This window comes from Sphingomonas lacusdianchii (assembly GCF_022664395.1).
In the GTDB taxonomy this organism is placed as follows: Bacteria; Pseudomonadota; Alphaproteobacteria; order Sphingomonadales; family Sphingomonadaceae; genus Sphingomonas; species Sphingomonas lacusdianchii.
The window spans coordinates 113,940-227,420 of sequence record NZ_JAKRET010000006.1 but is presented as its reverse complement, the minus strand read 5'-3'; the positions used below and the strand labels follow the sequence as shown (position 1 = coordinate 227,420).

The window sequence follows — 113,481 nt, the reverse complement described above, 5'->3', positions numbered from 1 at the left end:
GATGACCAGCGCGGTGAGACCGACCAGCACCAGAAATTCGCCCATGCGCGTCAGGAAGCGTTCGGCCCCCGGCGAGGCGCGGTCGCGGGTGCGGCTGTCCCAGCCCTGCGCCGGATAGCGGTCGGTAAACGCCTTGATCGCCTGCGCCGGATCATAGCGGCTGGCGATGCGGTATTTGCTTTCATACAGGCTGCCGGGCGCGATCAGGCCGGTGCGCTGTAACCCCTCCAGCGAGACCAAAGCCACTGCACCTAAAGTAAAACCTTCGCTCAGCCGGTCGGGTTCGTCGGCGATGATCCCGGCGACGGTGAAGCGCGCGGTGCCGAAGCGGACCGGACCGCCGACACGCAGTTTCAGCCGTTCGACCAGCGCGGGGCCGACATAGGTTTCGGTGGGCAAGAGCGGGCGGGCGGTGCCGGTTTGCAGCGTCAGCGTGCCGTAGAGCGGATAGACGCGGTCGACCGCTTTCAGTTCGATCGGGGCCGTTTCCCCGTCGAAGTTGACACCCATCGACTGCATGCGCAGCGTTTCGGACGCGCGGCCCAGTTTTTCCATCGACCGCCGCTCGGCATCGCTGGCGGTCCGCTGCGACACCGAGAGTTCGAGATCGCCGCCCAACAGGCTGCGGCCACGGGCGGATAGCTCGGCGGTGATCGATTGGGTGAGGCTGCCGATCGCGGCCAGCGCGCCGACGCCGAGGATGAGGCAGACCAGCAACAGGCGGAGACCGCGGAAGCGGGCATCGAGTTCGCGGCGGGCGAACTTCCACGCGAGACGCCATTCGGTCATGCGATGGCTCCGCGATCGTCGTGCCGCCGGCCAAGCTCGTGCCGTACCCCGGCGGAGGCCGGGGTCCAGTTGCGAAGGCTTGCCGGTAGGTTGCTGCCGTCCCCCAACTGGGCCCCGGCCTTCGCCGGGGTACGGAAGGGCGGTCGTCTCATCGCCCCGTATCCCGTGCGATGCGACCGTCAGCGAGTTCGACCACCCGGTCGCAGCGTTCGGCCAGCGCCGGATCGTGGGTGATGACCAGCAATGTCGCCTGCGTGGCGGCGCGGCGTTCGAACAGCAGGTCCATGATCGCATGGCCGGTCGCGCGGTCGAGATTGCCGGTCGGTTCGTCGGCGAAGACCAAGGCCGGGCGTCCGGCCAGCGCGCGGGCGATGGCGACGCGCTGTTGCTCGCCGCCCGACAACTGCGTCGGATAATGGTGGAGGCGATGGCCGAGGCCGACCGAGGCCAGTTCGGCCTCGGCACGGGCAAAGGCGTCGGCGACCCCGGCCAGTTCCATCGGCACCGCGACATTTTCCAATGCGGTCATCGTCGGCAGCAGGTGGAAAGCCTGTAGCACGATGCCGATCCGGCCGCGCCGCGCGCGGGCCAGATCGTCCTCGCCCATCGCGCCGAAATCGGCGCCGGCGACATGGACCTGTCCGCCGCTGGCGCGCTCCAGCCCGGACAGCACCGCCATCAGCGACGACTTGCCCGATCCCGATGCGCCCAGCAGTGCGACGCTGGTTCCGGCGGGGACGGCAAGGTCGATGCCGTGCAGGATGCGGGTCGCGGCGTCGCCTTCGCCGAGCGTCAGGGTGACACCGCGCGCGTCGATGACCATATCGTTCGAAACGGATTGCATGGAGTGTTTTCGCCAGTGACGAAGCAGGGACCCACATATGCGGGCGCGTTCGCCATTCTCCAAGGCGCGTTGCTGCTGTCGGGATGCAACCAGCCCGATTTGTCGGAAGCCAATGACGCGACGCCGGTGAACGTCGCCGCTGATGCGACGCCGACCCCGGTCGCTTCGCAGGCGCCGGTGGCCGGGCCGGAGCGGCTGGTGCTGGCGTTCGGCGACAGCCTGTATGCCGGATATGGCCTTGCCCGCGGCGACAGCCTGCCCGACGATCTGCAGGATGCATTGCGTGCCGAGGGCATCAATGCGCGGGTGGTGAATGCCGGGATTTCGGGCGATACCAGCGCGGCGGGGCGGCAGCGGCTGGTCTACACGCTCGACCGGCTCGACCGGAAGCCGGACCTCGTGCTGGTGGGGCTGGGCGGCAACGACCTGCTGCGGCAGATCCCGCCGGCCGAGACGCGGGCGAATTTCGTGGCGATGCTCGACGAATTGCAAAAGCGCAGCATTCCGGTGGTGCTGACCGGCATGATGGTGCCGCCCAATCTGGGGCCGGACTATGCCGCGGCGTTCAACCGCATCTGGCCCGACATGGCCAAGCGCTATGACGCGACGCTCGATCCGTTCATCCTGGCCGGAGTGATCGGCAATCGGGCGTTGATGCTGCCCGATGGCATCCACCCGAATGCGCAGGGCGTCGACCGGATCGTGGCCCGGCTGGGGCCGGTGGTGGCCGGGCGGTTGCGGGCGATCGATCCGGCGGGGTGAGAAGGTTTTTCCCCTCGCCCCTCGTAGAGGGGAGAGGGTTGCGCAGACTTGGTCTTTGCGTGGCAAAGGCTTAGTCGGAGCTGGGTGAGGGGTGATGCGCTCGCCCGAGCGAGCGCGCGAGCCTTTGGCTCGCCCGACCCCTCTCCCAAGCTGCGCTAGCCAGCACGCTGGCAAGCTCCGCTAACCCCCTCCCCTATCGAGGGGAGGGGATGAATAGGGACCATGGGCGCATGGAACGGACGTCCGATCGTCCTCACAAACCACCGCTCCGATTTCAGTTGGCATCCTCCACCTAATATCGTATACGAAAAACACGATCATGGAGGATGATGTGGTTTCTGGTTCGAGCATGTGGACGGGCGTCTATCCCGCAGCGACGACGCAGTTCGCGGCGGATGGTTCGGTCGATATCGACGCGACGCAGCGTGGATTGGTAGCGTTGGTCGAGGACGGTGTCGACGGGTTGATCCTGCTCGGCACCTGTGGCGAGAATAATTCGCTCGACGTCGAGGAAAAGCATGCGGTGCTGCGCGCCGGTGTCGAGGCGGTCGGCGGACGCGTGCCTTTGGTATGCGGCGTGTCGGAATTCACGACGCGCCGGGCGGCGGCGTTCGCGAAGGAGGTCGAAGACATCGGCGTCGACGCGCTGATGCTGTTGCCGGCGATGGTCTATGTGCCCACGCCCAACGAACTGGCGACGCATTTCCGCACCGTGGCGGAAGCGACCGGGCTGCCGATCATGCTGTACAACAATCCGCCCGCCTATCGCGTGTCGGTCGATTTCGCGACGCTCGAACTGCTTGAGCCGGTCAAGAACATCGTCGCGGTCAAGGAAAGCGCGCCCGATCCGCGCCGCTTCACCGACGTCATTAACCGCTTCGGCGACCGTTACATCGTGATGGCTGGGCTGGACGATGTCGCACTGGAGGGGATGTTGCTGGGTGCCAGCGGCTGGGTGTCGGGCCTGACCAGCGCCTTCCCGCAGGAATCGGTCGCGCTGATCGCGGCGGTCGATCGCGGCGACTGGGAAGAGGCGCGGCGCATCTATCGCTGGTTCATGCCGCTGCTGCACCTTGATGCCGAGCATGACCTGGTCCAGTCGATCAAGCTGGCCGAGGAGATCATGGGTCGCGGGTCCGAACGCGTTCGCTTGCCGCGCCTGCCGCTGGAAGGCGCGCGCCGGGCCGAGGTGATCGCGATGGTCGAGAAGTGCGCGGCGACGCGGCCGGTGCTCAAGGCGGCGCCCGTCTCCACCATCGCCGCCTGATGCGGCACACCTTCTTCTGCATCGACGGCCACACGGCGGGCAATCCCGTCCGTCTGGTGGCTGGGGGCGCGCCGCTGTTGCGGGGTGCCAGCATGGCGGAGCGGCGCCAGGATTTCCTGGCGCGCTTCGACTGGATCCGCACCGGGTTGTGCTTCGAACCGCGCGGGCACGACATGATGTCCGGCGGGTTCCTGTACCCGCCGTGCGGCGATGCGGATGCGGCGATCCTGTTCATCGAGACGTCGGGCTGCCTGCCGATGTGCGGGCACGGCACGATCGGGATGATAACCTTCGGGCTGGAACACGGCCTGATTACCCCGCGCGAGCCGGGGCGGTTGCGCATCGAGGTGCCGGCCGGGGTGATCGATATCGATTATGTCGCGGAGGGTAATCGGGTCCGTTCGGTGAAGATCCGCAACGTGCCCGCCTATCTGGCGAAGCGGGGACTTGAGATCGACGTGCCGGGCTTCGGGCCGCTGTCGATCGATGTCGCCTATGGCGGCAATTATTACGCGATCATCGAGCCGCAGGAGGCCTATACCGGGCTCGACGATCTGGGCGCGGCGCGGATCGTGGAACTCAGCCGAACGATCCGCGAACTGGTGCGCGCGGTCTATGAACCGGTGCACCCGACGGAGCCGACGATCCGCGGGGTCAGCCATGTGCTGTGGGCGGACAAGCCGAAGGGCGAGGGGGCGGACGGGCGCAACGCGGTATTCTATGGCGAGCGCGCGATCGACCGCAGCCCGTGCGGGACCGGCACCTCGGCGCGCCTCGCGCATCTGGCGGCGACCGGACGGTTGCGGGTCGGCGACCGCTTCGTGCATGAAAGCTATATCGGCAGCCGCTTCGTCGGGCGGGTCGAGGCGGAGACGATGATCGGCGACCAGCCGGCGATCGTGCCGTCGATCGAGGGGTCGGCAATCGCGACGGGTTTCAACACGATCTGGATCGATCGCGAGGACCCGTTCTTCGCCGGCTTCACGGTGGTGTGACGCAGAACAGATCACAAAGGGGAGCGGGGCTTGGCACGAGGGATATGGGGGCCGCTGAAGCCCCTCGACGCAGGCGATGCGGAGCCGGATCGCAAATTGCGCAAGACGCTGAGCTGGCCGCATCTGATCGCGCTCGGCATCGGTGCGATCGTCGGGACCGGCATCTATACGCTGACCGGGGTTGGTGCGGATCGCGCCGGGCCGGCGGTGATCCTGTCCTTCGCGATCGCGGGGGCGGTGTGCGCCTGCGCGGCGCTGGCCTATGCCGAGATGGCGACGCTGATCCCGACCGCGGGCAGCGCATACACCTACAGCTATTCGGTGATCGGCGAAGGCGTGGCGTGGGTCGTCGGGTGGAGCCTGATCCTCGAATATTCGCTCGCCTGTTCGACGGTCGCGGTCGGCTGGTCGGCCTATCTGGTCGGGTGGCTGCAGAGCGCGGGCGTGCAGCTGCCGGCGATGCTGTTGTCGGGGCCGCATGGCGGGGGAATCGTGAACCTGCCGGCGGTGCTGGTGGCGCTGGGCATTGCCGGCATGCTGGTCGCGGGGACGCGCGAGAGCGCGACGTTCAACATCGTGCTGGTCGCGATCAAGATGGTCGCGCTGGCGGTATTCGTCGCCTTTGCGCTGCCGGCGTTCAACGGCGGCAATTTCGAACCGTTCATGCCGTACGGCTTTGGCAGCCAGGTGCAGGGCGGGGCGACGCGCGGGGTGATGGCGGCGGCGGCGATCGTGTTCTTCGCCTTTTACGGCTTCGATGCGGTCGCGACCTCGGCGGAGGAAGCGCGCAATCCGGGGCGTGACCTGACGATCGGGATCATCGGGTCGATGGCGGCGTGTACCGCCATCTATATGGGCGTCGCGGTCGCCGCGATCGGCGCGGTCAGCTATATCGATCTCGGCCGCTCGGCCGAGCCGCTGGCCTATGTGCTGCGCACGCTCCAGCATCCCTTTGCCGCATGGGCGATCGGGCTGGCGGCGCTGATCGCGCTGCCGTCGGTCATCCTGGTGATGATGTATGGGCAGAGCCGCATCTTCTTCGTGATGTCGCGCGACGGGTTGCTGCCGCGAAGCCTGAGCCGCGTGTCGGCGCGGACCGGGTCGCCCGCGCTGGTGACGATGGTGACCGGCGTGTTCGTGGCGGCGGTGGCCGGCTTCTTCCGGCTCGACGAGATTGCCGAACTGGCCAATGCCGGCACGCTGCTGGCGTTCATCGCGGTGGCGACGTGCATGATGGTGCTGCGCCGGCGGGCGCCCGAGCTGAAGCGCGTATTCCGTTGCCCGGCGCCGTTCGTGGTGGGGACGCTGGCGATCCTCGGCTGCGTGTATCTGCTGGTCAGCCTGCCGACGCAGACGCTGGTGCGCTTCGGGCTGTGGAACGTGGTCGGCGTGCTGTTCTACCTCGCTTATGGTCGCACGCGCAGTCTGGTGCGGACGCGCGGATGATCGAGCGGGCGATCGTTATCGGCGATGGCGTGGTCGGGCTGAACGTCGCGCTGGCGTTGCAGCGGCGCGGCACGCGGGTGACGATCGTCGCCCCCGATGCGCCGTGGCGCGGCGCGTCATGGGGCAATGCCGGGCATATCGCGGTCGAACAAGTCGAGCCGCTCGCCTCGCTGGCGACGATCCGCAGCGTGCCCCAGCGGTTGTTTTCGCGTGGAGGCGCGCTGGCGCTGCCGCCGGCCGCGATCGGGGCATGGCTGCCCTTTGCGCTGCGGATGCTGGCGGCGGCGCGGCCGGCGCGGTTCCGCAGGGGCAAGGCGGCGCTGTCGGCATTGCTCGCGACCGCGATCCCGGCATGGCGACGGGTGCTGGCGGAAGCGGGCGTGCCCGACCTGCTGCGCGTCGACGGGCATTTCGTGGTGTGGGAGACGCCCGCGACCGCCGCGCGCGGGCGGGCGGCGTGGCTGGCGGCCGATACCGGCACCGCCAGGGTGCGTGACGCGACGGCGGGGGAATTGGCGCAGCTGGCAACACTGACCCGCGTGCCGGTCGCCGGTGCGGTGCGGTTCGAGGGCAGCGGGCAGATGACCGACCCGACCGCGCTGGGCAAGGCGCTGACCGCCCGGATCGCGGATCAGGGCGGGACGTTCGTCCACGGCCGGGTGCGGGCGGTGGCGCGCGACGGGCGGGTAACGCTGGACGACGGTACGACCCATGAAGCCGATGTCGCGGTGATCGCCGCCGGCGCCGCCTCGGCCGCGCTGGTCGCGTCGCTGGGTCTGAAGGCGCCGCTGATCGCCGAGCGCGGCTATCATGTCGAGGGCGATCCCGGCGACTGGCCCGCCGACCTGCCGCCGGTGGTGTTCGAGGATCGCTCGATGATCGTCACCCGCTTCGCCGACCGGCTGCGCGCGGCGAGCATCGTCGAATTTGCCCGCATAAATACCCCGCCCGACGGGCGCAAATGGGCGCGGTTGCGCGCGCATGTCGCCAGCCTCGGCCTGCCGCTTCGCGAACCGGTCGAACCATGGATGGGCGCGCGCCCGACGCTGCCGGACTATCTGCCCGCGATCGGGCGGCAGGGGGCGGTCGCCTATGCCTTTGGTCACCAGCATCTCGGCCTCACACTGTCGGCGACGACGGGCGAGGCGCTGGCAGCGCTGTTGCACGGCGAGACACCGGCGGTCGACCTGACTCCGTTCGATCTCGGACGCTTCGCATGAGCCGCGATTGCGGGTTCCGCTACCGTCAAGCTAAGGGACCGCACCCGGCATCCTCCGACCGGGAAAGGCGCATCGCATGACCGGCATCATCATCCGCAACCTGTCCGACCAGCTCGTCGATCTGGTCCGCGAACGCATCCTTGCCGGCACGGTCGAGCAGGACCGCGCGATCCGCCAGGATGCGCTCGCCGCCGAGCTGGGCGTCAGCAAGATTCCGCTGCGCGAAGCGCTGACCCGGCTGGAACAGGAAGGGCTGCTGCGCTCGCGCGCCAATCACGGCTATTTCGTCCGCGAACTGACCATCGCCGAGGCGGAGGAAGTCTATGCGCTGCGCCTCCGCCTGGAACCCGAGGTAGCGGCGTTGGCGGCGACGCGCGCGACCGACGACGAGCGCGAGACGGCGATGCGGACGCTGGCCCGGCTCGATGCCGCGACCAACGCGCATGGCGACGGGGTCGGCGCGTTCAACCGCGCCTTTCACCTCGCGCTGCTGCGCCCGTCGCGCCAGCCGATTACGACGACGATGCTGGAGCGGCTGCACGTGCTGGGCGAGCGTTACGTGCGGAAACATCTCGAACCGCTCGGCCGCGACCAGCGCGCAAACGACGAACATGCCCATCTGCTCGACCGCTGGCTGGCACGCGATGCCGTCGCTGTGCGCGATGCGATGTATGCGCATATCGAGCAGACGGTGCTCGACCTGCGCAGCCAGTTCCAGCCGGACGTGCCGACGATCTGAACCGCCGTTGCCGGCTCGCATATTCACGCACCTTCGGCACGACCGAACCAAAGCCAAAATGGGCGAGGTCTGCATCGAAAGCATAGCCGTCGCCGCATCACCGCAATTATCATACGCGTACATCGTATAATATATTTGATGAATCGCTTCGGATGTGTATGTTCCCCACCGATAACAACGGGGGGTGACGATGCGACAGATGACGAAATTGTTGGCATCCGGTGCGATGACGGCGCTGGTGCTGGGCTGTGCCGTTCCGGCGGTGGCGCAGGTGACGACCGATGGACCGGTGGCCAGCGACGCGGGCGAGGGTGAAGGGGAAACCATCACCGTCACCGGCACGCGCCTTGCTCAGCCGGGCGTGGCCAGCAACAGCCCGATCACGACGGTCGGTGCCGAGGAGATCCGCCTGCAGGGCGCGACCAATATCGAAAGCGTCCTCAATCGCCTGCCGCAGATCACGCCCGACGCGAATGAGAATGTGTCGAACGGATCGGACGGCACGGCCCGCGTCAACCTGCGCAACCTGGGCAGCAACCGCAACCTCGTCCTGGTCAACGGGCAGCGTCTGCTGCCGATCCAGGCGACCGACCTGAACTTCATCCCGTCCTTCATGGTACAGCGGGTCGACGTCGTGACCGGCGGCGCGTCCGCCGTCTACGGGTCGGACGCGGTGTCGGGCGTCATCAACTTCGTGCTGCGCGACAATCTGAACGGCGTGAAGACCGACGTGCAATACGGGTTTTCGGCGCACCATAACGACAATGCCGTGAATCGCGCGCGCGTTGCCGGAGCCGGGTTCAGCCCGGCGCTGCGCACCCCGATCGACGGCCAGCGCTTCGATGCGAACATCGCGCTGGGTGCCAATTTCGCCGAGGATCGCGGCAACGTCACCGCCTATTTCGGCTATCGCGACGTGAAACCGATCCTGCAATATAATCGCGACGTGTCGGCCTGCGCACTCGACCCGGTGTTCTCGGGCACGCCGTCGGCCGCGACCTCGCTGACCTGCGGCGGATCGTCGAACAACCAATATGGCCGGTTCGTGCCGCTGCGCTCGGGCATTGCCGCCGGCGGATACAACAACACCAAGGATGGCGAGAAGACCTGGGTCCAGTACAATCCGAGCTTCCGCTACAATTACGCGCCGCTCAACTATTTCCAGCGCAACGATACCCGCTTCACCGCCGGTGCGTTCGCCAGATATGAAGTGAACCCGGCGGTCGAAATCTATGGCAGCTTCATGTTCATGGACGATCGCACCAATTCGCAGATCGCGCCATCGGCACTGTTCCAGGGCTATCCCTATTCGATCAACTGCAACAACCCGTTGATGAGCGCGCAGCAGGCGACCTTGCTGTGCGGTGCGGCGGCGGCAGGCACCAACGTCAATCAGGACGTCTATATCGGCTATCGCCCGGTCGCCGCCCCGGCCCAGCCGCGCCGTGACGACCTGCGCCATACCGACTACCGCGTCACCGGCGGCTTCCGCGGCGAACTGGCGCCCGGTATCCGCTACGATGCCAACGCGCTGTTCTCGACCGTCATCTTCAACGAAACCTATCAGAACGATATCGACCCGCAACGCGCCAACCGCGCGCTGAAGGTCGATCTGGTCAATGGCGTGCCGACCTGCCGGTCGGTGATCGACGGTTCGGACCCGACCTGCGTTCCGCTCAACGTCTTCCAGTTCGGCGGGCCGACCGCGGCGGCGCTGAACTATGTCTATGCCCCGACCAGCACCGAGGGGCTGGACAAGGAAACGGTCCTGTCGGGCACGCTGACCATCGACGGCGGCGAATATGGCGTGAAGCTGCCCTGGGCAGACAGCGGGATCGGCGCGGTCTTCGGCGTCGAGCATCGTCGCGAGAGCCTGGAATTCCGGGCCGATGCGCTGGCGATCGCCAAGGGGACGAAGGAGATCGAAGGCGGGTTCAACGTGACCGAAGGGTTCACCGAAATCCGCGTCCCGATCGTCGAGGAACGGCCTTTCTTCAAGGAATTGTCGCTGACCGGCGGCTATCGTTTCTCGAAGTACAGCACCAACAGCGACGGCATCTCGACCTACAAGGGCGAAATCGCCTGGGCCCCGACGCGCGATATGCGCCTGCGCGGCGGATACAACCGCGCCATCCGTGCGCCCAACATTTCCGAACTGTTCGGCGCGCAGAGCCCGGGCAACGTGACGACGCAGGATCCCTGCGCCGGCGCCAGCCCCGCGGCGACGTTGCAGCAGTGCCAGAATACCGGCGTCACCGCCGCGCAATATGGCAACATCATCGAATGTCCGAGCGAGCAGTGCACCGGCTTTTTCGGCGGCAATCCGGCGCTGCGCCCGGAAGAGGCGGACACCTATACCGCCGGGCTGGTGCTGACTCCGCGCTTCGCCAAGCGGCTGATGCTGTCGATCGATTACTTCAACATCAAGGTGAAGAACTATATCGGCGTGATCCCGGTCACGTTGACGATCAGCCAGTGCATTTCGACCGGCGATCCGTTCTTCTGTTCGCTGTTCAACCGCAATCCGCGCAACGGCGTGCTGTTCGGCGGCGATGCGACGACCGCCGGCTTCGTGACGTCGACGACGCAGAACACCGGATCGCTCGCCACCAGCGGCCTCGATCTGGGGGTGAGCTACGGCGTGGATACCGCCATCGGCGGGTTCAGCGTCGACATGGTCGGCACGTGGCTGCGCGACCTGACCACCGAACCGCTGCCGGGTCTGGGTTCCTATGACTGCAAGGGGTTGTTCGGCGGCACCTGCGGCCAGCCGAGCCCCGAATGGCGGCATCAGGCGCGCTTCACCTGGACGTCGAGCGACGACAAGGGCTCGATCTCGCTCAACTGGCGCTACATCGGCCCGGCCAGCCTGTCGTTCAACACGAGCGATCCGTTCCTGCAAGGGTCGACCTATGTCGTGAATTCGCGCCTGCCGGTCGCCAATTATTTCGACCTTGCGGCGAGCGCTTCGGTGATGAAGGACGTGTCGCTGCGCATCGGCGTCAACAACCTGCTCGACCGCGATCCGCCGGCGATCGCGCAGGGCGTGCTGGCGTCGTTCGGCAACGGCAACACCTATCCGGGCGTGTACGACGCCAATGGGCGGACCTTCTTCGTCGGCCTGTCGGCCGAATTCTGACGAAGGATATGGGCGGCCGGCATCCGGTGGGTGTCGGCCGTCCGCGAATGGAGAAGATGCAATGATCGGTCGCGTGGCGCTTGCCCTGCTGGTGTCCACGCTGGCGATCGCGACGGCGACGGCACAAACCCCTTCGGCCCCAACGGCGGCGCCTGCCGAATGGGAGCGGCCGGAGGTGATCCGCATCGGGGCCGAACCGATGCATGCGACCTTCGACGGTTATGAGACGCGGGCGCTGGCGCTGCGCGACGATCCGGCGCGGTCGCGCTATCATCTGTCGCTCGACGGGCAGTGGCGCTTCCGCCGGTCGCCGACGCCGGAGACGCGGCCGGTCGGGTTCGAGCGACCGGACTATGACGTCGGCGGCTGGGGCAGCGTCGCGGTGCCAGGGATCCTGCAGGCCGAGGGGCAGGGCACGCCGGTATTCGTCGGTTCGGGATATCCCTTCCCGATGAACCAGCCGTGGATCGACCACCGGCTGAACGAGGTCGGGTCGTATCGCCGCGAGGTGACGGTGCCGTCACATTTCGCCGGGCGGCGGATGCTGCTGACGATCGGTGCGGCGGGGGCGGCCTATTATCTGTGGGTCAACGGGCAACGGATCGGCTATTCGGAGGATTCGAAGCTGCCCGCCGAGTTCGACGTGACGGCGGCGATGCGCCCGGGACGCAACACGGTCGCGATCGAGCTGTATCGCTATGCCGATGGCAGTTACCTCGAAGATCAGGATTTCTGGCGGGTCAACGGGATCGAGCGCAGCGTCACCCTCTATGCCGCCCCGCCGACCCATCTGCGCGATATCGATGTGCGCGCCGGCCTGTCGAACGGCTATCGCGACGGCACGCTGGCGCTGAACGTCGCGGTGGCGGGGGCGGCCAGCGACGTACGCGTGCGCGCCAGCCTGCTCGATGGGGCGCGGGTGTTGTTGACGCGCGAAGGGGGGCCGGATGCCGCGCGCACCGTCCGCCTGACCGGCGACATCCCGGCGGTGCGCGCGTGGAGCGCGGAGACGACTGAACTCTATACGCTGCTGGTCGAACTGCTCGATGCGCGGGGCCGCGTCGTCGAGGCGACCAGCCGCCGCATCGGCTTCCGAACCGTCGCGATCGACGGCGGCGAGGTGCGCGTGAACGGGCGGCGGATCATGATCCGCGGCGTCAACCGGCACGAGCATGACCCGCGCACCTTCCGCATCGTGTCCGAAGCGACGCTGCGCCGCGATCTGGAACTGATGAAGGCGGCGAACGTCAACGCGGTGCGCACCTCGCACTATCCCAATGATCCGCGCCTCTATGAACTGGCCGATCAGGTCGGGCTGTACGTGATGGACGAGGCCAATATCGAGAGCCACGGCTATCTGTCACAGGCGCAGCAGAATGGCGATCCGGAGCATACGCTGCTCGGCTACAAACCCGAATGGAAGGCGGCGCATCTCGACCGGGTCGAGCGGATGGTCGAGCGCGACAAGAACCATCCCTCGATCCTCTTCTGGTCGCTGGGCAACGAGACCGGCGTCGGCAGCAGTTTCGAGGCGGCGGCGCAGTGGGTGAAGGCGCGCGACACGACGCGGCTGGTCAGTTTCCTCGGCCACAGCATGAGCGGGTGGCGGCACCCGACCAATAGCTATGTCGATATCTTCGCGCCGATGTACGACGATGTCGAGAAGATGGTCGACTATGCCGAGCGGCCCGAATTTACCCAGCCGCTGATCCTGTGCGAATATGCCCATGCGATGGGCAACAGCCTCGGCAATTTCCAGGATTATTGGGACGTCATTCGTCGATACCCGAAGTTGCAGGGCGGGTTCGTGTGGGACTGGGTCGATCAGACCGTCATTCGCAAGGATGCGGCCGGGCGCGACTATTGGGCGCAGGGGCGCGACTTCGTGGCCGATGGCGACGACAGCCCGGTCGGCGACGGCGTGATCCGGTCAGACCGGACGCCTGATCCCGAATATTGGGAGATGGCGAAGGTCTATGCCCCGATCGCGTTCGAACGCGATGGCGATGGCTATGCGGTGCTGAACCGTCACGACCATATCGACCTGTCGCGTTTCACGCTCGATTATGCGGTGCTGGAGGACGGGCGCGCGGTGGCGAGCGGACGCGTGGACATGCCGGCGGTGGCGGCGGGGCAGCGCGCCCCGATCGCGCTGACGGTCCCGGCGGCGCGCGATGCGGGGGCGGAGCGGATGCTGGTGCTGCGCGCGCGGGCGAAGGCGGGGGCGATCCCGCTCGTCGCGGCGGGGCATGTCGTCGGCTATGAACAGTTCGCGCTGTCGCCGCCGCGCCCGCTGGCCGCGCCGCAGGGACGTGCCACGCCGATCGATGGCGGCGACGTGCTGTGGCTGGCGGCGGGCGATGCGGTGCTGGAGATCGATCGGGCGAGCGGGCTGGTGCAGCGCTATGCGCGCGGCGGCACGACGATGCTGAGCGGCGGAACCCCCGATTTCTGGCGCGCGCCGACCGACAACGATATCGGCACCGGCATGACCAAGACCCATCGCATGTGGGAGCAGTTCAGCAACAACCGGCGGCTGGATGCGATTGCGGTCGATGGCGACGCGATCGTCGTGCCCCACGACATGGGCGTGGGATCGGTCAAGGTCACCACCCGCTGGACGATGGATGCGACCGGCACGGCACAGGCGAAGGTGCGGTTCGTGCCGCTGCGCGACGACCTGCCCGATCCGCCACGGATCGGCATGCAGTTCCGCACGCCGCCGACGCTCGACCGCATCCGCTGGTACGGGCGCGGGCCGTGGGAGAGCTATGCCGATCGCAAGACCGCGGCGCCGGTCGGCGACTATGCGGGGCTGCTGGCCGATCAATATCATGGCTATGCCCGGCCGCAGGAATCGGGGACCAAGCAGGACGTGCGCTGGATCGACGTGACCGGTGCCGGCGGGGCGGGGGTGCGCGTGACCGGCGACCGGCCGCTCGCGGTCAATGCGCTGCCCTTTCCCTATGCCGACCTGATGGAGAAGCCGCCGGGCAAGGCGCATAGCAGCGACATCCGCCCGCATGGCGACGGCACGCTGCTGATCGACGTCGCGCAGCGCGGGGTCGGCGGCGATACCGGGTGGAGCACCGACGGCCGCCCGCACATGCGCTACCGCGTGCCGCTGGCGCCGGTCGAGTGGACGTTCACGCTGGGCGCGCCGGCAACGCGCTGATCGCCGGGCGTTAGCGTCACCACCGTTTGCGTCGCCGCCAATGGGATCGTCGTGAAGCCGCGCTCGGCCGTGCCGCGATCGACACGATAGGCGGGCACGCCCGCCGGTGCCTCGACCGACAGATGCGCGTTGGGCGTCGTCGCGCTGGCCGGGTCGAGCGTCAGTTCGATGCGGCGCGTCGCCGGCAGCCAGCGGGCGCGTGCGATCGTGCCAGCGGCCAGCGTGATCCATTGCCCGGCGGGCGCGACGAACAGGCGGGTGCGCGCCCCGTCGCGCGGTTCGATGGTGATCGCGTCCGGCATCTCGCGCACGATGCCGCCGAACCCCAGCCAGCCGAAGGTCGCGTCCTGCACCAGATAGGTCGCGGCGGCATAGGCATGGCCGAAATAACCCATGCCGTAATCGCCGCTATAGGCATCCCAGCGCATCATGTCGGGTTCGGAGTGGAAGGCGGCGGAGGCGAAGCCGTCGCGATCGACATTGGTGATCCCGCCCATGAACCCGCCATAGGCGACGCGCAGCAGATGCAGGTCGGCCGGATTGCGGCGATAGGCATCGAACAAAGGCACCGCGTTCAGCGCCGATCCGTAATGGTGCAGTTGCCGCTCGATCCGCTGGACCTTTCCACCATAGAGAAAGTCCCAATAGCGGCGGGCATTGCCGTTATAGCCCCAGTGCGGAACGGTCGGGTCGTAGCCGAGGATGACCTCGCGGGTGACTGCCGCCTCCTTCGCATGGCCAAAATGCTGCATCCATGCATAGACTTCGGGCTGGCCGGTCGAATCCCACGCCATCTCGCTGCCGAACGGATAGGCGAGGGTACGCCAATGGTCGGCCCGCGTGCGCATGCGGCGTTCGATATCGTCGGCCTCGGTCGTCATTCCCTCGCGCCGCAGGTCGGCGAGGATGTCGAGGAACACCTCGCCCTCCATCTGGCCGAACTGCGCATAATGGGGCGCGTCGCGCAGCATCGCGATCGTGGTGCGATAGGCATGGTCGAGGTAGAAGCGCCAGTCGTGGCGCCTGACCAGCCCGGCATGATGCCGCGCCAGCCGGTACAGCACCCAATGCCCGATCGCCACGTGCGGGTAATTGTACGACCGGCCGAGATCGTCGGCCTGTTTGCGGTCCCATGATGCCCAGGTCGACCAGTCGATGCGCTGGTCGTAAGCGTCGGGGAACGCCTTGGGATCATAATAGAACAGGCTCTTCTTCACGCCGCCGCCTGGCACCTGCAACTTGCCGAGCACGGTTTCGTCGACCATGCGTTCGAGCTTCGCGACCTCGACCGCGTCGGGATGGTCGAGCTGCTTCATCATCGCCGCGACCCATGCGCCGGCGCCGCCCTCGTCGCTCATCCCCGCGATCCAGACGCGCTGGTCCTGCGTGACGATGCGGTTCTCGTCGCGGTCATAGGTCAGGATGGCGGGCGCGCGGCGGAACGGGTCGCGGGTGTCGTCAAACCATTGGCGGGTGGTCGCGAACCGGCCGAGATCGGCGGATACCTGATCGAGCGGCTTGGTGACGTAATAATGGACGCTCTGCACGCTGCCATCGGCATAGGTGATCGCGACCCGCGCCCGGCCCCATCCGGTGCCGGTGACCCGCCAGCGGTGCCAGCCGCGCGGGCCGGCGACCCTGGTCAGCGTCAGCGCGTCGGCGGGGGTGACGCTGACCTGCCGCACGGCTTGCGGCGTACGAACGAACAGGTCGGCGGGGCTGTCGGTCGGGACGACATAGCCCGGTAGTCCGATGGCGAGTGGGCGGCGTTCGGCAACAAGTTTCCCCTCAATGCCGCGGATCGAGGGTGCGGTGACGAGGCGGACGCCGATGCTGCGCGCTGCGCCCGGCGCCAGCGTGAAGCCGGTGGCCGGGTTCCAGGGCTGGCCGGCATCGCCCATGCCACCGCTGGCGACCATCCAGTCGTAGAAGCCCTCGAACGTCTGCTGGCGCGGGGTGCGATCGGTGAAGATATCGCCGGCGGGCGCGCGCTTGGCATCGTGCAGGATGCGATATTGTTCGAGCGGCGACCGGCCATCGGGCAGGACCAGCAGCGCCGGCCCCTTGCCGTTCAGCCGCGTGACCTGAAGATAGCCGGCATCATTGCCGATATAGGGATCGACGAAACTGGCCTTGGCATGCGCCGCCTCCAGCGTGCGGTCGGTGATGATGTTGTCGAACACCATCGGCATGCCGAGCGCGCCGATCTCGACCGGGGTCGCGCCCCGGTTGCGCAGCGTAAAGCGCAGCACCAGCGCGCCCCGGTCGCGCAGCCATGCCCGCTCGACGGTCAGCGGCAGGCGGTCGCCCATCGTCGCGGTCATGTCGGCGCGGGCGATCACGGTACCGCCGGGCGGCAAGGCGCGGACCGCGACGCGGTGCCGTGCCGAGGAGAAGTCGCGCCATGCGCCACCCGCCGTCCGCAGCCGCAGATGCAGGTCGCCCAACTGGACGAAGCCGTCGCCCTGCCGTTGCTGCGCGCGATCGCCGGGGGCGAAGTCGAACCCCGGCTCGGCGCGCGGCGACAGGTGCAGCAGCGTCTGGCTGGCAGAGTCGAGCGCGACGGTCAGGTCGCCGACGCCATGGCGGACGGGGGCGGGGGCAACGGCCGGGAGCATCGCCCCGCTACCAAGGAACGCGCCGCCCAGATAAAGTGCCCATTGCCGCATAACGCTGCCTCTCCCGTCGACCAATCGGTTGACTTCAATAACCATTGCCCTATCGTATACGATATTATCGGGAGATGGAAATGCTGGTTGGTCGTCGCGCGTTTCTGATGTCGTCGGCGACGTTGCCGATGTTCGCGCTGCCGGCGGCGGCGCGCACCATGGCGGCGATGCCGGCAACCGCCAAGCCGTTTCCGCTGTCGGCCGTGCGGCTGCGCCCGTCCGATTACGCGCGCGCGGTCGAGGTCAACCGCGCCTATCTGCTGCGGCTTTCACCCGACCGGCTGCTGCACAATTTTCACAAGTTCGCCGGCTTCGTGCCGAAGGCGCCCGTCTATGGCGGGTGGGAAAGCGACACGATCGCGGGGCATACGCTCGGCCATTATCTGTCGGGGCTGGCGCTGACCCATGCCCAGACCGGCTGTACCGACTGCGTCACCCGCGCGACCTATATCATCGGCGAACTGGCGCGGTGTCAGGCGGCGCAGGGCGACGGCTATGTCGCGGGCTTCACCCGCAAGCGCAAGGACGGGACGGTCGTCGACGGGAAGGAGATTTTCCCGGAGATCATGCGCGGCGACATTCGATCGGCCGGGTTCGATCTGAACGGCTGCTGGGTACCCTATTACAACTGGCACAAGCTCTATACCGGTCTGTTCGATGTCATCGACCATATCGGCCCGAACGAACAGGCGATGGCGATCGCTGTCGCACTGGGCGGCTATATCGACCGGGTGTTCGCCGCGCTCAGCGACGATCAGGTGCAGGCGATGCTGGCCTGCGAATATGGCGGGCTGAACGAGAGTTTCGCCGAACTCCACGTCCGGACCGGCGATGCGCGCTGGCTGCGGCTGGCGGAGCGGATCTACGACAAGCGCAACCTCGACCCGCTGACGCAGAAGCGTGACCAGCTGGCCAATTTCCACGCCAATACGCAAGTGCCCAAGCTGATCGGGCTGGCGCGGCTGCACGAGATCACCGGCAAGGCCGAACCGGCGACCGCCGCGCGTTTCTTCTGGGAACGGGTGACGCGGCATCACAGCTATGTGATCGGCGGCAATGCCGACCGCGAATATTTCAGCGCGCCGGACACGATCGCACAGCACATCACCGAACAGACGTGCGAGCATTGCAACACCTATAATATGCTCAAGCTCACCCGGCATCTCTATGCGTGGCAGCCCGACGGTGCCTTATTCGATTTCTACGAACGCGCGCATCTCAACCATGTGATGGCGCAGCAGGAGCCAGTGAACGGCGGATTTTCCTATATGACGCCGCTGATGACCGGGGCGAAGCGCGACTATTCGGCGCGCGATGGCGAGGAATTCTGGTGCTGCGTCGGCACCGGCATGGAAAGCCATGCCAAACATGGCGAAAGCATCTTCTGGACCGGTGACGACATGTTGATCGTCAACCTCTATATCCCCGCCGATGCGACCTGGGCGGCGCGCGACGCGATGCTGGGGCTGGAGACCGCCTATCCGTTCGACGGCGCGGCGACGCTGCGCTTTGCGACGCTGGGCAGGCCCGGACGCTTCCCCGTAGCGCTGCGTGTGCCGGGTTGGGCGAAGGGGCGCGAGCTGCTGGTCAATGGCAGGCCGGTCGAGGCGGCGTCGGCGGGCGGCTATGCGATCGTCACAAGGCGGTGGCAGGCGGGGGACCGGGTGACGATCCGCCTGCCGCTCGACCTGCGGATCGAGGCGACGCCGGGCGATGCGCAGACGATCGCGGTGCTGCGCGGGCCGCTGGTGCTGGCGGGCGATCTGGGGCGGGCCGATGGCGAATGGGACAAGCCCGATCCGTCGATGGTCGGCGACGATCTGCTCGCCGGTTTCGTGGCGGTAGCGCCGGAGGAAGCGCAATATGCGACGCACGGGCTGATCCGGCCGGGCGACCTGAATTTCGTACCCTTCTACCGACAATATGACCGGCGATCGGCGGTGTATTTCAAGCGGTTCACCGATGCGCAGTGGCAGGTCGAGGAAGCCGCGTTCCTCGCCGAACAGGCCCGGCAAAAGGATCTGGCGGCGCGATCGGTCGACGTGATGCATCTGGGCGAGATGCAGCCCGAGCGCGATCATGCGCTGACGTCGGATATTTCCTATCCGGTCGTCTATCGCGGTCGCAATGGCCGCGACGCGCGCAGCGGCGGCTTCTTCGAATTCACCATGGCGGTGAAGCCGGGGCCGCTGGTGTTGCAGGCGACCTATTGGGGTGACGAGCGCAAGCGCAGCTTCGACATATTGATCGACAACCAGCGGATCGCGACCCAGACGCTCGACGCCGACCGGCCGGGTGCGTTCTTCGATGTCGACTATCCGGTGCCCGAGCCGCTGACCCGGGGCAAGCGGCAGGTGAAGGTGCGCTTCGTGCCGCACGACAAGAACAGCGCGGGACCGGTGTTCGGCGTGCGGCTGTTCACCGCCAAGCCGGGTGCGGTCGCGTGACCGATGCGCAGGTGCGCATGACACTGGCGGAGGTCCGCGACTATGCGCGCGCCACGCTGACCCGGGTCGGGCTGGCACCGGCGCATGTCGCGGCGGTTGCCGAGACGATCGTCGCGGGCGAGCGCGACGGCTGTGGCGCGCACGGCTTGTACCGGTTGCTGGTCGCCGCCCATTCGGTGGCGAGCGGCGTGGTAGTGCCCGATGCGGTGCCGGTGCTGGAGCAACGTGCGGCGGGCGTCGTCCGGGTCGACGGGCGCGGCGGCTTTGCGCAGCTGGCGTTCGAGACCGGGCGCGACGCGCTGGTCACGGCCGCGCGCGCCAACGGGATCGCGGCGCTGGCGATCAACAATGTCGTGCATTTTGCGGCCTTGTGGCCCGAGGTCGAGGCGCTGGTCGAGCGCGGGCTGGTCGCGCTCGCGGTGACGGCGAACCATGCCTGGGTCGCGCCGGCGGGCGGTACGCAGCCGGTGTTCGGGACCAATCCGATCGCGTTCGGCTGGCCGCGTGCCGGTGCCGCGCCGTTCGTGTTCGATTTTGCGACCAGTGCGATCGCGCGCGGTGAGATCGAACTGCATCGCCGCGCCGGAAAACCGGTGCCGGCGGACTGGGGCCATGCCCCCGACGGCAGTGACACGACCGATGCCGCGGCGGTGCTGGCCGGCGCGATGCGGACGTTCGGCGGGCACAAGGGGTCGGCACTGGCGCTGATGGTCGAACTGCTCACCGGGCCGCTGATCGGCGACCTGACCAGCGCAGAATCGATCGCCTGGGACGGCGGGCGCAAGGGATCGCCGCTGGGCGGCGAACTGATCCTCGCGCTCGATCCCGCCGGGTTCCTGGGCGAGGCGGCAGCGGCCGAGATGGCGCGTGCGGAAAGCGTTTTCGCCGCGATCGAGGGGCAGGGCGCCCGCATATCGGGCGCGCGCCGCCACGCGCTGCGCCCAATCAGCGACCGCGACGGGGTGTCGGTGTCGCGCGCGCTGCTGCGCGATATCGATCAGGTAACGGGGGACAGGGCATGACGATCACACTGGCACTGGCGCTGTCGATCGCGGCACCGGCCGTGGCGCAACCGGTCGCGACCGTCGCCGCGCCACCGAGCGACACGGCGTTCCGGCAATTGTCCGAGCGCGAATATGCGTGGCGCAAGACGCTGACCGGTCCCGGCGAGGATGCCCCGACCAGCAAGAACGCGACGCTGCCCGATGTCGGCCCGGCAGCGCAGGCGCGCATGACGCAGCGCTGGACCGAGACGCTGGCAGCACTCGACCGGATCGATCCAGCGACGCTCGGTAGCGCGGCCCGCGACGACTATACCGTCTATCGCGCGCAGATCGCGGCGCTGCTCGCCCGGCAGCGGTTCCGCGATTACGAAAAGCCGCTGAATGCCGATACCAGCTTCTGGATGGACCTGGCGGGCATGGCGCGCGAGGCGTATCGCGACGAGGCGGCGTTGCGGCTGTACCTGTCGCAACTGGCCAGCGTTCCGCGCTATTTCGACCAGCAGATCGCGAACATGCGCGCCGGGTTGCAGCGTGGTTTCACGCCGCCGCGCGTGACGCTGCAAGGTCGCGATGCCGGCGTGCGCGAGGTGGTGCAGGCGGGTGCGAGCGAGGCATCCCCCTTCTACGCGCCGTTCCGGACGTTGCCCGCGACCATTCCCAAGGCGCGACAGGGCGCGCTGCGCGCCGAGGCGAAGCGGGTGATCGCCGAGGCGGTGGTGCCGGCGCATGCGAAGCTGATGGCGTTCCTGCGCGACGACTATATCCCGCATGCGCAGGAGAGGCTGGCGGCGTACGACCTGCCCGACGGGCGCGATTACTACCGGTCGAAGGTGCGCGAGTTCGTGACCCGCGACCTGCCGCCCGAGGAGATCCATGCGATCGGCGTCAGCGAAGTCGCCAAGATTCGTGCGCGGATGCAGACGGTGATGACGCAGGTCGGATGGCAGGGCGACCTGCCGTCGTTCCTGAACCATCTGCGCACCGATCCACGTTTCTACGCGAAGACGCCGCAGGACCTGCTCGACCGCGCCGCGTGGATCGCCAAGACGTTCGACGGCAAGGCGGCGACCTATTTCGGACGGCTGCCGCGGATGCGCTTCGCGATCAAGCCGGTCGCCCCCGACATCGCGCCCTTCTACACCAGCGGCCGGGGCGGGCCGGGCATCTATCTGGTCAACACCTACGACCTGCCGTCGCGCGGACTCTATTCGCTGCCCGCGCTGACGCTGCACGAAAGCGCGCCGGGCCATGCCTTCCAAATGCCGTTCGCGATGGAGCTGACCGACCTGCCCGAATATCGGCGCAACGAATATATCTCGGCGTACGGCGAGGGCTGGGCGCTGTATAGCGAGGCGCTGGGCGAGGATATGGGGATGTACGAGACGCCCTATGACCTGTTCGGCATGCTGTCCTATCAGATGTGGCGCGCGGCACGGCTGGTGGTCGATACCGGCATCCATTCGAAAGGATGGACGCGGGCACAGGCGCAGGCGTTCCTGCGCGACAACACCGCGCTATCGAACCACGAGATCACGACCGAGGTCGATCGCTACATCGCGTGGCCGGGGCAGGCGCTGAGCTATTATATGGGCGAGCTGGCGTTCCTCGACGCGCGGGCGAAGGCGCAGAAGGCGCTCGGCGACAAATTCGACTATCGCGCGTTCCACGACGCGATGCTCAGCCTCGGGTCGGTACCGCTGCCGATGATCGACGCGCGGGTCGACCGCTTCATCGCCGATGGGGGCAAGGGGCCGTACCCGCTGCCCTAGCAAATCTCCGCCGTCGCCTTGGGTGGGTCGCCGGGCGGTACGCGCGCCGGATGGCGGTAGAAGACATCGCCGGGCAGGCGGTGGCGGTCGCCATAGACCTGTGCCAGCAGCGCGAACAGTGTCGGGTCGTAGCGTTGCAGGTCCTCGTCGTTGAGCAGCCGCTGCCCGTCGACGACGATCAGCCGGTTGGTGTTGAACCAGAGCTGCGTCCCCTCCGCCCAATATTCGTCGACCGTGGTCGCGGCATATTCGCCGCGCCACGCCCCGCGCGCCATCGCGGCGGCATAGGCGTGCTCGAGTGCAGCATAGAGCGCGGTGTCGCGCTGGCGGACGGCCGCGAGGATCGCGTGGGCGAATTCATGGACGAAATTATTCTCGCCATAATACCAGCTGCCGGGCGTGCCGATCAGATTTTCGGCCGGGGCGGTGGTCAGTTGCCCGCCAATGCCGCGCGCGCGGTTATTCCAGTAATCGCGGTCGCTCAACCGGCCGATCCGCTCGGCATAATATTTGCGCTCGCACGTCGTCAGGCGCGGATCGTCGGCAGCCGGTTTGGTCCAGTGGCGCTGTTCGGGCAGGTCGACCAGCCCCTCGGTCAGCGCGATGATCGCGACGCGATAGCCCGATGCCGCCATCCAGCGGCGCAGGTCGGGACGATCGGCGAGCATCGCGACCGCGATGTCGCGTGCGAACAGCAGCGCATCGTCGGGGACCTTGGCCGACGATACGACCGGAATGCCGCCGGCATCGACATGGCGGGTGTAGAAGGGGTCGAGCCGCAACGTCGCCGGTGGCGGTCCGATCGTCACCGCCGCATAGCGACCGGGCGCGGCGGCGACCGGCACCGAGACCGCCGCCAGCAGCAACGCCGCCAGCGCCCTCATCCGAACGGGCGGTCGATCGATGGCTGCGGCGGCGTGAACCATGCGGCACCGGTTTCGGTCACATGGAAATGATCCTCCAGCCGGATACCGAAGCGGTCGGGAACGACGATCATCGGTTCGTTGGAGAAGCACATGCCGGGCGCGAGCGGCGTACGGTCGCCGCGCACCAGATAGGCCGGTTCGTGGATCGACAGGCCGATGCCGTGGCCGGTGCGGTGCGGCAGGCCGGGCAGACGATAGTCGGGACCCAGCCCCTCGCGCACCAGCACCGCGCGGGCGGCGGCGTCGACGTCTTCGCACGGCACGCCGGGCGCGGCGGCGGCGAAGGCGGCGGCCTGTGCGGCATGTTCGATGTCCCAGATCGTGCGGACTTCGTCGGCGACGAGGCCGAAGGCATAGGTGCGGGTGATATCGCTATGATAGCCGCCGACGCGGCAACCGGTGTCGATCAGCACCAGCTCGCCTTCTTGCAGCGCGCGGTCGCCGGGCAGGCCGTGGGGGAAGGCGGTGGCGCGGCCGAACTGGACGATGCAGAAATAGGAGGGGCCGCCGCCGATCGCGCGGTGGGCGTCGTCGATGAAACGGACGACTTCGCTGGCGAGGATGCCGGGACGTAAGATGCGCGCGGCGGCGGCCTGTACCGCCAGCGTCATGTCCTTCGCGCTTTGCAGCAAGGCGAGTTCCGCCGGTGACTTGACCATGCGGCAGCCGTCGATCGCGGGCGCGCCGTCGGTCAGGGTCAGGCCGTGACGCGCCAGCTTCTGCCCCCATGCGAAGGGGAGCAGCGGATCGACCGCGAGCGTGGCACCGGCGGGCAGCACGTCCCGGACCAGCGCGGTCGGATCCGCATCCTCTTCCCACAACAGCAGGTCGGCGGCGACCGCCAGATCGGCCTCGAGCGTGCCGCGTTCGAACGCCGGGCAGATGACGCGCGGCGTGCCGGTGACCGGCAGCAGCAAGGCGACCATCCGCTCGCTGGCACCCCATGGAATGCCGGTGAAATAATCGAGCGAGGCACCGGTATGGACCAGCAGCGCATCGGCGCCGGCGCGCGCCGTCAGCGCACGGGCCTGCTCGATCCGGTCGGCACGCTCGGCGGCAGTGATTGCCGGAGCGGTGGCGAAGGGCCGGATCGCGGCGAGTTCCGTGGTCGCGGTCGATCCACCGATGGTCATGCTCGTCTCCTGTCGAACTGCGGGTTCGCGAAGGATCGTCCTAGAACGGATTTCGGTCGGGTTGAACCGGCAACAGCCGCTGGCGTCCACCAGGGACGCGCCAAACGAACGGACGGCTTCGAACCAAGGCTGGGGAAAGTGGTGCCCAGGGACGGGATCGAACCGCCGACACTGCGATTTTCAATCGCATGCTCTACCAACTGAGCTACCTGGGCCTGTCCGGGTGACCGGAAGAGCCGGCCTGTTAGCCGCGCGAATCGTCCCTGTCCAGCCCGGTTTCGGATTTTTCGTCGGAAGATGCTCTGGGGCCGGGAATGCGATATCCCTCCCCCATCCAGTTCAGCATGTCGCGGTCGCGACAGCCCCGGCTGCAAAAGGGACGGAAGGCCGGTTCGGTCGGAGCCGAACACAGCGGGCAATGGTTACGGGAAGCGGGCCTGGACATGGCCGGCGGATATGGCGAGGCCGTTCTCCGCCCGCAAGGCGAGCGGCGCACCGAACGTGCGTTCGACGGCCTGCGTCCAGTCCGGGCGCGCCGCGATGGCGGCGACCACCGCCGGATGCGCGGCGAGCGTGCGTTCGCCGCTGCCCCCGGTCCGTTCCGCCTGTCGCAACAGGGCGCGGGCATGGGCCGGGACATGGGCGAACAGTTCCGGGAGCGAGGCGCGCGACCGCCGTCGCACGATCTGCAGAAAGCCGAAGCCGTTGACGGCCGTGCGCTCAAAAGGTTGAGGCAGGACGGCGTCGACCGTTTCGGCGATCGCCAGTCGAACCGCCTTGTCCTGCACGGTTGGCAGGTCGATGCCGATCGACCCGGCGATGTCGAGCCGCGCGAGCGCCGCCGCTGCGGCGTGCGCGCCGGCAAGAGCAAGCGCCGCGGGGGCAAGCTCACCATCGATGTCGATCAGCGTCATTGCCGGGGTCAGCGCGATTGACAGCGCGCCGCCGGGAAAGGCGATCTGGCCGGTAGTCGCTTCCTCGATCAGCAATGGCCAGCCCGCGTCGCCCAGCAGGTCGCGGTCGAACGGGCCGATGATGCGTGCGCCCGGCAGATCGGCGATCGAGGGGCCGTCGCCGGGCTGCGCACCGGGCGCGGCGGGGCGGGCGCGGGCGCGCTTGGGCTTGCCGGGTTCGGACAGGGCCGGGCGGGTGATCTCGACCAGTAGCGTGCCGCCTTCGGTAACCGTGCGGGGAAGGGGGCTCAGCAGTGCCTCGCCATCGTCCCAAGCGACCACGCCCTCGTTACGGAGAGGCAGGCGGCGGACCAGCCGGGCGGACAGGATCGTGCCGGCGCGCAACGCATCGTCGGGTTCGATACGCGCCTCGACAATCTCGCCATCGACGATGCGCGCGGCACGGACTTCGCCGATACCGCGCTCGACGATCCAGTCAGCCAAGCGGCACGCCAGCGGTTTCGAGCAGTGCGCGGGTGTCGAACAGCGGCAGGCCGATCACCCCCGAATGGCTGCCCGAGAGGAAGCGGACGAACGCCTCGGCGCGCCCCTGGATCGCATAGCCGCCGGCCTTGCCCAGCCCCTCGCCGCACGCGACATAGGCGTCGATCTCGCGCTGCTCCAGCCGCTTGAAGGCGACGATGGTGTCGGCGAGCCGTATGCGCGCCTTGCCATCGGGCATCAGCACGCAGACGGCCGACAGGCAGTGGTGGCGACGACCGGACAACAGACCCAACAGCTCGCGCTGCACCTCCTCGGTCGTGGCAGGCGGCAGGATGCGGCGACCGAGCGCGATCGTCGTGTCGCCGGCCAGCACCACCGCGCCGTCGACCGGACCGATCGCCCGCGCCTTCGCTTCCGCCAGTCGCAGCGCATAGGGACGCGGCAATTCGCCCTTCAGCGGGCTCTCGTCGGTATCGGGGGCCTCGACCCGATCGGGCACGGCACCGATCCGCGCCAACAGATCGCGGCGGCGGGGCGAGGTCGAGGCAAGTATCAGGCGCATGGCCGTGGACCCGGTCACGCGGAACCGACTTACTTGAAGCGGTAGGTGATGCGACCCTTGGTCAGGTCATAGGGGGTCAGTTCGACCAGCACTTCGTCCCCGACCAGCACGCGGATGCGGTTCTTGCGCATCTTGCCGGCGGTGTGCCCCAGGATTTCGTGATCGTTCTCGAGCCGGACGCGGAACATCGCGTTGGGCAACAGTTCGACCACCTGGCCGCGCATTTCGAGAAGTTCTTCCTTCGCCAAACAGATACCTCGTGAAATTAGGGCGCACCGGAAACGGGCGGGTTCCCATAGGCGCAAACCGCAAAAAAGGAAAGCGCGAACGACCGGACCCGTGGCTGGCACGGCCGGTCGACGCTGTTAGTGGAAAATAGGGCACAGCGAGGGCCGGGGCAAGGGCGGGCTGCTACGTCACGATCAGTCCATGTGCCTGGAGCCGTCGCCCCAGCGAAGGCTGGGGCCTCCTGCGGCTCCTGTTCCACGCCATCACCGGGGGATTCCAGCCTTCGCTGGAATGACGATCGTGGCGGAGTGGTAGGTGATCGGCCCCCTCACGCCGGATTATGGGCCTTCAGGAACGCGGTAATTTCCTGCAGGAATTGCAGCCGGTCCTCGCTGCGCGAGAAGAAATGGTCGCCCAGCGGCTGTTCGACATAGCGATACGGCTTTCCCGCGCGCTTCAGTTCGGCGGCCAGCGCGCGCGACTGGGCGACGGGGACGCGCTTGTCGACCTTGCCATGCATCAGCAGGATCGGGGTCGAGAAGTCGGCGGCGTGGAAGCGCGGCGAAACCGACTGGAAATCGGGCGCCTGCGAACGCAGCCAGTCGCCGATGGTGCGGCCGTTGAGGAACTGGCTGTCGTAACGACGCAGCGCCGCCAGATCGGACACGCCGGCATAGCTGATCGCGCAGCGATACAGCTTGCCGTCGCGTTGGGCGGCGCGCATCGCCGCATAGCCGCCGTACGACGCGCCGACCATGCAGACGCGCCCGGGATCGGCGATGCCTTCCTTGGCCAGATGGGTGACCGCGTCGTTCAGGTCGTCCTGCATCTTCAGGCCCCATTCGCCGGCCCCCTTGCGCGCGAAGGCGACGCCATATCCCGACGATCCGCGGTAATTGGGCTGGACCACGACATAGCCCAACTCCGCCAGATATTGCGTCCACCAGTCCCAGCCTTCGCTGTCGCGCGCCGACGGGCCGCCATGCGGCAGGACGATCAGGGGCAGGTTCTTCTGCCCTGACCGGTGGCGCGGCATGGTCAGCACCGCCTCGATCGACAGGCCGTCGCGCGCGGTGTAGCGGATGGTGCTGACGGGGGAGAGGCGGCGGCTCTGGAGCGTGTTGCTGTTCCACGCGATGCGCTGCATCCGGCTGGACGCGCTGTCCCAGTAATAAAGCCCGCCCGCCTGCGACGCGGCGGCGACCTCGACCAGAAACTTGTCGCGCTTGCGGTCCCATGACACGATCCTCGCACGACGATCGCCGATCGATTTGTCGATATCGGCCTGCAGCGTCTTCAGCTTTTCATCGAACCAGACGGTACGGCCGTGCCGGTCGGTCAGGGTAACGCCGGCGACGTCATTCTCGTCGGCATTGTCGATGATGCCGTCGACGTCATAGCCCTCGACCGAATGGAGTTTCCTGCCGAGCGCCAGGTCGGGGAGCGACACCTGATAGACCGAGGTGAAGCCGCCTTCGTCGTCGAGCGCGATCGCGCTGCCATCGGTGCGGAAGGTGATCGGGATGGTCAGTCCGTCCTCGTCCTTGCGCGCGCGCCGGGCGATGACGCGGAAGCTTTCGGCGTTGTTGGCGCGGTAGAGCAGCGCCGAACTGCGCTTCTCGTCATTATATTGGTAGGCGGCGCGGACCTGTCCCTCGCCATCGGCATACCAGCTATAGACATTCGGTCGCCCCTCGGCGACGCGGCGCGACTTGCCGGTCGAGACGTCGATTTCGAACACCGCCGGGTTGAAGTCGGATTCGCTTTCGATCCCCGTCTGGCGCGACAGCAGGATGCGGGGCGATCCGTCATGCGCCACCCACAGCACGTCGTCGGCACGCAACCCCGATTTGTCCCAGTCGAGCCGGCGCGTCGTCTGGAAATCGGCGTTCACGCTCAGCACGCGGGTGACGTAATGTTCGTTGCCGTACAGCATCTGCTGCGTACCCAGCCCGACGATCAGCCAGTCGTCGTTGACCCAGCGCCACCAGTTGATGTCGGTATCTGCGGGCGCGCTGAGCGACCGTTGCTGGCCGCCTCCGAACAGCGACGACAGCACCAGCACCTGTCTGCCGCCGATCGCACTCTTGGCGACGACGCGGCTACCGTCGGGCGACAATCTGGGCGATTCGACCGAGGGCAGTTCGGCGAACACCTCAATCGGGACGGGGGCAGCGGGATCGACCCTGGCTGGGTTGGCGGCCGGCGGCGTCTGCGCCGAAGCGACGGTGGCAAGGACAAGGCCGATGGCCGCAACGAACCGCATGAAACCCCCTGTTCGGGGGCGGCCGGGATGCGCCCCCGCGCACCGGTTCCGGCAAGACTGGACGCCCCCATCCGCCGCGAACTCTATCGCAGCGGACGGGGGACGCAATCGGCCAAAGGAACCTATCCGGCGCTATGTCCGGCAAGGGCCGCGAGCAGCAGCAGCGCGACGATGTTGGTGATCTTGATCATCGGATTGACCGCCGGGCCGGCAGTATCCTTGTACGGATCGCCCACGGTATCGCCGGTGACGGCGGCCTTGTGCGCCTCGCTCCCCTTGCCGCCGTGATTGCCGTCCTCGATATATTTCTTGGCATTGTCCCATGCCCCGCCGCCGCTGGTCATCGAAATGGCGACGAACAGGCCCGACACGATCACGCCGAGCAGCATCGCGCCGAGCGCCGCGAAACCCTGCGCCTGCCCCGCGACCCAGGTCACGATGTAATAGACCGCGACGGGGGACAGGACGGGGAGGAGCGAGGGCACGATCATCTCGCGGATCGCGGCGCGGGTGACGATGTCGACGGTGCGGCCATATTGCGGGCGGCTGGTGCCGGCCATGACGCCGGGGTCGGCGGCGAATTGCGCGCGGACGTCCTCGACCACCGACCCCGCCGCACGGCCCACCGCGGTCATGCCGAATGCACCGAAGAGATAGGGGAGCAGCGCGCCCAATAGCAGCCCGACGATGACGTACGGGTTGGACAGCGAGAAATCGACGGTCAGGTCGGGGAAGAACAGCTTCAGGTCGGTGGTGTAGGCGCCGAACAGCACCAGCGCCGCCAGCGCGGCGGAACCGATCGCATAGCCCTTGGTCACCGCCTTGGTCGTGTTGCCGACCGCGTCGAGTGCATCGGTGCGGTGGCGGACTTCGTCGGGCAGGTTCGCCATTTCGGCGATGCCGCCGGCATTGTCGGTGACCGGGCCGTATGCGTCCAATGCGACGACCATGCCGGCCAGCGCCAGCAGCGCGGTCGCGGCGAAGGCGACGCCGATGATGCCAGCCAGTTGATACGACGCGACCACCGCTATAACGATCACCAGCGTCGGCAGCGCGGTCGATTCGAGGCTGATGGCGAGGCCCTGGATGACGTTGGTGCCGTGGCCGGTGACACTGGCGCGCGCGATCGACTTGACCGGGCGATAGGCGGTGCCGGTGTAATATTCGGTGATCCACACCAAAGCGGCGGTGACGGCAAGGCCGATCATCATACACCAGAACAGATCCATGCCGGTAAAGCTCTGTCCGGCGACCGGGGCCTGTGCGCCCAGCGCCCCCTCGACGGTCAGCGCATCGCCGCCGGGATCGAGGAAGCCTGCGCCACCGATGACGGCATTCAGGTCGCCCAGCGCCCAGCTTGCCGCGAAATAGATGGCCGGGACGGCGAGCAGCGCGGTGGTCCAGAACCCCTTGTACAGCGCGCCCATGATCGACTGGCCGCTGCCGAGGCGGACCATATAGGTGCCGAGGATAGAGGTGACGATGCAGACCCCGCCCACGACCAGCGGCAGCGCCATCAGGCGGAGCAGTTCGGCAGGCGGCGCCTGTACCAGCAGCGCGATCGACACCATCGTCAGGCCGATCGTCACGACATAGGTTTCGAACAGGTCGGCGGCCATGCCGGCACAGTCGCCGACATTGTCGCCCACATTGTCGGCGATGACGGCGGGGTTGCGGGGGTCGTCCTCGGGGATGCCCGCCTCGACCTTCCCCACCAGATCGGCGCCGACGTCCGCCGCCTTGGTAAAGATGCCGCCGCCCAGCCGCGCGAAGATCGAGATCAGCGACGCGCCGAAGGCGAGGGCGGTCAGCGCCTCGACAACTTCACGGTCGCCCGGACCATGGCCGGCGATCGCGACGAGGTACCAGAAGATGCCCGAGATCGCGAGCAGACCCAGCCCCGCGACGAGCATCCCGGTGATCGCGCCCGACCGGAACGCCATGGTCAGGCCGCCTTGCAGCGACCCGCGTGCAGCTTCCGCGGTGCGGACATTGGCGCGGACCGAGATTTCCATGCCGACATAGCCCGCGACGCCCGACAGGATCGCGCCGATCAGGAAGCCGACCGTCGATAGCGGCCCGAGCGTGGGGAACAGGATGATGGCGACGATGACGCCGACGATGGCGATAGTGCGATACTGGCGACCCAGATAGGCCTTGGCCCCTTCCTGGATCGCGGCGGCGATATCCTGCATCCGCGCGTCGCCCGCCGAGGCGCGCAGCACCTGCATACTCGTGAACACACCGTACAACACGGCCAGCGCACCACACGCCATGGCCAGATAGACTATCGTCATCCGCAACCCCTCCTGCATGGGGCCGCCCGGCTGTCTCGTCGGGTCGAACCCTTGGAAGCGGGGCAGCTTATGCCGATGGGCGGGGCGCGCAACCCACTAAATCCTCCCTACTTGCGGGACCGTTGCGATCCTCCCCGGGACGGGGAGGGGGACCAGCCATCGGCTGGTGGAGGGGGAGGGCGGCAGGCGGAACGTGCGGCGAGATCCCCCTCCACCACCGCTTCGCGGCGGTCCCCCTCCCCGTGCCGGGGAGGATTAGTGCTGATATCCCAAGCGCTCGGGGAGCGGGATGGCGCGACCTGCGTTGAGAAGGGTCAGGCCGGCGCCCGCTGCGAACGTCCCGATCCGGGTGGCTGCTACCGGCGGCGTGGTGTCGCAGGCGAAGAGCAGTTCATAGTCATCGCCTGCCGTCGCTGCGGTCAGGGCGTCGTGGCCGAAGGTCCGCAACGCTTCCGACAGCGGGACGTCGGCGAGGTCGATCGTCACCGCTAGGCCGCTCGCCGCCGCCATACGGGTAGCGTCGATGAGCAGGCCGTCGGACACGTCCATCATCGCATGGACGAGCGGGGCGAGTGCCTGTCCCTCGGCCAGCCGCGGCGTCGGGCGGCGATAGCGGTTGAGGAGCGCCGCCGGGCCGTCCCCGCCGCGTGCGATGGCGAGGCCCGCGCCGGCATCGCCGATCGTGCCGGTGACCCACAGCGCATCGCCGGCCTTCGCACCGTCGCGGCGCGGCGCATGGGCACTGCGGCCGAGCGCGGTCAGCGACAGGAGGCGCGGGGCGTGTGGCGGCAGCTTCACCGTGTCGCCGCCGAGCAGCGGACAGGCGAAACTGCGGAGCACCGCGTCCAAGCCGGCGAGAAAGGCGCGGTCCCAGGCGTCGTCGCCGATCGGAACCCCAAGCATGACTCCGACCGGCTCCGCGCCCTTGGCGGCCAGGTCCGACAGGTTGGTCGCGACCAGCTTCCACGCGACATCGGCGGGAGGATCGTTGCCGAGGAAATGAACCCCCTCGACGATCATGTCCTTGGTCAGCACGAGGTCGCCCAGATGCGCGGCGTCGTCGGTCAGGTCGTGCGCGCCGGGGTGGAGCGGCAGGGTGCGCAGCGCGGCGATGAAGTCGGCCTCGGTCATCGGGCGTCTGTTGCGCCCGGGATGCACCGCAAGTAAAGCGCCGGTTGCCCATGACCGACCCCATCATCATCGCCGTGCCCAAGGGGCGTATCCTCGACGAAGCCATGCCGCTGCTCGCCCGCGCCGGCATCGTGCCCGAGGCGGCGTTCAGCGATCCCGACAGCCGGGCGCTGCGCTTCCGCACCGACCGGGCGGACATCGACCTGATCCGCGTGCGCGCGTTCGACGTGGCGACGTTCGTCGCGCATGGCGCGGCGCAGCTGGGCATCGTCGGGTCGGACGTGCTGGCCGAGTTCGATTATTCCGAGCTGTATGCGCCGGTCGACCTCAAGATCGGGCATTGCCGCATCTCGGTGGCCGAACCGGCCGGCATGGCCGCGACCGACGATCCGCGCGGGTGGAGCCATGTCCGCATCGCCACCAAATATCCGCACACCACCCAGCGCCACTTCGCCGCGCGGGGCGTTCAGGCGGAGTGCGTCAAGCTGAACGGGGCGATGGAACTCGCGCCGGTGCTGGGGCTCGCGCCGCGCATCGTCGACCTGGTGTCGTCGGGGCGGACGCTGAAGGAGAATGGGTTGGTCGAGGTCGAAACCATTGCCGAGGTGACGTCGCGGCTGGTCGTCAACCGCGCGGCGTTCAAGACGCGGGGGGCGGTCGTGCCGCTGGTCGATGCGTTCCGCCGGGCGGTGGCGGCATGATCCGGCTGGACGCGGGCGCGGCGGGGTTCGCCGCCGACTTCGCGGCGCTGGTCGATGCGCGGCGCGAGGCGGATAGCGACGTGGCGCGCGACGTTACCGCGATTCTGCGCGCGGTGCGCGACGAGGGCGATGCCGCGGTGCGTGCTTTTACCGAAAAGTTCGATGGCCATGACCCGGACGCGACCGGCTGGCGGATCGAACTGGCCGAATGCCGGGCGGCACTGGACGGGCTGGCCCCCGAATTGCGCGCGGCGCTCGAATTGGCGCATGACCGGATCGTCGCCTATCACGCCAAGCAGCGGCCCGAGGATCGCGACGAGGTCGATGCCGATGGCGTCCGGCTGGGCGCGCGGTGGAGCGCGGTCGCGGCGGCGGGTGTCTATGTGCCCGGCGGACGTGCCGCCTATCCGTCGTCGGTGCTGATGAACGTGGTGCCGGCCAAGGTCGCCGGGGTCGAGCGGATCGTGATGGTCACGCCGACGCCCAAGGGCGAGGTCAATCCGCTGGTGCTGGCCGCCGCGGCGCTGGCCGGGGTCGATGAGGTATGGCGGATCGGCGGCGCGCAGGCAGTCGCGGCGCTGGCCTATGGTACCGACCGGATCAGGGCGGTCGATGTTGTGACCGGGCCGGGCAATGCCTGGGTCGCGGAGGCCAAGCGGCAGTTGTACGGCGTGGTCGGGATCGACATGGTCGCCGGGCCGTCGGAGATCGTGGTCGTCGCCGATGGGCAGAATGATCCGGCGTGGATCGCCGCCGATTTGCTCAGCCAGGCCGAGCATGATCCGACCAGCCAGTCGATCCTGTTCACCGACGATGCGGGGTTCGGCGAGGCCGTGGCGAAGGCGGTCGACGAACAGATCGCCGAGCTTGCGACCGGACAGGTGGCGCGGGCGAGCTGGGACGCGAACGGGGCGATCGTGGTCGTGCCGACGTTGGCCGACGCGATGCCGCTGATCGACCGACTGGCGCCCGAGCATCTCGAACTGGCGGTCGGCGATCCCGAACCGTTGTTCCGGGCGGTGCGCCATGCCGGGTCGGTGTTCCTCGGTCGCTATACGCCCGAGGCGGTCGGCGATTATGTCGCGGGGCCGAACCATGTGCTGCCGACCGGGCGGCGGGCGCGCTTCGCATCGGGGCTGTCGGTGCTGGATTATATGAAGCGGACCAGCTTTCTGGGGCTGGACGCGGCAGCATTAGCGAAGATCGGCCCGGCGGCGGTGACGCTGGCCGGGGCCGAAGGACTGCCGGCGCATGCGCGGTCGGTGGCTATACGATTGTAATCATGGCGTATCCCCGTGCAGGCGGGGATCCAGGGTCCAATGTGCGACGGTCCTGTCTGGCTCTGGACCACCGCCTGCGCGGGGGTAGGGTCGTGTCCGGGCGGGCCAAAGTTCACTAAGTTCACACTTGCACATGTTTGGCGACGGGGGTGTTCCCCTGCGGTTCGAACCGCACCCGGCGGAGGCCGGGGGCCAGTTGGCAAGGCCTTTCCGGACCTTACCGGCGTTCCCCAACTGGACTCCGGCCTCCGCCGGGGTACGGCGTGGTAGGGGAGCAATGCCCCTTGCCGAAAGCCCACCGCCGCGGAAGACGGCGCGGCCGGAGCCAGAGTTCACGTTCGTGCGCAAGGCGCGCGCCGGGCGGATCGGGGCGGACGGTGCAAGGAGCGTTAGGCCACCCTGTCACGCGCTGCGCCTGTAGGAAAGCGCCCCCTCGACTTGTCGGTGCGACAGCGGCTATGGGGCGGCGCTTATGACCAGCAAGAATTCCCGCCCGCGCGGTGCCCGTCAGGCACGCGCCGCCGCCCGGTTGGCCGCCGTCCAGGCGCTGTACCAGCATGAGATGGAAGCGACGCCGATCCCGGCCCTGCTCCACGAATTCCACCAGCACCGGCTGGGCGCGACGATCGAAGAGGTCGAATATGCCGAGGCCGACGTCCATTTCTTTGACGACGTGGTCAAGGGCGTCGATGCCCGCCGCGACGAGATCGACGCGATGATTGCCTCCAAGCTGTCGACCGGCTGGACGCTTGACCGGCTGGACAAGCCGATGCGGCAAATCCTGCGCGCAGGGACGTACGAGTTGATCGCGCGGCCGGACGTGCCGGTGGCGGCGGTCATCAGCGAATATCTGGACGTGGCCGATGCGTTCTACGATCGGCGCGAAAAGGGGTTCGTCAACGGGTTGCTGGATTCGGTGGCGAAGGTGGTTCGGGGGTAGGTTCCTCTACCACCCCCGTTTGCTTCGAGCGGAGGTTCGATCCTGTCGAGAAGCGTAGTCGAGAAGGGGTGCCCCACGCGGGCGGGTACTCGACAGACGCTTCTCGACTTCGCTCAGCCCCTACTCAGCATGAACGGTGGAGAGCCATCTTTGGCGGGTCAGGATAGCCACCCCCGTATCGCCGCATTCACCGCATCCGGTGCCTCCCATGGTACGAAATGCCCCGCATCGACCTTCACTACCGTCAGGTCGGGCACTACGGCGTCCAGCCCTTCGATCTGTACCGGTAACAGCGCCTTGTCGCGCGTGCCCCAGATCACCAGCGTCGGTTGGGTCACGGGCGGAAACGGTGCGTCGATCCAGGCCGGGCGTTCAGGCGTTTCGCCGGGTGCGGGAACGACGATCGCCGAGGCGCGGTACCAGTTGAGCATCGCTGTCATCGCGCCCGGCTGCGACCATTCGTCGAGATAGGCGGCCTTGTCCGCGCCGGCGATGGTACGCGTCACCAGCTTCGCGAAGCCGGTCGCGAAGAAATGTTCGAGGCCGGCACCGATCAGCCCGCGATCGATCGACGTGTCGCGGAAGCGGGTGATGTACTGGCTGGCGGCGCGCTGGTCGGGATCGTCGAACAGCGAACGCTGGAAGATCCGCGGATGCGGTGCGTTGAGGATGACGAGGCGGTCGATCCGGTCGGGGTGCCTGAGCGCCGCCATCCATGCGATCGCGCCGCCCCAGTCATGGCCGACCAGCGTGAAGCGCCCGACGCCCAGCGCATCGGCGAGCGCGATCAGGTCGGCGACGATGCGATCGGGGGCATAATCGGCGACCGCCTTCGGCTTGTCCGACCGGACATAGCCGCGCTGGTCGGGCGCGATCACGAAATGGTCACGCGCGAAGTCGGGCAGTTGATGCCGCCACGTCCGGTGCGATTCGGGAAAGCCGTGGAGGAAGATCATCGCCGGCGCGGCCGGATCGCCCGCGACGGCGACGTCGAGCGACACGCCGGTCGACAGTGCGATACGATGCAGTTCGGTCATGGATAGCTGACCGTCTTGGGGATTTCGGGGATGGGAATGAATTCCTCGGCATCGTCGGGGACCTTGGGGAAGTTGCCGGCTTTCCAGTCGGCCTTGGCCTGATCGATGCGGTCGCGGCGCGAGGAGACGAAATTCCACCAGACATGGCGCGGCGTCGTGAACGCCTCCCCCCCGCACAGCATGACGCGCGCGCCGCCCAACGAACGCAGCGTGGCGGCGATGCCGGGGCGCAGGACGTAGAGTGTCATCGGTTCGAGCGCAACGCCGTCCAGCGCCGCGTCGCCATGGGTCAGGTACAGCGCGCGTTCGTCGGCACCGGCATCGATCGGGATCGACCCGCTCGATTCGAGGATGATGTCGGCATAGATGGTCGCGGCGTACTGGGTGGTCGGGGCCGAGACGCCCCAGAGGTCGCCCATCACGACGCGCGCGGTCGCGCCGCTGCCGCTGACGATCGGCAGGCGGGTCGCTTCGACATGTTCGAAGGCGGGATCGATCTCTTCGCGATCCTCGGGCATCGCCAGCCATGTCTGGATGCCCGACAGCAGCGGGCCGCCGGCGCGTTCGTCGTCCGGCGATCGTTCGGAATGGACGATGCCGTGGCCGGCGGTCATCAGATTGACCGCCCCGGGCTCGATCCGGGCGAAGGTGCCGAGCGAATCGCGGTGATCGATCGCGCCGCCGAACAGATAGGTGACGGTCGACAGGTTGATGTGCGGATGCGGGCGCACGTCGATGCCCTGACCGGGGTCGAGTTCTGCCGGGCCCATCTGGTCGAAGAAGATGAACGGGCCGACCATCGTCCGCGTCCTGGTCGGCAGGGTGCGATGGACCTTGAACCCGCCCAGATCATGGGTGATTGGCTGGATCGTCTGCAGAAAGAAGCGGTCGTTTTCCATCAATCGGCATCCAGTTCGGGATAGTGGCGGAAAATTCCGTCTTCATTGAAAGGGATACGCCGGTCGCTGGCAAGATAGTCGGCAATGCCGGGCAGGGTGGCGACGGCGTCGTGGATCGCGATCAGGCGCGGCAGACCGGGTTCCAGAGCCGCCATCCGTCTGGGAAAGGCGTAGCGCAGCCCTTCGACCAGCTGGAACAGCGAGGTGTCGACATAGGTCCAGCGATGATCGATCGCCCAGGGGTCGCTGTTTTCGTCCAGCAGCGCTTCGAAATAGGTCAGGAATTTGGGCAGGCGTTCGTCCCGGAACTGCGTGGCGGCGCGGGCGGCCTCGGGCTTCTGCGCGTCATAATAATCGCCGGTGCCGACCGGGTGATGGACATTATGCACCTCGGCGACGAGGTCGGCGATGGTCAGTTGCCATTGATTGGCCCATTGCCGGTCGCGGATGCTCGACATGCTCAGGCCATGGCGCTCGCCCAGATATTGCAGGATGTTGGCGACCTGCGCGATGACCATGTTGTCGAGCGACAGGAAGGGCGGGGCGAAGGGCGGGCGCGGGTGCCGTTCCAGCATCGCCAGCATTGCTTCGACGCCATCCTCGCGCGCGCGGTCGCGATAGGCGATGCCCGCGCCCTCCATCGCCAGTCGAACGAATTCGCCGCGGCCCTGTATCGTCGGCCAGTACCAGAGGTCGTAGCTCAATCGTGGTCTCCCGGCGCGCGGGCGCGAATCGCCAGCGCATGGATGCGGGTGGCCAACAGGTCGGCGAGCGCCCGGTTAACCATCCGTTGCCGCCCAACGCGCGACTGGCCGATAAAGCCATCGGCGACGATCTCGACGGAAAAATGGGTCTCGCCGGTGCCGTCGTCGCCCATATGGCCGGCATGGTGGTGGCTGTCGTTGGTCACGACCAGATGGGTCGGAGACAGGGCGTCGCGCAGCCGCTGGGCGATCAGATCGGCGAGCGGCATGGTGGTGGTGTCGGTCATCCGCCCTATATAACCGGTTTTGCCAAAGGGAGTCGCGTGGCGCGCGAGAAGATCAGCAAGGATCGCCCCAATGCCCGCTTCCATGGGCGGGTCGAGGCGAATGGCCGGCCGTGCGAAGTGCCGGGATGCGACGAAGCGGGCGAATTCCGTGCGCCGCCGGTCGAGGGCGCGCCGCAGGGGGGCGAACGGCCGAGCGCCTATCGCTGGTTCTGCCTCGACCACATCCGCGCGTTCAATGCCGGCTATAATTACTTCGCCGGGATGACCGCCGAGGAAATCCACGACGCGCAGCGACCCTATGCCGGCTGGGACCGCGAGACGCGCGCCTTTGCGCGCGCGGGGGGTGATCCGGGACCGGCCTGGGCCGATTTCGCCGATCCGCTCGACGCGATCGGGGTGAAATTCCGCGACGCGCGGGTGAACCGCGCCGAGCGCAAGGACGGCCGCCCGCTCAGTCCGGCCGACCGGTCGGCGCTGAAGGTCATGGGGCTGGAGATCGATGTCGACCGGACGGGATTGCGCCAGCGTTATTCGGAACTGGTGCGGCGCTATCATCCCGACCGCAACGGCGGCGACCGGCGGCACGAGGCGGCGTTGCAGAAGGTGATCGCGGCCTATCAGCAGTTGAAGGGGGCGGCGGCGTTTGCGTGAGTCCTCCCCGCTTTCTGTAGTCCGTTTGCTTCGAGCGCAGGTTCGAGCCTGTCGAGAACCGTAGTCGAGAAGGCGGTGCCCCAAACGGGGAGTTCTCGACAGACGCTTCTCGACTTCGCTCGAAGCTGCTCGAACCGAACGGGTGGCTGAAGGATGAGGTAGGAACCGTCACGCAAAATTGACCGCCACCGCCTCCAGCTGCTGCGCGACCATCCCCCAGCCGCCTTCGAAGCCCATTTCGGCATGCATCTTCGCGGTCTCTTCGTCCCAGTGGCGGGCGGCGGCGCGGTAGTGGGTCGCGTCGCCATCGGCTTCGAAGGTGAATATGCCGACGAACGCCAGCCGCTGCGGCTGCGGTATCCAGCCGGGGGCGAAGGCTTTGGTGAAGACGATGCGCTCGTAAGGGACCGCGTCGAGGATCACGCCCTCGCCGGTCATTTCCTCGCCGCCCGGGCCGCGCATCGTCGTCGCGAAGCGGCCGCCCGGCGTCAGGTCGAGCGCAAGCAGCTCGGTGGTCCAGGGGCGCGGCGCCCACCATTTGGGGAGGTTCTCGGTCCATGCCCGCCACACCGCGTCGACGGGGGCGGCGATGCGGCGTTCGATCGCCAGTTCATGTTCGGTCATTGCTTCTCTCCGTTGCGCGCCGCCTCGATAGCCGCAACGTCGATCTTCTGCATCGTCATCATCGCCTGCATGACCCGCGCGGCCACCGCCGGATCGGGATCGGCCATGCCCGCCATCAGCGCGCGGCGTCACCTGCCACGACAGGCCGAAACGGTCCTGGCACCAGCCGCAGTCACGGGCGCGTCCGCCATCGGCGACGATCGCGTTCCAGTAGCGGTCGGTCTCCGCCTGATCGTCGGTCAGCACCTGGAACGAGATCGCGTCCGAAAAGGGCGTGGGCGGGCCGTGGTTCAGCGCGAAACAGGGCTGGCCGAGCAGGGTGAATTCGACGACCAGCGGGTCGCCCGCCCTGCCGCCGGGAAAGTCGGCAGCGGCCGGGTGGATCGCCCCGACCGTGCTGTCCGGAAAGGTCGCGGCGTAGAAGCGTGCCGCTTCCTCCGCCCGGCCGTTGACGACGAGGCACAGTTGCAGCTTGCTCATCGGCGCGGTCCGACGAGGCCGAAGCGCGCACCTTGCGGATCGGTGGCGACGATCGAATAGCTGCCGCCGGGGATCTGGTCCGGCCCCTGCAGGATCGTGCCGCCGCCCCCCGTGATCCGGTCGGCAGCATGGTCGATATCGGCGACATGGGTGGAATATTGCCAGCCGGGCTTGCCGCCGGGCACCATGCCCATCGCCGCGCCGATCGCGACGTCGCCGTTCAGCAGGAACTTGTAGTCGCCGAACGATCCCATCGGCATCGACCCTTCCTGTCGCCAGCCGAACCGGTCGACATAGAAGGCGATGGCACCGTCGGGGTCGGCCGCCATCAGCTGGTTCCAGACGAAATGGCCGGGCGTCGCCTGGTCGGCGGGCTGGAAGACGGTGCTGGTTTCGTCGCTCTCGCTGCGCATCAGATAGAGCGCCGCGCCCTGCGGGTCGGTCAGCATCGCGATGCGGCCGACGCCGGGGATGGTGGTGGGCGGCATGTGCTGCGTGCCGCCATGCGTGACGTAATCGGCGGTGGCGGCATCGACATCGTCGACCGCGACATAGCCGAGCCACACCGGCGCGGGCATGCCCGGCGGCATCGCCATCAGCCCGCCGATCATCGCGTCGTCAGGGGCGACGAACAGGCGATAGTCCATGCCGGGCATGCCTGAATCCTGTACCTGCCACCCGACGACGTCGGTGTAGAAGCGCGCTGCCGCGTCCACGTCGCTGGTCAGCAATTCATACCAGATGAAGTCGCCCTGCCGGTTCATGCGCCTGCTCCCATGCGCTGGTCGAAGATCGGGGTGAAACCGCCATAGACCATGCGCCTGCCATCGCAGGGCATTTCGCGATCGGCCATGCGCGGATCGGCCATCACCGCCTGCCACCCGGCGTCGCGCGCGTCCTTCGACGGCCATTCGATCCACGAATAACAGGCGATCTCGCCCGGTTGCAGGTCGACGGCGCGGGCATAGTCGGTGTGCTTGCCCGGCGGCACGTCGTCGCCCCAGCCCTCCACGACGCGCAACGCGCCGTGATCGCGAAACACCTGCGCCGATTCGGCCGAGAAGGCGAGATAGGCGGCGCGGTCCTCGCTGCGGACCGGAGTCAGGCAGCCATCGACATAGCCCGGCGTCGCGTCGTCGCCGCTGACCATCACGGCGTCGAACCCGCCATAGATCATGCGCTTGCCGTCGAACGGCATGCCGAGCGCTTCCATCCGCGGATCGGCCATCATCGCCGCGCCCGCCGCGTCGCGGGTCGTGCGGTCGGGATATTCGATCCAGCTGAACAGCACGTCCTCGTTGTCGGTCAGGGCGACCGATCGGGCGAAGTCGGTGTGCTTGCCCGCCGGCACGTCGTCGCCCCGGCATTCGACCAGCCGCGTCGCGCCAAGATCGGCGAAGATCGCCGCCGCCTGCGCGACATGGGCTTCATAGGCGGCGCGGCTGGCGCGCGGGACGGGGGTCACGAAACCGTCGATATAGGTCATGCGCCGGCTCCTTCATGGGCGGCAGCGGCGGCGGCCATGTCCATGGTGAACGGCCCCCAGCCATGGCCGTCGAGATCCTCGAACGCGCGGCTGTACATATAACCTTCGTCCTCGGGATCGTGGAGCTCGCGTCCGCCCGCCGCCAGCGCGGCGTCGGTAATCGCGTCGACGGCGGCGCGATCGTCGAACGACAGCGCCAGCAGCACGCCGCTTTCGGTCCGCGCATCGATGATCCGCTTTGGTGTGAAGGTCGCGTAGAAATCGCGGTCGAGCAGCATGACGTGGATGCTTTCCGACCACGTCATTCCCGATCCGCGATCGTTCGAGAAACGCTCGTCCTTCACGAAGCCGATCGCTTCGTAAAATCGTGTCGCGGCAGGCACATCGGCCACCGCGAGGTTCACGAAAATCATCTTCGACATGGCACCCTCTCCCCGGCCCTCTCGAATCGCTGTTTGTCTTGGGTGCGCCCTTGGGTTACAAACTGCAACTATGGAGTTAGAAAAAGTAACCAAGGCCGATCGGCGACGCTATGACGATGCATGCGGCGCGGCATTGGGTATGGAATATGTCGGCGAGCGCTGGGCGCTGCTGCTGATGCGCGAATTGCTGCTGGGGCCGCGCCGCTTTGGCGAATTGCGCGCCGGTCTGCCGGGGATCAGCGCCAATGTACTGACGCAGCGGCTGGCGGGACTCGAGGCGGTGGGGATCGTCCATCGCCACCGCCTGCCGCCGCCCGCCAATGTGCAGGTCTATGAACTGACGCGCTGGGGCTATGAGAGCGAGGACGTCGTGCTGGCGCTGGCGAAATGGGCGCTGCGGTCGCCGACGCATGATCCGACGCTGCCCTTCTCCGCCGTGTCGCTGATGCTGTCGCTGAAGATGCTGCTGGTGGCGGAGCGGGCGGGGGAGTGGCAGGCGCGGGTGGCGTTCCGGTTCGGCGACGATGGCTATGTCGCGACGCTGGCCGATGGCGCGCTGCAGGTCCGGCGGGGACAGGGGGTGGTCGATGCGACGCTGTCGGGCGCGCCGTCGGCGTTCCTGCCGGTCGTGTATGGCGGACGGCCGCTGGCGACGGTGGCGGCGATCGCGGTCGAGGGGAACCGGGCGATTGCCGAACGGTTCACGTCGCTGTTCCGATTGCCGCCGAAGGTTGAGTAGGCGGCCCGCTTCGTCCTAAAGGACCGCGGGCGCTCCCCTGTGCCCACGCGAAAGGCCCGCATGACTACCGATACCCTGCCCGAAGCTGCCGCGACCACGATCCTGAGCGCACCCGACCGGATGGTGAAGGTGCGCGAGATGTTCGGCATCGACAGCGATCTCGAAGTTCCCGCTTTCTCGGTCGCCGACGAACGCGTGCCCGATGCCGATCCGGCCTATGTGTTCGATCCCGACACGACGCTGGCGATCCTTGCGGGCTTTGCGCACAATCGGCGGGTGATGGTGCAGGGCTATCACGGCACCGGCAAGTCGACGCATATCGAACAGGTCGCAGCAAGGCTGAACTGGCCGTGCATCCGCATCAACCTCGACGCGCATATCAGCCGCATCGACCTGATCGGGCGCGACGCGATCGTGCTGAAGGACGGGCAGCAGATCACCGAGTTCCGCGAAGGGTTGCTGCCCTGGGCGCTCCAGACGCCGACCGCGCTGGTGTTCGACGAATATGACGCCGGCCGCCCCGACGTGATGTTCGTGATCCAGCGCGTGCTGGAGACCGAGGGCAAGCTGACGCTGCTCGACCAGAATCGCGTGATCCGGCCCAATCCGTATTTCCGGCTGTTCGCGACGGCGAATACCGTGGGTCTGGGCGATACGTCGGGCCTGTATCACGGTACGCAGCAGATCAATCAGGGGCAGATGGACCGGTGGAACATCGTCGTCACGCTGAACTACCTGCCCGCCGCCACCGAGGCGCGGATCGTGCTCGCCAAGTCGGGCGAATATGACAAGGTCGGCGGCAAGGACACGGTCGAGAAGATGGTGCGCGTCGCCGACATGACGCGGCGGGGATTCGTCAACGGCGATATCTCGACGGTCATGAGCCCGCGGACGGTGATTACCTGGGCACAGAATGCGCTGATCTTCGGCGATGTCGGTTTCGCGTTCCGCCTGTCGTTCCTGAACAAGTGCGACGAGGCCGAGCGGGCATTGGTCGCCGAATATTATCAGCGGGTGTTCGGCAAGGACCTGCCCGAAAGCGTGGTGGCGAAGGCGTAGCGCCGGCGCCGGGAGACGGGCGTCGATGGACGGGCAACCGGCCGGACGGTCGCCCGTTGCCATTCGCTTCGGCGCGACCCGCATTGACTCGCATGTCAGCAGCGCCCACGCTCTGACAATGGGACATCAGCATCCGCTTGCCGTCGCGCCGGGCGACATCGACCATATGGGGCACGTCAACAATGCCGTGTACCTGTCATGGGTCCAGGATGCGGTCGTCGCCTATTGGGAACGTGTGGCACCCGCCGAGGCGGTGGCCAAGCACCTGTGGGTCGCGCTGCGCCATGAGATCACCTATCGGCGGCCCGCTTTCTTGGACGACACGATCGTCGCGACGGTCGTCGCCGAACGGGTCGAGGGCGTACGCGCCTATTTCTCGACGCTGATCCAGCGCGGCGAAGAGGTGCTGGCCGAGGTGCAGAGCACCTGGTGCTCGCTCGACGCGGGGACGAAGCGACCGGCGCGGCTGGCCCGCGATGTGGTGAATCGCTTTTTACCCTAATTCCGATTTCGTTTTCTGCAATTGCGGTAAAAACCTGTGCAGTTGCGATATTGCGCTGCACCATGCACAACTCTGGCAACGAAACGACGCACGAGCGTCACCCCTCAACCAGCCGGAGAAACACCATGCGCAGCTTTGCCGCCGCCGCCGCTTTTCGTGTCGCCCTCGTCGCCGCGGGCATGCTGATCCCGACCCTCGCTTCGGCGAGCGAGATCGAGCGTGACGGCTACAAGTTCGACTATACCCGCAGCGTCGCCGACAATGGCGCGACCGTGCTGTCGGGCACCGTCGTCACCAGCGGCGAGCCGTTCCGCCTCGAAGTGCGCGACCGCACCGTGTCGGGCGAAGTCGGCGGCCGTCCGGTCCGCTTCCGCATCGCCAAGCCGCTGACCCCGGCGCAGCAGGTCGCTGCCCGCTAAGCGACAGGGCCTTATCGGTCTGAGGCGCCCGTCCCCGGCAAGGGGGCGGGCGCTTCGCGTTTGGGGATCAGTCGTCGAAGGGGCGAATCACTTCCCATTGACCGAGTGAGCCGAACCCCGCCGACCGTGCGAGCGCAACCGATGCACGATTGTCGGTCTGGCAACGATATTGCGGTTCATATCCGGCCGTGACGGCGTGGTCTGCGATTGCGGCAATGACTGCGCGGGCATGGCCGCGCCCGCGCGCGTCGGGAAGGGTTAGCACGCCGAGATCGGCAAGCGGACTCTCCGGCCATGGCACCATGCTGGCGGCGCAGACCAGCCGGTCGCCGTCGAAACTGCCGAACACCGCAGCGTGATCGAATTCGACCCATGCATCGTCGCGGTCCTGCGGTGATGCCGATCGATAGAATCGGTCGAAAGCGTCCCGGTCGGCTTCGGTCACACGGCGCACGAGCACGATCCCGGATGCAGCGAGTCGCGTGCGAAGGTCCGGAAGCGAGATGCTTCCGGCATCGAGCAGCTGCGCCCGTTCGGCAAGTGATGGTTGGAGTGCCACCGACACGGTGCCGTCGTCGCGGGTGAGAATCATCGCGGCCCGCGCCGTATCGAGCGAGCCATTGATCGCAAGCGACACCGCGCCAGCGACGAACGCTTCCCTTCCGCCGAAAAGGTGCTGCCAATAGGCGATGACGCGCGGCGGGATCACCGATACTCGATCCGCCACAGCCGGAGCGGCGACCCCTTGGGCAGCGGCACCGGGGTCAGCCAGTCGGGCACCTTGTTATGCGCGAGCAGGTCGTAGAAACCGCCGGGCGATCGGGCGCGATAGACGGTGGTTTCCGCCATGTTGGGGCAGGTCAGCAAATAGGTCGCGCCATGGCGGCGGGCGATGGTGCGGAAATTGTCGGGATCGCCCTGAAACGCATGGTGCACGTCGAGGATCGCGTCGCCATTGCGATGATAGGGGCCGGTGATGCCGTCATGATGCGTCGCGACGATCAGGCGGGGGCCAAGATCGACATGGGTGAACATCACCGCCGCCGGGATCCGGTTCAGTGCCTGTAGCGCGGGCAGGCTGGCGCAGCGGGCGCCGGCGCGCAGGATCACCTTGGTGCGCGCGTCCTGCGGCTTGATGCGGACATGGCTGGTCAGGCCGCTGTCGGGCAGCATCGACAGCAGCTTGCCCACCTGATCCACGAACAGGTTGCCGAGCACGAGCAGCGAGACCAGCGCCGCCGTGCCGAGCACCCGCACCACCGCGCTCTTGCGCGACAGCAGCCACGGCACGACGATCCATGCCAGCGCCACCGTACCGGGGATCGCCAGCAGTTGGGCGGCGGGGCCGGAGCGGATCTGCCAGAACAGCATCGCCACGGCGAAGGTCGTGAACAGCGTGACCACCGCCCAGCCGACGAAATCGGCCGAACGCCGCGCGCGCCACGTCGCGAAGATCGCGCCCAGCAGACCGATGATCGGCCCGGTGACGATCAGCAAGATGGTCCGCCCCGGCATGGTGTAGAGTGGTTTCGCCTCGCGGACATTGTTGAGCCAGGTGCGCGCCAGTTCCTCCGACACGCCCTCGGGCCGCCCGAGGCATTGCGGGAACAGCGTCGCGAAGGCACCGGCCAACGCACCGCCCGCAATCAGCGTCAGCACGAGGCGCACGCTCCACGCCTTCGGTCCGATCCGCGCGATCAGCACCAGCAGCGCACCGCCCGCGACCACCGCCGACAGCCAGACCGGGGTCAGCGCGTCGCAGCGCATCGCGTAATTGGCGTTGGAGGCGAAGGCGACGAAGCCGATCGCGCTCGCGCCGGCCAGCGTCGCGCCATAGACGGTGAGCCGCCGCGCCTCCGCCCGGTCCCACACCCAGCGCAAGGCGACGATCGCCCCGGCCATCGCGCAATAGGGGAGAAGCTCGAGGCCGATGGTCAGCGAGGCGGCCGAGGACAGGCCGACGACCATCCCGCCGCGCGCCTGTTTGCGATCGGCGATGCCGGCGACGGTCCAGGCGAGGCAGGCGAGCTGCCAGCCATGATGGTCGATGCGTTCGGGCATGAACATCAACAGCGTCGACGAACAGCCGAGCAGGAACAGCACCGCGAGCGGCCATGCGACCGGCGACACCAGCCGCCGCACCGTCACCGACAGGGCGATCAGCGCGACCCCCATCGGCAACAGCGGCGCGATGCCGACCGCCAGCCGCTCCGCCCAGACCGGTCCGGCAAAGGGTTTGAGCAACAGGATCAATCCGGCGATCGGCAGGTCGACCAGCCGCGACCAGTGGATATCGAGCCCGCCCGGCGGGTTCAGCCGGTACTGGCGCAGATCATACCAGCCTTGCCCGCCCAGCCATGCGCGGACCTGCATCAGCCGCATATTGTCGTCGGTGTCGGACAGGGCCAGCCAGTGGACCGCGTTCCAGCGTTGCCACAGGAACCATGCCGCCAGCACGACCCAGGCGAGCAACAGCCAGCGCAGCCAGTGCCGGTCGAGTTCGTGGGCGAAGGAGGGATGCCTGGTCAAAACTACTTTCCCCCGCGCGCCGCGCAATCTACGGCGGCTGTCCAGCCATGGTGGCAAAGGCGGCGCTGTATCGGATGGCGCGCAAAGGACAAGGGTGGGCACGCGGGTGATCGCGCGGATCGAACGACTGATACCCGACGGGGTGCTGGGCCAATTGATCCGGTTCGGCATCGTCGGCGGATTGTCGACGGTGATCTATGCGATCGTGTACCTGCCGCTGGTCACCTATGTGCTGCCGACCGGCTATGCGTTCGTTGCGGTCGTGCCGGCCTTCGTCGTCGCTGCCGCGTTCGGCTGGGTCGCGCATGGCCGGTGGAGCTTTCGCGACCATGGCACGCGCTCGGAAGGGGCGGAACAGCCGGTCAAGTTCCTGCTGGTGCAGGGTTTCGGCATGGTGCTGAACGCGCTGTTCACCTTCGGGCTGGTCGATCTGGCGGGCATGGCGGACTGGGTGCCGCTGGTCCCCGCCGTGCTGGTCACCCCCTTCGCCACCTTCGCGCTCAATCGTTCATGGGTATTCGGATAAGATGGACCGCATCGTTTACGACCGCATGGCGGCGCACGACTCGACGCATTGGTGGTATCGCGCGCGGCGCGAGATCCTCGCCGATTATGTCGCACGCTATGCGGGATTGAAGCCGGGTGCGCGCATCCTCGAAATCGGGTGCGGCACGGGCCACAACCTGCCGATGCTGGCCGGGTTCGGCACGGTCGACGCGATCGAGATCGATCCGGCGGCGCGCGAGATCGCCAGCGAGCGGCTGGGCAAGCCGGTCGGCACCGCGCCGCTGCCGACGCTCGCCGGGGTCAGCGCGCACTATGACATGATCGCGGTGCTCGACGTGGTCGAGCATATCGAGGACGACGTCGCGACGTTCCGCGGCATGGCCGACCGGCTGGCCCCGGGCGGCAAGATCCTCGTCACCGTACCCGCGCATCAATGGATGTGGAGCGCGCATGACGTGGTGAACCACCACCATCGCCGCTATTCGAAGGCGACGCTAGCCAAGGCGATCGCCGATGCCGGCCTGAAGCATGAAGGCCTGCGCTATTTCAACTCACTGCTGTTTCCGGCTGCGGTGGCGGCGCGTGTCGCGGGCAAGCTGACCGGCAAGGACGACAGCGACGATTCGCCCCCGCCCAAGGCGCTGAATACCGCGTTCGAGACGATCTTCCGGCTGGAGCGGCATCTGCTCGGGCGCATTCCGATGCCGCCGGGGCTGTCGATCGTGACGCTGGTGACGAAGTAGGGTCGACGCTTCCACCGGTCGGTTGCGCCCGGCGACGAGCAAACGGATCAGGGACGGCGGCGCAGCAGACGCGGAACGCCCCAGAAGATCAGCCCGGCGCACAATCCAGCAACCAGCGCTCCGGCTTCGCGCGGGGCAATAACGACGTGCCAGTGGTCGAGCAGCGACAATAGCAGGTAGTAAGCGACGCCGGTCAGGACGCCGCACAACAACATCATCCGCATGGTGACCGCCCGGTGTAGTCCATTCTACCCCCGCCGGAACCACCGGAACTTCGGACCCGCCGACTGCAACACCCCGCGCCGGAACAGCCGCGCGCCGATCACGATCGTCAGCGCGACCCACAGCAGCTGCCATGCCAGCGCGACGAGATGCGGCCACCATTCGCCGCTGGTCGCGGCGCGGGCGGCCATGGCGAAGGGGCTGCTGAACGGGAAGATTTCGGCGGCGAGCGCGACCCAGCTGCCCGGGCGGCCGATCGCGGCCAGCGCAAAGCCGAACATCGCCATCTGGAAAATGGTGATCGGCAGCGACAGCATCTGGATTTCGCGCGGCGTGGCCGCCTGTGCGCCGACGGTCAGGAACACCGCGCCGAGCAGCATATAGGCCATGGTGAAATACAGGATGTAGAGCAGGACGAAGCCCGGAATGCCGATCGCCGGGGCAATGCCCGACAGCCCTTCGGCAAAGTCGGGCGGCAACAGCGCACCGATATTGATGCCGACCGCCGCCCAGAAGGCGAGGAACAGCACCGCCACCCCGAACATGCCGAGCAGCTTGCCTAGGAATACCGATTCGAGCGGCACCGCGGCGGCCAGCACCTCGATCACCTTGTTCGATCGTTCTTCCGCCATCGTGCCCACCGCCTGTCCGGCAAGCATCAGCGTGACGACGAACAGCGACACGACCGCGAAGAAGCCGGCCGCGCTCTTGCCGCCGAGCGAGGTGCTGCTGCGCTCGACGCGGGCGAAGGTCGGTCGCGACAGCCGGCCGGCGCCGAGGTTCGCCCGGCTGTCACGCAGCGCCTGTTCGGCGAGCGCCGCCAGATAGCGCGCGGTGGTCGACTGGGGGTTGGCGTGGATCAGTTGCGGCCGGTCGAGGGGGCCATACAGGACCGCCGGCACGTCGATATCGGGATTGGACAAGAGCGTGCGCGCCTGCGTCGCCGGGTCGGCGGCGGGCGCGACGGTGACCAATGTCGGCAGCCCGCGCTCGCGCGACACCGCCGGGCGGATCAGCGCATCGGCGGCGCGCAGCCGGGCGGCGTCGGCCGGCGCGGCGATGGCATAGATGCGTTCCTTGCCCTCCGCGCTCTGCCCGACGCTCTGCGCGCCCAGCGATCCGACCGCACCGAAACTGCCGAACAGCAGCGGGGCGAGCAGGAACAGCAGGAACATCGGCGTCATCACCGTGGCGATGAAGTCGCGCCGGGCGATGGTCAGCGTCTGGCGGATCAAGCGGCTCATGCTGCCTTCTCCGCATCGGCTTCGCCGACGATCCGCACGAACGCGTCGTGCAGCCCAGGCCGTTCGATCGACAGCCCCGATATGCCGTAGCCCGCGTCGATCAGTCGCACCAATATCCCCTCAATCCCCGCAGGCGGCAGCGTGAAGCGCCAGCCGCCGCGTTCCTCCTGCGCATCGCCCGGCAACAGCGCGGCGATGCCGGGGGCGGGGTCGCGCGGGACATAATGCGCCTTCATCGGCAGCAGCGCACGGGCATCGTCGACCGTCCCTTCGAACCGGCGCTTGCCGCCGGCGATGATGCAGAGCCGGTCGCACAGCCGCTCGGCATGGGCCATGACATGGGTCGAGAACAGGATCGTCGCCCCGCGGTCGCGCTCGGCGCGGATCAGCGCCTCCAGCCGTTCCTGATTGACCGGGTCGAGGCCCGAAAAGGGTTCGTCGAGCACGAGAAATTCGGGCTGGTGCACGACCGATCCCAGCAGCTGGACGAATTGGGCCATGCCCTTGGACAATTTACGGATCTTGCTGTCGACCGCGTGGCCGAGCCCCGCCTGTTCGAGCATCACCGCCGCGCGCTTGCGCCCGACCGACCAGTCGAGGCCACGCAGTGCGCCCATGAAGGCGATCGCCTCGCGTGCCTTCATGCCGGGATACAGGCCGCGTTCCTCGGGCAGATAGCCGACCCGGTCCGACGCGTCGCGCGGGGCCGATCGGCCGAGCAGGCGGCGATGGCCTTCGTCGGGTTCGATGATGCCGAGCAGCATGCGCAGCGTCGTCGTCTTGCCCGCGCCATTGGGGCCGAGCACGCCGTACACCGCGCCATACGGTACCTGCAGATCGATCCCGTCGACGACGCGCCGATCGCCGAAGCGCTTGACCAGTCCGTCCGCGCTGAGCGCCCAATTTTCGTCCTGCAAGCAACATCCCCCACACGTCGCCCTTTAGCGCGCGTCGGTTAGAGGGTAGCGGGGGGAGGTGACCCGAGACAAGGCCCCGCCAGGCGATATCGTCGAGCGTATTCGCGCCAAGGCCGCCGAATGCGGCTTCGTCGCGTGCGGCATCGCCCGCGCCGATGCCGCGCCGCGTACCGCCGAACGGCTGCGGCAGTGGCTGGACGAAGGGCGGCACGGGTCGATGATCTGGATGGAGGAGCGGAGCGAACAGCGCGGATCGCCCGCCGCGCTGTGGAGCGAGGTGAAGTCGGTGATCGCGCTGGGCATGAGCTATGCCCCCGCCGTCGATCCGCTGGCGCTGGCCGGGGCGGGCGATCGCGGTCGTATCTCGGTCTATGCGCAGGGCAGCGATTATCACGATGTGGTCAAGAAGGCGCTGAAGACGCTCGGCCGCTGGCTGGCGCAGGAATCGGGCTGCGACCTGAAGGTGTTCGTCGATACCGCGCCGGTGATGGAAAAGCCGCTGTCCGAAGCGGCGGGCCTCGGCTGGCAGGGCAAGCACACCAATCTCGTCAGCCGCGACCATGGCAGCTGGCTGTTCCTCGGCGCGATCTACACCACGCTCGACCTGACGCCCGATCCGGCGGCGCGCGACCGGTGCGGGTCGTGCGACGCGTGCCAGCGGGCGTGCCCGACCGATGCGTTCCCTACGCCCTACCGGCTGGATGCGCGGCGCTGCATCTCGTACCTGACGATCGAACATGCCGGGCCGATCCCGGTCGAGTTCCGGGCGGGTATCGGCAACCGCATCTATGGCTGCGACGATTGTCTGGCGGTGTGCCCGTGGAACAAGTTCGCCGATGCCGCCGCCGCCAATCGTGCCTTTGCCGGGCGGGCGGAATTCGCCGCCCCCCGGCTGGCCGACCTGATCGCGCTCGACGATGCCGCGTTTCGCGAGGTGTTCCGCGGATCGCCGATCAAGCGGATCGGGCGCAACCGGATGGTGCGCAACGCCCTGATCGCGGCGGGGAATAGCGGCGATGCGGCGCTGGTCGGTCCGGTGCGCGCCGCCTGTGCCGACCCCGATGCGGTCGTGCGCGAGGCGGCGGAATGGGCGTTGGCGCGGCTCGAGGGAAACTCCGGTTGAGCTAGGCCGCGCGGGCGGCCTCGGGCGTGTCGAGCCATTCGATGCGGTTCCGCCCGCTGCGCTTGGCCTGGTACATCGCCTCGTCGAGGCGGCGGAGCAGCGGGGCGGTGTCGGTCGGCATGCGGGTGAGGTGACAGGCGCCGATGCTGGCGGTGGCGTGGATCGTGGCACCGTGCCAGTCGACCCGCTGCGTGGCGATCGCATCGCGCAGGCGTTCGGCGACGCGATGGGCGGTGGTGCGGTCTGGGGCGGACAGGAGCAGCGCGAACTCTTCCCCGCCCAGTCTTCCGCACAGCTCGCCGGGACCGCACACGCCGCGCAGGGTGTCGGCGACCGCGCGCAGCACCGCGTCGCCCGCCGCATGGCCGTGGCGGTCGTTGATCGCCTTGAAATGATCGAGATCGAGCCACAGCAGCGCAAGCCCGCCCCCCGGCGGCAGCCGCCGCAGCAGCCGTTTCTCCAACCGCTGTTCGAACGCGCGCCGGTTGAGCAGGCCGGTCAGCCCGTCATGTTCGGCGGCCTCGCGCAACTGGCGCAGCAGCGCGTTCTGCACCGCCATCACGCTGCTGATCGTCAGCGGCACGAGGACGAGGAACGCGACCGCGATCCGCACCGACAGCACCAGTCGCGGGATGGCCATGTCCTGTCCGATCGCGACCATTCCCAGACCGATGGTGACGAGGCAGCCGGTGCCGAGCAGCATGGTCAGAACGGCGGTGATCGCGACCGGATAGGTAAGCGCGCACAGCAGCAGCGCCGGCATCGGGAACATGATGCTGCCCGGTCCGTCAAACTGTACCGCCGCGACGCACGACAGCGCCAGTGCCAGTGCCGGCCAGAGCGGCGGTTCGGCGATGGCGGGCGGCTGGGCATCTGGGTGGCGCAGCGTCAGCAGCACCGGCAGGACGACGAGATAGTTGACCAGCTCGCTTGCCGGCCAGGTCAGCATCGTCTGTGCGGCCGATCCATGAAATTCGACGACGACCAGGACCGCGCCGATCAGCGCGGCGACCAGACAGCCGGGGATCAAGCAGGCAAGAATCCGCAGTACCGAATGGGCGCGTTCGAGCCGCAGGTCGGCCGGGTCGAGCCGGCGCAGGGCGATCGTCGCGGTCAGCGTGCCGGCGGTATTGGCGAGCGCGAAGAAGGCGGACAGGTCGAGATCGCGGTCGAACATCAGATCGGCGGCGAGGAAGCCGACGAACGCGCCCACCCAGCCCGACCGCCGGAACAGCGATGGTTTCCGCAGCATGATCCCGACCAGCATCGCGTTGGCGGGCCAGAAGGCGACCGAAAAGGCGTGACGGCTGAACAATCCGATCACCGCCCCGGCCGCCACCACCACCGCGACCAGCAGGAAGCCGCGCAGCATCGCCACGCCTGCGACGGCGCGGGTCGAAATTGATGGTGGCGGGGCGGAGGACGACATGGCCGGCGAGGGTAAGGCCGGGGAGTGAAGAATCGGTAACGCGGATTAGGTCAGCCCGCTCTCGCGCCGCACGGCGGCCAGTTCGGCGTTGCGCCGCCCCTGAAGATGCGCCCAGTCGCGGAACGTCCAGTCGCCGCCCCAGATCAGCCCCTCGGCCTTGCCCGCGGCACCCAGCGCGCGGAAGAAGATGTGGCATTCGGGTTCGGTCCAGTACCAGCGATCATCGACCAGATCGGCGGCCCAGGCAGCGGGCAGGCCGTCGGGCGTCTGTGCATTGTGGAAACTGAAGCCGACCTGCGTCACCCCTTCGCGCAGCAACCGCCGCTGCACCGCGACCGATCGCCAGCCATAGACGATGGTCGGCCGCAGGTCGTCGCGTCGCAGTTTCGCGATCACGCGGGCGATGCGGCTGCGGAAGCGCGGGTGAAGGCTGGCGAGCTTGCGCTCCTGCGGCCAGTTGCGGCTGTCGCCGTCCCATGTCGCGGGAGCAGCGGACAGGCGGGCGATCGTCCGCCCGCCGGGATCGATCCGGCCATCGGCGTCGATCCCGAACCGGTCCTGCGCGATGCGGATCGCCGCAGTCAGGCGCGGCCCGGCAAGTCCGTCGACCGCGCCGGGATCAATGCCGATCCGCAGCAACAGCCACTGCACCGTGCGCACATCCTCTGCGCGGTTGATGCCGTCCTCGCCGACGCTTGCCCCGATCATCGTGTCGTTTCCCCGTTGCCGCGGTCCGGGGTGGCAAGCGAAATCCTACATCGCAAGCCCGATCATCTGGGCCGTGCCCGTGCCGCGTCGACCTGTCCGCGCAACGCCAGCGTGCGGTCGACGAGCGCCGGGGCGTTCATCGCGATCGGGCCGCCCTGTCGGTACTGGCGGTTAAGGCGATCGATGACCGCACTCTGGGCCAGCAACGTCCGTGCCTCCGCCCGGGTCAGGTCGCCGCGCCGCCGCCCGTCGCGGATCGAGCGGTTGATGTCGCCCAGATCGCTTGCAACCAGCGAGGTCGCCGGCGGGATCGCCGGTACCTCGCGCAACGCGGAGCGCCCACCGTCCCAGATTTGCGCGGACGCAGGCGTGGCAAGGGTGAGCAGCAAGACGGGAAGGGCGGCACGCATCGGCATTGCTCCATCGACGCCTGATCCTAACCGGGATGCGGCACCGGTGCCATCCGGCTTTTCCAACCGCGTCGCATGGAGTAACGCAGCCGCCCATGATCCGTCCCGCGCTCTCCGTCGTCGTTCCCTGCTATAACGAGGCCGCCTGTCTCGACACGCTGCACGCCCGCATCTCGGCGGCGGCGCGGACGGTGGTCGGCGACGATCACGAGATCGTGCTGGTCAATGACGGATCGCGCGACCAGAGCTGGGCGGTGATGGAACGGCTCGCCGCCGCCGATCCGCGGCTGGTGGCGATCAACCTGTCGCGCAATCACGGGCACCAACTGGCGCTGACCGCCGGGCTGGACCTGTGCGCGGGCGAACGTATCCTGATCATCGACGCCGATCTGCAGGACCCGCCCGAATTGCTCGGGCCGATGCTGGAGACGATGGCCGCCGAGGGCGCCGACGTGGTCTATGCCGTGCGGCGTCGGCGCGAGGGCGAGACCTTTTTCAAGAAGCTGACCGCCGCCGGCTTCTACCGCGTGCTCGACCGGGTGACCGATACGCCGATCCCGCTCGACACCGGCGATTTCCGGTTGATGACGCGGCGGGCGCTGGATGCGTTCCTCAGCCTGCCCGAACAGGCGCGCTTCATTCGCGGCATGGTGGCGTGGGTCGGGTTCCGGCAGGTGCCGTTCCCCTATGATCGCGACGAACGGCTGGCGGGCGAGAGCAAATATCCGCTGGGCAAGATGATCCGCTTCGCATTGGACGCGGTGACCGGCTTCTCGACCGCGCCGCTGCGCCTCGCCAGCCATATGGGGCTGGTGCTGACCGCGCTGTCGCTGCTGCTGTTCGCCTATATCGCGATCGGCTGGCTGTCGGGCAGCGCGGTGCAGGGCTGGACATCGACGATGCTGGTCGTCGTGTTCCTCGGCGCGGTGCAGATGTTCGTGCTGGGGATGATCGGCGAATATCTCGGGCGGCTATACGTCGAATCGAAGCGGCGGCCGCTCTATCTGGTCGCCGATGTCGCCGGGCCGGTGAAGGGGCGGGCGAGCCTTGGCTACCGGGCGGGGGATCACAACGAGGTCACGGTCGCGCCGGTGTTGCCGGAGCAGCAGTAGGTCGGTTCACGCGAAGGCGCGAAGGCGCGGAGAGGAAGAGATTTGGTTCGCGCAAAGGCGCAAAGGACGCAAAGGGGTCGCGTTTAGGGCAAGGGTCTTGCCGCGCAAGCGGCTCTGTTTTGGGCAGAAGGCATAAAGGGCTTCGCCGGACAGATTCCCGCCGCAGCAACCGCAACCCCATTGCGTCCTTTGCGCCTTTGCGCCTTTGCGCGAAATCTACTTTCTTCTCTGCACCTATGCGCCTCCGCGTGAACCCCTTACTGCCCCGAAACCTCACCCAGCAACCACGACCGGATCGCGCTCGCCAGGTTCGGCGGATCGTCGCCCTCGATCCGCACCGCGTCGATCGCCGCGACCAGCGCCGATAGCGGCAGCGACCGTCGCGCCGCCGCCGCTTCCAGCGCCACCCAGAAGCCGGGTTCGAGACTGATCGACGTCGCGTGACCGGCGATGGTGATCGACCGCTTGACCGGCCCCCGAAAGCCGCCGGGCGGGGCGGTCGGCTTCATTCGCTGTCGAACAGCGACGCCAGTTGCTCGATCATCGTGCCGGCCAGCTGTTCGGCATCCATGATCGTGACGGCGCGATTGTACCAGCGGGTCACGTCATGGCCGATGCCGATCGCGACCAGCTCGACCGGCGACTTGCCCTCGATCCACGCAATCACCTGCCGCAGATGCCGTTCGAGATAGCTGCCCGAATTGACCGACAGCGTCGAATCATCGACCGGCGCGCCGTCGGAGATGACCATCAGCACCTTGCGGTCCTCGGGGCGTGCCAGCAGTCGGCCGTGCGCCCATAACAGCGCCTCGCCGTCGATATTCTCCTTGAGCAGTCCCTCGCGCATCATCAGCCCGAGCGACTTCTTTGCACGGCGCCACGGCTCGTCGGCCTGTTTGTAGACGATGTGGCGGATGTCGTTGAGGCGGCCGGGCTGCGGCGGGCGTCCGGCGGCGAGCCATGATTCACGGGCCTGCCCCCCCTTCCACGCGCGGGTCGTAAAGCCGAGAATCTCGACCTTCACCCCGACGCGTTCGAGCGTGCGGGCAAGGATATCGGCGCTGATCGCAGCGATGCCGATCGGGCGGCCGCGCATCGACCCCGAATTGTCGATCAGCAGCGTGACGACGGTATCGCGAAATTCGGTGTCGCGCTCGATCTTGTAGCTGAGCGACTGCGCGGGATTGATGACCACCCGCGCCAGTCGCGCGGCGTCAAGCAACCCTTCCTCCTGATCGAAATCCCACGAACGCGACTGTTGCGCCATCAGCCGGCGTTGCAGCCGGTTGGCGAGCTTGGTCACCACCCCCTGCAACTGCACCAGTTGCTGGTCGAGATAGGCGCGCAGCCGTTCGAGCTCGTCGGCCTCGCAGAGTTCGGTCGCGGCGACCACCTCGTCATACTTGGTGGTGAAAGCGCGGTATTCGAACTGTGCGTTGAGGTCGGCAAAGGGGCGGTTGGACCGGACCGGCATCATCCCGCCCTCGTCCTCGCCATCCGCCATGTCGTCGCCCTCGGCGTCGACGTCCTCGCTCATGTCGTCGGACTGGCCGTCCGACTGGTCGTCGCTGCGATCCTCGCCGCGCGCCTCGACCTGCCCCTCGCCGCCCTGCTGTTCGCCGGAATCGTCGCCGTCGTCCTCGGGCGTCTGTTCGTCCTCGCCTTCGGAATCGTCGCCGCCGTCATCGGCCTGTTCGGGTTCGATCTCGCCCTCGACCAGTTCGAGGTCCTCGAGCAGGCGGGTGATGCTGCGCCCGAACGCGGCCTGATCGGCGACCAGCCCGGCCAGCGTGTCGAGCTGCGCGCCGGCGCGTTCCTCGATCCAGTCGGTGACCAGCGCCATGCCCGGCGCGGCGGCGGCAGGCGGGGCACGACCGGTCAGCCGTTCGCGCACCAGCATCTGCACAGCGGTCGACAATGGTACTTCGGCGCGCGTGCGGGCGCGGGTGATCGGGTCCGACCGCATCCGCATCGCCAGCGCATGGTCGAGATTGTCGGCGATGCCGTCATAGCCCGCCGACCCCAGCGCATCGACGCGCGCCTGTTCGACCGCGTCATAGACCGCGCGCGCGACCGCTTCGCCCGGCGCACTGCGGGCGTGGAGCGCGGCATTGTGGTGGCGCATGCGGAGCGCGAAACCGTCGGCGAGGCCGCGCGCTTCGGCGACCTGATCGGCGGGCAGCGCGCGGGCAGGCATCGGCACCTTGATATGCTTGCCCGATGCGGTCGGAGCGTCGGCAGTGAAGGCCAGTTCGACCTCGGGTTCGTCGGCAATCGCGCGCGATGTGCCGCGCAGGACGTCACGAAACCGGTCGAGCGGGGATTCCTGTGCCATGGGCTGTGCTTTGGGGATTGGGGGCGGGGGAGGCAAGGGGGGAAGTTCCTCCTCGGTACGGGGAGGGGGACCGCCGCGAAGCGGTGGTGGAGGGGGCGGGCGGCGCAACGCGACGTTTCAGTATGCCGACACCCCCCTCCACCGGCTTCGCTGGTCCCCCTCCCCGTGCCGGGGAGGAATAAAATGGAAATCCTCCCCACATCGTGGGGAGGGGGACCATGCGCAGCATGGTGGAGGGGGAGGGCCGCGAACGATACCGTTTTTTGGGGCGACGCCCCTCCACCACGCCCTTCGGGCGCGGTCCCCATCCCCATAAAATGGGTAGAATCTAGAGGCGTTCGGCCTTGTTCACCGCGTCGGCGGCGCGCAGGCCGGCGAGCAGCTTCATCAGATGCGCGGCGTCGCGCACCTCGACGTCGATGGTGTTGGTGTGGAAGGTCGTGTCGCGGTTGTCGAGCCTGAGCCCGAGGATGTTCGCCTTGTGCCCGCCGATGACCGTCGCCACCGCCCCCAGCGCACCGGGTTCGTTCTTCAGCGTCACCGCGATGCGTGCGGTCGCCCCCTCGGCATTGTTGCCCCAGGTCAGGTCGATCCAGTGATGCGGGTCGATCGCCTCGATCGTCTCGCAACCGATCTCATGCACCTCGAACCGGCCGTCGCCGCGGCGGATGCCGATGATGCGGTCGCCCGGCACCGGATGGCAGCAGGTGGCGAGGTCGTAGCCGACGCCGGCGGTCAGCCCCTTGATCTCGATCGGCGCGCGTTGCGCCGGGATCGGTTCCGCCTTCGGGTCGGCGACGGCGCCGGGCATTACCGCCTCCATCACCGCTTCGTCGGTCAGCTTGCCATGCGCCAGACATTCGAACAGCGTCGCTTCGTCGGCAATCTTCAGCCGCTTCAGCCCTTCGGCCAATGCATCACTGCCCGGCGGCACCGGCAGGCGCGCGATCAGTTCCTGATACATACGCTTGCCCAGCGCCACCGTCTCGTCGCGCTCGCGCTGGCGGATGTAACGGCGAATGGCGGCGCGCGCCTTGCCGGTGATCGCGAAGTTCAGCCAATTGGCCTGCGGACGCTGCGCCTTCGATCGCAGGATCTGCACTTGATCGCCGTTCTTGAGTTCGGTGCGCAGCGGCACGACACCGCCATTGACCTTCGCGCCCACCGCCTGATCGCCGAGATCGGTGTGGACGGCATAGGCGAAGTCGATCGGCGTGGCACCTTTCGGCAACTGGTGCAGCTCGCCCTTGGGCGTGAAGGCGAAGATGCGGTCGGCATACATCGCCATGCGGGTATGTTCGAGCAGCTCCTCGGGACTCTCGGCATTGTCGAGGATCTCGACGAGGTCGCGGATCCAGCGGACCTGCGTATCGGGACGCACCGCATCCTGCTTGTACGCCCAGTGTGCCGCCAGCCCGAACTCGGCCTGCGCATGCATCTCGCGCGTGCGGATCTGCACCTCGATCCGCATATTCTCGGCATGGATGACGCTGGTGTGCAGCGAGCGATAGCCGTTGCGCTTGGGCGTCGAGATATAGTCCTTGAACCGCCCCGGCACCATCGGCCAGCGCCGGTGGATGATGCCCAATGCGCGGTAGCATTCCTCCTCGCTGTCGACGATCGCGCGGAAGGCGATGATGTCCGACAGCTGTTCGAGCGTGACGTGCCGCTCCGACATCTTGCGCCAGATCGAATAGGGATGCTTGCGCCGGCCCGACACTTCGGCGGTAATGCCGTGGCGGTCGAGCAGGGTCTTCAGGTCACCGCCGATCTTGGCGACGCGGTCGCCGCCGCCTTCCTCCAACTGTTCGAGGCGGCGGGTGATCGATTCATAGGCTTCGGGTTCGATCTCGCGAAATGCCAGCGTCTGCATTTCGTTCATGAACTCGTACATGCCGATCCGCTCGGCGAGCGGGGCATAGATATCCATCGTCTCGCGGGCGATCCGCTTGCGCTTCTCGGGCTTCGCGATGTGATGGAGCGTGCGCATATTGTGCAGCCGGTCGGCCAGCTTCACCAGCAGCACGCGAATGTCGTCGGACATCGCCAGCAGGAACTTGCGCAGATTCTCGGCTGCGCGCTCGTTCTCGGTCTGCGCCTCGATCTTGCTGAGCTTGGTCACCCCCTCGACCAACCGCGCGACGTTCACGCCGAACTTGGCCTGGATTTCCTCATGGGTGGCGACGGTATCCTCGACCGTGTCGTGCAGGATCGCGGTCGCGATCGTCTCGTCATCGAGGTGCAGGTCGGTCAGGATGCCGGCCACCTCGATCGGATGGCTGAAATAGGGGTCGCCCGATGCGCGCTTCTGGCTGCCATGCGCGTGCATCGAAAAGACATAGGCGCGATTGAGCAGCGCCTCGTCCGCATCCGGGTCGTAGGTCTTGACCCTCTCCACCAATTCATACTGCCGCAGCATGGGAACTAGATGGAGCGGGCCGGGCCGGCTTTGCAACCGTTTTCGCGCGGATCAGGCACCTTTGGCGCGGATGTTGCACTTGGCGAGCTGTTCGGGGGCGAAAGCGGTGCCGTTGGCGGTAAAGGCGGTCAGCGGACCAAGCTGTGCCGCGGCAAGCTGGCACATGGTCAGATGGCTACCTTCGGCACGCAGCGTCGCGCAGCGTTCGGCGGTGCATTTCCACAAGGTGCTGCGCGTCAGGAGCGTGTCGCTGACGGGTGCGGTTACCGGAACCGCGCTATAGCCGCGGTTCGACTGTGCTGCGGCGGCGAAGGGCAGGGTCAGCGCGGCGGCGGTCATCAGGGCGAACATCTTCATCGACACGGGCTCCCAAGGGCGATCTGGCTGGAGTGCCGGCTAATATACATTCATGTAAGTTGCAAGTTGATATGTTTGCTGCAAACGCGAAACACGACTATTTCCCTCTCCGCCGCCATGCGCTAGACCCGTAGCGGATGACGACCGCTCTTCGAGAACCGCTGCGCGACCTGGCCAGCCAGTGCAGCCTGCCTGCCGCGTTGGAGGCGATGGGCGAGCGCTGGTCGTTCCTGATCCTGCGCGGATCGTTCAACGGATTGTCGCATTTCGAGGAGTTCCAGTCGGAACTGGGCATCGCACGCAACATCCTTGCGAACCGGCTGTCGCGGCTCGTCGGGCACGGCATTCTCGAACGCCGCGTGGTCGAGAGCGACCGGCGCAAGATTGAATATCGGCTGACCGAAAAGGGCTATGCGCTGCTGCCGACAATGGTCGCGCTGCGCCAGTGGGGCGAGCGGTGGGAGACCGGCGTGCCGGCGACGCCGGTGCTGGTCGACGCGCGCGACCATCGCCCGGTGCAGCCGGTCGCGGTACACAGCCATGACGGGCGGGTGCTGGGCAAGGGCGATCTGGTCTGGTCGCTGCCCGAGGATGTGTCGGGCGCCTGACAGATTAGGAACGCCCGTGCCGTCGCGACGGGCCGGGCGCCGTCAGCCGGCTGGAAGCGTCGCCGTTTCGCCGGTCGCCACCGGTTCCTCGCGACGGCCCCAGCGGACGAGCGACCATGCGCGCTCATGGAAATAGAACAGGGTGATCTTGGTAAGCACTTCGGTGCCGGCGATCGCGCCTGCCAATTTGGCCGAGCCGGAAAAGAGCAACCCCAGTACGAAGGTATCGATCGACCCGACGGTGCGCCACGACACCGCCTTCACGAAACTGCGCGGATGGCTCTCAAGACCCTTGAACAGGAACATGGCGTCGACTCCGCCCGTGCGGGATGCCGGGCGCCACTGGGTGCGACAGCGCCGCACGGCTGCGTAGCGAGGAAAATATGGGACCGCGCAAGCAACACTTTGTCACAATAGCCGGATCAGCATCAGCAACAGCCCGAACATCGACGCGACCCATACCAGGCTGCGGACATAGGGTACGCCGAACAGATAGAGCGGGTGATAGACGACACGCGCGACGAACCACAGCAGCGCGCCCGTGGCGCCCAGCCCGCCGGTCCGCTCGCTGACCGCCAAGGCCAGTGCGAGCGCGATGAACGCTGGATAGGTTTCCTTGAAATTGTCGAGCGCCCGCTGCGCGCGGCCGGCCAGGGCACGCTGGGGACGCTGGTCCCCGTCGCGCGGACCGGCATTCCATTTGACCCCCAGCTCGCGCGTCGCCAGCTGCCCTTGCAGCATCAACGCCACGACCAGCAGCACGACCGACCAGCCGAGCAGAATGAGTTCGAGGGGCAGGGTTGTCATCGGCACGCTCCGTCTGCGGACCAGCGGTAAAGGTTTGGACAGAGCGTGCGGTTCCGTCCTTCTCCCTTCGTCACTCCCGCGTGGGGGAGTGACGATCGCTGGCGGATTAACCCACGCTGCGCCCAGGCGTATTGACGCCCATCGACTGCAGATATTTCTTCACGTTGCGCGCCGCCTGGCGCAACCGCTGTTCGTTCTCGACCATCGCGATCCGGACATAGCCCTCGCCATTCTCGCCATAGCCGACGCCGGGTGCGACCGCGACCTTGGCTTCGGTCAGCAACTGCTTGGCGAATTCGAGGCTGCCCAGATGCGCGAGCGCGGGCGGCAGCGGCGCCCAGGCGAACATCGACGCGCGCGGGGAGGGAATGTCCCAGCCGGCGCGGCCGAAGCTCTCGACCAGCACGTCGCGGCGCTTGTGATAGAGTTGTCGGTTCTTTTCGACGATATCCTGCGGACCGTTCAGCGCCGCGCAGGCCGCCGCCTGGATCGGGGTGAAGGCACCGTAATCGAGATAGGACTTCACCCGCGTCATCGCCGCGATCAGCTTCTTGTTGCCGACGCCGAACCCCATCCGCCAGCCGGCCATCGAATAGGTCTTGCTGAGCGAGGTGAATTCGATCGCGACGTCCTTCGCACCCTTCACCTGCAGGATCGATGGCGTCGGGCAGCCGTCATAATAGAGTTCGCTATAGGCGAGGTCGGAGATGATCCACAGGCCGTGCTCCTTCGCGAAGGCGACGACGCGTTCGTAGAAGGCGAGGTCGACGACCTCGGCGGTGGGGTTCGACGGATATCCCATTACCAGCACGCTGGGGCGCGGCACGGTGAACGCCATCGCGCGTTCGAGGCTTTCGAAATAATGTTCGTCCGGCGTGGTCGGCACCGCGCGGATTGTCGCGCCGGCGATGATGAAGCCGAACATATGGATCGGGTAGCTGGGATTGGGCGCGAGGATGACGTCGCCCGGCGCGGTGATCGCGGTGGCGAGGCTGGCCAGCCCTTCCTTCGACCCCATGGTCACCACGACTTCGCTGTCGGGATCGATATCGACGCCGAAGCGGCGGCCATAATAATTGGCCTGTGCGCGGCGCAGTCCCGGAATACCGCGCGACTGCGAATAGCCGTGCGCCGAAGGCTTGCGTGCGACCTCGACCAGCTTTTCAATGACATGGTCGGGCGGCGGCAGATCGGGATTGCCCATGCCGAGGTCGATAATGTCCTCGCCACCGGCACGCGCGGCCGCCCGCATCGCGTTCACTTCGGCGATGACATAGGGGGGCAGGCGCTTCATGCGGTAGAATTCGTCGGACATTCTCGTTCCTTTCGTCATCGCCCTTACGCTAGGAAGCAATAAACGGGTAGGCCCGGATACCGTTGGGAGAGGAAAATGACCGACAAGCCGAACGTGCCGCCCGCGACGGCCATGTCGCTGGAAGAGCTGCAGCATTGGACGCAGATGCTGGGCCGCGCGCAACAGATGATGCTGGAGCAGGGCATCGACCTGATGGAACGCGCACCCGCCTTGCCCGACCCGACCGGCATGCTGAAGGTCCAGACCGATTTCTGGACCGACACGATGAAGCTGTGGCAGCGCTTCCTCGACCCCGCCAACGCCGAACCGGTCGACGAGTCGCCGGAGCGCGCGCGCGACAAACGGTTCAAGGCCAAGCAATGGCATGACGATCCGCTGTTCGCCTTCATCCGCCAAAGCTATTTCCTCGTCGCCGACCATATGCTGAAGGGCGTCGACGCGCTGGACGGGGTCGATCCGAAGCAGAAGGAGCAGATCCGTTTCGCCACCCGCGGCCTGATCGACGCGATGAGTCCGACCAACTTTCCCGCGACCAACCCGCTGGTCGTCGAGAAGATCATCGAGACGCGCGGCGAGAATCTGCTGAAGGGCCTGCAGAACATGCTGGCCGATATGGCCAAGGGGCAGATGACCCAGAGCGATACCAGCGCGTTCGAACTGGGCCGCAACGTCGCGACCACGCCGGGCAAGGTCATCAAGCGCACGCCGCTCTACGAACTGATCCATTATGCGCCGACGACCAAGAAGGTCGGCGCGATCCCGCTGCTGATCTTTCCGCCGTGGATCAATCGTTTCTACATTCTCGATCTGACGCCCGAGAAGAGCTTCATCCGCTGGGCGGTCGAGCAGGGCCTGAGCGTGTTCGTCGTGTCGTGGAAATCGGCCGACGCGTCGATGAAGGACGTGACGTGGGACGATTATGTCGTGCGCGGACAGATCGATGCGATCGACACGGTGCGTGCGGTGCTGGGCGTCGAATCGGTCCATGCCATCGGTTATTGCGTGGCGGGCACGACGCTGGCGGCAACGCTGGCGCTGCTCACGGCGCGGGGCGAGGCGGCGAAGGTCGCGACCGCCACCTTCTTCACCGCGCAGGTCGATTTCGCCGATGCCGGGGAATTGTCGCTGTTCGTCGACGACGATCAGCTCGGCCTGATCCGGCAGGTCGGCAAGGACGGCTATCTCGACGGGCGCTACATGGCGGCGACCTTCAACCTGCTGCGCGGGCGCGACCTGATCTGGAATTACGTGACCAACAATTATCTGCTCGGCAACGACTATGCCCCGTTCGACCTGTTGCACTGGAATGCCGACGTCACCAACCTGCCGGCGAACTGGCATCTGGGCTATCTGACCGACCTGTACCGCGACAACCGGTTGGCGCAGCCGGGGTCGATGACCGTCGACGGCACCCCGATCGACCTGACCACGGTCAAGACGCCCGCCTATATCCAGGCAGGGCGCGAGGATCACATCGCCCCGCCCGAAAGCGTGTGGAAGGTGACCGAGCATTTTGCCGGCCCCCTGCGCTTCGTCCTTGCGGGGTCGGGGCATATCGCCGGCGTCGTGAACCCGCCTTCGGCCGGCAAATATCAATATTGGACCAACGACCAGCCCGCCGACTCGCTGGCCGCGTTCATCGCCGGCGCGCGCGAGACGAAGGGCAGCTGGTGGCCGGACTGGCGCCGGTGGATCGCAGAGGCGGATGGTGCGACCGTGCCGGCGACGGGCGCGCGCATCCCGGGCAGGGGCGGCGCGGCATCGCTGGGTGACGCGCCCGGCGACTATGTGCGCACCCGCTGAAATCGTTTGAAATTACAGCATCGTATATTTATGTTGCGCTGCACAAATTTCGCCTTGAAACTGTAGGAATCTGGTCCTAATTGGTGCGTCGCAGCAGTAGCAGATGGAGGATGTCCGAGTGACCATGCGAGGTCCGAAGACCGGCGCGCGCAAGCCCGCCAGTTCCCGTTCCACCCGGTCGGTCGCGACCGCTCCCGTCGTTCCTGCAGCGCCGGAACCGGTGGTCCCGGCGGTCGAGCCGGTCGAGGCGGAGCTTCCGCCCGTACCGTTCGTCGCCGCGACCAAGCCCGCGCCGGCCGAATTGCCTCTCAAGACCGAAACCGCCGCCGTCGTCATCCCGACGCCGCCAGTCGAACCGGTCGTGGAAGAGGCCAAGACCGTTGCCGAGACCGTCGAGGTCGTGGCCGAGGAAACTGAAAAGGCGGTCGAAACCGTCACCGCTCTAGTCGAGGAAAAGACCATGGACGTCACCAACGAAGCGACCGCCACCGCCCAGAACGCCGCCAGCAAGGCGCAGGCGATGACCACCGAATTCAACGAAAAGGCGAAGGCCGCGTTCGAAAAGGGCGCTAAGGGCTTCGAGGAAATGAACGAGATGGCCAAGGGCAACATCGAAGCGATGGTCGAAGCCAGCCGCATCGCCGCCAAGGGCCTCGAATCGCTTGGCCAGGAAATGGCTGAATTTGGCCGCAAGTCGTTCGAGCACGCGACCTCGACCGCCAAGACGCTCGCGACCGTCAAGTCGCCGACCGAGTTCATGAAGCTGCAGTCGGATTTCGTCCGCCAGTCGTTCGACTCGTTCGTCGCCGAAGCGTCCAAGACCACCGAAATGATGATCAAGCTGGCCGGCGACGCCGCGCAGCCGATCAGCAACCGCGTCGCGGTTGCCGCCGACAAGGTGAAGGTCACCGCGTAAGCGGTCGGTTAGCCTTTACCGGCTAGGGAAGGGGGCGGTCGCGCGAGCGGCTGCCCCTTTTGTCATTTCCAATTCGGCGCATATGACCACGCACCCTCTTGCCCTGCCGGACATGCATGCCATATTTTGCGGCGACATGTCTCGACAGCCTTGCATCCAGATGGCCGGTGACGACCGCGACCATGACGACGACCGCTCGACCGGTCTCGGCGTCGCCACCCAGACCCGCGTCAAGAAACCCACGCCGTACCGCGTGCTGATGCTGAACGACGATTATACCCCGATGGAATTCGTCGTGCTGTGCCTGCAACGCTTCTTCCGCATGAGCATGGAGGAAGCGACGCGGGTGATGCTGCACGTCCACCAGCGTGGCGTCGGCGTCTGCGGCGTCTTCACCTACGAGGTCGCCGAGACCAAGGTCGCGCAGGTGATGGACTTCGCGCGGCAGAACCAGCACCCGCTGCAATGCACGCTGGAGAAGGCGTAACCGTCGTCAGCCCGCGCGGTCGAGCGTCCGGTCGCTCAGATAGAGATGCAAGGCATGGGCGACGACGAACAGCAGTGATCCCAGCAGCAGGATTGGCAGGGGATCCTGTCCCCCGCGCGGCGCGATAAGGCTAGACGTGGTCATCACGGTCAGGACGATGGCGGCGAGGACGGGCGTGACGGCAAGCGCCAGCCGACGGGGTGCGGTCCAGTTGACCTGGCCCGACAGCGACCATTGCATCGGTAAGCGTGCAACCCGGCGACGTCGCTGGTCGTAGCGGACCGACATGACGACCAGTATCGCGAGCGTCACGATCATGATGGCAATATGGGTCATGGCGTTCTTCTGGCTGCGTCGAACATGGTTTGGGAAAGCCTGAAGCGCAACAACGATCCCCACTACAGGGTGGGGGGGGGACCAGCCGCAGGCTGGTGGAGGGGGAGGGCCGCAGTCGGAACCGTAGCGTTTGCGGCGATCCCCCTCCACCATCGCCTTCGGCGACGGTCCCCCTCCCCGTGAACGGGGAGGATTGACGTGCACCTCTTGCACACCCCCGCGTACCCACTAGAAGCTGCCCCATGGATCGTATCGTCATTCGCGGCGGCAATCGCCTGTCCGGCCGCATCGTCATTTCTGGCGCGAAGAACGCCGCGCTTACCCTGCTGCCCTGTGCGCTGCTGACTGAAGAGCCGCTGACGCTGCGCAACCTGCCACGCCTGGCGGACGTCGACAGTTTCGGCCACCTGCTCAACCAGTTCGGCGTGTCGACCACGGTCGAGGGTTCGCACCCGAGCGAATTCGGCCGGGTGATGACGATGCGCGGCCAGCGGCTGACCTCAACGGTCGCACCCTATGACATCGTCCGTAAGATGCGCGCGTCGATCCTCGTGCTCGGCCCGCTGGTCGCACGTGCGGGCGAGGCGACGGTGTCGCTGCCCGGCGGCTGCGCGATCGGCAACCGCCCGATCGACCTGCACCTGAAGGCGCTCGAAGCGCTGGGCGCCGAGATCGAGCTGGCGGCGGGCTATGTAAAGGCGACTGCGCCCGGCGGACGCTTGCCCGGCGGGCGCTATCGCTTCCCGGTCGTCTCGGTCGGCGCGACCGAGAATGCGGTGATGGCGGCGGTGCTGGCCAAGGGGACCAGCGTCCTCGAAAACGCCGCGCGCGAGCCGGAGATCGTCGACCTGTGCCGCTGCCTCGTCGCGATGGGCGCCAGCATCGACGGCATCGGCAGCGACACGCTGACCATCGAGGGCCGCGAGAAGCTGCACGGCGCGACCTATGCGGTGATGCCCGACCGGATCGAGGCGGGCAGCTATGCCTGTGCCGCGGCGATCACCGGCGGCGCGGTCGAATTGGCCAATGTCGTACCCTCCGACATGCGCGCGACGATCGACGCGCTGGTCGAGGCCGGCGTCGCGGTGCGTGAGGAAGCGACTTCGCTGTTCGTCGAGGCGGGTGGCGACATCCGCCCCGTCAACCTGTCGACCGCGCCCTATCCGGGCTTCGCCACCGACATGCAGGCGCAGTTCATGGCGCTGCTGACCCGTGCCGACGGCGCGAGTGTGCTGACCGAGACGATCTTCGAAAACCGCTACATGCACGTCCCCGAACTGGCGCGGATGGGCGCGGACATCACCGTCACCGGCCGTTCGGCGGTGGTGCGTGGTGTCGCCGGCCTGGTCGGCGCGCCGGTGATGGCGACCGACCTGCGCGCATCGATGAGCCTCATCATCGCCGGATTGGCGGCAGAGGGAGAGACGTCCGTCAGCCGCGTCTATCACCTCGACCGCGGCTATGAACGGCTGGAGGAAAAGCTGCAGGCGGTCGGGGCCGATATCGAACGGCTGGGCGACGGTTGAGCTTTGCGCCGCTCGCCGCTTGAACAAGCGCTTATTGTCTGACTATACCCCTCCCGACGAACCGGACGCGGCGCGAACGCCCGCCGGCGGCATTGGGAGGGTGACGATGAAAAAGGCGTTTCTGGTCAGCACATTGGCCATCGCAACGAGTTTGTGTGGCGGTGCGGCCAACGCAGCCACCGCCAAGCGGTCGAGCTTCGGCAAGCTGCCCGACGGCACGGCGGTCGAGATGGTGACGCTGACCGGCAGCAACGGCGTCAGCGCGAAGATCATGACGCTCGGCGCCACCCTGCAAGCGTTCAACGCCCCCGACCGCAAGGGCAAGGTCGCCGACATCACGCTCGGCTATGACGATGCCGCCAGCTACGTCACCGCCCCCAATTACTGGGGTCAGACGATCGGCCGCTATGCCAACCGTATCGCCGGCGGCAAGTTCACGCTCGACGGCAAGGCCTATCAGCTGACGCAGAACGACAAGGCCAATTCGCTGCACGGCGGCACGGTCGGCTTCGACAAGCGCGTGTGGCGGATCGTGTCGGTCAAGGACGGCCCGAGCGCGTCGGTGACGATGACGCTCAACAGCCCGAATGGCGATCAGGGTTACCCGGGTACGCTCGACGTGACTGTCACCTATGCGCTCGACGACAAGGGCGCGCTGACCATCGATTTCGATGCGAAGAGCGACGCGCCGACCATCGTCAACCTGACCAACCATGCGCTGTTCGACATGGGCGGCGAGGGCAGCACGCTGGGTACGATGACCCATAAGCTGACTATCCCCGCCAGCCGCTACACGCCGGTCAACGATGCGCTGATCCCGACCGGCGAGCGTCGCCCGGTCGCCGGCACGGTGTTCGATTTCACCCGCGGGCGGATCGTCGGGCAGGACGTCCGCGACGGGCGCGATCCGCAGATCATTGCCGGGCGTGGATACGACCATAATTTCGTGCTCGACGCCGGCATGACCAAGGAGCCGAAGCTGGCCGCGCGCCTCGAAGACCCGGCATCGGGCCGCGTGCTCGAAGTGCTGACCACCGAACCCGGCGTGCAATTCTATTCGGGCAATTTCATCGACGGCACGCTGATCGGCAAGAACCGCCATGTCTATCGCATGGGCGACGGCATTGCGCTCGAACCGCAGAAATTCCCCGATACGCCGAACCAGCCGGCGTTCGGATCGGCGCGGGTCGAACCGGGCAAGCCGTATCATCACCGGATGGTCTATCGGGTATCGGTGGTGCGCTGACCGACTTCAGTTGAAGCCATATCCCGGCGCAGGCGGGGATCCAGAGCCGAGCGTGCCAACGTTGCGTTCGATGACCCCGGATCCCCGTCCGCGCGAGACCTATGCGAAACTTCCTTTTTCGTGCCCCGGCGAAGGCCGGGGCCCAGTTGGGTAACGTTCGCAACTTGCTGAAAAGCCTTTCCAACTGGACCCCGGCCTCCGCCGGGGTAAGACGGAGATGGGATTGACGGTCCAGCTTCCGCAAAGGCCTCGCCCGCGCGCGGATACGCTCAGCTGCGACGGGACCTTCCCCTCAATGCGCGTGGGTCAGCCCGCAATCGTCGCCGGTCTCGATCTGTACCGTCGCATGGCCGATGCCGAAATGATGCTCCAGTTCCTCCGACAGCTCGACCAGAAAGCCGTCACCGGGATGGCCGTCGGGGACCACCAGATGCGCGGTCAGCGCGGTTTCGGTCGTGCTCATCGGCCAGATATGCAGGTCATGGACCCGCGCCACGCCGGGCAGGCCGGCCAGCATCGCTTCGACCGCGACCGCATCGATCCCGCGCGGCACCGCCTGTAGCGCCAGCAGCAGCGATTCGCTGAGCAGGCTCCATGTCCCGATCAGGATGATCGCGACGACGATCAGGCTGACGACCGGATCGATCCAGCCAGCACCGGTCCACAATATGGCGAAGCCGGCGATCACCACCCCGGCCGACACCGCCGCATCGGCGGCCATGTGCAGATAGGCGCCGCGGATATTGACGTCGCCATGCCGCCCGCGCGCGAACAGCAAGGCGGTGGCGAGGTTGACGACGATCCCGGCGAGCGCGACCCATATCACCGGCAGACCGTCAATCGGACGCGGCGATCCCAGTCGCTGGATCGTTTCCAGCAGGATCGCACCGACCGCGATCAGCAGCACCAGCGCATTGGCGAGCGCGGCAAGGATCGTCGACGCGCCCAGCCCATAGGTAAAACGCTTCGACGCCGGGCGCTTGGCCAGTTCCACCCCGCCCCATGCGATCAGCAGGCCCAGCACGTCCGACAGATTGTGGCCGGCATCGGCCAGCAACGCCATCGAATCATACCAGAAGCCCGCTGCCCCTTCGATCAGGACGAAGCCGATGTTGAGCAGCGTCCCGATCGCGAAGGCACGACCGAAATCGGCGGGAGCATGGCTGTGGCCATGATGCCCGTGCCCGTGATGCCCGTGCCCGGGATGTCCGTGCGAGTGTTGATCGTGGCCATGGCCATGGTGATGCGCGCCCATGGCGTGCTTCTGACAGGTACCGGTCGCAGTGACCAGATGCGACGCGGTGCAGCAAAAAGAGGGTTAAGCGACCGGTAACCTGGATCGAAAATGGATGCGACGCGCTGACCCGATTGGCACGCGGTCCGAAGACCGCCCTTTTGAGCAGCGGTACCGCGACCATGGACGACGAACGATCATCGGCGCGCATATTGATCGTCGACGATGACGCCGCGGTCCATGAATCCTATCGCCTGTCGCTGCGCATCGCCGACGATGCCGGCGCGCTGGCGGGTCTCGCCGCCGATCTGTTCGCCGATGTCGGCGCGCGCGACCCGCAACCTCTGCGCCTGATCCCGACGCATGTGCATCAGGGGGCGGATGCGGTTGCCGCCGTCGCCGACAGCGTGCGCGACGACACCCGCTTTGCCGTCGCCCTCATCGATATCCGCATGCCGCCCGGCATGGACGGGCGCGAGACGGCGGCGCGGATCCGCGCGCTCGACCCCGATTTGCAGATCGTGATCGTCACCGGATATTCGGACGTCGCGGCCGCGGAAATCGCTCGCGATGCCGGGCCGCCCGACCGCATCTTCTATCTCGCCAAGCCGCTGACCGCCGAAGAGGTGCAGCAGACCGCCCTGGCGCTGTCCCATCGTTGGCTCGCGGATCGCGAACTGGCGGTGACCCGCGCGGCGCTGGCGGCGAAGGTCGCCGAACTGGAGGAACAGGCGCGCGAACTGGCGGCGAACGAGAGCAAGGCCATCCATCTCGCCAATCACGATCCGCTGACCGATGCGCCCAACCGGCTGGCGTTTCTGCGTGTCCTGACCGACAGGCTGCGCGGGACCGACCGGTTCGCGATGGCGATGATCGATCTCGACCGGTTCAAGCTCATCAACGACACGCTCGGTCACTTGGTCGGGGACGAACTGATCCGCATCGTCTGCGCGATCCTGATCGAACAGGTTGGTGACGACGGCTTCGTCGCGCGGCTGGGCGGCGACGAATTCGGCGTCCTGTTGCGCGTCGCCGACGAAGCCGATGCGATGGAGCGATGCGAGCGGCTAGTCCGTGCCTGTTCGACCGATCTGCTGGTGTTCGGCCATCCGGTGCGCGGGGCCGCGTCGGTCGGAATGGTGTTGGCGGACGGCGAGGGCGGGCGCGATCCGGTCGACGTGATGCGCCGCGCCGACCTTGCGCTGAACGAGGCCAAGCGGGCCGGGCGCGGTGTCGTGCGCCGGTTCGACGACAGCATGGACGAATCGATCCGTTTCCGGCGCGGAATCGAACAGGGGCTGACCAGGGCGATCGCGCAAGGCGAGATGGCGCTGCTGTACCAGCCGATCATTGCCCGCGACACGCTGGACATCGTCGCGTTCGAGGCGCTGTTGCGATGGAATACGCCCGATTATCGCGACGTCAGCCCGGCGATGTTCGTCGCCGTGGCCGAGGAATCGAACCTGATCCACGAACTGGGCGACTGGGTGCTGGACGAGGTGTTGGCCATCCTGCCGCGCCTGCCGGGACAATATGTGTCGGTGAACGTCTCCCCGCGCCAGTTCCGCCGGCCGAACTTCGCGCCGTATCTGGTCGATCGCGTACGACGTGCGGGTATCGCGCCCGACCGGTTGCAGATCGAGATTACCGAGACCGCGATCTTCGACAATGCCGAACGCGCCGCCGCCACGCTGCTCGAGCTGCGCGAACGGGGGTTCCGCATCGCGCTCGACGATTTCGGGACCGGCTATTCGTCGCTCTACAATATCCGCAAGTTCGCGCTCGACTGTCTGAAGATCGACCGCAGCTTCATCGACGGCATGGGGCGCGAGCGCGAGAGCGTGGCGATCGTCCATTCGATCATCCACCTCGCCCGTGCGCTGCGGCTGGAAGTGGTGGCCGAGGGGGTCGAGACCGAGGCACAGGTGCAGGCGCTGCGCGTCGCCGGCTGTTCGCATCTGCAGGGCCATCATTTCGCCCGTCCGCTCGATGGGGCCGCTGCGACAGCGCTGGCGACCGACGGCCTCGACCGCCGCCGGTTGTCGGCGAACCGGTGACTGCGCGATCGTCGGTGGTTCGGCGATTGGGCCTGGCCGCACTTGCCGGCGGCCCGATGGTGCTGGCGGCGATGGCCCATGCCCGCGATCGCCGGACCGCCCGGCGACTGGCGCGGATCGAGCGGCAGGTGGCGGCGATCGCCGACACCGGCAAGGTCGCCCTGCTCGATGCCGGACCTAACCGCGACAGGGTCGCGGCTCTCGCCACCGCATTGAACCGGATGTTCGGCCGGTTGCGGGATCGCACCGGGCAGCTGGAACTTCGGGCGTTCGACCTCGGCCGGGCAGAGAGCCGCACGGCGATGGCGCACAATATCCGCAACGGGTTGTCGCCGATCAGCGCGATTCTGTCGCACAGCCTAGCCCAGCCGGCCGTCGCCGAACGTGGCTTGATCGAGCGGGCGGTCACCGAGCTCGGGCGCGACGACCTGCCGCCCGATCGCCGCGCGAAGCTGGTCGAATTCGTGCTTGCCGCAGTCGACGCGGTTGCCCGGGCACGGGTCGAGCGGATGGCACAGTTCGAAACCGGGCGCAGCGCCCTCGCCAACGTACTCGACATCGTCGGCGATTCACCGGTGGGGGAAGGACCGGTATGCGAACGTTGCGACGTGACCGACCTGATCGCGCGCAACGCCGCCATCGCCCGCTATGGCGGCGACCGGTCGATTGCCTTTGCCTTTCCGGCGCGACCTTGTTGGGTTTCGGCAAACCGGGTGATCTTGAGCCAGGTGATCGGCAACCTGTTCCGCAACGCGGCCGAGGCGATCGCGGCACAGGCGGGCGCGGCCGGGCAGGTCGACGTCACTTTGCTGGGCGAACCGGGTGGGGTGACGATGGTCGTCACCGATGACGGCGAAGGATTTGCCACCGAGGCCGCCGCGCGCCTGTTCCAGCGTGGCTATTCGACGCGGGTTCACCGTTCGGGCGGCCTCGGCCTGCACTGGTGTGCGAACGCGGTGGCGGCGATGGGTGGTCATCTCCGCCTCGAAAGCGACGGGCCGGGCCGCGGCGCGCGTGCGATCCTGACGCTACCCGCCGCTCGCTAGACCGGCGATGATCGGCAGGATCCGTGCCGCATCGTCGCGCCGACAGATCAGCAGATCGGGCAGCCAGGTATCCATGCAGTTGTAATAGAGGGGCGACCCGTCGATCCGGGACGCATGCAACCCGGCGGCCAGCGCGACGGCGACGGGGGCGCAGCTATCCCATTCATATTGCCCGCCCGCGTGTAGATAGATGTCCGCTTCGCCGCGGACCACCGCCATCGCCTTGGCGCCGGCCGACCCCATCGGGATGAGTTCGGCGTCGATCGCCTCCGCCACCGCCAGCGCCTGTGGCGCGGGGCGGGTGCGGCTCACGACCATGCGGGCGCGCGCCGGGCGGGCGGGAACGACCGGCGCCGGACTGCTCGACAGGGTGATGCCGAGCGATGGCAGGGCGACCGCGCCCGCTTCGGCCCGGCCACCGACGGCCAGCGCGACATGCACCGCCCAGTCGTCGCGCCCCTCGGCATATTCGCGCGTCCCATCGAGCGGATCGACGATCCACGTCTGCGCGGCGGCACAGCGCGCCTTGTCGTCGGCCGACTCCTCCGACAGCACGAAGGCATCGGGGCGGGCGGCGCGCAGCCGGTCGAGGATCAGGGCATTCGCTTCGCGATCCCCCCGGTCGCCCAATGCCTTGCCGGTTTCCCGACCCTCCGCGCGAATGGCGAGCAGCAGCTTGCCCGCCTCGGCGGCGATCGCGGTAGCGAGCAGTGCGTCGTCGGTCACAATATCGGTGCCCAGATGCCGAGAATATGTTCGACGATTCGTTCCGCCGCGGCCTCGGGCGTCTCTTGCGTGGTGTCGACGCGGATTTCGGGCGCGAGCGGCGGTTCGTACGGGCTGTCGATGCCGGTGAAATTGGCCAGCTTGCCGCTGCGCGCCTTGGCATACAGCCCCTTCACGTCGCGCGCCTCGGCCACCGCCAGAGGCGTATCGACGAACACCTCGACGAACTCGCCCGCCGGCAGCATCGATCGCGCCAGATCGCGCTCGGCGCGGAAGGGCGAGATGAACGCGGTCAGCACGATCAGCCCGGCGTCGGCCATCAGCCTGGCGACCTCGCCGACGCGGCGAACATTCTCGACCCGGTCGGCATCGGTGAAGCCCAGGTCGCGGTTCAATCCGTGGCGGACATTGTCGCCATCGAGCAGGAAGCTGTGCTTGCCCAACGCGTGAAGTTTCTTCTCCACCAGATTAGCAATGGTCGACTTGCCCGATCCCGACAGGCCGGTGAACCATAGCACGCGCGGGGACTGGTTCTTCTGCGCGGCATGGGCTTCGCGCGTGATATCGATCGACTGCCAATGGACGTTCTGGCTGCGGCGCAGGCAATAGTCGATCATGCCGGCGGCGATGGTGGCGTTGGTGATCTTATCGATGAGGATGAACCCGCCAAGGTCGCGATCGTCGGCATAGGGTTCGAAGGCGATGCCGCGATCGGTGAAGACGTCGGCGACGCCGATATCGTTGAGCGACAGCGTCTTGACCGATAATTCCGCCAGCGTGTTGACGTCGATGGCATGGCGCGGCGGCTGGACCGTCGCCGACACGGTGCCCGCACCGGTCTTCAGCCAATAGGCACGACCGGGGAGCAGCGGTTCGCCGTCCATCCACACGATCGTCGCGCGGAACTGATCGGCGACCTGCGGCGGAGCGTCGGCGGCGGCGATCACGTCGCCGCGCGAACAGTCGATCTCGTCGGTCAGCGTCAGCGTCACCGACTGTCCGGCGACCGCCTGTTCCAGATCGCCGTCCATCGACACGATGCGCGCGACGCGCGACGTCCTGCCCGACGGCAGCACGCGGACGGCATCGCCCGGACGGATGGTGCCGCTGGCGATCAGCCCGGCAAAGCCACGGAAGTCGAGATCGGGGCGGTTGACCCATTGCACCGGCAGCCGGAACGGCCGCGCGGCCGCCGCCTCGCTGTCCAGTTCGACCGATTCGAGATGCTCGATCAGCGCCGGGCCGGTGTACCACGGCGTATTGACGGAGGCGGCGGCAATATTGTCGCCCTTGAACCCCGATAGCGGGATCGCGGTGAAGCCGGCGATGCCGATCGATTCGACGAAGGCGGCATAATCGGCGACGATGCGGTCGAAGGTCGCCCGATCATAGCCGACCAAATCCATCTTGTTCACCGCCAGCACGATGTGACGGATGCCGATCAAGTGCGCGAGATAGCTGTGCCGCCGCGTCTGGGTCAGCACGCCCTTGCGCGCGTCGATCAGGATCACCGCCAGGTCGGCGGTCGACGCGCCGGTGACCATGTTGCGGGTATATTGTTCGTGGCCGGGCGTATCGGCGACGATGAACTTGCGCTTCTCGGTCGCGAAGAAGCGATAGGCGACGTCGATGGTGATGCCCTGTTCGCGCTCGGCGGCGAGGCCGTCGACCAGCAGCGCGAAGTCGATCTCCTGCCCCTGGGTACCGACCCGCTTCGAATCGTTCTCCAGTGCCGCCAACTGATCCTCGAAGATCATCTTCGAATCATAGAGCAGCCGGCCGATCAGCGTCGATTTGCCGTCGTCGACCGAACCGCAGGTGATGAAGCGGAGCAGCGACTTGTTCTGATGCTGTGCCAGATAGGCGTCAATATCCGCCGCGATCAGCGCGTCGGGGGTATAGGCGGGGGAGGTCGCCATCAGAAGTAACCTTCCTGCTTCTTTTTTTCCATGCTGGCCGACCCGGCGTCGCGATCGATCGCGCGCCCCTGTCGTTCGGAGGTGGTGGTGAGCAGCATTTCCTGGATCACGTCACTGAGCGTCGCCGCCTCGCTCTCGACCGCGCCGGTCAGCGGGTAGCAGCCGAGCGTACGGAAACGGATCGACCGTTCAACCGGCACTTCGCCGGGCAACAGGCGGAAGCGGTCGTCATCGACCATCAGCAGCATGCCGTCACGCTCCACGGTCGGGCGGGGGGCGGCGAAATAGAGCGGGACGATCTCGATCTTCTCGCGCAGGATATATTGCCAGATGTCGAGTTCGGTCCAGTTCGACAGCGGAAAGACCCGAATCGATTCGCCCTTGGCTTTCCGCGCGTTGTACAGATGCCATAGCTCGGGCCGCTGCGCCTTGGGGTCCCAGCGATGATTGGCCGAGCGGAAGGAGAAGACGCGTTCCTTGGCGCGACTCTTCTCCTCGTCGCGGCGCGCGCCACCGAAGGCGGCGTCGAAGCCATATTTGTCGAGCGCCTGCTTGAGCCCCTCGGTCTTCCACAAATCGGTATGCAGGCTGCCATGGTCGAACGGGTTGATGCCGCGCGCCTGTGCCTCCGGATTGTGGTGGACCAGCAATTCCATGCCGGCATCGCGTGCCGCCTTGTCGCGCAGGTCGTACATCGCGCGGAATTTCCACGTCGTGTCGACATGGAGAAGCGGAAAGGGCGGCGGCGCGGGATAGAATGCCTTTTTGGCGAGATGCAGCATCACCGCCGAATCCTTGCCGACCGAATAGAGCATCACCGGCCGTTCGGCCTCGGCGACCACTTCGCGCAGGATATGGATGCTTTCCGCCTCGAGCCGTTCGAGGTGGGTCAGGCGGCGGATGATGGGATCGGTCATGGTCCTGTCGCAGGTAGCGACCAAAGGCCTAGCGACAAGACAAGGATTCTTGCGAGACCCGCCAGTTCAGCTTTGCCGGGGCGGGCGGGGAAGGGGGATGAACAACGGGGCGGCCGGACGCAAAAACGCCTGGGTCGTGACGGCGAACCGTCCCGACCCAGGACGCGTATTCCAGTTAGACCGGACGAAGATCTTCGCCGTAGCCGTCACGGAACAGAGCGAAAAACGCCTGCATTTTCATTCTCCCAGTTACGCCGAAGCGCAAGCGGACATTAACCGAAAATTAACCATACGCCAAATTCTAATTGCAAGAAAACTGCGTCCTTTCAAATGCGAACGTTAACCGAAGCTTTGGGGTTCGGGCGGTAGCGATGGTTCCACCATGGCACGCGCCGATTCGAATCATATCCCGCTGGGCGGGCTTTCGGGACACGAGGGACGGTCACGTCCCGTGTCCGGTATGCCTGTCGGGACCGAAGCGCTGCCGCCGGTGCTGACGGCATGGCATAGCTTTGTCTTTCTAGCAGAAGTGGACGATTTTGCGACGCTGCGTCGCGCGGTCGGGATCGCGCGGGCGGCAGCGGTGCCGGAAGATGTTTCGGCGCGAATCGCCGCCGCGATCCCGGCGATTCGCGTGGCGCCGGTCGGGCGGGGGGCGATCGAACTGGGGTTCGCGGGCGAATCGGCAGCGGCCGGTCCCAGAATGCTGGAGCGGATTCACGCCGCGATGGCGCCGGCGTTCGACCTCGACGGCGAAACCTACCGCCTGTCGCTGCGAATCGGTGGTGTCGGGGCGGAAGCGGCCGAGCATGACGACGTCCGGTTGATCGAAGCTGCCGAAGAGGCGCTGTCAGATGCGCGGCAAGCCAATGCCGACGTGCTACGCCACCTGAACGATCCGGTGGCCGGCCATGATCCCATCCAGTTGATGCGCGAGCTACCTGCCGCGATCGAGAGCGGCCAGATCTTCCTGCAATATCAGCCCAAGGTCCGGGTGCGGCAGCAATGTGTGGCGAGCGCGGAAGCTTTGGTGCGCTGGCGGCACCCGACACGCGGGTTGATCCTGCCGGGCGACTTCATCGAGGCCGCCGAACGATCGAATGCGATCGGCGCATTGACGCTGTGGATCATCCGCCGGGTGATCCTCGATCAGCGGGCCATCGCCGCGGCCGGCTATGATATTCCGATCTTCATCAATATTTCCGGCGTGCTGCTGTCCGACCCGGGGTTCGTCCGCGACGCCTGTGCGCTGGTGCGCGGCGGCGATGCGCGGGTCGGGTTCGAGATCACCGAGACCGCGGTCATTCGCGATCCTGAAAGCGCCATCGCCAATCTGCGCGCCTTTGCCGATATCGGCGTGCCGCTCGCAATCGACGACTATGGTGCGGGACTGTCGTCGCTGGCCTATCTCAAGCGGCTGCCCGCCAGCGAATTGAAGATCGACAAGCTGTTCGTAACGCAACTGACCAGCAGCAACCGCGACCCGCTGATCGTACGGTCGACCATCGATCTGGCGCATGCGCTCGACATGGAGGTGACCGCGGAGGGGGTCGAGACGCCTGCCGCACTGGCGCTGCTCGGCGTCATGGGATGCGACATGGTGCAGGGCTATCTCATCAGCCGCCCGGTCGAGTTCGCCGCGTTCCGCACCTTCCTGCAGGAAAAGCGCCATGTCGCCGCGATGGCCAGTCCGCGGCTGTCGTTCCTGCGGAACGAAGGCCAGTGGAAGACCGGGTAAGCAGGGCGCGGCAAGGCTCGAAACGCATTTGCCACGCCACTCCCGCAAAGTGCTAAACACTACGAATCATTAACCAAAGCGGACTAGGGTTCCTGTATGCGCCTACGGTTCCCGCTTCTTGTCCTATCCCTGGTCGCGGCGGCGGGCGCGGTTCCGGCGACCGCACAGGCGACGCCGTTCGACACCCGGTTCGAGGCGGTCCGCAGCCTGTTGCTGACCGATCCGCAACGCGTCCTGCGCGACGGTGGCGCCCTCGAGGACGCGGCCAAGCGTCGTGACGGCGATCGCTCGACGATGGTCGTCGCCAGCAAATGGTTGCAGGCCGAGGCCTATGTCCGGCTCGGCGACCCCGGATCCGCCGCTGGCGAAGTCGAGGAAGCGCTGGCGATCCTCCACCGCCTGACGGGCAAATATGCGATCGAGGGCGACGTGCTGCGCACGCGCGGCGACATCGCCGCCGATGCCGACAATGTCGCCGGGGCACTTGCCGATTATCAGTCCGCCTATCGCGTCTATGGCATGGTCGACGACCGCAGGGGGCAGGCGATGGCGCTGCTCAGCATTGGCGCGCTGTACCGGCAAGGCGCTGATTTCGAAGCCGCGCTCCGCTATTACGGGCAGGCGATCGAAATCTATGACGACGACCCCGCGCTGTCGATTTCGCTGCTGAACAATCGCGGGAACGTCCTCGCGGATATGGGTCGGCACCGCAGCGCCCTGATCGACTACACCAATGCACTGGTGAAGGCGCGTCGGATCGGCAACCGGCCATTCGAGGCGCAGATTCTTCGCAACCTGGCGCGCTCGCAACGGGCGGTCGGCGAGATCGCCGCCGCGGATCGGTCGATCGTCGAAGGGTTGCGGACAGCGCGCGAAATCCGGTCCCGTGGTGTCGTCGATCAGCTGAAGGCGCTTGCCGGGCGACTGGCGGCCGATCGTGGCGATCTGGTCGACGCGACCCGGCTGATCGACGAAGCCTTCGCCGGCGTCGACCTGACCAGGACGTCGCTGGCGATGCGCGACAATCACCGCAACGCCTATGCCGTATATCTGGCGGCCGGCGACGCGGTGAAGGCACTGCCGCATCTGGCGGCGATCGACCGGCTGAACGAGCAGGCGACGCAACTGACCACGTCGACCAAGACGGCGCTGATGTCCGCCCGGTTCGATTTCCAGAACCAGGAATTGCGCATCGCCCGGCTGAAGCAGGAGGAACTGCGCCGCAACATCGCGTTCGAACGGGCCAGTGCGCGGTTCCAGCGCATCCTGTTCGGCAGCATCGCCGCAGCGGTCGCGGTGCTGGTCGCGTTGCTGAGCTTCGGCATCGTAACGCTCCGGCGCAGTCGCAACGCGGTTCGCCATGCCAACGTCGAACTGGCCGCAACCAATATCGCGTTGGAAAAGGCGTTGAAGGCGAAGGGCGATTTCCTTGCGACCACCAGCCATGAGATCCGCACGCCGCTGAACGGCATCCTTGGCATGGCACAGGTCATGTTGCGCGACCACCGGCTGACCCCCGACCTGCGCGACCGGCTGAGCATCGTGCATGATGCCGGGGTGACGATGCGCTCGCTCGTCGACGACATTCTGGATGTCGCCAAGATGCAGTCGGGCAACCTGTCGGTCGAGCGCATCCCGACCGACCTGATCGCGACCATCGAGGAACTGACCCGCGCGTCGCGCCGTCAGGCCGAGGATCGCGGGCTGCGCTTCTCGCTCGACATCGGCGACGTGCCGCGCTGGGTCGAGGGGGATCCGGTGCGGTTGCGGCAGATCCTGTTCAACCTGCTGTCGAACGCGCTCAAATTCACCGAGACCGGCGCGATCGGCGTGCGCGTCGAAGGCGACACGCGGCGGGTGCGGATTTCGGTGCGCGACAGCGGCATCGGCATCGCGGCCGATCGCATCGACGAGGTGTTCGAATCGTTCCAGCAAGCGGACACCAGTACGACCCGCCGGTTCGGCGGAACCGGGCTGGGGCTGACCATCTGTCGCAATCTGGCGCGGGCCATGGGCGGCGACATTCATGTGGCGAGCGTGCCGGGCGAGGGGTCGACCTTCACGCTCGATCTGCCGGTGACGCTCGCCGCGCCGCCGGTATCGCAGGGCGGCGCGGATGCCGGCGGTACCACGCTGCTGATCCTCGAGCGCAACCCGATCGCACGGGGCATGATGCGGACGCTGTTCGCCGACCATTGCGGCTCGATCGCGTTCGTCGACGACGCGGCGGCGGTGCAGGCGCGGTTGCAGCAGGGGGGCGTGCTGGCGCTGTTGATCGACATGGCGGCGCTTCGTGCGACCTCCGACGAACCGGAACGCGACCTTGCCGCGATTGATGCGCTGCTGCGATCGGCAGCCTTGCCGGCGGTTTTGATGCTAACGTGCGAAGATTATGGCGTAAGCGCCGGTTATGACGCCATAACATTGCTGAACAAACCCGTTTCGGCTAAGCAACTTATCGACGCGTTGTTCGTCGTTCGGAATGAGCCGGGTGCAGTGCCAACAGCCCTTGTTTCAAATGCGGCGTAGCGATAGCGGATTTCGATATGCAAGGCTTTGAAATCACTGCGATCGGCCGGGTCAACGACGCATGAGGATATTGTTCGTCGAGGACGATGCGATGAATCGTCGGGTCGTTCGCGACATGCTCGACGTCGCCGGGGCGACGATGGTCGAGGCCGACCTCGCCGAAGCCGGGCTGCGCCGGATCGACGAGGATGAATTTGACCTTGTCCTGCTCGACCTGCGCATGCCCGGCATGGACGGGTTCGAGGTCATTCGTCGCGTGCGGGCGCGCGAGGACGCGAAGCGGATGCTGCCGATCGTCATCGTCACCGCCGATACCGCGATCGACCTGACCGAACGGTGCCTCGCCGCCGGGGCCGACGAAGTGCTGTTCAAGCCGGTGGCGATGGACGCGCTGTTCGACGCGATCGGCCGGATATTGGCGAAGCGGGCCGGGGGCGATCTGCTGTTCTGACCGCGGGGGCGGACGGACTTGCCCGCAGACGACACTCCTGTTAGGGAGACGTGTCACGCCGCAGCCATGCTTCGGCGAACCCTATTCTATTGCGATTAAAGACCCGGAGTTTTTCGACCTCATGCAGATCATCGTTCGTGAAAACAATGTCGATCAGGCCCTGCGCGCGCTCAAGAAGAAGCTGCAGCGCGAGGGCGTGTATCGCGAGATGAAGCTGCGTCGTCATTACGAAAAGCCTTCGGAAAAGCGCGCTCGCGAGCGTGCCGCCGCCGTGCGCCGCGCCCGCAAGCTGGAGCGCAAGCGCGTCGAGCGCGACAGCGCCCGGTAATATCCCGGTCGTGGCTTGCCGACATGGGTGTCGGTGGGCCGCCGGTTTCCTGTGATGCGGTGCGCAAGGCGCGCCATGAGGGGTGTCGATGTCGGTCACTGCCGTTCCGCTGCAACCCGTGAAGCAGCGTCATATCGTCTGGGTATGGGTCGGGATCGCGCTGGCGTTGCTGGCCGCGGCCGTGCTCGCCCGGATGGGCACCCGCAGTGAAGCGGCGTCGTTCCTTGCGGCCAACGCAGCGCGCGCCGGCGTGGTCACCACCGCCAGCGGGCTGCAATATGAGGTGCTGACCAAGGGCAGCGGGCCGACGCCGACCGATGCGGATGTCACGCTCATCAACTATGTCGGCAAGCTGACCGACGGTACGATCTTCGATCAGAGCCGACAGCCGACCCCGATGTCGCCCAAGCAGGTCGTTCCGGGGTTCGGCGAGGCGCTGAAGCTGATGCCGAAGGGATCGCGCTACCGCTTATGGCTGCCGCCGCAGCTCGGCTATGGCGCGCCGCGTCCCGAGGGCGCGCCGCCAATGTCCCCCGAGGTCAAGAAGCTGTCGAAGCAGGTGCTGGTGTTCGACGTCGACATGATCGAGTTCATCCCGGAGGCGGTGCTGCAGCAGATGCAGATGCAGCAGATGATGCAGGGCGGTGGCGCGGGCGCGCCGGCACCCGGACAGGCGCTGCCGCCCGGCGCGCGCTAATCGCGACGAATTGGATAGGAGACGGCGTCGGAGCTTCCGGCGCCGTTTTCTTTTGTGTCGGCGCCATGGCCAGCGCGGGCTATGCCCGCACGGCATCGCCTTGCACCCGGCAATCATGCTACCAACCGGTGATGTTCTCAACTCTTCATCGCATGGCGCAGCGGTGTCGTGCGGTGCGACTGCGGCGGGGCCTCCTGCTTGCCGGCGCATGGCTGACGATCGGTGCCGCACCGATTCCCGCAGCGACCGTCGAAACCGATCGGGCGACGCTGGAGGCGTTGCGTGCTGCCGACTTGCGGCTGGGGGCCATCGGCTATCGGCTCGCGCGCGCCAACGCCGCGCTGTGTACCGACCTCGCTCCGGTCACCGGAATGATCGTGCACGCGATCGATCAATATGACCCGACCGAACAGCCGGTCGCGCGCAGTACCTTCGGCTTCGAAACCGGGATCGCGGTCGAAGCGGTCGTAGCCGACAGTCCGGCAGCGCGGGTCGGCGTACAAGCCGACGATTCGATCGTCAGCATCAACGGTCACCCGGTCCCGACAACCCGGGGTGGCGGGCATGTCGCCACCCGCGACGCGTTCGCCGCGCTGCTCGATGCGCAGGCAGCGGACCGCCCGCTGTCGATCGTGCTACGCAGGGCGGGGCAGGACCGTGCGCTCACCATTCCGGCGTCACCGGGCTGTCGCACCTTGTTCGAACTGCGAATCGGGCCGTCGCTGGATGCGGTCGCCGATGGGCGGCTGGTGCAAATATCGAGCCGGTTCCTCGACCGATTCGATGATTCGCAGGTCGCGGTCGTCGTGGCCCATGAATTGGCGCACAACATCCTGCGTCACCATGTCCGGCTCGACGCGGCGAAGGTCAGTCGCGGCGTATTTCGCGAACTGGGCCGAAATGGACGCATCTTTCGTACGACCGAAGACGATGCCGACCGGCTGGGCGTTCATCTGTTGCGCAATGCGGGCTGGGACCCGGCGGCGGCGGTTGCGTTCTGGAAAGGGCCGGGCGCGCGCATCGACGGCGGCATCTTTCATAGCAGGACGCACTCATCCGCCGGAAAACGCGCCGAAAATGTCGCAGCGGAGATCGCCGCCATCCCGGCTGGCGCACCGATCCCATACCGGCCGGCCGTGCTGAACACCCGCGATGAGCCGCTCCAATAACCCGACCATTGCCGTGCCGGCCGCGCTTGCCTCATTTCGTACCGCACTGCATATTGAACTGCCGCGATTGCGAACGAAACCGGGTGTGCCTGGCGAGTTTCAGCCGTGTGCAGGGCGTGTCGTACCCTCGCTGTCCCCGGTAACGGTTGGCCGCGATCGGTGCGATAAGGCTTGCAGGGGGGCGGGCCGTATGCGAAGGGCCGCTCGACGTGTAGTAACACAAGGGAGTGTTGAAATGGGTTTTGCCAAGAAGATGCTGATCGCGGCCTCGGCCGTGTCGATGACCGTTGCTCCGACGGTTGCGACCGCCGCCAACGCTTCGAAGCTGTCGGTTGCTCGTGCGTCGGCTCCGGCCGCCAAGGGCGAAAAGCTGGCCGGCGGCGGCGTGATCGTCGCGATCCTCGCTGCGGCTGCTGTCGTTGCGGGCATCGTTGTCGTCGCCGACTCGGACAGCGATTCGGACAGCAACTAATTGCTCGCGCGGGGAACCGCGCTTCAGTTTAGGGAAGGGGCGCTCCGTTGGGGCGCCCCTTTTCGTTTGTGTGGGGTTGGTCGGCGACCGTTCGCAATGGAGCGGCGGGTTATGTCCGTGTGACCGTAATTGACGCTGCCTCGTCGCTATGCAGCCGCCGCTGCCAAGTTGGCCACTTCGACTTCGGTCTGGTCTAGCCAACTGGGAACGTTGCCTCAGCGAAGGAGGCAGTCTCGTGCGTCTCTTGTCTCTCTCTGGCATTGAGCAGATCCCAGCCTGTTACGGGATGACGCCCGGTCCGGCTTCGAGCGCGTTGACAAAAGGTAGAAACGTTCGTGCCGAGTAGGGGCTGAGGTCGTCAAAGACCCGTATCGAAGCACCCACCACAGCCGGTCCTTCGATACGCCATTTGGACAAGCTCGCTGGCTACTCAGGGCAAACGGGTCAGGCTCATGTCATCATGCTCCAGGCGCTTGCCGCAGGTCGTCAGAGGCCTGCCCCGCCCACCGGTTCACGTGGCACCGCTGACCTTCTCGGGGCGATCGCCATGCACGGCTCGACATGGGTTCGAGGGTGCGACCAAGCCATGTCGACCGCCGGCTCCAATCCGGCTCCGCTTCTGCACCGGGTCGGAGAAGCAGGTCCCGGATCAAGTCCTGCGACGAAGATCCGGCTTCGTTCAACCGACAATAGTGGAATTGTCTAATTCCGATCCGTCTTGGAACCCGTTCGCGGGAATGCTACCTCCGGCGTTACGCCGCTGCCGCGTAGGTGCCGGCGGGCAGCGCCGTCGACAGAAAACGCCGCGTATCGCGATCAAGTACCAGCGCGGTCAACCGGCCGCTGCGATAGGCACCGGTATCGATTCCGATCCGGTTGGTACGAATGTCGGGATCGCCGGTCACGGTATGCCCGTGGATGACGAAGCGCTCATGGGGGCCGCTATGGTCGAGAAACGGCGACCGGATCCAGCGCAGGTCGGAGGACTTCTGCGCGTCGAGCGGCACGCCGGGGCGAATGCCGGCATGAACGAAGACATAGTCGCCAACGACCAACTGGTCGGGGAGGTTGCGCAGGAAATGCAGATGTTCAACCGGCACATGCTCGGCGATCAGGCGCTGGACGCCCTTCAGGTCCTCGCGCTCATAGGCTTCTTCGCTGACGCCGTAGCTTAGCAGGGTTTCCTTGCCACCGGCGCGTGCGAAGACGCCCAGCGCCTGTCGCGAACCCTCGGCGGCGGTCAGCAACAGTTCCTCGTGGTTGCCGCACAGGCAGTGGACGTCGTCGCTTGCGGCGCACATCGCCATCACCCGGTCGACGACCCCGCGCGAGTCCGGACCGCGATCGATCAGGTCGCCCAGAAACACCAGCATCGCCCGCCGGCCGTCGCGAGCCGGATCGGTGTCGATCTGCACCAGCAAATCATCCAGACAATCGAGGCGACCATGCACGTCGCCGATCGCATAGACGAGGATATCGTCGGGAATGCGCGGCGCAGGGGTTGCAGGCCTGCGAAATAGCTTGGAGAATACCATGATGTGCGTCGCCCTTAGGGGAAAGGGGCTGTACGATCAATGAACCGCTGCACTGCCGCGAACCGGTGGTCGGTGGTCATTGGCCGTTTGCCAATCCCCAAACGAATCTCTATTGCGGCGCAGCAATTTTGGGGATGAAACGATGACGATCAAGAAGGTTCGCAAGGCAGTCTTTCCGGTCGCCGGTCTGGGCACCCGATTTCTTCCCGCGACCAAGTCGATGCCGAAGGAAATGCTGACGGTCGTCGACAAGCCGCTGATTCAGTACGCCGTCGAAGAGGCGCTGGAAGCAGGCATCGAACAGATCATCTTCGTCACCGGTCGCGGCAAGGGCGCGCTGGAGGATCATTTCGACGTTTCCTATGAACTGGAAGCGACGATGAAGGCGCGCGGCAAGTCGATGGCGCTGATCGAGGGTATCCGCCAGAAGCCGGGCAGCCCGGTCTATGTCCGCCAGCAGGAGCCGCTCGGTCTTGGCCATGCGGTCTGGTGTGCGCGCGAGATCGTCGGCGACGAGCCGTTCGCGGTGCTGCTGCCCGACGAGCTGATGGTCGGCGGGTTCCTGAAGCAGATGGTCGACGCCTATGAGAAGGTCGGCGGCAACGTCATCGGCGCGCTGGAAGTGCCCGACAGCGAGACCGACAAGTACGGCATCATCTCGCCGGGCAAGCAGGACGGCCGCCTGACCGAGGTCACCGCGCTGGTCGAAAAGCCCAAGGGCAAGGCGCCGTCGAACCTGATGATCCCGGGCCGTTACATCCTGCAGCCCGAAGTCATGCAGATCCTCGATTCGCAGGAGCCGGGTGCCGGTGGCGAAATCCAGCTGACCGACGCGATGGCGAAGCTGATCGGCAACCAGCCGTTCCACGGCTTCACCTTCGACGGCAAGCGTTACGACTGCGGCGACAAGGCCGGCTGGGTGCAGGCGAACATCGCGCTGGCGCTGGCCCGTGCCGATATCGGTCCGGCGGTGCGCGCGTTTGCCGAGGAAGCGCTGGCCAACGGTTGAGCGACCGGGCGGAGGTTACGGTCTCCGCCCGCTTCTACAAGGTGACCAGCCGGTCGTCGGCAAGGGTCGCGAGCAGGTCGATCAATCCGCCTGCCGCGACCCTTTCCGTATCCGCCGCCAGTCCGGCAAGGGCGAGACCGGTCTGGCAGGCGATCAGTTCGACGCCGCTCTCGCCCGCGATCGCACGCAATTCGGTCGGGTCGGGCAGGCCGGGCGGTGCGGTGGCGGCCGTCGCCAACAGCGCCACCGCCCCTTCGTGCAGATAGACACGCGTCCGCCCACCGAGCGCAGCGGCGGCACAGGCCATGGTCAGCGCAGCGCGCCAGCGGTCGGGATCGGGCTGTGCGACGACGATCGTCAGCCCGCGCATCGGCATCCCGGATCCTTCGGCAGCGCCAGCGTACGGAAGCGGAAGGCGAGCAGGTCGGCGACCAGCAGCTTGCCCGCCGGATCGTCGCCGAAGCCGATGATCGCGCGCAGCGTCTCCAGTGCGGCGAGGCTGCCCATCACCCCGGTCAAGGCGCCGAGCACACCCTGATCGGCGCAGCTGGCATCGGCGCGGGCAGGATCGTTGCCGACGAAGCAGCGATAGCAGGGCAGATGCGCTTCCCAGCCGCGGAACACGCCCAACTGCCCCTCGAACTGGCCGACCGCTGCCGAGACCAGCGGGATGCGCGCCGCCAGCGCCGCGTCGGCGACGTTGAGGCGGGTGGCGAAATTGTCGCAGCCGTCGAGCACGACGTCCGCTCCGGCGAGCAGCGCGGCGGCATTGGCGGCGTCGATCCGCGTCGGCACCGCTTCGACGGTCACGTGCGGGTTGATGCGGGCGAGCGCCTGTGCGGCGGCGGTCACTTTCGCGGTGCCGATATCGGCGTCGCCGAACAGGGTCTGGCGTTGGAGGTTGCTGGCGTCGACCGTGTCGTCGTCGATCACGACCAGCGTGCCGACCCCGGCCGCCGCCAGATATTGCAGTGCCGGCGATCCGATGCCGCCCGCGCCGATCACCACGACGCGCGCGGCCTTCAGCGCCGCCTGTCCCGCGCCGCCGACCTCGCGCAGGACGAGATGACGGGCGTAGCGATCGAGCTCGGCGTCGGAAAAGGTCATTCGGTCCAGTCGAACTGCAACGAGGCGCGGTACCAGCCGCCCCCGCTGACGAATTGCGGCATCAGGTTGCCGCGCGCGAAGCTGACCACCAGCCCGGCGCCATATTGTTCGACGACCGGACAGCCGATCGCGCGGGGAATGGTGGCGCGGACCAGCCGATCCTCGCCGATCAGCACCGCGACATCGATCTGCAACCGGGTGTGGCCGTCGACCGGCATCGGCCGCGGACATTCGTTGCGGTGGATTTCGGACGAGACGAAGGCGATCATCGACGCGGTCGGCTGCGGCGCGCGGCGATAGGGAAGCGGCGGCAGCGCGGTCCAGTCGATCGGCGAGCGGGCCGCCGGTGCGGGATCGGGCGCCGCGACCAGCGGCATGGTCTGCGCCAGCGTCAGCAGGGCCAGCCCAATCATCGTCCGGTCGAACCGAATCCGCCGGCGCCGCGCGCGGTATCGTCGAGCGTATCGACCTCGGTCACCTCGGCACGGGTGACGGCGGCAGGGACGAGCTGCGCGATGCGTTCGCCGCGCGTCACCTGAAACGCTTCGTCGCCCAGATTGGCGAGGATCACCTTCACTTCGCCGCGATAGTCGCTGTCGATCGTGCCGGGGGTGTTGAGGCAGGTGATGCCATACTTCAGCGCAAGGCCCGAACGGGGGCGGACCTGTACCTCATAGCCGTCCGGAATGGCGATGGCGAAGCCGGTGGCGACGGCATGGCGCGCACCGGGCGCCAGCGCGATATCCTCGGCCGCGACGATATCCATGCCTGCCGCCCCTGTAGTGGCATAGGCGGGCAGCGGCAGGCCATGTCCATGCGGCAGGCGGCGCAGGCGGATCGGGATCATGGGGTCACCATCGCACTGCGTTGCGGGGTCGCGGGGGGCGCGGCGGCCATGCGGCGCACCGCATCGATCAGGTCGCCATCGCGTAGCAGGTCGTGGCCGCGCCCGGGCAGGACGCGATAGTCGGTGGCGATACCGCGCAGCGCCAATGCTTCGGCATAGCCACGCGAGAAGCGCAGCGGCGTTTCCTTGTCCTCGGCGCCGACCAGCAGGGTCACGCGGGTCGACGGCGCGATGCCGCCCACCGTCTGCAACGGATCGAAGCTGTTGACCGTCGTCCCGAAACCAGTCGCGCCCTGTTTCGCGCGATATTTGCGCCATTCGGGCAACATGCACGGACATCCCGCCAGCACGACCCCGTCGACCAGTCCCGGGCGCACCCCCATCAGCGTCGCCGCCATCGCCGCGCCGCCCGATTGCCCGACCAGGATCGTGCGCGCCTGCGGATAGCGGGCACGCCAGCCGGCAACGGCATCGGCGACGGCCGCGACCCGGTCGGCAGTATAGCTGTCGCCGTCGGTCCCGCCGCGCGTGCCGGGCGAGACATTGCCCGCCGCATCGGCATAGCCCGGCCGCAGCAGTGCGACCGCGCGCGCACCGGGGATCGCGTCCGCGATGGCGCGGGCGGCGGCGTTGAATTCGGCCGGAACCACGCCGTCGCCATCGCCGTGCAGGATCAGGACCAGCGTCCGCACGTCGCGCGATGCGGACGGACCGAAGCTTTCCCCGGCCAGCGTCACCGGCGGCGGGGCGGCAGTGGTGGCGCAGCCGGCGGCGGCAAGGAGCAACAGGGGACTAAAGCAGCGCATCGGCAATCCGGTCGGCCAGTCGGGCCGCAATATCCGTTTTCGGGGCGTCGGGCCAGCGTTCGACGCCGTCGGCGGTGACGAGGTGGACGGCGTTGCGATCGCCGCCCATCACATCACCCGACACGTCGTTGGCGACGATCCAGTCGGCATTCTTGGCGCTGCGCTTGGCGGTCGCATGGGCGAGCACGTCGTCGGTTTCGGCCGCGAAGCCGACCAGCAGACGCGGGCGGCGCGGCGACCGGCCGAGCATCGCCAGGATGTCGGGATTGGGCAGCAGGGTGAGGGTCGGCGGCCCGTCGCCCTTTTTCAGCTTGGATGGCGCCGCCTCGACCTGCCAGTCGGCGACGGCGGCGACCATCACGGCGGCGTCGGCGGGCAGCGCCTGTGCCACGGCATTGGCCATGTCGCGCGCCGATTCGACGTCGATTCGGGTCACGCCCGGCGGGGTCGGGAGCGTTACCGGCCCCGCGATCAGTGTCACCTGCGCGCCGCGCGCGGCGCAGGCGGCGGCGATGGCGAACCCCTGTTTGCCCGACGAGCGATTGGCGAGATAGCGGACCGGATCGATCGCCTCATGAGTGGGACCGGCGGTGACCAGCACATGGCGGCCGGTCAGCGACTGCGGCGCGGGCGCCGCCATCGCCTCGATCGCGGCGACGATCGCGGGCGGTTCGGGCAGGCGGCCGGGGCCGAATTCGCCGCACGCCATCGCCCCTTCGTCGGGATCGAGCACGGTGACGCCGCGCCCCCGCAAGGTGGCGACATTGGTGGTGGTCGCCGCATGTTGCCACATGCGCACGTTCATCGCGGGGACGGCCAGCACCGGCTTGTCGGTGGCGAGCAGCAGCGTGGTAGCGAGATCGTCGGCCATGCCGGCGGCCATGCGCGCCAGGAGATCGGCGGTGGCAGGCGCGACGACGACCAGATCGGCCTGCCGGCTGAGCTGGATATGGCCCATCTCGGCCTCGTCCTTCAGATCCCACAGGCTGGTATGGACCGGCTGTTCGCTCAGCGCCGCCAGCGTCATCGGCGTCACGAACTGCGCGCCGCCATCGGTCAGCACGCAGCGGACGCCATGGCCGCGCCCGCGCAGCAGGCGGATCAGCTCGCACGCCTTGTACGCCGCGATGCCGCCGCCGACGATCAGCAATATGCGCGTCATCGGGTGATCCTCTGCACCCGAACGCGCCGCCTGTCGAGCAAAGGTCGGGCAAGGTCGCGTGCCGCGTCGGGAAGAAACGCCATGCCGATCAGATAGGCAGGGGCGGCGGCGAGCGCCCAATAGAAGTTGTCGGTGCGTGCGAACAACGCGATGGCCAGCGCATAACTGCCGAAGGTGAGCGCCGCGCGTGCGCCCAGCGGTCCCGGTGCCGCCGCCCAGCCGAGCAGCGCCAGCATCGCCAGGGGCCCCCCCAGCCACCATGGCAGCAGGGTGAGCGCGGTCGAGCGCGCCATGGCGGAGGCGAACAGGCCCGGGCCGTGCAACCCGCCCCAGCCGGGCGAACCCGCGTCGAGCGGACCGGCGATCATCGCCACGGCGCGGGCATGGAGCAGCAGCACGGCGACGAACACCAGCAGCGCCGCGACCCAGCCCAGCGCCTCGCGCCGGCGTCCCTCGACCAGTGCCGCCGCCAGCATCACCAGCGCGTAGAGCGCGGCCGTCTCGCGGATCACCATCGCGCACAGAGCCAATGCGACCGCCTCGACCCAGCGATCCTCGCGCCGGATCGCCAGCGACCATGCGATCAGCAGCCCGGCCCACAGCTCGTGGAACGCGACCAGCGACGGCTGGACGAAGGCGACCATGCCGCCTGCCAGCAGGAACAGCGCCGTGATGCGCGGCGGGCCGCGGTCGAACCAGCCGCCGATCCGCCGGGTCCAGGCGAGACCGGTCGCCGCCGCGATCGCGATCAGCAACAGGATGGAGGCGAGGTCGGGCAACGCCGCCTGCACCACGCTCAACGTCGGCAGGCGGATGGCGGGGAAGGGGTGGAGCGGGGCGCGGCTCGCGCGCAGTTCCTGCGCGGTGACGGCATAATAATCGCCGCCGGTGCGCAGCCCCTCGACGACCGCGGCATAGACGTCAACGCTCATCGCCATGCCGCGCGGCGCGTCATCCTCGGGCAGGAGCCACGTGGATGCCAGCAGGGCGAGCGCCAGCAACGCGACGGCGAGCGCCACGCCGGGTCGCAGCGTCGCGAACCGGCTGGAGCACGACAGCCAGACCGGCGGTCGCGCGCGGATCATCCCAGCAGCATCGTCGATGCCGCGCCGACCAGCCCGCCGGCGATGCCGACCAGCGCATAGCGCCAGCCGCCGCCGACGCGGACGACGGCGACCTCGGGCAGCGGCGGGGCGGGCGGGGCGCCGCCCGGCGCGGGATAGCGCGCCTCGATATTGCGGATCAGGTCGGGCAGCCGGGCAAAGGTGCGCAGGTCGGTGATGATCCGGTCGGCGACCATCGCCTCCGGCCCCAGTTCGTCGCGGATCCAGCCGCGCACGAACGGCGCCGCCGTCTCCCACAGGTTGATGTCGGGATCGAGCGCGGTGGCGACCCCCTCGACCATCACCATCGTCTTTTGCAGCAGCAGCAGATGCGGCTGCGTCTCCATGTCGAAATCGCGGGTGATGTTGAACAGCGAGTCGAGCATCATGCCGACCGACATGTCCTTGACCGCCAGCCCGCGCATCGGCTCGCCCACCGCGCGCAACGCCGTCGCGAATTCGGCGACATTGTGGTGGGCGGGAACATAGCCCGCTTCGAAATGGATTTCGGCGACGCGCTTATAGTCGCCTGTGATGAGGCCGTAGAGGATCTCGGCCAGCCACACGCGGGCGCGACGGTCGATGCGGCCCATGATCCCGAAATCGATCGCGGCGATGCGGCCATCGGGCAGGGCAAACAAATTGCCCTGATGCATGTCGGCGTGGAAGAACCCTTCCGCGATCGCCTGGCGCAGGAAGGCGCGGACCAGCCGCGTCGCCATTGCGTGCAGATCATGGCCCGCCTCTATCAGCGCGGGACGGTTCGACAGCTTGATGCCGTCGATCCATTCGGTGGTCAGGATCTTCGAGGTCGTCCGCTGCCAGTCGATCGCGGGGATGACGAAGTCGGGCTCGGCCTCCATCCCCTGCGCCAGTTCGGAGGCGGAGGCGGCTTCGCGGCGCAGGTCGAGCTCGCGCGCGGTCCAGCGCTTCATCGTCTCGATCACGAGGCGCGGGCGCAGGCGCTTCAACTCGCCGCCCATCGTCTCCATGCGGGCGGCGGCCCATTCATAGGTATCGATCGCGTCGAAGAACTGTGCCTCGACGCCCGGACGTAACACCTTCACCGCGACACGGCGGCCATCGGTGGTGATGGCGCGATGGACCTGCGCGATCGAGGCGGCACCGACCGGCGTTTCCTCGATCGACTGGAACAGGCGCTCGATCGGCTGGCCAAGGCCCGATTCGATCGCGGGACGCACCACATTCCATGGCAGCGGCGGCAATGCGTCCTGCAGCGACAACAGGTCCTGCGCGACATCTTCGCCGACCAGATCGGGGCGGGTGGCGAGTGTCTGCCCCAGCTTGATCGCGGCCGGGCCCAGCGCGGCGAATGCCTCGGCATAGCGCGGGGTGGCGGGCACGCGCGCACCGAACCGGGCGAGACGGACGATTCGACGCAGGCGCGGCGGAGTGCGCGGGTTGCGTTCCAGCTCGATCAGGGCGCCGTGGCGCGCGAGCGTGCGCCCCCATTTGAGGATCCGCCAATAATGGGTGAGGGTGGCGGTCATGCGGCTATTTGCCCTGGACCCCCGCCTGCGCGGGGGTTTGATGCGTGCCGCATCAAATCTTCCACCCGCTATGGATCGCGACCAGCCCGCCCATGATCGGTTCGACGCGCGTGCGGATGAAGCCCGCGTCCGCGATCATGCGTTCGAAGGTCGGCATGTCGGGGAAGCGACGGATCGATTCGATCAGATAGCGATAGCTGTCCTCGTCATTCGCCAGCAGCTTGCCGAGCTTGGGCACCAGCTTGTGCGAATATTGGTCATAGACGTCGGCGAAGCCGGGCCACGTCACCGTCGAGAATTCGAGGCAGAAGAACCGACCGCCGCGCTTCAGGACGCGGTGCGCTTCGCGCAGCGCCTTCGGAATGTCGGTCACGTTGCGGATGCCGAACGCGATCGTATAGCCATCAAAGCTGCGATCGGCGAAGTCGAGCGTCTCGGCATTCTGTTCGGACCAGACAAGGCCGTCGATGCCGCGCTTTTCGGCGCGTTCCATGCCGACGCCCAGCATCGCCGGGTTGATGTCGGCGACGGTGATGTGCGCGCCGTGCTTCGCCATGCGGAACGCGATGTCGCCGGTGCCCCCGGCCATGTCGAGGATCGATTCGCCCTTGCCCGGCTTCACCCGCGCGACGAAGCGGTCCTTCCACAACCGGTGCATGCCCCCGGACATCGCGTCGTTCATCAGGTCGTAGCGCGAGGCGACGCTGGCGAAGACATCGCCGACGCGCTTGGTCTTTTCGGCGGGGGCCACATCTTCGTAGCCGAAGGATACCGTGTCGTTCATTCGTCTGCCCTAGCCGCGCCTTGTGGCGGGGGCAAACCGAACCTAGCTGTTTGGCGTAGATAGCGGCCGGATGCGCCGGTCGATCGAAGGATCCCATGCCCGAACTTCCCGAAGTAGAGACGACCGTGCGCGGTCTGGCACCGGTGCTGACCGGGCAGCGATTGGCGCGGGTCGTCGCCAATCGTGCCGATCTGCGCCGGGCGATGCCGGTCGATCTCGGGCAGCGGCTTACGGGTGCGACGGTCACCGGCCTGTCGCGCCGCGCCAAATACGGGCTGATCGAGACCGATCGTGCCGATACCTTCATCTTCCACCTCGGTATGTCGGGGCGCTGGCGCGTCGATCCCGCCGAACCGCTGGCGCACGATCATCTGCTGCTGGCGACCGATGCCGGGCGGCAGGTGGTGCTGAACGATCCGCGCCGTTTCGGATCGGTCGATCTGCTGCCGACCGCCGAGGTCGCGACCTGGCCGCCCTTCGCCGCGCTGGGACCCGAGCCGCTCGGGCCGGACTTCACCGCCGACCATCTGGAGCGGCGGTTCGCGGGGCGGATCGCGCCGGTGAAGATCCTGCTGCTCGATCAGCGAATCGTCGCGGGACTCGGCAATATCTACGTGTGCGAGGCGCTGAACGTCGCGGGCATTTCGCCGACGCGCCCGGCCGGGCAGATTGCGCGCGAACGGCTGGCGGCATTGGTCGACGCGACCCGTGCGGTACTGCTGTCGGCGATCGAGGCGGGGGGATCGACGTTGCGCGACTATGCCCGGCCCGATGGCGAACTGGGCTACTTCTCGAAACAATTCAGGGTCTATGGCCGCGAGGGCGAGGCGTGTCCGTGCGGGGGTGTGGTCGAGCGGCGCGTCGACGGTGGACGCTCCACCTTCTGGTGCCGATCGTGCCAGCGATAGTTGACCTTCCGGCCCCGACCGGTTAAGGGGCGCACGTTCTCCGGTCGGATTGCCCGATCGGCACCAATCATTTGCGAGAGTCGAGGACGGCATGGCGAATACGCCACAGGCGAAGAAGCGTATCCGGCGCAATGCGCGTCGTGCGGAAATCAATGGTGCGCGCGTCGGCCGCATCCGTACCTTCGTAAAGAAGGTCGAAGCGGCGATCGTCGCCGGTGACCGTGAAGCGGCGACCACCGCGCTGGCGAACGTCCAGCCGGAACTGGCCCGCGGCGTCGCCAAGGGCGTGCTGCACAAGAATACCGCGAGCCGCAAGTTCTCGCGCCTGACGAAGGCGGTTGGCGCGATCGCCTGATCGCCCGCGCATCGTCGGACAGGATTGACCCCGTCGGCCCAGCGGCCGGCGGGGTTTCTTGCGTCGGTCGGACATGGTGTCGCAGCACCGGGCGGAGGGTGCGTCCCGCGCTGAAATGGTTCCGCCAAAACCCCTCGAATCAGGCTGTCCGGAAAACCGCGGAAATCCGCGGATTCGAGGGTTCGGGGGCGGCTGATCTGGCGTAAGATACTGACAGAAAACGCGAAAAAATAAATCCGACGCGTTTCCGCCACTGGGGGGCTGTCAACTGCCTTTATTTCGGTTTCGTGACTTGATCGATCGGCGTCACGGTTCCTAAACAGCACTTCCCGGCGCCGATCGCGGTGGTCGGGGCCCGCACGAATCTTCGTGTGCGACCGCCGCTTCGGCGCGGTCAGGGGGGCTCTTAAACGATGGATGAACCGTGGCGGAGAAGCTGATTCTCCGGGCGGGAGGGGTGTGTTCGGGTGACGATGGCGGTGGATCATGGACAGGTCGAGGTTGCAGCGGCATGGGCCCGCGTGCGGCACAACCTGCGTGCATCCGCCGGACAGCGCGTGTTCGACCGGTGGCTGAAGCCGATGGAACTGGTCGCCCCCGACGAGGACGGCGTCGTCCGCCTGACCCTGCCATCGGCGTTCATGACCGATTGGGTCCGCAATCATTATGCCGAACGATTGACGCACGAATTCCGTGCGCAACTGCCGCAGGTGCGCGACGTGGTGGTGGAAACGGCCAGCGCGCTGCAGGCGCGAATCGTACCGCCCGCCGCCTTGCCCGAATCGAAGCCGGCACCGGTGGCGACGCACGCGCCGATCGCCTTCGCCGCTGCCGTGCCGCAACGCGCGCCCGCCGAACGGCCGGCGTTCGATCCGCGCTATCGCTTCGACCGATTCGTCGTTTCGGCATCGAACCGGGTCGCGTTCAACGCCGCGAAGGCGCTGGCCGAGCCCGGCGTGCCGCGGTTCAGCCCGCTATTCCTGCACAGCGGCACGGGGCTGGGCAAAACCCATCTGATGCATGCGATCGGCCATGCGTTTCTCGACGCCGATCCGGCGGCGAGCGCGGTGTATCTGCCCGCCGAGCGCTTCATGTTCGAATTCGTCGCGGCGATGCGTGCGCGGGATACGCATGGTTTCAAGGCGCGGTTGCGCGGCGTCGACCTGCTGATGATCGACGACCTGCAGTTCGTGGCGGGCAAGGATGCGACGCAGGAGGAATGCCTGCACACGATCAACGCGTTCATGGACGCGGGCAAGCGGGTGGTGATCGCCTGCGACCGATCGCCCGCGTTGCTCGAAGGGATCGATCCGCGGCTGCTGTCGCGGCTGGGCGGCGGGCTGGTGGCCGATATCAAGCTGCCCGAAACCGACCTGCGCCACGCGATCCTTGCTGCCAAGCTGGCCGAGGTGCCCGGCATCGTCGTGCCCGGCGATGTGCTCGACCTGCTTGCCGGCCGTATTCGCGGCAGCGTGCGCGAACTGGAAGGGGCGCTCAACCGCCTGATCGCCTATGCGTCGCTGACCGGCGACACGATCGACATGGCGTTCGCCCATGCGACGCTAGGCGAGATGCTGGCCGGGCCGGCCAAGCGCGTGACGATCGACGATATCCAGCGCGCGGTGTCGGCGCATTTCGAGGTCAAGCAGCTCGACCTGATCTCGGCACGGCGGGCGCAGGCGATCGCCAGGCCGCGACAGGTGGCGATGTATCTGGCGAAGCAGCTGACGACGCGCTCGCTGCCCGAGATCGGGCGCAAGTTCGGCAATCGCGATCACTCGACGGTGATCCATGCCGTGCGGCGGATCGAGGAACTGCGTGGGATCGACCGCGAGATCGACAGCGCAGTGCGGACCTTGCTGCGCTCGCTCGAGGGCTAAGCGGGTCTCCCCCACCCGATTTGGTTCGAGCACTTCGAGCTTGTCGAGACCGTCGGTCATCACGCGCGCAGCGAGAAGAAGTAGAACTGGTTCGCGCAGAGGCGCGGAGGGGTTGCGTTCGCTGCACGCCGTATCCGCGTCAGCGGCCTTTTTTATGCAGTAGCTTTGGGCGCAACGGTCTCCCGATCGCGGAGGTGTTGCCGGTATCGCAACCCCCTCCGCGCCTTTGCGCCTTTGCGCGAAATCTGCGCTTCTTACGTGATGACGTCCGGCTCGTTGCGGCCGGTATGCTGCTTGATCGACGCGACCGTCTCTGCAGCCGCGACCAGCGGCGCCAGCGCATCGCCGGTTTCCTGTGCCAGATCGCCCTCGGCCGGCTCGTAGCGTTCGATATAGACGCGCAGCGTCGCGCCCTGGGTGCCGGTGCCCGACAGGCGGAACACGATGCGCGATCCGTCGGCGAACAGGATGCGGATGCCCTGCTTGCGGCTGACCGATCCGTCGGTGCTGTCGTGATAGGCGAAGTCGTCGGCTTCGGAGACGGTCAGGTCGCCGATCACCGTGCCGGGCAGGGTGGCGAGGCGGTCGCGCAGCGACGCCATCAGCGCGTCGGCGCCGGCCTGCTCGACGCCCTCATAATCGTGGCGCGCATAATAGTTGCGGCCATAGCGCGACCAATGGTCGGCCATGATCTCGGCGACCGGCTGGCGGCGCGCGGCGAGGATGTTGAGCCAGAGTAGCACCGCCCACAGTCCATCCTTTTCGCGGACATGGTTGGAGCCGGTGCCGGCGCTTTCCTCGCCACAGATAGTGACGAGGCCGGCGTCGAGCAGGTTGCCGAAGAATTTCCAGCCGGTCGGCGTTTCGTAGAGCGGCACGTTCAGCGCCTGCGCGACGCGGTCGGCGGCGGCGGAGGTCGGCATCGAGCGGGCGATGCCGGCAATGCCGTCCTTGTACGCCGGCGCCAGATGCGCGTTGGCGGCCAGCACCGCGAGCGAGTCCGACGGCGTCACGAAGATGCCGCGGCCGATGATGAGGTTGCGGTCGCCATCGCCGTCCGAGGCTGCGCCGAAATCGGGCGCGTCGGCGGCCATCATCCGCTCGTAGAGTTCGTGGGCGTGGACGAGGTTCGGGTCGGGGTGGTGGCCGCCGAAATCTGGCAGGGGGGTGCCGTTGACGACGGTGCCGGGCGCGGCACCAAGCCGGCGTTCGAGGATTTCGGTCGCATAGGGACCGGTCACCGCGCTCATCGCGTCGAACGACAGGCGGAAGCCGCCGGCGATCAGGTCGCGGATCGCGGCGAAGTCGAACAGGGTCTCCATCAGATCGGCATAGGCCGCGACCGAGTCGATCACCTCGACGGTCAGGCCGTCGACACCCTGTTCGCCGAGCGTGTCGAGGTCGATGCCGGTCACATCGCTGATGACGTAGCGGTCGATCTCCAGCGTGCGGGCGTAGAGCGCGTCGGTGAAGCCTTCGGGGGCAGGGCCGCCGTTCGACACATTGTATTTGATGCCGAAATCTTCGTCGGGGCCGCCGGGATTATGGCTGGCCGACAGGACGAGGCCGCCGATCGCGCCGCGCTGGCGGATGACGTTCGAGGCAGCGGGGGTCGACAGGATGCCGCCCTGTCCGACGATCGCGCGGGCGAAGCCGTTGGCGGCGGCCATGCGGATCGCGGTCTGGATGACCTCGCGGTTCAGATAGCGGCCGTCGCCGCCGATCACCAGCGTCGCGCCGTCCTTGCCCTCGACCACGTCGAACACCGACTGGATGAAGTTTTCGGCATAGCCAGGCTGCTGGAATACCCGCACCTTCTTGCGCAGGCCCGAGGTCCCGGGCTTCTGGTCGGTGAAGGGCTTGGTTTCGACGGTGGTGCTGGTCACGAACGGCTTCCCCTGTAGTAGGCCTTGCCGAACGCATAAGGTGACGAAGGTGCCACGGACAACATATATTTGGCCGTGGCACCCTATTAACTAAAACAAATATTCAAACTTGCAGTCCCAGTGCCTGCTGGGCGGCGAGCAGCGTCGGGCGGGCCAGTGCGTCCGCCTTTGCCGCACCCTTTGCCAGCGTTGCGCCGACGGCGGCGCGGTCGTCGAGCAGCGCCACCAGCCGGTCGCGGATCGGGCCGAGCTTGGCGACCGCCAGATCGGCGAGCGCGGGCTTGAACGCGCCGAAACCCTGGCCGCCGAAGTTGGCGAGCACGTCCTGCGACGTCTCCCCCGACAGCGCGGCATAGATGGTGACGAGGTTGCGCGCCTCGGGCCGTTCCGCCAGCCCGGCGACCTCGGACGGCAGGGGTTCGGGATCGGTCTTGGCCTTGCGGAACTTGGTCGCGATCTGCTCGTCCGAATCGATCAGGTTGATGCGGCTCATGTCCGACGGATCGGACTTGGACATCTTGGCGGTGCCGTCGCGCAAGCTCATGATCCGCGGGGTATCTTCCGGGATCATCGGTTCGGGCAGCGGGAACAGCTCGACCCCGAAGTCGAGGTTGAACTTGGTCGCGATATCGCGGGCAAGCTCCAGATGCTGTTTCTGGTCCTCGCCCACCGGCACATGCGTCGCGCGGTAGGCGAGGATGTCGGCAGCCTGCAGGACCGGATAGGTGAACAGCCCGACGCTGGCACCTTCGCGGTTCTTGCCGGCCTTGTCCTTCCACTGAGTCATGCGGTTGAGCCAGCCGACCCGGGCGGTGCCGCCGAGGATCCACGCCAGTTCGCTATGCGCGGGCACCCGCGCCTGATTGAACAGGATCGAGCGGTCGGGATCGATGCCGGCCGCCAGCAAGGTCGCCGCCATCTCGATCGTGTTCGACGCCATCACCTTCGGATCCTGCGTCACGGTCAGCGCGTGGAGGTCGGCGAGAAAGAACAGGCAGACATCGTCGGCGCCCATCCGGTCCTGCAACCGCACCCAGTTGCGGATCGCGCCCAGATAATTGCCGAGATGAAGATTGCCGGTGGTCTGGATGCCGGAGACGACACGCATTTCTGTTTCCTATCAGGCGGCGCGCCGACGCAGCAGCGCGCGGAGATCGGCCAGCCGGAACGCTCCGGTGGCAAGGCAGGCAAGGCCATAGACGATGGCACCCGCGCCGACGAGCGCGACCATGCCGATGATGCGCGTCATCACTTCGCCGGTGGTCCATGGGCCGACGATGCGGTCGGCGAAGAACAGCGCCGCCCCCATCAGCAGCGCGGCGATGGCGAAGCGCGGCAGGCGGTGGGTCAGTTGCCGGTCGAACGCGAAATGTCCGCGCCGCCGCAGCGTGACGTAGAGCATCGCGAAATTGACCCATGCCGAAACCGCCGTGGCGAGCGGCGGGCCGATATGCGCGACGGTCGGGATCAGCGCGAGGTTGAGCACGATGTTGATGACGATCGATATCATCGCGAAGCGCACCGGCGTCCGCGTATCCTGTCGCGCATAAAAGCCGGGCGTCATCACCTTGATGAGGACATAGGCGGGCAGGCCGAGCGAGAAGGCGGCGAGCGACTGGGCGCTGCGCAGCGTATCTTCCGGCCCGAACGCGCCATGCTGGAACAGGGCGCGGATGATCGGTTCGGCGACGGTCAGGAAGGCGATGGTCGCCGGCAGCGTCAGCAGCAGCGCCAGTTCGATGCCGCGATTCTGGGTATCCATCGCCGCCGCATCCTCTTTCCGCGCAAGCTGGCGGGAGATGGTGGGGAGCAGGATGGTGCCGAGACCGATGCCGATCAGCCCCAGCGGCAACTGGTTCAGCCGGTCGGCATAATAGATGTAGGAGATCGACCCCTGATCGAGCAGCCGCCCCGACAGCGCGGTCGAGATCAGCAGATTGATCTGCATCGCGCCCGCGCCGATCGCGGCGGGGACGATGAGGCGCAGCATCTCGCGCACGTCGGAGGTCAGGCGCGGGCGCTGCGGGCGGAGCGATACGCCCGCCCGTCGACAGGCGAACATGACCCAGCCGAGCTGCAACGCGCCGCCGACAGTGACCGCCCATGCCTGTACCCGTGCGGTCGCATAGGGATCAGGACCGTGGAAGAAGAGCAGGCCGGCGACCATGGCGACGTTCAGCAGGATGGGTGCCGCGGCATTGACCCAGAATTTGTCGAGCGAATTGAGGATCGCGCCCAATAGCGACACGATCGAGATCAGCAGCAGATAGGGAATGGTGATCCGCGACAGCGTGACCGCATAGGCGAATTGCGCAGGCGTCGGGTCGTTGAACCCGCCCGACAGCAGGTACGTCAGCGGCCATGCGCCGATCAGCATGACGATCGTCGCAGCGACCAGTACCGGCAACAATACCGACAGCACCGCCTGCGCAAAGGCGATGCCGGCGGGCAGCCCATGACCCTCCACCGCTGCGTCGCCCTCGGCCACCTTCTTGTTGAACAGCGGCACGAAGGCGGCGTTGAACGCGCCTTCGGCGAACAGCGCGCGGAACATGTTGGGCAGGCGGAACGCGACGAGGAACGCGTCCGACGCGAAGCCCGCGCCTACGAACGTCGCCTGCAACGAGTCGCGGCCCAGCGCCAGCACGCGGCTGACCAGCGTCAGGCCGCCGACCGACCCCAGCGATTTCGCCAGTTTCATGGGTTCAGGGCCGATCGAACCGCCGGCCGTGCGCATTGGCAGGCAAGACCTTTGCGGCAGTCGCCGATCCGTACCCCGGCGAAGGCCGGGGTCCAGTCAGAAAGGCTTATCCGCATATCACTGACGCCCCCCAACTGGACCCTGGCCTTCGCCGGGGTACGGCGAGGAGTTGGCTGCGTTCGCGACGTTCGCAGCGGTCTCGAACGGGCGGCGGGACGGGGCAACGACAGGCCGACATTTGTCACCCTGGACCCCCGCCTGCGCGGAGGTCGGAGTGGCAGGAACTGCGTGTCACCCAGCTGCATGGCAGTCGGCGTCCTCGATTGTCGATCGGACCGACGTCTGCGCCCGCCGCCCGGAAACGATCAGGCGTGGCCGGCGACTTCGCCCAGCGCGCCCTGCTGCTCGGCCTGCGACAGATAGAGCTGCGCGAAGTCGATCGGTTCGAGCAGTAGCGGCGGGAAGCCGCCGTCGCGCACCGCATCGGCCAGCACCCGGCGGGCGAAGGGGAACAGGATGCGCGGCGCTTCGCCCAGCAGGAAGGGCTGAAGATGCTCGGCCGGGATGTTGCGCAGGCCGAACAGGCCGGCGAACGACAGGTCGACCAGATACATGACCTGATCCTCGACCTCGGCACGCGCCTCGATCTTGAGCACCACTTCATGGACATCGTCGCCGACCTGGCTGGCGCCGATGTTGAACTGCACGTCGAGCTTGGGCTGGCCGGCGATCTGATAGACGCCCGGAGCACTGGGATTCTCGAACGAGAGATCCTTGACGTACTGCGTGATGACGTTGACCGACGGCTGGCTGTCGTCCCCGTTGGCAAAGGCGTCGATGCCGCCTGCGGCGTTCTGTTCGTCCATGTCGATCCCTGTCGGCTCGGGCGGATAGCTTTGGCGCTTCCCGCGTTAAGATGGCGCGGACTAGCAGCGGCCCGACCGTGATTCAACGGGTCGACCACTCAGGCGAACTTATGGCCGTCACGCCGTTTGTATCCGCGCTCGTTCGGTCCTATGTCCGATCGATGGAAGGAAGTGAAGGCATGGTGGTTTTTGTCGTCCTGCTCGCAATGGTCGCGGCGTTTCTGGCGATGCGGCTCTATGCCGTGCTGGGGAAGCGGACCGGTCACGAACCCTTGCCGCGGACCGCGGACGAGCGGATCGCGACGCCGCCGGTCGCGCGCCCGATCGAGGTGACGCCCGAAGCGCGCGTGCTGGGGCCGCGTCATGTCGAGAGCGGCGCCGAAAACGGCCTGCGCGCGCTGATCGCCGCCGATCCGTCGTTCGACGTCGCGCAGTTCATCGACGGGGCGAAGTCGGCCTATCGCATGATCCTCGAAGCCTTTTGGAAGGGCGACGAGGCGACGCTGGAATGGCTGACCGAGCGTGACGTGCGCGAGGCCTTTACGCAGGCGATCGCCGATCGCAACGCGGCGGGCCATGTGCTCGACAACCGGCTGGTGTCGATCGAACGCGCGGTGGTGACCGAGGCGTCGGTCGAGGGCGGCGTGGCGCGCGTGTCGGTGCGCTTCGATGCCGATATCGCCGCGATCACCCGCGATGCCGAGGGCAATATCGTTGCCGGGTCGATGTCCGACGCGGTCGAGACGCATGACGTCTGGACGTTCCTGCGGGTGCTCAAGAGCAACGACCCGAACTGGAAGCTTGCCGATACCGACGAAGCCTGACGTCGATGCGCAAGGGGGGATTGGCGGCGCTCGCCGCGTTGCTGCTGGCTGGCTGTTCGAATGCGATCGTGCCGCGGGGCGTGGAGACGGCGACGTCCTCACGCCCACCGGTGCGGACGCAGCCGCCGGCGCAGCAATCGGTGGCGGTGCGGCAGCCGACCGGGGCGGTGCCGTTGCCGCCGATCACCGGGGGCGTTGCCGTCGATGGTGCGACGACCGCGTTGACGGCGGGTGTCGTCGCCGGGCCGCCGGTCGCCGCGCTGCCGCTGACCGAGGAGTCCGCCGCACGGGCGCTGGCGGCGTTTCGCATTTCCTGTCCGTCGCTGGTGCGGCGGACCGATCCGACCGGGCTGACGCAAGGGGCCGACTGGCAGGCGGCGTGCGATGCCGCGCGCGGCGTCGGCGCGGGGCAGGCGCGCAGTTTCTTCACGCAATGGTTCGAAACCGCGCAGGTCGGTGACGGGAAGGCGTTCGCGACCGGCTATTACGAACCCGAAATCCATGGATCGCGCACCCGGCAGCCGGGCTATGCAACGCCGATCTATGGCGTGCCGGGCGATCTGGTCGAGGCCGATCTCGGGCTGTTCTCGACCGACCTCAAGGGCAAGCGGATCCGAGGCCGCGTCGATGGCGCGAAGTTCGTGCCCTATTACGACCGGACCGCGATTGAGGAAGGCGCGCTGGCCGGGCGTGGCCTCGAAATCGCGTGGGCGGCCGATCCGGTCGAGATGTTCTTCCTGCAGGTACAGGGATCGGGGCGGCTGCGGCTGCCCGATGGTGGTGTGATGCGCATCGGCTATGCCGGGCAGAATGGTCGCGACTATACCGGCATCGGCAAGCTGATGCGCGACCGCGGGCTGATCGGCCCCGATCAGGCGTCGATGCAGGGGCTGATGGCGTGGCTGCGCGCCAATCCCGAACAGGGCCGTGTGGTGATGCGCGAGAATAAGAGCTTCGTGTTCTTTCGCGAGCTGACCGGCCCGGGGCCGCTGGGCGCGATGGGGCTGCCGGTGACCGGCAATGCCAGCGTCGCCGCCGATGTCCGGTTCGTGCCGCTGGGCGCGCCGGTGTTCCTGTCGATGGACCGTACCGATGCGTCGGGGCTGTGGGTCGCGCAGGATACCGGCGGCGCGATCAAGGGCACCAATCGTTTCGACACCTTCTGGGGTGCGGGCGACGAGGCGCGGGCGATCGCGGGCGGCATGAGCGCGCGCGGCACGGCGTGGCTGTTGCTGCCGATCGGGACTGTCGCACGGATTGCGAGTGGCCGGCCGACGTCTTGATCCGGCCGAGGCGGCGCTGTGGGCGCGGGTCGTCGCGGCGGTGAAGCCGCTGCACGGCGCGCGACCGGTCGCTGCCACGGCGCCGCTCGAACCGCATGGTGCGCCCAAGCCGAAGCCGGTGCGCCCCGTCGCGGCGCCGCCCGCCAAGCCCGCCCGCGCCGCCCGGACGCCGGGTGAGACGCTCGACGCCGGATGGGACCGCAGGCTGGCGCGTGGGCTGGTCAGCCCCGATGCGACCATCGATCTACATGGTCATACGCTGGCGACCGCCCATGCCCGGCTCGACCAGGAACTGGGGCGGGCGATCGCGCGCGGCGACCGCGTGCTGCTGGTGGTGACGGGTCGACCGCCGCGCCCCGAATCCGAACGTCCCCATGCGCGCGGGGCGATCCGCGCGGCGATCGGCGACTGGATCGCTGCAGGACGGCATGTCGACCGCATTGCCTCCATTCGCGGCGCGCATCCGCGTCATGGGGGCGGGGGTGCGCTCTACCTTATTTTGCGGCGCAACCGGACACCCTAGGAACCCGCCTCGCAAGGGTCGGAACGGGCTTTCGAACCGGGGGGCGCGGGCATCGAAAATGACGCCTTGCTGCCGGTCGTAACGCCTCCGTACCAGAACAGATATCTGCGCCTGGAACCAGTTGCGGTTTCAACGGGTTAGTCCCGGTTTGAGACATTTTCGCCACGCTTGTGCTGTCCCGCAACGGGACGTATGTAAATGCATGTCTCTGACCGGGAACGAAATGGTTACTCGAAAGTAAATGCCGTGCTCGTCGAGTAGACGTTGCTGAACCGGGGGAAGGCATTCCAAAAACCTGTTTCCTGCCATTGAGCGGAAAAGGGGGACTGAATGGTGCAGGGGGTCGATTGTCGGCCACCGCGCACCTCCCGGGCAACAAGGAGGATTGTGATATGGCATTTGGTGACAACAGCGTTTTGATCTCCACCGCAACGCGGCAGGACGTGGTCGCAAACGGGACCAGCGACACCTACCAGGCCGCCGATGGTGCCAACGCGTTCGTGATCGCGAACGGCAATGTCGGCGACGACCTGTTCCTCGGCTGGGGTGCGAACGATTCGATCATCAACAACCGTCAGATCTTCGACGGCAATGGCGATGGCTTCATCCAGTTCGGCGCGAACGGCGTGCTCGACATCGATCGCACCAGCCGCCGCAACGCCGGTCAGGACCAGCTTCAGCTTGCCGGTGACAACGCGAACATCACCGAGCTGCGCTATCTGGGCAGCAAGAACGGTGGCTTCGTCTATGCCGACTCGGCGACGCTGAAGAATCTGTGGGAGCCCTTCGGCCGCACCAACGTGATCGAAGGCACGGTCGGCGACAACACGTTCGACATGTCGGGCGGCGCCAAGGTGCTGTTCCATGACAACGCGCTGGGCCTGAACCTCGGTGGCGACACGATCAACAACTTCGGTGACGACGATCTGCTCGTCACCACGTCGATGATCTTCGACAGCGACTCGAACCAGACCGTGACCTTCGGCCAGAACGACGTGCTCGACATTTCGGGTTCGAACGGTCCGTCGGCCAGCGATCCGCAGGGTGGCCCGGGCGGCCAGCTGGACTTCACCAGCCAGACCTCGGTCACCTATCTCGGTTCGAACGAGATCAACGGCGTCACCTACTACTATTACGGCACCGCCAACTCGACCTTCGATCCGACCCCGGGCGCATAAGCGCTCGCATCGCGATCCATGGAAAGCCCGGCACGAAAGTGCCGGGCTTTTTATCGTTGGGGAACGGCGGTAATTGCCGCGATCGCCTTGCCGTCGCGATGATCGCGTTGATAGGCGCGGAAATCGGGCGCCAGCAGATAGGCGACCAGCACGACCGCGATCGCCGCCGCCGCGGTGTCGCGCACCAGCATCGTCAGGTTGCGCTGTCGCGACAGCGCCGCCCTATCCGCCGCCCGCCGGACAGTCTGTCGACGTTCGGCCCCCGGCGGAACGGGGTGCCGGTCGCGACGCCGGTCGACCATCCGTCGCCGTTCCGGATCGGACAGGGTGCGGTACGCGCTGATGATCGCCGCTGCCCGGTCCGCCGCATCGGCATCGCGCGAGCGGTCGGGATGCGACCGCGCGATCATCCGGCGAAAGGCGCGCTTGATCTGGTCCGCATCCGCCCCGCGATCGATATCGAGTACCGTATAGGGATCGGCAGTATCGGTCATCGTCCCGCCTCGATTGACTATTCGTCAAAGCCATTGCTACGGACGCGGTTGCGGGGCGGTTGAGCAACAGGCTTAGCGCCGGGTTCACCATGTTGCGCGCATTGCCAACCCGACGGAGCAAACATGATCGAGGCGGAAACCAGCAGGATCGGCCCGGTCGACATCGCCGTCCTGACCTTTGACGAAGCGGTGGCGGCGGTCGACGACCGGATCGATGCCGCCGACGGTGCCAGCGTGACCTTCTGCAATGCGCACAGCGTCAATCTGGCGCGCGACGACCGGCGGCTGGTCGACGCCTATGCCGGCAGCCTCGTGCTGAATGACGGGATCGGCGTCGATATGGCGCGCAAGCTGCTGTACGGCGCGCCGTTCCCGGCCAACGTCAATGGCAGCGACTTCATCCCGATCTTCTTCGAACGCAGCCGGCACGAGCTGCGCCTGTTCCTGCTCGGCAGCCGCCCCGGTATCGCCGCGCAGGCGGGCGAGATCATCGCCGCGCGCTATCCCCGCCACCGGGTGGTCGGCGTACGCGACGGCTATTTCAAACCGGAAGACGAACCAACGCTGGTCGAGGAGATTGCGCGGTCGGGCGCCAACCTGCTGGTGATCGGCATGGGCCAGCCGCGGCAGGAAATCTTCGCCGCGCGCCATGCCGACCGGATCGGCATGGCGTCGATGAGCGTCGGCGCGTTCCTCGACTTCACCTCCGGCGCGATCCCGCGCGCGCCCAACTGGTTGCGCACGATCCGGCTGGAATGGCTGTATCGGCTGGGGCTGGAGCCGAAGCGGATGTTCAACCGCTACGTGCTCGGCAATCCGCGGTTCCTGTACGGCGTCCTAAAGGATCGCAAGCGTAACAATTAAAAGATGATGAACGGCGCGTTAGCCCCGTCACGCAACCGAATATCGACAGGCCATACGGCATAAGACCCGGGAAGGTCGCAATATTGCGACGGATGCGGGGTCTGTAATGCTTGGTATCAACCTGTCCGGTGCGGAGTTCGGCAAGGGCGACCGCTATGGCTATGACTATATCTACCCGTCGCTGAAGGATCTGGCCTTCTATGCGGCGAAGGGGATCGAACTCGTCCGTCTTCCCGTCAAATGGGAACGCCTTCAGGACAAGCTGGGCGGGCCGCTGGACGAACAGGAACTGGGGCGGCTGCTGAAGTTCCTCGACAATGCCCAGAGCCTGGGCATGAAGGTCATCATCGACGTCCATAATTACGGGCGGTTCGCCGGCAAGGCGATCGGCACCGCCGACGTCCCGGTCGAGAAGTTCGCCGATTTCTGGTCGAAGCTGGCCGATGCGGTCGGCGACAAGCCGGCGGTGTACGGTTACGACCTGATGAACGAACCGCATAACATGCCGAACAAGACGGTGTGGCCGGCGGCGGCACAGGCGGCGGTCGACGCGATCCGCGCGCTGGGCGACAATACGACGATCTTCGTCGAGGGCGAAAGCTGGGCCAATGCGACCAACTGGGCGTCGAACAACCCCAATCTGGACATCAAGGATCCGGCCGACAACATCGTCTACGAAGCGCATCTCTATCTCGATAAGAACCAGTCGGGCACCTATGCCGGCAGCTACGACCAGGAAGGCGCCACCGCCGATATCGGCGTGAAGCGGTTGCAGGCGTTCGTCCAATGGCTGGAGGAAAAGGGCGCGCGCGGCTTTATCGGCGAATTCGGCGTGCCGTCGGACGATCCGCGCTGGCAGGTCGCACTCGACAACATGCTCAAGGCGATGAACGATTACGGCCTGTCGGGCACCTATTGGGGCGCGGGCAAATGGTTCAACGGTTATAATGTCGGGCTGCTCGACAAGAACGGCAACGGCAAGGCGTCGCTCGACACGTTGCTGAAGAACCTGTCCGATGGCGACGATGTCGGGCTGGCGCAATTGTGGGCGCCCAATCCGGTTTCGACCGGGACGGCGGCCAATACGGCGTCGTCGGCGCCGCGCATCGGCACCGCCGACCATTATGACAAGGTCGATTTCACGACCGCGACGGCGGGCGTCACCGTCAAGCTCGATGGCGTCAAATATGTGTCGATCGAGGAAGTCGTCGGCAGCGCGTTCAACGACGTACTGATCGGCGACAGCGCCGCCAACACCCTGATCGGCGGCAAGGGCAACGACGTGCTCGACGGCGGGGCGGGGGCCGATATCCTGACCGGCGGGCTGGGCGACGACATCTATTATGTCGACAATGTTCTCGACGTGCTGACCGAACGGGTCGGCGAGGGACATGACCTGGTCCATGCCACCGTCGACTGGGTGCTGGGCACGTCGTTCGAGGACCTGAAGCTGGACGGCAGCGCGATCAGCGGCACCGGCAACAAGCTGGACAACGTCATCGTCGGCAACGCCATGGCGAACATCCTGAGCGGTGGCTGGGGCGACGATACGCTCGACGGGCTGGGCGGTGCGGACCGGATGCTCGGCGGGACCGGCAACGACACCTATTATGTCGACAATGTCGGCGACCAGACGATCGAAGGGTATAAGGAAGGCAACGACACCGTCATCGCCTCGATCGACTGGACGCTGGCCACCAATGTCGAAAACCTGACGCTGGCCGGCGATGCGCGGCGCGGAACCGGCAACAGCAGCGCCAACAAGCTGACCGCCAACGACGCTGGCAACCATCTCTACGGGTTGAAGGGGGACGACATCCTGACCGGCGGCGCAGGCAATGACTGGCTGGAAGGCGGCGAGGGCGAGGACCAGTTGTTCGGCGGTGCCGGCAACGACGTGCTGACCGGCGGGACCAATCGTGACTGGCTGACCGGTGGCGCCGGCCGCGACACGTTCCGCTTCCTTGCCGCCAATGAATCCAAGGGCGGGACGATGGACCGCATCATGGATTTCACCCGCGGCGAGGACGTGATCGACCTGTCGGCGATGGACGCCAATACCAAGCTCAGCGGCAACCAGGCGATGACCTTCATCGGCGACGCGGATTTCAGCCGCAAGGCCGGGCAGCTCCGCTACGAGCGGATCGACGACTATACCCAGATCGAGGTCGACCTGAACGGCGACGGCAAGGCCGATTTCGGCATCCGGCTGGAAGGGTTCCAGTACAAGCTGTCGGCCAGCGACTTCATCCTCTGAAACGACGGGCGTCGGCCCGGCTGGACCGTCCGTCCCGACAAGGGGCGGGCGGTCCTTCCGCGTTTCGGGGCAGTGCCGGCCGGACCGTTAACCCGCGGGTAAAGGCGGCAATCTATGCATGGTCACGTTCCGCAAATCGCGCTGCGGCTGCCCTGACATTCGGGGGCAGACTTCGCGCCGCCAATCCCCTACAATGCCCGTCAGGACGGTCGCCGTAGGACGATAGAGGGAAAGCGAATGACCGACCTGCCCCGTGTGTCGGTGGTGAGTGCCTTCTACAATCGTGGCAGCCGGGTGAGAGATTCGGTCGGCAGCGTGCTGGCGCAGACCTATCCGAACCTCGAAATCGTGATCGTCGATGACGGATCGACCGATGATACGCTGGCACAGCTGCAGGCGTTCGACGATCCGCGGCTGACCGTCATCTCGCGCGGCAATCGCGGGTTCGTCGCATCGATCAACGACGCGATCCGCGCCAGCAGCGGTGCGTTCGTCGCCATCCACGGATCGGGCGACCTGTCCTTTCCCGATCGCGTCGCGCGGCAGGCGCAGGTGCTGATCGACGACCCGGCGATCGGCGTGGTCGGATGCTGGGTCGAGGATGACGAGACGGTGGGGGACGGGACGCTGGTGTTCCGCCCGCCCGCTGGATTGCCGTTCCACGAAGCGCTGCTGACCCGCAACCTGTTCACCCATGGCGAAACCATGTTCCGCCGGGCGCTGTACGATCAGGTCGGCGGCTATCGCGAATTCTTCCGCTATGCGCAGGATCGCGACCTGTGGCTGCGGATTTCGCGCCATGCCGGTTACGCGATCGTGCCGGACATACTCTACCGGCGCTTCAAGCCGGCAGGCGGGGTGAGCGCCGATCCGCAGAAGCTGGTGCTGCAAGCCTATCTGTCCGACTTCGCGGTGCAATGCGCGCGGGCGGTCGACCGGGGGGAGGCCGATCCGCTCGACCGGCACGGCTATCTCGCCCCGTTCCTGCGACAGCGCCCCGAAGTGCTGGGCCGCAAACTGGCGTGGTTCGGGGCGCGGCTGATGGTGAAGGGCGATTTCGCGCGTGGCTGGCCGGTGATCGAGCAGGCGCGCAGCGAGGCGGGAAGCTGGCAGGTGCGGATGATCCACGCGCTGGCCGGACTGCACCGGTCGCCCTTGCTGTGGGAACGGATCGGCCGGCCGATCCTGACCCGGCGACTGGCATTTTTCCGCCAGTCGGACGAGTGATCGGGGGCGGGACGGCCCTGTGCGACCGTCCCGCCCAGTTTTCAGCGGATCAGGATGCTGCCGAGCACCGGCACGTCGGCGGCTTCGAGACGCGGCAGCAGCTCGTCAAGCGCTGCGAACGGCGTCTGGGTGCGTTCGACCACCAGCAGCAGGCCATCGGCGCCGCGTGCGATCGCCGCGACCATTTCGGGCGGCTGGTGCCCCGCGTCGACGATCGCGAAGCGATGGCCCAGCCGGATGGCGCGAATCTGTTCGACCAGCGACACGCGCTCGACGGTTTCGGGCAGCGCATTGATCGCCGGGCCGGCCGCGATCAGCGAGAGATTGGGTACCGGGGTTTCGACCACCGTCGCGGCGCGATCCTCGGCACCCGACAGCAGCGAGGTGACGCCCTCGGCCGGGTCGACCGCGAACAGGCTGTGATGGGTCGGGGCGGCGAAATTCGCGTCGACCAGCAGGCCCGGCTGGCCGAGTTGTGCCACCAGCGTCGCGAGATTGGCGGCGACGCCGGGTGCATCGTCGGTACCGACCGCGGCGACGACGATCACGCGCAGGTCGCCGCGTTCGAGATCCTCGATCGCGAACAGGCTGGAGCGCAACGCGCGCAGCTTCACGGTCAGCGCATTGTCGGGATCATAGGCGGCGACGACCGCGCGGCTGACCCCGGTGGCGTCGGGATCGATCAGCGTGCCCGCCTCCGCCCGCGTCGCCAGCGTGCGCTGCACCTGTTCGGGCGCGACGACGCCGAGATCGACGACCGCTTCGGTGAAGCTGGCGCCGGTGCGGGCGCGATAGGCCTCGATCCGGTCGAGCTCCTCGCGGCCGAGCCGGTTGGCGTCGATCAATGCGGTTTCGACGTCGCTGTAGCGATCGGTCGTTGCCCGCGACGTGCTGGAACGCAACCTCATGCCGATGCTTCCTTTCCGGCGAAACCAACATGGACCGATCCGCGGCTGAGATCGACGAGGACCGGCAACCCGGTGGCCCGTTCGAAGCCGTCGATGGTGCGGACGCGCGGCCGGCGCCATTCGAGGAACAGCGCGAGCATCACCCCGACGAACACGCCGCCGACGATGCCGAGCAGCAGCCGCAGGGCGACGTCGGGGCTGGACGGCAGCGTCGGTGCGGTGGCGCGGTCGAGCACGCTGACATTGGTCTGCGGGATCTCGCTCTGCAGGCGGACTTCGTTCAGCCGCGCGGTGACCGCGTCATAGGCGGCGCGCGCCGAGTCGACGTCGCGCTGCAACACCGCCATCTCATCCTGCGCACTGGCGAGGCGCAGCACGCGTTCGCGCTGGGCCGCGACCAGACCGCGCAGATTGGCCTCGCGCGCGGAGGCGGCGGCGCTGTCGGTGCGGACCGCATCGACGACGGTGCCGACCGCCGCGCTGCGCCGGTTGCGCAGTTCGGTGATCTGCGCCTGCGCGGCGACGACCATCGGGTGGTTGGGGCCGAGCGACTGGCGCAGTTGCTGCAATTCGGCCGACTTGCCCGCGATCTGCCCGTCCAGTCCCTGGACCACGGCGGATTGCTGCGCCGAGGACGACGACCCGA

General features: G+C 67.1%; 107 protein-coding genes and 1 tRNA gene (2 of these 108 running past the window's edge). 50 read left to right on the top strand and 58 right to left on the bottom strand.

The window, feature by feature from the left end; genetic code table 11:
- Together MF607_RS10630 and MF607_RS10625 are read right to left on the bottom strand one after the other, a co-directional pair.
- Positions 1-789 carry the 5' portion of an ABC transporter permease gene (locus tag MF607_RS10630; RefSeq protein ID WP_242118390.1) on the bottom strand. The gene continues 1,704 nt to the left of window position 1, outside the view, so the window shows 789 of its 2,493 coding nt (coding positions 1-789); it begins with the start codon at positions 787-789; its stop codon lies off the left edge, out of view.
- 148 nt (positions 790-937) lie between these two features.
- Positions 938-1,633 carry an ABC transporter ATP-binding protein gene (locus tag MF607_RS10625; protein WP_056455720.1) on the bottom strand — a complete coding sequence of 232 codons (696 nt, stop codon included), beginning with the start codon at positions 1,631-1,633 and terminating at the stop codon, positions 938-940.
- Positions 1,634-1,648: 15 nt separating this feature from the next.
- Between MF607_RS10625 and MF607_RS10620 the strand changes: the two genes are divergently transcribed.
- From MF607_RS10620 to MF607_RS10585, 8 genes are all read left to right on the top strand, one after another.
- Entirely contained in the window at positions 1,649-2,395 is a 747-nt protein-coding gene (locus tag MF607_RS10620; RefSeq protein WP_431311930.1) for an arylesterase, read from the top strand.
- A gap of 319 nt (positions 2,396-2,714) precedes the next feature.
- Complete coding sequence (locus tag MF607_RS10615) at positions 2,715-3,662, top strand: dihydrodipicolinate synthase family protein (protein ID WP_242118388.1); 948 nt, start codon at positions 2,715-2,717, stop codon at positions 3,660-3,662.
- Positions 3,662-4,657 carry a 4-hydroxyproline epimerase gene (locus MF607_RS10610; RefSeq protein ID WP_242118386.1) on the top strand — a complete coding sequence of 332 codons (996 nt, stop codon included), beginning with the start codon at positions 3,662-3,664 and terminating at the stop codon, positions 4,655-4,657. Before MF607_RS10615 ends, MF607_RS10610 begins: the two co-directional genes overlap by 1 nt.
- A gap of 30 nt (positions 4,658-4,687) precedes the next feature.
- The gene (locus MF607_RS10605) at positions 4,688-6,103 is read left to right on the top strand and encodes an amino acid permease (protein ID WP_242118384.1); all 1,416 of its coding nucleotides are present in this window, start codon (positions 4,688-4,690) and stop codon (positions 6,101-6,103) included.
- Positions 6,100-7,323, top strand: coding sequence for an NAD(P)/FAD-dependent oxidoreductase (locus MF607_RS10600; RefSeq protein ID WP_242118381.1), 1,224 nt, complete (start codon positions 6,100-6,102; stop codon positions 7,321-7,323). Before MF607_RS10605 ends, MF607_RS10600 begins: the two co-directional genes overlap by 4 nt.
- Before the next feature lie 76 nt (positions 7,324-7,399).
- Complete coding sequence (locus MF607_RS10595) at positions 7,400-8,062, top strand: GntR family transcriptional regulator (protein WP_242118379.1); 663 nt, start codon at positions 7,400-7,402, stop codon at positions 8,060-8,062.
- Between the two features lie 199 nt (positions 8,063-8,261).
- Positions 8,262-11,201, top strand: a complete 2,940-nt coding sequence (locus MF607_RS10590) for a TonB-dependent receptor domain-containing protein (RefSeq protein ID WP_242118377.1) — start codon at positions 8,262-8,264, stop codon at positions 11,199-11,201.
- Positions 11,202-11,262: 61 nt separating this feature from the next.
- Positions 11,263-14,376 carry a glycoside hydrolase family 2 TIM barrel-domain containing protein gene (locus tag MF607_RS10585; RefSeq protein WP_242118375.1) on the top strand — a complete coding sequence of 1,038 codons (3,114 nt, stop codon included), beginning with the start codon at positions 11,263-11,265 and terminating at the stop codon, positions 14,374-14,376.
- On the opposite strand, the gene MF607_RS10580 is transcribed toward MF607_RS10585, so the two are convergent.
- On the bottom strand, positions 14,313-17,045 hold the full coding sequence (locus MF607_RS10580; RefSeq protein WP_242118373.1) for a DUF5695 domain-containing protein: 2,733 nt from the start codon (positions 17,043-17,045) through the stop codon (positions 14,313-14,315). The two genes, MF607_RS10585 and MF607_RS10580, sit on opposite strands and share 64 nt — an antisense overlap.
- Before the next feature lie 74 nt (positions 17,046-17,119).
- On the opposite strand from MF607_RS10580, the gene MF607_RS10575 reads away from it, so the two are divergent.
- From MF607_RS10575 to MF607_RS10565, 3 genes are read left to right on the top strand one after another with little or no spacing between them, the layout of a single operon-like run.
- Positions 17,120-19,492, top strand: a complete 2,373-nt coding sequence (locus tag MF607_RS10575) for a glycoside hydrolase family 127 protein (protein ID WP_242118370.1) — start codon at positions 17,120-17,122, stop codon at positions 19,490-19,492.
- A 17-nt stretch (positions 19,493-19,509) separates the two neighbouring features.
- On the top strand, positions 19,510-20,514 hold the full coding sequence (locus MF607_RS10570) for an Ldh family oxidoreductase (RefSeq protein WP_242118504.1): 1,005 nt from the start codon (positions 19,510-19,512) through the stop codon (positions 20,512-20,514).
- Positions 20,511-22,265, top strand: coding sequence for a DUF885 domain-containing protein (locus MF607_RS10565; protein ID WP_242118369.1), 1,755 nt, complete (start codon positions 20,511-20,513; stop codon positions 22,263-22,265). The genes MF607_RS10570 and MF607_RS10565 overlap by 4 nt, the downstream gene beginning before the upstream one ends.
- On the opposite strand, the gene MF607_RS10560 is transcribed toward MF607_RS10565, so the two are convergent.
- The 10 genes from MF607_RS10560 to thiL all read right to left on the bottom strand — a co-directional run bounded on the left by MF607_RS10560 (position 22,262) and on the right by thiL (position 32,205).
- Positions 22,262-23,149 carry a glycoside hydrolase gene (locus tag MF607_RS10560; RefSeq protein WP_242118367.1) on the bottom strand — a complete coding sequence of 296 codons (888 nt, stop codon included), beginning with the start codon at positions 23,147-23,149 and terminating at the stop codon, positions 22,262-22,264. The genes MF607_RS10565 and MF607_RS10560 overlap by 4 nt on opposite strands.
- Positions 23,146-24,324, bottom strand: a complete 1,179-nt coding sequence (locus MF607_RS10555; RefSeq protein ID WP_242118364.1) for a M24 family metallopeptidase — start codon at positions 24,322-24,324, stop codon at positions 23,146-23,148. Before MF607_RS10555 ends, MF607_RS10560 begins: the two co-directional genes overlap by 4 nt.
- A gap of 139 nt (positions 24,325-24,463) precedes the next feature.
- Positions 24,464-24,539 (bottom strand) — tRNA-Phe (locus MF607_RS10550).
- A 29-nt stretch (positions 24,540-24,568) separates the two neighbouring features.
- On the bottom strand, positions 24,569-24,769 hold the full coding sequence (locus tag MF607_RS10545; protein ID WP_242118362.1) for a DNA gyrase inhibitor YacG: 201 nt from the start codon (positions 24,767-24,769) through the stop codon (positions 24,569-24,571).
- Positions 24,747-25,721 (bottom strand): ribonuclease, encoded by a 975-nt coding sequence (locus MF607_RS10540; RefSeq protein WP_242118360.1) that lies wholly within the window; start codon positions 25,719-25,721, stop codon positions 24,747-24,749. The genes MF607_RS10545 and MF607_RS10540 overlap by 23 nt, the downstream gene beginning before the upstream one ends.
- The gene (locus tag MF607_RS10535) at positions 25,714-26,283 is read right to left on the bottom strand and encodes a Maf family protein (protein ID WP_242118501.1); all 570 of its coding nucleotides are present in this window, start codon (positions 26,281-26,283) and stop codon (positions 25,714-25,716) included. Before MF607_RS10535 ends, MF607_RS10540 begins: the two co-directional genes overlap by 8 nt.
- A gap of 29 nt (positions 26,284-26,312) precedes the next feature.
- Positions 26,313-26,531: a translation initiation factor IF-1 gene (gene infA / locus MF607_RS10530; protein WP_003049127.1), complete on the bottom strand. Its 219-nt coding sequence runs from the start codon at positions 26,529-26,531 to the stop codon at positions 26,313-26,315.
- Positions 26,532-26,839: 308 nt separating this feature from the next.
- Positions 26,840-28,777: an alpha/beta hydrolase family protein gene (locus tag MF607_RS10525; protein ID WP_242118357.1), complete on the bottom strand. Its 1,938-nt coding sequence runs from the start codon at positions 28,775-28,777 to the stop codon at positions 26,840-26,842.
- Positions 28,778-28,899: 122 nt separating this feature from the next.
- Positions 28,900-31,074 (bottom strand): sodium-translocating pyrophosphatase, encoded by a 2,175-nt coding sequence (locus MF607_RS10520; RefSeq protein WP_242118355.1) that lies wholly within the window; start codon positions 31,072-31,074, stop codon positions 28,900-28,902.
- A gap of 255 nt (positions 31,075-31,329) precedes the next feature.
- Positions 31,330-32,205, bottom strand: a complete 876-nt coding sequence (gene thiL / locus MF607_RS10515; protein WP_242118353.1) for a thiamine-phosphate kinase — start codon at positions 32,203-32,205, stop codon at positions 31,330-31,332.
- 50 nt (positions 32,206-32,255) lie between these two features.
- On the opposite strand from thiL, the gene hisG reads away from it, so the two are divergent.
- The 3 genes from hisG (at position 32,256) to nusB (ending at position 35,126) form a co-directional block, all read left to right on the top strand.
- Positions 32,256-32,906, top strand: a complete 651-nt coding sequence (gene hisG, locus MF607_RS10510; protein ID WP_242118351.1) for an ATP phosphoribosyltransferase — start codon at positions 32,256-32,258, stop codon at positions 32,904-32,906.
- The gene (gene hisD, locus MF607_RS10505) at positions 32,903-34,186 is read left to right on the top strand and encodes a histidinol dehydrogenase (RefSeq protein WP_242118348.1); all 1,284 of its coding nucleotides are present in this window, start codon (positions 32,903-32,905) and stop codon (positions 34,184-34,186) included. The genes hisG and hisD overlap by 4 nt, the downstream gene beginning before the upstream one ends.
- A 472-nt stretch (positions 34,187-34,658) precedes the next feature.
- Positions 34,659-35,126 (top strand): transcription antitermination factor NusB, encoded by a 468-nt coding sequence (gene nusB / locus MF607_RS10500; protein ID WP_242118346.1) that lies wholly within the window; start codon positions 34,659-34,661, stop codon positions 35,124-35,126.
- 158 nt (positions 35,127-35,284) lie between these two features.
- Here the strand turns inward: nusB and MF607_RS10495 are convergent, their stop codons facing one another.
- From MF607_RS10495 to MF607_RS10480, 4 genes are read right to left on the bottom strand one after another with little or no spacing between them, the layout of a single operon-like run.
- Entirely contained in the window at positions 35,285-36,163 is an 879-nt protein-coding gene (locus MF607_RS10495) for an alpha/beta fold hydrolase (protein WP_242118344.1), read from the bottom strand.
- Positions 36,160-37,062, bottom strand: coding sequence for a pirin family protein (locus tag MF607_RS10490; protein ID WP_242118342.1), 903 nt, complete (start codon positions 37,060-37,062; stop codon positions 36,160-36,162). The genes MF607_RS10495 and MF607_RS10490 overlap by 4 nt, the downstream gene beginning before the upstream one ends.
- Complete coding sequence (locus MF607_RS10485; RefSeq protein WP_242118340.1) at positions 37,062-37,766, bottom strand: glutathione S-transferase; 705 nt, start codon at positions 37,764-37,766, stop codon at positions 37,062-37,064. The genes MF607_RS10490 and MF607_RS10485 overlap by 1 nt, the downstream gene beginning before the upstream one ends.
- Positions 37,763-38,053, bottom strand: coding sequence for a BolA family protein (locus tag MF607_RS10480; protein WP_242118338.1), 291 nt, complete (start codon positions 38,051-38,053; stop codon positions 37,763-37,765). Before MF607_RS10480 ends, MF607_RS10485 begins: the two co-directional genes overlap by 4 nt.
- Positions 38,054-38,089: 36 nt before the next feature.
- Between MF607_RS10480 and MF607_RS10475 the strand changes: the two genes are divergently transcribed.
- A complete protein-coding gene (locus tag MF607_RS10475; RefSeq protein ID WP_242118336.1) occupies positions 38,090-38,704 on the top strand; it encodes a J domain-containing protein in 615 nt (204 codons plus the stop codon).
- Between the two features lie 168 nt (positions 38,705-38,872).
- Here the strand turns inward: MF607_RS10475 and MF607_RS22930 are convergent, their stop codons facing one another.
- The 4 genes from MF607_RS22930 to MF607_RS10445 are packed head-to-tail and all read right to left on the bottom strand — an operon-like array spanning position 38,873 to position 41,716.
- Complete coding sequence (locus MF607_RS22930; RefSeq protein WP_347340880.1) at positions 38,873-39,808, bottom strand: VOC family protein; 936 nt, start codon at positions 39,806-39,808, stop codon at positions 38,873-38,875.
- Entirely contained in the window at positions 39,805-40,572 is a 768-nt protein-coding gene (locus tag MF607_RS10460; protein ID WP_242118332.1) for a VOC family protein, read from the bottom strand. Before MF607_RS10460 ends, MF607_RS22930 begins: the two co-directional genes overlap by 4 nt.
- Positions 40,569-41,294 carry a DUF1428 domain-containing protein gene (locus MF607_RS22925; RefSeq protein ID WP_347340879.1) on the bottom strand — a complete coding sequence of 242 codons (726 nt, stop codon included), beginning with the start codon at positions 41,292-41,294 and terminating at the stop codon, positions 40,569-40,571. The genes MF607_RS10460 and MF607_RS22925 overlap by 4 nt, the downstream gene beginning before the upstream one ends.
- Positions 41,291-41,716 (bottom strand): VOC family protein, encoded by a 426-nt coding sequence (locus MF607_RS10445; protein ID WP_242118330.1) that lies wholly within the window; start codon positions 41,714-41,716, stop codon positions 41,291-41,293. Before MF607_RS10445 ends, MF607_RS22925 begins: the two co-directional genes overlap by 4 nt.
- Positions 41,717-41,786: 70 nt before the next feature.
- On the opposite strand from MF607_RS10445, the gene MF607_RS10440 reads away from it, so the two are divergent.
- The 4 genes from MF607_RS10440 to MF607_RS10425 all read left to right on the top strand — a co-directional run bounded on the left by MF607_RS10440 (position 41,787) and on the right by MF607_RS10425 (position 44,435).
- Positions 41,787-42,455: a winged helix-turn-helix transcriptional regulator gene (locus MF607_RS10440; RefSeq protein WP_242118327.1), complete on the top strand. Its 669-nt coding sequence runs from the start codon at positions 41,787-41,789 to the stop codon at positions 42,453-42,455.
- 60 nt (positions 42,456-42,515) lie between these two features.
- Positions 42,516-43,514, top strand: a complete 999-nt coding sequence (gene cobS / locus MF607_RS10435; protein WP_242118325.1) for a cobaltochelatase subunit CobS — start codon at positions 42,516-42,518, stop codon at positions 43,512-43,514.
- Between the two features lie 118 nt (positions 43,515-43,632).
- Positions 43,633-44,016, top strand: coding sequence for an acyl-CoA thioesterase (locus MF607_RS10430; protein WP_242118323.1), 384 nt, complete (start codon positions 43,633-43,635; stop codon positions 44,014-44,016).
- Between the two features lie 125 nt (positions 44,017-44,141).
- Positions 44,142-44,435 carry a hypothetical protein gene (locus tag MF607_RS10425; RefSeq protein ID WP_242118322.1) on the top strand — a complete coding sequence of 98 codons (294 nt, stop codon included), beginning with the start codon at positions 44,142-44,144 and terminating at the stop codon, positions 44,433-44,435.
- Between the two features lie 67 nt (positions 44,436-44,502).
- Here MF607_RS10425 and MF607_RS10420 read toward each other — a convergent pair whose 3' ends face one another.
- Positions 44,503-45,144 (bottom strand): GNAT family N-acetyltransferase, encoded by a 642-nt coding sequence (locus tag MF607_RS10420; RefSeq protein WP_242118320.1) that lies wholly within the window; start codon positions 45,142-45,144, stop codon positions 44,503-44,505.
- Positions 45,141-46,964 carry an AcrB/AcrD/AcrF family protein gene (locus MF607_RS10415; RefSeq protein WP_242118318.1) on the bottom strand — a complete coding sequence of 608 codons (1,824 nt, stop codon included), beginning with the start codon at positions 46,962-46,964 and terminating at the stop codon, positions 45,141-45,143. The genes MF607_RS10420 and MF607_RS10415 overlap by 4 nt, the downstream gene beginning before the upstream one ends.
- 94 nt (positions 46,965-47,058) lie before the next feature.
- Here MF607_RS10415 and MF607_RS10410 point away from each other — a divergent pair, with 94 nt between their 5' ends.
- Positions 47,059-47,490: a GtrA family protein gene (locus MF607_RS10410; protein WP_242118315.1), complete on the top strand. Its 432-nt coding sequence runs from the start codon at positions 47,059-47,061 to the stop codon at positions 47,488-47,490.
- Between the two features lies 1 nt (position 47,491).
- Entirely contained in the window at positions 47,492-48,214 is a 723-nt protein-coding gene (locus MF607_RS10405) for a class I SAM-dependent methyltransferase (RefSeq protein WP_242118313.1), read from the top strand.
- A gap of 47 nt (positions 48,215-48,261) precedes the next feature.
- On the opposite strand, the gene MF607_RS10400 is transcribed toward MF607_RS10405, so the two are convergent.
- Genes MF607_RS10400 through MF607_RS10390 form a run of 3 tightly spaced genes read right to left on the bottom strand, consistent with a single transcriptional unit; the run spans position 48,262 to position 50,597 of the window.
- Positions 48,262-48,438: a hypothetical protein gene (locus MF607_RS10400; RefSeq protein ID WP_242118311.1), complete on the bottom strand. Its 177-nt coding sequence runs from the start codon at positions 48,436-48,438 to the stop codon at positions 48,262-48,264.
- 24 nt (positions 48,439-48,462) lie between these two features.
- The gene (locus tag MF607_RS10395) at positions 48,463-49,680 is read right to left on the bottom strand and encodes an ABC transporter permease (protein WP_242118308.1); all 1,218 of its coding nucleotides are present in this window, start codon (positions 49,678-49,680) and stop codon (positions 48,463-48,465) included.
- The gene (locus MF607_RS10390; protein WP_242118306.1) at positions 49,677-50,597 is read right to left on the bottom strand and encodes an ABC transporter ATP-binding protein; all 921 of its coding nucleotides are present in this window, start codon (positions 50,595-50,597) and stop codon (positions 49,677-49,679) included. Before MF607_RS10390 ends, MF607_RS10395 begins: the two co-directional genes overlap by 4 nt.
- Positions 50,598-50,655: 58 nt before the next feature.
- Here MF607_RS10390 and queG point away from each other — a divergent pair, with 58 nt between their 5' ends.
- The gene (queG, locus tag MF607_RS10385; RefSeq protein WP_431311926.1) at positions 50,656-51,720 is read left to right on the top strand and encodes a tRNA epoxyqueuosine(34) reductase QueG; all 1,065 of its coding nucleotides are present in this window, start codon (positions 50,656-50,658) and stop codon (positions 51,718-51,720) included.
- A gap of 1 nt (position 51,721) precedes the next feature.
- Here the strand turns inward: queG and MF607_RS10380 are convergent, their stop codons facing one another.
- The 3 genes from MF607_RS10380 to MF607_RS10370 all read right to left on the bottom strand — a co-directional run bounded on the left by MF607_RS10380 (position 51,722) and on the right by MF607_RS10370 (position 54,267).
- Positions 51,722-53,149 carry a GGDEF domain-containing protein gene (locus MF607_RS10380; protein WP_242118303.1) on the bottom strand — a complete coding sequence of 476 codons (1,428 nt, stop codon included), beginning with the start codon at positions 53,147-53,149 and terminating at the stop codon, positions 51,722-51,724.
- A gap of 45 nt (positions 53,150-53,194) precedes the next feature.
- Complete coding sequence (locus MF607_RS10375; RefSeq protein ID WP_242118301.1) at positions 53,195-53,857, bottom strand: peptidoglycan-binding protein; 663 nt, start codon at positions 53,855-53,857, stop codon at positions 53,195-53,197.
- 62 nt (positions 53,858-53,919) lie between these two features.
- Positions 53,920-54,267: a hypothetical protein gene (locus tag MF607_RS10370; protein ID WP_242118297.1), complete on the bottom strand. Its 348-nt coding sequence runs from the start codon at positions 54,265-54,267 to the stop codon at positions 53,920-53,922.
- 95 nt (positions 54,268-54,362) lie between these two features.
- On the opposite strand from MF607_RS10370, the gene MF607_RS10365 reads away from it, so the two are divergent.
- Positions 54,363-55,379, top strand: coding sequence for a glycosyltransferase family 2 protein (locus tag MF607_RS10365; RefSeq protein ID WP_242118295.1), 1,017 nt, complete (start codon positions 54,363-54,365; stop codon positions 55,377-55,379).
- A 257-nt stretch (positions 55,380-55,636) separates the two neighbouring features.
- Here the strand turns inward: MF607_RS10365 and MF607_RS10360 are convergent, their stop codons facing one another.
- From MF607_RS10360 to MF607_RS10345, 4 genes are all read right to left on the bottom strand, one after another.
- On the bottom strand, positions 55,637-55,888 hold the full coding sequence (locus MF607_RS10360) for a ribbon-helix-helix domain-containing protein (protein WP_242118293.1): 252 nt from the start codon (positions 55,886-55,888) through the stop codon (positions 55,637-55,639).
- Positions 55,885-57,714 carry a cobaltochelatase subunit CobT gene (gene cobT / locus MF607_RS10355; RefSeq protein ID WP_242118291.1) on the bottom strand — a complete coding sequence of 610 codons (1,830 nt, stop codon included), beginning with the start codon at positions 57,712-57,714 and terminating at the stop codon, positions 55,885-55,887. Before cobT ends, MF607_RS10360 begins: the two co-directional genes overlap by 4 nt.
- Before the next feature lie 328 nt (positions 57,715-58,042).
- Positions 58,043-60,133 carry a RelA/SpoT family protein gene (locus MF607_RS10350; RefSeq protein ID WP_242118288.1) on the bottom strand — a complete coding sequence of 697 codons (2,091 nt, stop codon included), beginning with the start codon at positions 60,131-60,133 and terminating at the stop codon, positions 58,043-58,045.
- Positions 60,134-60,184: 51 nt separating this feature from the next.
- Complete coding sequence (locus tag MF607_RS10345; protein ID WP_242118286.1) at positions 60,185-60,490, bottom strand: CC_3452 family protein; 306 nt, start codon at positions 60,488-60,490, stop codon at positions 60,185-60,187.
- 137 nt (positions 60,491-60,627) lie between these two features.
- On the opposite strand from MF607_RS10345, the gene MF607_RS10340 reads away from it, so the two are divergent.
- Positions 60,628-61,098 carry a winged helix-turn-helix transcriptional regulator gene (locus MF607_RS10340; RefSeq protein WP_242118284.1) on the top strand — a complete coding sequence of 157 codons (471 nt, stop codon included), beginning with the start codon at positions 60,628-60,630 and terminating at the stop codon, positions 61,096-61,098.
- A 42-nt stretch (positions 61,099-61,140) separates the two neighbouring features.
- Here the strand turns inward: MF607_RS10340 and MF607_RS10335 are convergent, their stop codons facing one another.
- The 3 genes from MF607_RS10335 to MF607_RS10325 form a co-directional block, all read right to left on the bottom strand.
- Positions 61,141-61,404, bottom strand: coding sequence for a DUF2061 domain-containing protein (locus tag MF607_RS10335; protein WP_242118282.1), 264 nt, complete (start codon positions 61,402-61,404; stop codon positions 61,141-61,143).
- A gap of 102 nt (positions 61,405-61,506) precedes the next feature.
- Complete coding sequence (locus MF607_RS10330) at positions 61,507-61,905, bottom strand: MAPEG family protein (RefSeq protein ID WP_242118280.1); 399 nt, start codon at positions 61,903-61,905, stop codon at positions 61,507-61,509.
- Between the two features lie 106 nt (positions 61,906-62,011).
- Complete coding sequence (locus MF607_RS10325) at positions 62,012-63,220, bottom strand: LL-diaminopimelate aminotransferase (protein WP_056459143.1); 1,209 nt, start codon at positions 63,218-63,220, stop codon at positions 62,012-62,014.
- Between the two features lie 75 nt (positions 63,221-63,295).
- Here MF607_RS10325 and MF607_RS10320 point away from each other — a divergent pair, with 75 nt between their 5' ends.
- The 3 genes from MF607_RS10320 to clpS all read left to right on the top strand — a co-directional run bounded on the left by MF607_RS10320 (position 63,296) and on the right by clpS (position 66,426).
- Positions 63,296-65,023: a PHA/PHB synthase family protein gene (locus tag MF607_RS10320; protein ID WP_242118278.1), complete on the top strand. Its 1,728-nt coding sequence runs from the start codon at positions 63,296-63,298 to the stop codon at positions 65,021-65,023.
- A gap of 124 nt (positions 65,024-65,147) precedes the next feature.
- On the top strand, positions 65,148-65,939 hold the full coding sequence (locus MF607_RS10315) for a phasin family protein (protein WP_242118495.1): 792 nt from the start codon (positions 65,148-65,150) through the stop codon (positions 65,937-65,939).
- Positions 65,940-66,075: 136 nt separating this feature from the next.
- On the top strand, positions 66,076-66,426 hold the full coding sequence (gene clpS / locus MF607_RS10310) for an ATP-dependent Clp protease adapter ClpS (protein ID WP_431311938.1): 351 nt from the start codon (positions 66,076-66,078) through the stop codon (positions 66,424-66,426).
- 6 nt (positions 66,427-66,432) lie between these two features.
- Here the strand turns inward: clpS and MF607_RS10305 are convergent, their stop codons facing one another.
- The gene (locus MF607_RS10305; RefSeq protein ID WP_242118276.1) at positions 66,433-66,762 is read right to left on the bottom strand and encodes a hypothetical protein; all 330 of its coding nucleotides are present in this window, start codon (positions 66,760-66,762) and stop codon (positions 66,433-66,435) included.
- Between the two features lie 242 nt (positions 66,763-67,004).
- Here MF607_RS10305 and murA point away from each other — a divergent pair, with 242 nt between their 5' ends.
- Positions 67,005-68,288: a UDP-N-acetylglucosamine 1-carboxyvinyltransferase gene (gene murA / locus MF607_RS10300; RefSeq protein ID WP_242118274.1), complete on the top strand. Its 1,284-nt coding sequence runs from the start codon at positions 67,005-67,007 to the stop codon at positions 68,286-68,288.
- Positions 68,289-68,394: 106 nt separating this feature from the next.
- The gene (locus MF607_RS10295) at positions 68,395-69,534 is read left to right on the top strand and encodes an aldose epimerase family protein (protein ID WP_242118272.1); all 1,140 of its coding nucleotides are present in this window, start codon (positions 68,395-68,397) and stop codon (positions 69,532-69,534) included.
- 292 nt (positions 69,535-69,826) lie between these two features.
- On the opposite strand, the gene MF607_RS10290 is transcribed toward MF607_RS10295, so the two are convergent.
- The gene (locus MF607_RS10290) at positions 69,827-70,789 is read right to left on the bottom strand and encodes a cation diffusion facilitator family transporter (RefSeq protein WP_242118270.1); all 963 of its coding nucleotides are present in this window, start codon (positions 70,787-70,789) and stop codon (positions 69,827-69,829) included.
- Positions 70,790-70,950: 161 nt separating this feature from the next.
- Here MF607_RS10290 and MF607_RS10285 point away from each other — a divergent pair, with 161 nt between their 5' ends.
- Both MF607_RS10285 and MF607_RS22920 read left to right on the top strand, forming a co-directional pair.
- The gene (locus tag MF607_RS10285; protein WP_242118268.1) at positions 70,951-72,825 is read left to right on the top strand and encodes a putative bifunctional diguanylate cyclase/phosphodiesterase; all 1,875 of its coding nucleotides are present in this window, start codon (positions 70,951-70,953) and stop codon (positions 72,823-72,825) included.
- Positions 72,822-73,871, top strand: coding sequence for a sensor histidine kinase (locus MF607_RS22920; RefSeq protein WP_242118265.1), 1,050 nt, complete (start codon positions 72,822-72,824; stop codon positions 73,869-73,871). The genes MF607_RS10285 and MF607_RS22920 overlap by 4 nt, the downstream gene beginning before the upstream one ends.
- On the opposite strand, the gene MF607_RS10275 is transcribed toward MF607_RS22920, so the two are convergent.
- From MF607_RS10275 to cysD, 3 genes are read right to left on the bottom strand one after another with little or no spacing between them, the layout of a single operon-like run.
- Positions 73,854-74,600: a 3'(2'),5'-bisphosphate nucleotidase CysQ gene (locus tag MF607_RS10275; RefSeq protein WP_242118493.1), complete on the bottom strand. Its 747-nt coding sequence runs from the start codon at positions 74,598-74,600 to the stop codon at positions 73,854-73,856. The genes MF607_RS22920 and MF607_RS10275 overlap by 18 nt on opposite strands.
- Positions 74,594-76,516, bottom strand: coding sequence for a sulfate adenylyltransferase subunit CysN (gene cysN, locus MF607_RS10270; protein ID WP_242118262.1), 1,923 nt, complete (start codon positions 76,514-76,516; stop codon positions 74,594-74,596). The genes MF607_RS10275 and cysN overlap by 7 nt, the downstream gene beginning before the upstream one ends.
- On the bottom strand, positions 76,516-77,433 hold the full coding sequence (cysD, locus tag MF607_RS10265) for a sulfate adenylyltransferase subunit CysD (protein ID WP_242118259.1): 918 nt from the start codon (positions 77,431-77,433) through the stop codon (positions 76,516-76,518). Before cysD ends, cysN begins: the two co-directional genes overlap by 1 nt.
- Before the next feature lie 97 nt (positions 77,434-77,530).
- On the opposite strand from cysD, the gene MF607_RS10260 reads away from it, so the two are divergent.
- The 8 genes from MF607_RS10260 (at position 77,531) to MF607_RS10225 (ending at position 84,817) form a co-directional block, all read left to right on the top strand.
- A complete protein-coding gene (locus tag MF607_RS10260; RefSeq protein ID WP_242118256.1) occupies positions 77,531-77,776 on the top strand; it encodes a hypothetical protein in 246 nt (81 codons plus the stop codon).
- Between the two features lie 117 nt (positions 77,777-77,893).
- Positions 77,894-79,171 carry an EAL domain-containing protein gene (locus tag MF607_RS10255; protein WP_242118491.1) on the top strand — a complete coding sequence of 426 codons (1,278 nt, stop codon included), beginning with the start codon at positions 77,894-77,896 and terminating at the stop codon, positions 79,169-79,171.
- A 96-nt stretch (positions 79,172-79,267) separates the two neighbouring features.
- The gene (locus tag MF607_RS10250) at positions 79,268-81,700 is read left to right on the top strand and encodes an ATP-binding protein (protein ID WP_242118254.1); all 2,433 of its coding nucleotides are present in this window, start codon (positions 79,268-79,270) and stop codon (positions 81,698-81,700) included.
- Positions 81,701-81,761: 61 nt separating this feature from the next.
- Complete coding sequence (locus MF607_RS10245) at positions 81,762-82,151, top strand: response regulator (protein WP_242118252.1); 390 nt, start codon at positions 81,762-81,764, stop codon at positions 82,149-82,151.
- A 121-nt stretch (positions 82,152-82,272) separates the two neighbouring features.
- A complete protein-coding gene (gene rpsU / locus MF607_RS10240; RefSeq protein ID WP_056459186.1) occupies positions 82,273-82,479 on the top strand; it encodes a 30S ribosomal protein S21 in 207 nt (68 codons plus the stop codon).
- A gap of 88 nt (positions 82,480-82,567) precedes the next feature.
- Complete coding sequence (locus MF607_RS10235; protein WP_242118250.1) at positions 82,568-83,176, top strand: FKBP-type peptidyl-prolyl cis-trans isomerase; 609 nt, start codon at positions 82,568-82,570, stop codon at positions 83,174-83,176.
- 131 nt (positions 83,177-83,307) lie between these two features.
- Positions 83,308-84,345, top strand: coding sequence for a M48 family metallopeptidase (locus MF607_RS10230; protein ID WP_242118248.1), 1,038 nt, complete (start codon positions 83,308-83,310; stop codon positions 84,343-84,345).
- 235 nt (positions 84,346-84,580) lie between these two features.
- Positions 84,581-84,817, top strand: coding sequence for a hypothetical protein (locus MF607_RS10225; RefSeq protein ID WP_200913333.1), 237 nt, complete (start codon positions 84,581-84,583; stop codon positions 84,815-84,817).
- A 752-nt stretch (positions 84,818-85,569) separates the two neighbouring features.
- On the opposite strand, the gene MF607_RS10220 is transcribed toward MF607_RS10225, so the two are convergent.
- Positions 85,570-86,352, bottom strand: coding sequence for a metallophosphoesterase family protein (locus tag MF607_RS10220; RefSeq protein ID WP_242118245.1), 783 nt, complete (start codon positions 86,350-86,352; stop codon positions 85,570-85,572).
- Between the two features lie 142 nt (positions 86,353-86,494).
- Between MF607_RS10220 and galU the strand changes: the two genes are divergently transcribed.
- Positions 86,495-87,361 carry a UTP--glucose-1-phosphate uridylyltransferase GalU gene (galU, locus tag MF607_RS10215; RefSeq protein WP_056459509.1) on the top strand — a complete coding sequence of 289 codons (867 nt, stop codon included), beginning with the start codon at positions 86,495-86,497 and terminating at the stop codon, positions 87,359-87,361.
- A 34-nt stretch (positions 87,362-87,395) separates the two neighbouring features.
- Here galU and MF607_RS10210 read toward each other — a convergent pair whose 3' ends face one another.
- The 9 genes from MF607_RS10210 to MF607_RS10170 are packed head-to-tail and all read right to left on the bottom strand — an operon-like array spanning position 87,396 to position 94,681.
- Positions 87,396-87,737 carry a DsrE family protein gene (locus tag MF607_RS10210; protein WP_242118242.1) on the bottom strand — a complete coding sequence of 114 codons (342 nt, stop codon included), beginning with the start codon at positions 87,735-87,737 and terminating at the stop codon, positions 87,396-87,398.
- The gene (locus tag MF607_RS10205; RefSeq protein ID WP_242118240.1) at positions 87,719-88,468 is read right to left on the bottom strand and encodes a HesA/MoeB/ThiF family protein; all 750 of its coding nucleotides are present in this window, start codon (positions 88,466-88,468) and stop codon (positions 87,719-87,721) included. The genes MF607_RS10210 and MF607_RS10205 overlap by 19 nt, the downstream gene beginning before the upstream one ends.
- Positions 88,465-88,881 carry a hypothetical protein gene (locus MF607_RS10200; RefSeq protein ID WP_242118239.1) on the bottom strand — a complete coding sequence of 139 codons (417 nt, stop codon included), beginning with the start codon at positions 88,879-88,881 and terminating at the stop codon, positions 88,465-88,467. The genes MF607_RS10205 and MF607_RS10200 overlap by 4 nt, the downstream gene beginning before the upstream one ends.
- Positions 88,878-89,315 (bottom strand): dUTP diphosphatase, encoded by a 438-nt coding sequence (gene dut / locus MF607_RS10195; RefSeq protein ID WP_242118237.1) that lies wholly within the window; start codon positions 89,313-89,315, stop codon positions 88,878-88,880. The genes MF607_RS10200 and dut overlap by 4 nt, the downstream gene beginning before the upstream one ends.
- Positions 89,312-90,121 (bottom strand): alpha/beta hydrolase family protein, encoded by an 810-nt coding sequence (locus tag MF607_RS10190; RefSeq protein ID WP_242118235.1) that lies wholly within the window; start codon positions 90,119-90,121, stop codon positions 89,312-89,314. Before MF607_RS10190 ends, dut begins: the two co-directional genes overlap by 4 nt.
- Positions 90,108-91,283 carry a bifunctional phosphopantothenoylcysteine decarboxylase/phosphopantothenate--cysteine ligase CoaBC gene (gene coaBC / locus MF607_RS10185; protein ID WP_242118233.1) on the bottom strand — a complete coding sequence of 392 codons (1,176 nt, stop codon included), beginning with the start codon at positions 91,281-91,283 and terminating at the stop codon, positions 90,108-90,110. Before coaBC ends, MF607_RS10190 begins: the two co-directional genes overlap by 14 nt.
- Positions 91,280-92,368, bottom strand: a complete 1,089-nt coding sequence (locus tag MF607_RS10180; protein WP_242118231.1) for a hypothetical protein — start codon at positions 92,366-92,368, stop codon at positions 91,280-91,282. Before MF607_RS10180 ends, coaBC begins: the two co-directional genes overlap by 4 nt.
- Complete coding sequence (gene ubiB / locus MF607_RS10175; protein ID WP_242118228.1) at positions 92,365-93,897, bottom strand: 2-polyprenylphenol 6-hydroxylase; 1,533 nt, start codon at positions 93,895-93,897, stop codon at positions 92,365-92,367. Before ubiB ends, MF607_RS10180 begins: the two co-directional genes overlap by 4 nt.
- 52 nt (positions 93,898-93,949) lie before the next feature.
- Complete coding sequence (locus MF607_RS10170) at positions 93,950-94,681, bottom strand: class I SAM-dependent methyltransferase (protein ID WP_242118226.1); 732 nt, start codon at positions 94,679-94,681, stop codon at positions 93,950-93,952.
- A gap of 95 nt (positions 94,682-94,776) precedes the next feature.
- Between MF607_RS10170 and mutM the strand changes: the two genes are divergently transcribed.
- From mutM to dnaA, 3 genes are all read left to right on the top strand, one after another.
- Positions 94,777-95,589 (top strand): bifunctional DNA-formamidopyrimidine glycosylase/DNA-(apurinic or apyrimidinic site) lyase, encoded by an 813-nt coding sequence (mutM, locus tag MF607_RS10165; protein ID WP_242118224.1) that lies wholly within the window; start codon positions 94,777-94,779, stop codon positions 95,587-95,589.
- Between the two features lie 91 nt (positions 95,590-95,680).
- Positions 95,681-95,944, top strand: coding sequence for a 30S ribosomal protein S20 (rpsT, locus tag MF607_RS10160; protein ID WP_056459222.1), 264 nt, complete (start codon positions 95,681-95,683; stop codon positions 95,942-95,944).
- Positions 95,945-96,417: 473 nt separating this feature from the next.
- Positions 96,418-97,824 carry a chromosomal replication initiator protein DnaA gene (gene dnaA, locus MF607_RS10155; protein WP_242118489.1) on the top strand — a complete coding sequence of 469 codons (1,407 nt, stop codon included), beginning with the start codon at positions 96,418-96,420 and terminating at the stop codon, positions 97,822-97,824.
- Positions 97,825-98,078: 254 nt separating this feature from the next.
- Here dnaA and MF607_RS10150 read toward each other — a convergent pair whose 3' ends face one another.
- The 4 genes from MF607_RS10150 to secB all read right to left on the bottom strand — a co-directional run bounded on the left by MF607_RS10150 (position 98,079) and on the right by secB (position 103,277).
- On the bottom strand, positions 98,079-99,710 hold the full coding sequence (locus tag MF607_RS10150; RefSeq protein ID WP_242118220.1) for an alpha-D-glucose phosphate-specific phosphoglucomutase: 1,632 nt from the start codon (positions 99,708-99,710) through the stop codon (positions 98,079-98,081).
- A 103-nt stretch (positions 99,711-99,813) separates the two neighbouring features.
- On the bottom strand, positions 99,814-100,818 hold the full coding sequence (trpS, locus tag MF607_RS10145) for a tryptophan--tRNA ligase (protein ID WP_242118218.1): 1,005 nt from the start codon (positions 100,816-100,818) through the stop codon (positions 99,814-99,816).
- A gap of 12 nt (positions 100,819-100,830) precedes the next feature.
- Positions 100,831-102,411, bottom strand: coding sequence for a murein biosynthesis integral membrane protein MurJ (gene murJ, locus MF607_RS10140; RefSeq protein ID WP_242118216.1), 1,581 nt, complete (start codon positions 102,409-102,411; stop codon positions 100,831-100,833).
- Positions 102,412-102,776: 365 nt separating this feature from the next.
- Positions 102,777-103,277 (bottom strand): protein-export chaperone SecB, encoded by a 501-nt coding sequence (gene secB, locus MF607_RS10135; protein ID WP_242118212.1) that lies wholly within the window; start codon positions 103,275-103,277, stop codon positions 102,777-102,779.
- A gap of 179 nt (positions 103,278-103,456) precedes the next feature.
- Here secB and MF607_RS10130 point away from each other — a divergent pair, with 179 nt between their 5' ends.
- The 4 genes from MF607_RS10130 (at position 103,457) to MF607_RS10115 (ending at position 107,085) form a co-directional block, all read left to right on the top strand.
- Complete coding sequence (locus MF607_RS10130) at positions 103,457-104,101, top strand: Tim44/TimA family putative adaptor protein (protein ID WP_277925846.1); 645 nt, start codon at positions 103,457-103,459, stop codon at positions 104,099-104,101.
- Between the two features lie 5 nt (positions 104,102-104,106).
- Positions 104,107-105,384, top strand: a complete 1,278-nt coding sequence (mltA, locus tag MF607_RS10125) for a murein transglycosylase A (RefSeq protein ID WP_242118210.1) — start codon at positions 104,107-104,109, stop codon at positions 105,382-105,384.
- Positions 105,365-105,907, top strand: a complete 543-nt coding sequence (locus MF607_RS10120; RefSeq protein ID WP_242118208.1) for a Smr/MutS family protein — start codon at positions 105,365-105,367, stop codon at positions 105,905-105,907. The genes mltA and MF607_RS10120 overlap by 20 nt, the downstream gene beginning before the upstream one ends.
- Before the next feature lie 392 nt (positions 105,908-106,299).
- Positions 106,300-107,085, top strand: coding sequence for a hypothetical protein (locus tag MF607_RS10115; protein WP_242118206.1), 786 nt, complete (start codon positions 106,300-106,302; stop codon positions 107,083-107,085).
- A gap of 50 nt (positions 107,086-107,135) precedes the next feature.
- Here the strand turns inward: MF607_RS10115 and MF607_RS10110 are convergent, their stop codons facing one another.
- Complete coding sequence (locus MF607_RS10110) at positions 107,136-107,579, bottom strand: DnaJ domain-containing protein (protein WP_242118204.1); 444 nt, start codon at positions 107,577-107,579, stop codon at positions 107,136-107,138.
- 123 nt (positions 107,580-107,702) lie between these two features.
- On the opposite strand from MF607_RS10110, the gene MF607_RS10105 reads away from it, so the two are divergent.
- From MF607_RS10105 to MF607_RS10095, 3 genes are all read left to right on the top strand, one after another.
- Positions 107,703-108,443, top strand: coding sequence for a WecB/TagA/CpsF family glycosyltransferase (locus tag MF607_RS10105; protein WP_242118201.1), 741 nt, complete (start codon positions 107,703-107,705; stop codon positions 108,441-108,443).
- 106 nt (positions 108,444-108,549) lie between these two features.
- Positions 108,550-110,700, top strand: a complete 2,151-nt coding sequence (locus MF607_RS10100) for a cellulase family glycosylhydrolase (protein ID WP_242118200.1) — start codon at positions 108,550-108,552, stop codon at positions 110,698-110,700.
- 237 nt (positions 110,701-110,937) lie between these two features.
- Entirely contained in the window at positions 110,938-111,927 is a 990-nt protein-coding gene (locus tag MF607_RS10095; protein ID WP_242118197.1) for a glycosyltransferase, read from the top strand.
- Between the two features lie 41 nt (positions 111,928-111,968).
- Here the strand turns inward: MF607_RS10095 and MF607_RS10090 are convergent, their stop codons facing one another.
- Both MF607_RS10090 and MF607_RS10085 read right to left on the bottom strand, forming a co-directional pair.
- Positions 111,969-112,835: a P-loop NTPase family protein gene (locus tag MF607_RS10090; protein WP_242118195.1), complete on the bottom strand. Its 867-nt coding sequence runs from the start codon at positions 112,833-112,835 to the stop codon at positions 111,969-111,971.
- Positions 112,832-113,481, bottom strand: the end of a protein-coding gene (locus MF607_RS10085) for a GNVR domain-containing protein (RefSeq protein WP_242118193.1). 721 nt of this gene lie beyond the right edge of the window; only the last 650 of its 1,371 coding nucleotides appear in the window; its start codon lies off the right edge, out of view; its stop codon occupies positions 112,832-112,834. The genes MF607_RS10090 and MF607_RS10085 overlap by 4 nt, the downstream gene beginning before the upstream one ends.

Bases quoted from the DNA above. Each gene is read 5' to 3' on its own strand.
- dnaA (WP_242118489.1), top strand. From the start codon at position 96,418: ATGGCGGTGGATCATGGACAGGTCGAGGTTGCAGCGGCATGGGCCCGC.
- MF607_RS10440 (WP_242118327.1), top strand. From the start codon at position 41,787: ATGGAGTTAGAAAAAGTAACCAAGGCCGATCGGCGACGCTATGACGAT.
- MF607_RS10560 (WP_242118367.1), bottom strand. From the start codon at position 23,149: ATGAGGGCGCTGGCGGCGTTGCTGCTGGCGGCGGTCTCGGTGCCGGTC.
- MF607_RS10565 (WP_242118369.1), top strand. From the start codon at position 20,511: ATGACGATCACACTGGCACTGGCGCTGTCGATCGCGGCACCGGCCGTG.
- thiL (WP_242118353.1), bottom strand. From the start codon at position 32,205: ATGACCGAGGCCGACTTCATCGCCGCGCTGCGCACCCTGCCGCTCCAC.
- MF607_RS10190 (WP_242118235.1), bottom strand. From the start codon at position 90,121: ATGCGCTGCTTTAGTCCCCTGTTGCTCCTTGCCGCCGCCGGCTGCGCC.
- MF607_RS10250 (WP_242118254.1), top strand. From the start codon at position 79,268: ATGCGCCTACGGTTCCCGCTTCTTGTCCTATCCCTGGTCGCGGCGGCG.
- MF607_RS10595 (WP_242118379.1), top strand. From the start codon at position 7,400: ATGACCGGCATCATCATCCGCAACCTGTCCGACCAGCTCGTCGATCTG.
- MF607_RS10365 (WP_242118295.1), top strand. From the start codon at position 54,363: ATGATCCGTCCCGCGCTCTCCGTCGTCGTTCCCTGCTATAACGAGGCC.
- murA (WP_242118274.1), top strand. From the start codon at position 67,005: ATGGATCGTATCGTCATTCGCGGCGGCAATCGCCTGTCCGGCCGCATC.
- MF607_RS10290 (WP_242118270.1), bottom strand. From the start codon at position 70,789: ATGGGCGCGCATCACCATGGCCATGGCCACGATCAACACTCGCACGGA.
- MF607_RS10285 (WP_242118268.1), top strand. From the start codon at position 70,951: ATGGACGACGAACGATCATCGGCGCGCATATTGATCGTCGACGATGAC.
- MF607_RS10255 (WP_242118491.1), top strand. From the start codon at position 77,894: ATGCCTGTCGGGACCGAAGCGCTGCCGCCGGTGCTGACGGCATGGCAT.
- MF607_RS10340 (WP_242118284.1), top strand. From the start codon at position 60,628: ATGACGACCGCTCTTCGAGAACCGCTGCGCGACCTGGCCAGCCAGTGC.
- MF607_RS10360 (WP_242118293.1), bottom strand. From the start codon at position 55,888: ATGAAGCCGACCGCCCCGCCCGGCGGCTTTCGGGGGCCGGTCAAGCGG.
- clpS (WP_431311938.1), top strand. From the start codon at position 66,076: ATGTCTCGACAGCCTTGCATCCAGATGGCCGGTGACGACCGCGACCAT.
- MF607_RS10170 (WP_242118226.1), bottom strand. From the start codon at position 94,681: ATGAACGACACGGTATCCTTCGGCTACGAAGATGTGGCCCCCGCCGAA.
- galU (WP_056459509.1), top strand. From the start codon at position 86,495: ATGACGATCAAGAAGGTTCGCAAGGCAGTCTTTCCGGTCGCCGGTCTG.
- hisG (WP_242118351.1), top strand. From the start codon at position 32,256: ATGACCGACCCCATCATCATCGCCGTGCCCAAGGGGCGTATCCTCGAC.
- MF607_RS10090 (WP_242118195.1), bottom strand. From the start codon at position 112,835: ATGAGGTTGCGTTCCAGCACGTCGCGGGCAACGACCGATCGCTACAGC.
- MF607_RS10105 (WP_242118201.1), top strand. From the start codon at position 107,703: ATGATCGAGGCGGAAACCAGCAGGATCGGCCCGGTCGACATCGCCGTC.
- MF607_RS10610 (WP_242118386.1), top strand. From the start codon at position 3,662: ATGCGGCACACCTTCTTCTGCATCGACGGCCACACGGCGGGCAATCCC.
- MF607_RS10375 (WP_242118301.1), bottom strand. From the start codon at position 53,857: ATGATCGGGGCAAGCGTCGGCGAGGACGGCATCAACCGCGCAGAGGAT.
- MF607_RS10335 (WP_242118282.1), bottom strand. From the start codon at position 61,404: ATGTTCCTGTTCAAGGGTCTTGAGAGCCATCCGCGCAGTTTCGTGAAG.
- MF607_RS10200 (WP_242118239.1), bottom strand. From the start codon at position 88,881: ATGATTGGGCTGGCCCTGCTGACGCTGGCGCAGACCATGCCGCTGGTC.
- ubiB (WP_242118228.1), bottom strand. From the start codon at position 93,897: ATGACCGCCACCCTCACCCATTATTGGCGGATCCTCAAATGGGGGCGC.
- MF607_RS10535 (WP_242118501.1), bottom strand. From the start codon at position 26,283: ATGCGCCTGATACTTGCCTCGACCTCGCCCCGCCGCCGCGATCTGTTG.
- MF607_RS10325 (WP_056459143.1), bottom strand. From the start codon at position 63,220: ATGTCCGACGAATTCTACCGCATGAAGCGCCTGCCCCCCTATGTCATC.
- rpsU (WP_056459186.1), top strand. From the start codon at position 82,273: ATGCAGATCATCGTTCGTGAAAACAATGTCGATCAGGCCCTGCGCGCG.
- MF607_RS10260 (WP_242118256.1), top strand. From the start codon at position 77,531: ATGAACAACGGGGCGGCCGGACGCAAAAACGCCTGGGTCGTGACGGCG.
- MF607_RS10180 (WP_242118231.1), bottom strand. From the start codon at position 92,368: ATGATCCGCGCGCGACCGCCGGTCTGGCTGTCGTGCTCCAGCCGGTTC.
- MF607_RS10130 (WP_277925846.1), top strand. From the start codon at position 103,457: ATGGTGGTTTTTGTCGTCCTGCTCGCAATGGTCGCGGCGTTTCTGGCG.
- MF607_RS10245 (WP_242118252.1), top strand. From the start codon at position 81,762: ATGAGGATATTGTTCGTCGAGGACGATGCGATGAATCGTCGGGTCGTT.
- MF607_RS22925 (WP_347340879.1), bottom strand. From the start codon at position 41,294: ATGACCTATATCGACGGTTTCGTGACCCCCGTCCCGCGCGCCAGCCGC.
- MF607_RS10110 (WP_242118204.1), bottom strand. From the start codon at position 107,579: ATGACCGATACTGCCGATCCCTATACGGTACTCGATATCGATCGCGGG.
- MF607_RS10555 (WP_242118364.1), bottom strand. From the start codon at position 24,324: ATGACCATCGGTGGATCGACCGCGACCACGGAACTCGCCGCGATCCGG.
- MF607_RS10580 (WP_242118373.1), bottom strand. From the start codon at position 17,045: ATGCGGCAATGGGCACTTTATCTGGGCGGCGCGTTCCTTGGTAGCGGG.
- MF607_RS10430 (WP_242118323.1), top strand. From the start codon at position 43,633: ATGGGACATCAGCATCCGCTTGCCGTCGCGCCGGGCGACATCGACCAT.
- MF607_RS10205 (WP_242118240.1), bottom strand. From the start codon at position 88,468: ATGACCTTTTCCGACGCCGAGCTCGATCGCTACGCCCGTCATCTCGTC.
- coaBC (WP_242118233.1), bottom strand. From the start codon at position 91,283: ATGACGCGCATATTGCTGATCGTCGGCGGCGGCATCGCGGCGTACAAG.
- MF607_RS10545 (WP_242118362.1), bottom strand. From the start codon at position 24,769: ATGTCCAGGCCCGCTTCCCGTAACCATTGCCCGCTGTGTTCGGCTCCG.
- MF607_RS10590 (WP_242118377.1), top strand. From the start codon at position 8,262: ATGACGAAATTGTTGGCATCCGGTGCGATGACGGCGCTGGTGCTGGGC.
- MF607_RS10225 (WP_200913333.1), top strand. From the start codon at position 84,581: ATGGGTTTTGCCAAGAAGATGCTGATCGCGGCCTCGGCCGTGTCGATG.
- mltA (WP_242118210.1), top strand. From the start codon at position 104,107: ATGCGCAAGGGGGGATTGGCGGCGCTCGCCGCGTTGCTGCTGGCTGGC.
- MF607_RS10570 (WP_242118504.1), top strand. From the start codon at position 19,510: ATGACACTGGCGGAGGTCCGCGACTATGCGCGCGCCACGCTGACCCGG.
- MF607_RS10395 (WP_242118308.1), bottom strand. From the start codon at position 49,680: ATGAGCCGCTTGATCCGCCAGACGCTGACCATCGCCCGGCGCGACTTC.
- MF607_RS10370 (WP_242118297.1), bottom strand. From the start codon at position 54,267: ATGCGTGCCGCCCTTCCCGTCTTGCTGCTCACCCTTGCCACGCCTGCG.
- MF607_RS10235 (WP_242118250.1), top strand. From the start codon at position 82,568: ATGTCGGTCACTGCCGTTCCGCTGCAACCCGTGAAGCAGCGTCATATC.
- rpsT (WP_056459222.1), top strand. From the start codon at position 95,681: ATGGCGAATACGCCACAGGCGAAGAAGCGTATCCGGCGCAATGCGCGT.
- secB (WP_242118212.1), bottom strand. From the start codon at position 103,277: ATGGACGAACAGAACGCCGCAGGCGGCATCGACGCCTTTGCCAACGGG.
- MF607_RS10460 (WP_242118332.1), bottom strand. From the start codon at position 40,572: ATGAACCGGCAGGGCGACTTCATCTGGTATGAATTGCTGACCAGCGAC.
- MF607_RS10495 (WP_242118344.1), bottom strand. From the start codon at position 36,163: ATGACCGAACTGCATCGTATCGCACTGTCGACCGGCGTGTCGCTCGAC.
- MF607_RS10305 (WP_242118276.1), bottom strand. From the start codon at position 66,762: ATGACCCATATTGCCATCATGATCGTGACGCTCGCGATACTGGTCGTC.
- MF607_RS10295 (WP_242118272.1), top strand. From the start codon at position 68,395: ATGAAAAAGGCGTTTCTGGTCAGCACATTGGCCATCGCAACGAGTTTG.
- MF607_RS10380 (WP_242118303.1), bottom strand. From the start codon at position 53,149: ATGTCGTCCTCCGCCCCGCCACCATCAATTTCGACCCGCGCCGTCGCA.
- MF607_RS10585 (WP_242118375.1), top strand. From the start codon at position 11,263: ATGATCGGTCGCGTGGCGCTTGCCCTGCTGGTGTCCACGCTGGCGATC.
- MF607_RS10480 (WP_242118338.1), bottom strand. From the start codon at position 38,053: ATGACCGACACCACCACCATGCCGCTCGCCGATCTGATCGCCCAGCGG.
- MF607_RS10625 (WP_056455720.1), bottom strand. From the start codon at position 1,633: ATGCAATCCGTTTCGAACGATATGGTCATCGACGCGCGCGGTGTCACC.
- mutM (WP_242118224.1), top strand. From the start codon at position 94,777: ATGCCCGAACTTCCCGAAGTAGAGACGACCGTGCGCGGTCTGGCACCG.
- MF607_RS10320 (WP_242118278.1), top strand. From the start codon at position 63,296: ATGACCGACAAGCCGAACGTGCCGCCCGCGACGGCCATGTCGCTGGAA.
- MF607_RS10520 (WP_242118355.1), bottom strand. From the start codon at position 31,074: ATGACGATAGTCTATCTGGCCATGGCGTGTGGTGCGCTGGCCGTGTTG.
- cysD (WP_242118259.1), bottom strand. From the start codon at position 77,433: ATGACCGATCCCATCATCCGCCGCCTGACCCACCTCGAACGGCTCGAG.
- MF607_RS10490 (WP_242118342.1), bottom strand. From the start codon at position 37,062: ATGGAAAACGACCGCTTCTTTCTGCAGACGATCCAGCCAATCACCCAT.
- MF607_RS10400 (WP_242118311.1), bottom strand. From the start codon at position 48,438: ATGCGGATGATGTTGTTGTGCGGCGTCCTGACCGGCGTCGCTTACTAC.
- MF607_RS10345 (WP_242118286.1), bottom strand. From the start codon at position 60,490: ATGAAGATGTTCGCCCTGATGACCGCCGCCGCGCTGACCCTGCCCTTC.
- MF607_RS10600 (WP_242118381.1), top strand. From the start codon at position 6,100: ATGATCGAGCGGGCGATCGTTATCGGCGATGGCGTGGTCGGGCTGAAC.
- MF607_RS10100 (WP_242118200.1), top strand. From the start codon at position 108,550: ATGCTTGGTATCAACCTGTCCGGTGCGGAGTTCGGCAAGGGCGACCGC.
- MF607_RS10210 (WP_242118242.1), bottom strand. From the start codon at position 87,737: ATGCCGATGCGCGGGCTGACGATCGTCGTCGCACAGCCCGATCCCGAC.
- MF607_RS10230 (WP_242118248.1), top strand. From the start codon at position 83,308: ATGTTCTCAACTCTTCATCGCATGGCGCAGCGGTGTCGTGCGGTGCGA.
- nusB (WP_242118346.1), top strand. From the start codon at position 34,659: ATGACCAGCAAGAATTCCCGCCCGCGCGGTGCCCGTCAGGCACGCGCC.
- MF607_RS10220 (WP_242118245.1), bottom strand. From the start codon at position 86,352: ATGGTATTCTCCAAGCTATTTCGCAGGCCTGCAACCCCTGCGCCGCGC.
- cysN (WP_242118262.1), bottom strand. From the start codon at position 76,516: ATGGCGACCTCCCCCGCCTATACCCCCGACGCGCTGATCGCGGCGGAT.
- MF607_RS10315 (WP_242118495.1), top strand. From the start codon at position 65,148: ATGCGAGGTCCGAAGACCGGCGCGCGCAAGCCCGCCAGTTCCCGTTCC.
- MF607_RS10095 (WP_242118197.1), top strand. From the start codon at position 110,938: ATGACCGACCTGCCCCGTGTGTCGGTGGTGAGTGCCTTCTACAATCGT.
- MF607_RS10615 (WP_242118388.1), top strand. From the start codon at position 2,715: ATGGAGGATGATGTGGTTTCTGGTTCGAGCATGTGGACGGGCGTCTAT.
- MF607_RS10425 (WP_242118322.1), top strand. From the start codon at position 44,142: ATGCGCAGCTTTGCCGCCGCCGCCGCTTTTCGTGTCGCCCTCGTCGCC.
- trpS (WP_242118218.1), bottom strand. From the start codon at position 100,818: ATGCGTGTCGTCTCCGGCATCCAGACCACCGGCAATCTTCATCTCGGC.
- MF607_RS22930 (WP_347340880.1), bottom strand. From the start codon at position 39,808: ATGAGCAAGCTGCAACTGTGCCTCGTCGTCAACGGCCGGGCGGAGGAA.
- cobS (WP_242118325.1), top strand. From the start codon at position 42,516: ATGACTACCGATACCCTGCCCGAAGCTGCCGCGACCACGATCCTGAGC.
- MF607_RS10350 (WP_242118288.1), bottom strand. From the start codon at position 60,133: ATGCTGCGGCAGTATGAATTGGTGGAGAGGGTCAAGACCTACGACCCG.
- MF607_RS10405 (WP_242118313.1), top strand. From the start codon at position 47,492: ATGGACCGCATCGTTTACGACCGCATGGCGGCGCACGACTCGACGCAT.
- MF607_RS10115 (WP_242118206.1), top strand. From the start codon at position 106,300: ATGGCATTTGGTGACAACAGCGTTTTGATCTCCACCGCAACGCGGCAG.
- murJ (WP_242118216.1), bottom strand. From the start codon at position 102,411: ATGAAACTGGCGAAATCGCTGGGGTCGGTCGGCGGCCTGACGCTGGTC.
- MF607_RS10445 (WP_242118330.1), bottom strand. From the start codon at position 41,716: ATGTCGAAGATGATTTTCGTGAACCTCGCGGTGGCCGATGTGCCTGCC.
- cobT (WP_242118291.1), bottom strand. From the start codon at position 57,714: ATGGCACAGGAATCCCCGCTCGACCGGTTTCGTGACGTCCTGCGCGGC.
- MF607_RS10575 (WP_242118370.1), top strand. From the start codon at position 17,120: ATGGAAATGCTGGTTGGTCGTCGCGCGTTTCTGATGTCGTCGGCGACG.
- hisD (WP_242118348.1), top strand. From the start codon at position 32,903: ATGATCCGGCTGGACGCGGGCGCGGCGGGGTTCGCCGCCGACTTCGCG.
- MF607_RS10330 (WP_242118280.1), bottom strand. From the start codon at position 61,905: ATGACAACCCTGCCCCTCGAACTCATTCTGCTCGGCTGGTCGGTCGTG.
- MF607_RS10525 (WP_242118357.1), bottom strand. From the start codon at position 28,777: ATGCGGTTCGTTGCGGCCATCGGCCTTGTCCTTGCCACCGTCGCTTCG.
- dut (WP_242118237.1), bottom strand. From the start codon at position 89,315: ATGATCCCGATCCGCCTGCGCCGCCTGCCGCATGGACATGGCCTGCCG.